The sequence below is a fragment of the Pandoraea sp. CB10b_02 genome, assembly GCF_002216225.1.
GTDB classification, from domain to species: Bacteria; Pseudomonadota; Gammaproteobacteria; order Burkholderiales; family Burkholderiaceae; genus Pandoraea; species Pandoraea nosoerga.
Genome location: NZ_NJGW02000006.1, coordinates 1 through 113941, shown reverse-complemented (window position 1 = coordinate 113941; position 113941 = coordinate 1). Strand labels below are relative to the sequence as shown.

The following is a 113941-nucleotide window of genomic DNA, read 5'->3' as shown; positions in this document are numbered from 1 at the left end:
GCTTACCTCGTCAACCTCGACCGGCGACCTTCTCAAGATGGCAGTCACCGAACCGTTCAACCGGACCGATAACGGCAGCAAGCTGCTCAACCGGTTCGGCGGCGAGATCGTCATGAAGGCGGTGGACGGCACCACCTATCCGGCGAGCGGGGTCGAAGTCAAGTCCGTGAGCTATCCGAGCGCGCAATGCGTGGAGTTCGCCGGAAAGATGGGCAACCTGTTCGCGACGTTGTCGATCAACGGCACCGAGCTGAAGTCCAACACGCGGGCCCTCGACATGACGCAGATCACGGACGCGTGCTCGAAGCGGGCGCCGCAGGGCGGCGGCGCGCCGACCGACGTCCCGCAGGCCGATCTCGAATTCACCATCGCTGGATGAGAGGCATTCCGGAGAACTGACACATAGGTGAACGAGGCATGAACGACTTCAGATTGCGCACCGCAGTTCTCGCACTGGCCCTCGGCGGTGGGGTCGCGTCCACGCACGCCGCCGAGCCACCCTTGGGCGCCGACGTGACGCGAATGTTCGCCAGCCATAAACCGGTCACGCAGTGGCCGGCCCAGGCGGCGGTCCTCGGGGACGTCGCGCCGCACAGGCCGCCCACCGGGACGCTTGCTCCGGGACTCGCCGAGGAATCGCGCCGGCAGGTGGCCAGCGCAGCGGGGCTCCCGCCCGCAGGGCACGGGGTCGCGTCGGACACGGGACTCGTATTCGAGCCTGCGCCGGAGAGGGCGCCGGAGATGGCGTCTGAGGTGGCGCCTGAGATGGCGGCAGAGCCCACACCCGAGTTCACCGCCGCCCCCGACCCCGCTCCGGCGCCGCTCGCGCCGGTATTGCAACTCGCTTTGCAACCGGAGGACGGCCGCCTGTCGCAGGCCGTGCGGCGATATGCGGAGCGCAACGGCTGGCAGCTCGCGTGGGAGATCGAGCGCGACTTCCCCATCGAGTATCCGGCCACGTTCGAGGGAGACTTCCTCGGCATCATCGAGCAGATCGTGCTGTCGCTGCACAACACCGACGCACCGATTCGCGTGAAGGTGTACGAGGCCAATCGCGTGCTGCGTGTCGTGCACGCAACGCAATAACGAGCGCCGCGCCACGCGCGCGGCCAATGATCACGGAAGCGGATTTCATGAAAAAGCGACTCGGCGTGTTGGGCGCCACCACGTTACTGGCGGCATGCGGCACGCCGGGCATGCTCTCCAAGACCGACGAGAACGTCACGCAGGCGCGCGAGGCTGCGCAAAGCGCGGCGCAAACCCACGCGGCGGCGCCAATGCGGGCGATAGAGCACGTCGAGGGCGCATGGCTGGCCAGGAAATCCGTGGCGGTCAACGCCAATGTCGCGCTGCCGGAATTCTTCGAACGCAATGTCCGTTTCTCCACCGGGGCGCCCGTGCCGATGTCGATGCTGCTCGCCCAGGTCGCGCGCGGCAACGGGTTGACGATCCGCATTGCGCCGGACGTGTCGTGCGACGGCAGTGCAGGCGCCGGCATACGCGACGGCGGTCCGCGCGGAGCCGCCGGCAGGCCGGGTGCGTTTGGCGGCATGGACCGCCCCGGCGCTCAGCCGGCGCGCGCATTCCTCAGTTGCAGCGAGTCGGGCGAGCCCGCCGTGCCGCTGCAGTACAACGGCACGCTCTCGGGGCTGCTCGATACCATCGCGCATCGCTCGGGCACCCACTGGACCTACCGCGATGGCGTGGTGCACTTCGCGCGCTACGTCACGCGCACGTTCCAGATCAAGATGATGCCGGGCAGTTCCTCCTACACGGCGTCGGTCGGCAAAGCCTCGAAGCTGACGGCCAAGCGCGGCGCGTCCGGCGGGGGCGGCGCGGGCGGAGGCGATACGGGTGGCGTCGATCTGAGCTTCAACGCCGATGCACGCGTGAGCGTGGAGTCCGACCTCGACTACTGGAGCGACCTGGTGAAAACCGTCACCGACATGCTGTCGCCGGGGGGGCGCGTCACGCCGTCGGTCGTCACGAGCTCGCTCGTCGTGACCGACACCGCCGACGTGATGGAACGCGTTGCGCGCTACATCGAATCCGAGAACGCGGTGCTCGGCCGGCAGGTCAAGCTGCGCGTGCAGGTGTATTCCGTCAATCTCGACGAGAAGTCCGCCGCCGGCATCGACTGGAATCTCGTCTATCAATCGGCCAGCGGCCTCGTGGCGCAGTTCGGTGGACCGGCGCTGAGCGGCATGCTGACGTCGCGCAACGGCGGGCTGAACGTCAGCAAGATTCCCAACGGCCGCCTGGCGGGCTCCACGGCGCTGTTTCGCGCGCTCAGCCAGCAGGGGCGGGTGAGCACCGTCATCGACACGACGGTCGTCACACTGAACAATCAACCGGCGCCGGTGGCCGTCACGCAGAACCAGGGCTTCGTCGCGCAAACCAAGATGACGCCCGGCAACTACGGCGGGCAGGCGGTGGTGACCGCCGAGCAATCGGTGCTCACGACGGGCTTCGTCATGAATCTGCTGCCCACGCTGATGGACAACCGCAGCGTGATGCTGCAGGTGCAGATCGACATGTCCGATCTGAAGAAGCTCGAGAAGATCAATCTGCGCACGGGAAAGGAGGCGCCGAGCGGTAGCGGCGGCAGTGGGGGCGGCAGCGCAGGCGGGGGCGCGTCGAACGTCAGGGCAATGCTCGATCGGGATGGCGCGAGCGTCGACGTGGTCGGCGACCGGAGCCGCGAAGACCGCGATCGGCGCGACGACGGCATGGGCGTCGGCACCTTCATGCAGTTACCTCTCACGTCGTCGCTGCAAACCATGCAGCGCGCCTCGCTCAAGTCGGGCGACACGCTCGTGCTCAGCGGTTTTCGCCGCAAGGACGATCGCACCGACCGCGACGGCGTCTTCAATTACCAGGGCGGCACGAAGGAGGCGACGCAGAGCGTGAGCGAGGTCGTCATCGTGATCTCGCCGGAACTGACCGAGGGCGCGTGATATGGCACACGCACTCGCCAATGGCCTCGTCGTCGGCGCGCAGTGGGAGACGCTGATCGGCCTGCAAAAGGAGATCGCGGAGATCCGCAGCCTGGCCAGGAGCCGGGGCGCATCGCACTACGCCGTGGCGGACGATGGCGCCGGCACGCGCACCGTCGGGCTGCTGTCGCTCAGCGCGGCGGCCATGCCTGCGACGCCCGCGGAGCCCAAGACGCAATACGCGCTGGCGGCCGCAATCGGCGCGCTGATCGACGGTCCCAACGTCGCGTTCATTCACCCCGACCCCGACAATCCGGCGAACGCGTTTTTCGTTGCGCTGCGCGATCGCCGGCCTGAGCTCGACATGGCGCTTCCTGCGTCGCAGCTCAAGGGCCATCTCGAGCGCTGGTGCTCGGAGGTCGATGGTCCGGTGAAAGTCGCCGGTGTGAGCTGCCGGGACTTGCCGCCGGCGGACATTGCGCTGACGCTCGACGACGTGCTCGCCTCGCTGCAGCAGGATCCCCCGCTCGACGCGCAGCTCAAGCCGGTGCGCACCGCGCTGCCGGTGCGTCAGCTCCGGATCGCCGCCATCGCGGTTGCGGCGCTTGCGCTGGTGGGCGGCGCGGGGCTGTGGGGCTGGTCCTGGTACGCCGACATGCAGGCGGCAAAGCGTGCGGCGGCCAATCGCGTCGATCCCGTCGAGGCGTACCGGCAGGCGCTCACGCGCGCCATCGCGGCCGAGCCGTTCTCGACGGGTGCCTCTTACGCGCGGCGACTGCAACATGCGGTTCAGCGCCTGCCGGCCGACGCGGGCGGTTGGCGTCCGGCGTCGATCGCCTGCAAGGGCAACCGCTGCGACATCGCATGGCAGCGCAGCGAGGGCGGCACGTTCGACCTGCTGCTCTCGCAGCGGCCCGACGCGCGCATCGTCGATCTCGATCACGCCAACGAAACCATGACGCTTGCCGACCCCGCGCCGCCTCCCGTGAAGGCAGCGCCGGACTCGCCCGCGGCGTCCGCCGCCGGCGCTGCCAGCGCGGCCGCAGGCACGCTCGGGGCCGGCGTGGAGGGCAAGGATGGCGACGAGGACGATGGCGACGCGGGCGTGACGCCCGTGCCGCACCACCAGTTTCTCCGCACCGCCGGCGCGCGCCTGCAGGCGCTCGGCGATTACGGCATGGACATCTCGCTCACGATGCCGGCGCCACTGGTCCCGGCGCCGCCGGACGTGACCGCGCGTCGGGACGTGCCGCCGCCCATCTCGAAAGGCAAATGGACGATGGCGGGGCACCTCGCCTTCTTCGATTCGGTCGCCGGCCTGATGATGCGCGCGGGCAACATGTCGCTCGTCGAACTGAAGATCGTCATCGACGACAGCAAACCCGTTTTCTCTGCTCAAGGAACCTACTATGTTCACTAAGGTTTGCCGAATGGCGCCCATGGCGATGCTCGTGGCCGCGCCCGGATGGCTGGGTGGCACGACGGCCCACGCCGAGGAAACGATCGATGCGTTCGCCCGGGCGCATCTCAAGGCGTCGCAACAGGCGCAGGACGAGAAGGCCGCCAAGGCGGCGCAGGCGGGCGGGCGCCCGTCCGAGTACACCGCCGCGCCGCCGCGCGCGGACATGCCCCCCGAGCTGCTCTACATCTACGGCGTGGAGAACGCCGTCGTCGCTTATGTGCGCGTGGACGGCCGCTATGGCCGCAGCGTCGGCAAGGGCGACAGGATCGGCGAGTGGCAGGTGGTCGGTATCGGAGACGACTTCATCGACATCCGTCGCGGCACCCGACAGCGGCGGCTGTTGCTGCCGAGCGCGTTCGGGGCAGCCCCGCCGGCGCCGGACGCCGCAACGCAAAGTGCACAGGGGCACTCGCATGGCGACGTGGGCTGAACGTCTTCGCGCGGCCTTGGCGCGCGTTGGGCAACGCGCCCGCGCGCGACCGGTCGCTCGTCCCATCGCCGACCTGCGCGAAGCGGACATTCAGGCGTTCGGCTGGCGGCAGGATCTCGGCATCGTGCTCGCTGGCGCCGAACACGGCTCGCTCGTGCTCGTCGCCATGAAGCCGCGCCTGTATCTCGTGCTGCTCGAACACAACACGTTCCTGCGCACGCAGGGCTCCGATCTGCTCGAGCGCTTCGATCATGCGGTGCGCGCCAAGCACCGGCTCGATCTCGAGGGCATCTACGTCGGGACGACGGAAGAGATCCTGCTCATGCAGTCGCGCCTGCAGCAACAGGGCGGCGGCGACGACCCGCGCGACGCGCAGCGTACCGGCGCGTATCGCAACTTCGATCTGATCATCGAGCGCGCCATCGACGCCGGCGCGTCCGACATCCACTTCGAGTTTCGCGACTCGCATGTCGTGCGCGTGCGCATGCGCATTCACGGCAAGCTGCGCATGACGCCCGACAGCGACCGGCTCGCGCGCGACTATCACGCCATGCTCGACGCCGTGTCCGCCGCCTACAACTCGCGCGCCGATCCCAGCAGCCGCAGCCACAACCACTTCGACGAGGCGCAGCATCAGAGCTGTTCGATCCCGCTCACGCTGCGTCATCGCAAGTACCAGCTCCGCTTCCAGAGCGTGAAGGAAAACCGCGGCGTGGACGTGGTGCTGCGGCTGCTCGTCAACGAGGCGCTCGAGGGCGACGTGCTCACGCTCGCGCAGCTCGGATATTCGGACGACCAGATCGAAATCCTCGAAGACGCCGTGCATCGCAGCCCGGGCCTGACGGTGATTGCCGGCGAGACCGGCTCGGGAAAGTCCACGACGCTGCGCACGCTCATGACCTACGAGCGCGACTCCGGCAAGAAATTCTTCTCCATCGAGGACCCGGTCGAGTACATCCAGCCGCACATGACGCAGATCCCGATTCAACGGCGTGCCGAGGACGGCCCCGGCGAATCGCCGTTCGGCGCGGCGGCCAAGGTGCTGCTGCGCGGCGATCCGGACAAGCTCATGCCGGGCGAGATCCGGGACGCGGAGACCGGCTCGTTCGCCAAGTCGATGACCGAGACGGGGCATCAGGTGCTCTCGACGGTGCACGCGTCGAGCGCGTTCGGCATCATCGCGCGGCTGACCAGTGAGGAGATCGGCATGCCGCTCGCTGCGGTGGCCGCCCCGAACTTCCTCACGGCGATCGTCTATCAGAAGCTCATTCCCGTCCTGTGCGAGCATTGCAAGCGGCCCGCGCAGGAGGTCCTGGACGCCGCCATGCTCGACGTGATCGGCGCGCTGGGCATCGATACGGCCAAAGTCTGCGTGGAAGGGCCGGGATGCGAGCGATGCAGCGGTCGCGGCACGAGCGGGCAGACGGTCGTTGCCGAAGTGTGCGAGTTGACCGACGAGATACTCGAAATGCTGCGCGAGTCGCGCTTCTGGGACGCCGAGCGGCTGTGGCGCGCCGGCCATGACGGCAACCTCGCCAGCCCGGACATGACCGGCAAGTCGGCGATGGAGCACGCGATGTACAAGATGTCGCAGGGCCTGGTCGATCCGCGCGACATCGAAGCCGCCTTCTGCAAACTCAAGAAATTCCACCTCCGTCAGACGACGTCGCCGGGCGCCGTCCCGCCCAGGCGGCTCGTCAGCGTGTAAGCGCCGACGCCCACGCGCGTCTGACGTTCTGTCTGTCTGCCCATGATCGAAGCCGCCAACCGCCTGCTCGCCAAAATCACCCCCGCACGCGATCCGTATCCGGGACTGACGAAAGCGAAACGCCAGTTCCGCAAGCACCGCGCGAAGTTCTACAGCGACTTCGCGGATGCCATCGAGGACGGCGCGAATCCGTTCGAGCTCTTCTCGCGCCGGTATGCGCGCGCGAAAGAACGCCGTAACCCGATGGCGCCGCTCTATGCCGTCTGGCGCGATCGCGCCAGCTCGAAGAATCTGCAGAAGTCGTGGTCGGGGACGATTCCGGACGAAGATCTGCTCGTCATCGCGGCGGGAGAGAAGGGCGATCTGCCCGGCACGTTGCGCTTTCTCGCACGCGTGGTCACCCTGCAGCAACAGACTCGCAGCGCGATCGCTGGCGCCGTGGCGCTGCCGATCTTCATGTCCGTGCTGCTCGCCGCGATTCAGCTGGGCGTCGCCTACGGCATGATGCCCATCATGACGGAGATCATGCCGCCCGAACATTTCCCGCTCGTCGGCGCGGGGCTCTATGCGATGTCGGGCTTCGTCGCAAACTGGTGGCCGTTCCTCTACGGGGTGCCGCTGCTGCTCGTCGTGCTGATGTCGCTGTCGTTTAGCCGCTGGACGGGGCCGATGCGCAGCCGTGTCGACCGGGTCGGTCCCTACGCCGTCTATCGCGACGTGCGCGCCGGCGAATTCCTCGTGGCGCTCGCGGCGCTCACGAGCGCGAAGACCTCCGTGTTCGACGCCATCTCGCTGCTGCTCTCGGGCGCCTCGCCGTGGTTGCGCTGGCATTTGCTGCGTATGCGGGCCTCGCTCAAGAGCGAGCGCAGCATGATCAAGGCGATGGACACCGGCATCTTCAACGAAGAAGTGTTCGACCGGCTCGTGGAGTACTCGGACCGCACCAATTTCGACGCCGGCATTCGCAAGATCGGCCTGATGACCATCGAAGAGGTTGCCGAGCGCATCAAGCAGCGCTCGGCCGCGCTGCGCTCGGTGCTGCTCGCCATGGTTGGCGTGACGATCATCTTCACCGTGGGCGGGATGCTGCAGATCGGCCACGCAGCCGGCGAGTACGCCAAGACCGCGTTCTGACGATGGCCGAAGCGTTCGATTCCCTGTGGCGCGAATTCCGGATGCTGCCGCGCGAGGCGGTCGTGGCGGCCATGGCGATGCTCGGCCTCTTTGTCGGCAGCTTCCTCAACGTGGTCGTCTATCGCCTGCCGCGCATGCTCGAGACGCAATGGGCGCGCGAGGCGGCGCTCTGGGCCGGGCAGACACCGATGGTCACGCCGACGTTCAACCTTGCGTGGCCGCCGTCGCACTGCCCGCGTTGCGACGCGCGCATTGCCGTGCGCCATAACCTGCCCTTGCTCGGCTTTGCGCTGCTGCTGGGCCGGTGCGCGCACTGCCGTGCCGGCATCGCGTGGCGCTATCCGCTGGTCGAACTCGCCACCGGCGTCGCGTTCGCTGCCATTGCATGGCGGTTCGCCCCCTCGCAGCAGTATCCGACGATGCTCGCGTGGTGCGGCTTTGGCGCCGCGCTGCTCGCGCTCGCGCTCATCGACATCGATACGCGCCTGCTGCCCGATGCGCTCACGCTGCCCCTGCTGTGGGCGGGCCTGCTGTGCAGCGCGGCCGGGCTCACGCTGCCGCTGCACGATGCCGTGCGTGGCGCGGCCCTTGGTTATGTCGTGATGTGGACCACCGCGGGCGCCTATCGGCGGCTCGCCGGCACCGAGGGGCTCGGCGGCGGCGACGCCAAGTTCGTGGCGGCCTGCGGCGCATGGCTCGGCTGGATCGGCGTGCCGCTGATGCTGGCCTTCGGCGCCGTGGGCGCGACGCTCGCCTTTGCCTTGTACGGCGCATGGCGCGGCCGTGCGCTGCGCGAACCGCTGCCCTTCGGCCCCTGGCTCGGGATGGGCGCCGTCGCGAGCGCCCTGTGGGGCGAGCGGTTTCTAGGCCTGTGGCTGCGCGCGGGCGGCTAGCACCGGCGCCGCGGCGTATCCGTCATGCGGATGCGCGGCACTCTCGGCACCCTCGGCACCCTCGGTGGCCGGCGTGCGGCCCAGCATCATGTCTGCGGCCTTCTCGCCGATCATCATCGATGGCGCGTTGGTGTTGCCGCCGATGAGCGTCGGCATCACGGATGCGTCCACCACGCGCAGGCCCTCGACGCCTCGCACCCGCAACGCCGGGTCGACGACCGACGCCGCATCGCTGCCCATGCGACACGTCCCGACAGGGTGATAGATCGTGTCGGCGCGAGCGCGGATGAGCGCGGTGAGCGCTTCGTCGGAATCCACCCCTCGCGTGTGCAGTTCTTTGCCGCCGAACCGGGCGAGCGACGGCGCGGCGAGAATCCTGCGAATCACGCGCGCCCCCCGCAGCAACGTGTCCACGTCTTCCTGCGCACTCAGAAACGCGGGATCGATGAGCGGCGCGTCGCGCATGTCGCTCGAGGCGAGGGTGACGCGCCCGCGGCTTTTCGGCCGCAGCACGCAAGCATGCAACGAGAAGCCGCGCCGCAGATGCAGCCGGCGATTGTGGTTGTCGCAGATGCCGACGAGAAAGTGCATCTGCAGATCGGGGCGCGCGAGCGACGGATCGCTCTTCAGGAAGCCGCCGGCCTCCGCCACGTTGCTCGCGAAAAGACCGCGTCGTTCGCGCAGATAGGTCAGGCCCTGCGTGAGCAGGTGCCACAGGCCCGGGGGCGTGTAGCCCACCAGCTCGCGATGCGCGACGTACTTGTTGATGATGAAGTCGATGTGATCCTGCAGATTTTCGCCGACGCCGGGCGCATCGACCAGGACGTCGAGGCCGTGCGCGCGCAATTGCGCCGCCGGCCCGATGCCCGAGCACATTAGCAGCTGCGGCGAGTTGAAGGCGCCCGCGCTCAGCACGACTTCGGCGCGGGCGTGCAGCGTCTGCGGCACGCCGCGCCGCAGCAGGCGAACCCCCGACGCGCGCTTGCCGTCGAAGACGATGCGCTGCGCGAGCGCGTCGGTGACGACGTGCAGATTTGCGCGCGTCTTGCCGTGCAGATAGGCGCGCGCGGCGTTCCAGCGCTGGCCGTCCTTCTGCGTGACCTGATAGATGCCGGCGCCTTCCTGTTGCGGGCCGTTGAAGTCGTCGTTCACGGGAAAGCCGGCTTCGCGCGCCGCGTCGACGTAATGCCGCGAGAACGGATTGACCGTGCGCAAATCCGCGACGTTGAGCGGCCCGCCGACGCCGTGCCAAGCGTTTGCCCCGCGCTCGTTGTTTTCGTTGCGACGGAAGTAGGGCAGCACGTCCTCCCAGCCCCAGCCGGTGCAGCCGGCTCGCGCCCAGTCGTTGTAATCGTCCGGATGCCCGCGCGTGTAGATCATCGCGTTGATCGAACTGGAACCGCCCAGACCGCGCCCGCGCGGCTGATAACCGCGGCGGCCGGCCAGGCCCGCCTGCGGCGTGGTGCGATAGCCGTAGTTGCGGCGCGAGCGAAACGGTACGAGCGCGGCGAGTCCGAGGGGCAGCCGCACGAGAGCGCTGTCATCGGACGGTCCCGCTTCGACGAGCGCCACCGTGCGATCGGGCGCGCCGTCGGCCAGACGCGCGGCGAGCGCGCAGCCGGCCGAACCGCCGCCGACAATGACGTAGTCATAGTCCATGCTGTCATCCTCCCTTGGATGCACTGCCTGTGTTGCGCTGTCCTGCGCTGCCCTGCGCTGCCCCGCCGGGTCGCGGCCGCTTCGGTTTGTCGTTGGATTCGCATGCGCCGCCGTGGGCCGCCTCGCGCGCTGTCTTGAGGATCGAGAGATCGATCGGCGATGCTGCGCGGCGGCACTCATTGTAGGCAGAGAACCCGTGCGCCCGGGGGCGAAGTGAAGCATTCCTCTAATTTGCGGGGGCGCGCGGGCCAAGCCGCTATGATGAAAGATGGCGGGTGTTGCAACGGGATACGAAGATACGGAGACACGGAGACAGGGATGACGCAAGCCTGGCAGACCCACGACGTCACCAATCAGGTGCCGCCGCTTACCGACTACAACCTCTATGCCACCGACACGGCGCTGCAAGCGGCCGTGGCGGCATTCGGCGCCGACTGGCACGCGAAGGAACTGCATCGGCAGGGCGCGCGCCTGGGCGAGGCCGAAGTGCAGCAATGGGCCGAGACGGCCAATCGTCACACGCCTGAATTGCAGACCTTCGACGCGCGCGGCCATCGCATCGATCGTGTTGAATTTCACCCGGCGTGGCACGCCCTGATGAGCCTGTTGCGTGGCGCGCAGCTGCAGTCGATGCCATGGGCGCATCCGCGCCCCGGCGTGATGGCGGCGCGCACCGCCTCTTACTTTCTGCACGCGCAGAACGAGGCGGGCGCGTTATGCCCCACGACCATGACCTTCGCGAGCATTCCGGTGCTCGCGAAGGAGGCGTCGCTCTTTCCCTCCCTCAAGGACAAGCTGCTCGCGCCGCAGCATGACCCGCGCGACGCGCCGCTCGCGCAAAAGCACGCCATGCTCGTCGGCATGGGCATGACGGAAAAGCAGGGCGGCTCCGACGTGCGCGCCAACACGACCACGGCGACCGAGCGTGGCGACGGCAGCGTGTCGATCGTTGGCCACAAGTGGTTTTTCTCCGCGCCGCAGTGCGACGCCCATCTGGTGCTCGCGCGCGAGCGCGACGCCGACGCAGTCTCCTGCTTCTTCGTCCCGCGCTACACGCCCGACGGGCGCAAGAACGCGGTGCAGATCCAGCGCCTCAAGGACAAGCTCGGCAACCGCTCCAACGCGAGCAGCGAAGTCGAGTTTCTCGACGCCTACGGCACGCGCGTGGGCGCGCCGGGACGCGGCGTGCCGACCATCATCGAGATGGCGACATATACGCGGCTCGATTGCGTGATCGGCAGCGCGGCGATGATGCGAACGGGCGTCGTGCAGGCCATCCATCATGCGCGGCACCGCGCGGCCTTCGGCGCAAAGCTCGTCGATCAGGACCTGATGACGACCGTACTCGCCGATCTCGCACTGGAGTCCGAAGCTGCAACGTGGCTGGCCATGCGTCTTGCTCGGGCGTTCGATGCGGCCGCGTCCGATGACGATTCGCCGGTGCAGCGCGCGTGGCGCCGCATCGTGCTGCCGGCGGCGAAATTCTGGGTGTGCAAGCGCGCGCTCGAACTCGCGGGCGAATGCATGGAAGTGTGGGGCGGCAACGGCTACGTCGAGACCGGGCCGCTCGCGCGCCTGTACCGCGAGGCGCCCGTCAACTCGATCTGGGAAGGCTCGGGCAACGTGATGTGTCTCGACGTGCTGCGCGCCATGAGCCGCGAGCCGGAAGTCGCGCAGGCGTGGTTCGGCTGGCTCGTCGAGCGCGCCGGCGCGCATGCGCCGCTACGCGCCGCGCTCGCGCAGTTGCATGGCTGGCTCGCGGCGGACGCGGCCACGCACGCCGTGCGCGCGCGCGCCATCGCGCAACAGATCGCGCTGCTCGCGCAGGCGGCGCTGCTGCTCGAGCACGCGCCGGCGGAGCTGGCGCACGGGTTCATCGAAAGCCGCTTCTGCGTGGCGGGAGGACGCGTCTACGGGGTCATGCCCGACACGCTCGCCGTGGGCGTGCAGCGTGCGTGGCTCGATCGGGCGTTTCTCGCGTAAGCGGCGCGGCATTCGGCAAGACGCCAGCGCATGACGAACAATGGCGACGTTCGCGAACCCGTGGACGAGCGCAGGGAGGAAGACAGCATGGGACACAACCACGAGTTCGGCGGTCTGCACGACGCGTCGTTGGACACATTGGCGGCCGACGACAGCGCACGCGCGCTGTTGCTGCCGCGCTTCGAAGCCATGCGTCGGGCGCACGACGCTTCACCGCACGTCGACTGGCCCACGCGCGAGCGGCATCTGAAGGCGCTTCGCGCGATGCTGCACAAGTACCGCAATGCGTTCGCCAGGGCCATCGACGAAGACTTTGGCGGACGCTCGGCGCAGGAGACGGATCTGCTCGAATTGTTCCCGTCGGTCGGCAACCTCAGGCACGCGCTCGCACACACCCGCCGTTGGATGCGCGGCTCGCGGGGTTGGGCCAATCTGTGGCTGCTGCCCGCGCGTCGGGCGATCGTGCCGCAGCCGCTCGGCGTGGTCGGCGTGATCGCCCCGTGGAATTATCCGGTCCTGCTCGCGGTCGGTCCGCTCACCGATGCGCTGGCGGCGGGCAACCGCGTGATGATCAAGGTGTCGGAAGTCACGCCGCGCTTTGCCGAAGTCTTCGCGGCCGCCGTGGCCGACACGTTCGCGCCGGAATGGGTGAGCGTGGTCACCGGCGACGCGCAGGTCGCACGCGCGTTCTCGACGCTGCCGTTCGATCATCTGCTGTTCACGGGCGCGACTTCCCTCGGCCATCACGTGATGCGGGCCGCCAGCGAGAACCTCACGCCGGTGACGCTCGAGCTCGGCGGCAAGTCGCCTGCGATCGTTGGCCCCGGTGCGCGCTGGGAGCACGCGGTCGAGCGCATCATGTACGGCAAGCTGGTGAACGCGGGCCAGACGTGCGTGGCGCCCGACTACGTGCTCGTGCCGCGCGAGAAGCTCGAGGCGTTCATCTCGACGGCGCGACAGATGGCGCAGCGCCTGTATCCCGACGCGGTGAACAATCCCCAGTACACCAGCATCGTCTCGCCGCGCCATTTCGAGCGGCTGTCGGGGCTCGCGAGCGAGGCCGCGGCGCAGGGCGCGACCTTGCACGCGATGTTCGATTCGCCGGCGCGGGCAGCGAGCCGGCGTCTGCCGCCCGTACTGCTGACCGGCGTGCATGACGGCATGCGCGTGATGCGCGAAGAGATCTTCGGCCCGCTCCTGCCCGTGGTGCCCTACGACGACCTCGATGCAGCCATCGCGTATGTGAACGAACGTCCGCGTCCGCTCGCGCTGTACGTCTTCGACACCGACGACGCGCGCGTGGCGCGCGTGCTGACGCAGACGATATCCGGCGGTGTGACGGTCAACGACACGCTGCTGCATGTCGCCGAGCACACGCTGCCGTTTGGCGGCGTCGGGCCGTCGGGCATGGGCGGCTACCACGGCGAGGCGGGTTTCCGGACGTTCTCCAAGGACAAGCCGATCTTTCGTCAGGCGCGCTGGAACGGCACGCGCCTGCTCAACCCGCCCTACGGCAAGCGGTTCGCAACGATGATCCGGCAGTTGCTGCGCTGAGGGCAAGGCCGCGCGTGCCGCCATCATGACCAAAAACGAAACCCCCGCCGCGGTGTCCCGGGTGGGGGTCTCGTTTGGCCGGGCGGCCGCCGTCGGGCGGCTGCGGGACCCGATCAGATCAGGCCACGGCGCGCAGGCCGGCGTCGGCCAGCAGGGCGTCGGCGCGATCCGTCGCCTCCCACGAGAATTCCGGCTCTTCGCGGCCGAAGTGGCCGTAGGCGGCCGTCTTCTCGTAGATCGGACGCAGCAGGTCGAGCATCTGGATGATGCCCTTCGGACGCAGGTCGAAGTGCTTCTCGACGAGTTCGGCGATGCGCTGATCGCTGATCTTGCCCGTGCCGAAGGTGTTGACCATGACCGAGGTCGGACGCGCCACGCCGATGGCATACGAGACCTGGATCACGCACTTCGAAGCGAGACCCGCGGCCACGATGTTCTTCGCGACGTACCGGCCGGCGTAGGCTGCCGAGCGGTCGACCTTCGACGGGTCCTTGCCCGAGAAGGCGCCGCCGCCGTGCGGTGCGGCGCCGCCATACGTGTCGACGATGATCTTGCGTCCCGTGAGGCCGGCGTCGCCCTGCGGGCCGCCGATCACGAAGCGGCCGGTCGGGTTCACCAGGAACTTGATGTCGCCCTTGATCAGCTCGGCGGGCAGCACCGGCTTGATGACTTCCTCGATCACTGCTTCGCGCAGCGCTTCCAGGCCGATGTCCGGATGGTGCTGCGTCGAGAGCACGACCGTGTCGATACTGTGCGGACGGCCATTTTCGTACCGGATAGTGACCTGCGACTTGGCGTCCGGGCGCAGCCAGGGCAGACGGCCGTCGCGGCGCACCTGCGACTGGCGCTCGACCAGGCGGTGCGACAGGTAGATCGGCAGCGGCATGAGTTCCGGCGTCTCGTCGCAGGCGTAGCCGAACATCAGGCCCTGATCGCCCGCGCCCTGGTCGAGGTTGTCGTCGTGCGCACGGTCCACGCCCTGGGCGATGTCCGGCGACTGGCGGTCGTAGGCCACCAGCACGGCGCAGCCCTTGTAATCGATGCCGTAGTCGGTGTTGTCGTAGCCGATGCGGCGGATGGTCTCGCGCGCGATCTGCTGGTAGTCGACCGTCGCCGTCGTGGTGATTTCGCCGGCGAGCACCACGAGACCCGTGTTGCACAGCGTTTCCGCGGCAACGCGGGCGTACTTGTCCTGCGTCAGGATGGCGTCGAGAACGGCGTCGGAAATCTGGTCGGCGACCTTGTCCGGGTGACCTTCGGAGACCGATTCGGAAGTAAAGAGATAGTCGTTCGCCACTTCTGGCTCCTCTAAACGAATTTGGCGACTCACGTTGCCGGCATCGGAGGGGAAGCGGCGACGCTTTAGCGGAAAATTAGTCGAATGCGCTGCCTGGATGGGATGGCACATTCGAATCGCCCCGCAAGTTGTCAGTTAACTCGGCGATGTCGCTTATTATACGCCCCTGTAGAAATTCTGCTGGCGACATGGCAACTACCCCCAAGAAATCTCTCGGTTACTACCTCGGCGTCGGCCTGCTGCGCGGGCTGAACCTGCTGCCGTACAGTTGGGTGGCCCGTTTCGGCGCCGGCCTGGGCCGTCTGCTGTACGCCATTCCCAGCTCGCGCCGACGCGTGGTCCATACCAACCTGCGCCTGTGCTTCCCCGACTGGGACGACGCGACGCGCGAGCGCGTGGCGAAGGCCGCCTTTGTCCATGCCATTCGCAGCTACGCCGAGCGCAGTGTGCAGTGGTTCGCCGGCGGCAAGAAGATGGAACGGCTCGTGGCCCTCGATTCGGCCATCGACCTGCTCGACCCGGACCTTCCGCCGACGATCTTCCTCGGCTTTCACTTCGTGGGCATCGAGGCCGGCTCGATCTTCCTGAATTACTCGCTGCACCGGCCCTGTGCGTCGCTCTACACGCCGATGTCCAACCCGGCGTTTGACGCGATGGCCAGGGAGCAGCGCGGCCGCTTCGACGCCGAGATGATCCCGCGCGGCGACAGCGCCCGCGACGTGCTGCGCGTGCTGCGCAAACGCAAGCCGGTCATGCTGGCCGCCGACATGGACTACGGCACGCGCAATTCGACGTTCGTGCCGTTTTTCGGCGTGCAGGCGTGTACGCTCACGGCCATCTCCCGGCTCGCGCAGGTCGGCCGGGCGCAAGTCGTGCCGTTCGTGACGGAAGTGCTGCCGAACTACCGCGGCTACCGTCTCAAGATATTTCCGGCGTGGCAGAACTACCCGAGCGACGACCCCGACGCCGACGCGCGCACCATGAACGCGTTCCTCGAGGAGCAGATTCTGAAGATGCCGGAGCAGTACTACTGGGTGCACAAGCGCTTCAAGACGCGTCCGCAAGGTCAGCCGGGCGTGTATTGACAGCGGCGGATGGGCGCCGGCCTTCTCCACTACAATAGCGGCATGAAGCTCAAATTCACCAAGATGCAAGGCGCCGGGAACGACTTCGTCGTGATCGACGGCATCTCGCAGACCATCGATTTCACGCCCGGCCAGTGGCGCGCGCTCGCCGACCGCCACTTTGGCGTCGGCGCCGACCAGTTGCTGCTCGTCGAACGCCCGACGCTGCCCGACGTGGACTTTCGTTATCGCATCTTCAACGCCGACGGCGGCGAGGTGGAGCACTGCGGCAACGGCGCGCGCTGTTTCGTGAAGTTCGTGCGCGACACCGGGCTCACCGACAAGCGCTCCGTGCGCGTGCAGGTGCAGCAGGGCGTGATCACGCTCACCATGCGCGACGACGGCCAGGTCAGTGTGGATATGGGTGCGCCGGTGCTCGCGCCGTCGGACGTGCCGTTCGACGCGAGCGGTCTGGAAGGCCGGGCCGAAGGCAGCGACACGCTCTGGCCGCTCGACGTGGCGGGCCGCACGGTGTGGATTTCCGTGGTTTCGATGGGCAACCCGCACGCCGTGCAGGTCGTGGACGACGTCGACGCCGCGCCGGTCGGGACGGCCGGCCCGCTGATCGAGCGCCATGCCCGTTTTCCGCGCCGCGTGAACGCCGGTTTCCTTCAGGTGGTGGACAAGCACCGCGCACGGTTGCGCGTGTACGAACGCGGCGCGGGCGAGACGCTCGCCTGCGGCACCGGCGCCTGTGCGGCGGCGGTGGCGGGCATCCGCCGCGGTCTGCTCGCCTCGCCCGTGGCGCTCGAGACGCACGGCGGCACGCTGACCATCGACTGGGACGGCGCAAGCGGCCCGGTCATCATGACGGGGCCGGCCGCCACGGTCTTCGAGGGCACCATCGAGATCTGACGCACGAGCGCCGGTTTCGGCGTCCCGGCCCGGCCGCGGCACGGCGCCATCGATTTGGTTTCAGACGGATTCTGATTTAGCGACCCAGGCGGCCGCAGGCGGTCCTCGTGCTTCGGGGATGGCGGGCGGCAGTCCACGACAGCAGACGGACACTCATGAACGACCGAGATATTGCGGAATACCTGATTGCGCATCCCGACTTCTTCGAGCGCCACGCCGAGTTGCTCGCCGGCGTGCGCCTCACCAGCCCTCACGGCCAGCGCGCGGTGTCGCTGCAGGAGCGCCAGATCGAGATGCAGCGCGAGAAGACCAAGCAGATCGAACGACGCCTCGCCGAGCTGCTGCGCTACGGTCACGAGAACGACGACATCTCGGGCAAGCTCCATCGCTGGACGCTCGGTCTGCTCGGCGAGCGCGACCCGCACGCGCTGCCCGAGGCCATTGCGCGCGGCCTGCGCGACGTCTTCAACGTGCCGTTCGCGGCCGTGCGCGTGTGGAACGTCGCCGCCCAATACCAGCCGGCCGAGTTCGCGCGCAGTGTAAGCGAGGAAGTGAAGATCTTCGCCTCGAGCCTTGTCACGCCGTATTGCGGCGCCAACACCGGGTTCGAAGCGGTGACGTGGCTGGGCGCGCCGAGCGATCCGGCGTCCGTGGCGCTGCTCGCGCTGCGCGATCCCCAGGTGCCGGAATCGCCCGTCTTCGGCCTGCTCGTCATGGGCTCGGAAGACGCACGACGCTTCCATGAAGGCATGGCGACCGACTTCCTCGCGCAGATCGGCGAGCTCGCCGGCGCGGCGCTCGGCAAGCTGCGCGCCGACGACTGACGCGCGACGGCGGCCCCGGACGACAGCGACGCCCGCGACACGCCCATGGCCACGCCGCCTCGCGCCCCGGCCCCGCGCTCGCGTCAAGCGCCGCGCACTTCCGGCGCCGTGCCGGCCGCCAAGTCGGCGGTGCGCGCTACAGCGCCCGCGGCGCCGGCTCGTTCCGCCGGCGACGACACGCCGCTCGAAGCCGGCCTGCGCGCTTATCTGAGCTCGCTCGCGAGCGAGCGCAAGCTCGCCGGCCTCACCCTCGAGAACTACACACGCGACCTGCGCCAGTTGCAGCGCATGGCGCGAGGCCGCCCGCTCGAATCGCTGCAGCACGGCGACATTCGCCGCTTCGTCATGCAAATGCACAGCGAAGGCCTGGTCGGACGTTCGATCGCTCGCAAACTCTCGGCGTGGCGCGGCTATTTCGCCTGGCTCGCGCAGCGCACCGCGCTGGCCGCCAATCCCGTCGAGGGCGTGCGCGCCCCGAAGCAACCCAGGCCGCTGCCCAAGGCGCTGTCGCCGGATCAGGCGTCGGCGCTGGTGGAGTTCGCCTCCGGCACGTCCGCCGAGGCGGTGCGCAATCGCGCGATGTTCGAACTGCTGTATTCGTCCGGCCTGCGTTTGTCGGAACTCACGAGTCTCGATCACCGCTACGTCGAGGCCGACGGCTACCGCTCGTCGAGCTGGCTCGATCTGGCCGAACGTGAGGTGGTCGTGACCGGCAAGGGCAACAAGCGTCGCCGCGTGCCGGTGGGCGAGAAGGCCGCGCAGGCGCTCGCCCAGTGGCTGCAGATGCGCGGCGCGCTGGACGCAGCGGAGCCGCACGCGTTGTTCCTGTCCGCACGGGGCAAGCGGATCGGCGCGCGCGCGGTGCAGCAGGGCCTTGCCCGTCATGCGCTTTGCGCCGGCTTGCCAACGCACGTTCATCCGCACATGCTGCGTCACTCGTTCGCCACGCATGTGCTGCAATCCTCGGGCGACCTGCGCGCCGTGCAGGAAATGCTCGGCCACAGCAACATCTCCACGACGCAGATCTACACGAAGCTCGATTTCCAGCATCTGGCCAAGGTCTACGACCAGGCCCACCCGCGCTCACGCAAGAAGACCTGAGCGGCTGCGCGAGAACCGAATGCGTTCGGGCGCGGGGCCGGCCGCCTGCCGAACGGGCGACTCGGTGTAGAATCGCGTCCTTCCCAGCAGACTCCCGCCCGCCGTCCGACCACGGCGGCCACCGACTCCCGTCGGGTGGCGCCGCACGCCGCGCCGCGAGGTCTGCCGCCCTTCCGAATGCAACCGTTGGCCCGCTCCGCATGAACATCTTGACCCTCAAGCCCGGCAAAGAAAAATCCTTGCTGCGCCGCCACCCCTGGATTTACGCCACTGCCGTGGCGCGCGTGGACGGCAAGCCGGCTTCCGGCGCCACGGTCGTGGTGCGCGCCGCCGACGGGCGCTTCCTCGCGCGCGCGGCATTCAGCCCGGTGTCGGCCATCCGCGCCCGCGTGTGGACGTTCGACGAGAACGAGCCCGTCGATCACGCGTTCTTCAAGCGTCGCGTGGCCGCCGCGCTGGCCTACCGCGAGCAGATGGTGCATGGCACGGGCGCCACGCGCCTGATCTTCGGCGAAGCCGACGGCCTGCCCGGCCTGATCGTCGATCGCTACCAGTCCGCGCCGGGCCTGCCGGCGAGCGACCAGCTCGTGTGCCAGTTCATGGCGGCTGGGGTGGAGGCATGGAAGGACGCCATCGTCAAGGCGCTCGTCGGCGCGACCGGCTGCCCGAACGTCTACGAACGCTCCGACGCGGCCGTGCGCGAGCGCGAAGGCCTGCCGAGCATCACCGGCGTGCTGGCCGGCGCCGAGCCGCCCGAAGCGCCGGCGCTGCTGAGCACCTACGAGGGTGGCGTGAAGTATTACGTCGACGTGCGCAACGGCCACAAGACGGGGTTCTACGTCGACCAGCGCGATAACCGGCTGCTCGTGCAACAGCAGGCGAGGGGGCGCGACGTGCTCAATTGCTTCTGCTACACCGGCGGTTTTTCGCTGGCGGCGCTCGCGGGTGGCGCGCAGAGCGTGCTCTCGATCGACTCGTCGGGCGAGGCGCTGGCCGTCGGGGCGCGCAACGTCGAGCTCAACGGCTTCGACGCCGCGCGTGCCGAATGGCGCGACGCCGACGTGTTCAAGACGCTGCGCGCGCTGCGCGAGGAAGGCCGCACGTTCGACATGATCGTGCTCGATCCGCCGAAGTTCGCGCCGTCGGCCCACCACGTGGACCGCGCCGCGCGAGCGTACAAGGACATCAACATGGCGGGCTTCAGGCTGCTGCGTCCGGGCGGTCAGCTGCTGACGTACTCGTGCTCGGGCGCGATCGATGCCGATCTGTTCCAGAAGATCGTGGCCGGCGCCGCCGTGGACGCGGGCGTGGACGCTCGCATTCTGCGCCGGCTCTCGGCGGGCATGGATCACCCGATGCTCACGCAATTCCCCGAGGGCGAATACCTCAAGGGCCTGTGGCTGCAGCGCATCTGAGCGCCCGGCCGGGCGCGCTCAACCCAGCGTCAGCGCCACCACACCCAGCGCGATCAGGACGGCGCCGCCCACGCGGCGGTGCATCTCGCCCTCGCCCAGCAGCCGCACGCCGAGCAGCGCGGCGACCATCATCGACATCTCGCGCGCCGGCGCGACGTGCGAAACCGGCGCGTACTTGAGCGCGGTGAGAATCAGGAAGTAGGACATCGGCGAGATCAGCGAAATCAGCACGACCTTGCGCCAGTTCGCCTGCCAGAGGACCGCCATGCGCGCAGGGCGCGAGCAGGCCATCGGTGCGCAGAGCACGACGCGCAACACGTTCTCCAGGTAGTAGTAGACGAGCGGGGCGAGCATCAGCGTGCGGATGGCGTAGGCGTCGGCGAGCGTATAGGCGGCGATGAATCCGCCGGTGAGCACGCCCCAGCCCGCACCCGCGTGCATGCTGCCTCGCCGGAACAGACGCTCGCCGCCCGCGATGATCAACACGCCGGCGACGACCAGGCCGATGCCGGCGAGCGCCAGCCAGCCCGGGCGTTCGCCCAGCAGCACGATCGCGCCCAGCGACGAGAGCAGCGGGCCGGTGCCCCGCGCGAGCGGATAAACGACCGACAGGTCGCCCACGCGATAGCCGCGCTGCAGCACCAGTGTGTAGCCGTAGTGCAGCAGGGCGCTTGCGGCGATGACGGGCCAGGCGCGCGCGTCCGGCCAGGCCGCATGCGAGCCGGCGAGGAAGTACAGCGCGAGCGGCGTGTACAGCACGACCGTCAGCAGCGCGTAGAGGAAAACGAGTTGTGGCCCGCCTCCTTCGCTGGTGTCGATGCGTTTGGCGAGGAAATTCCAGCTGGCGTGCAGAAAAGCAGCGGTAACGACGAGAGCGAGGGCGGTGGGCGACATGATGGCGGGGTTTTTGTGTCAATTGTATGACGCAACGCGCCTGCCGCCCCGCCAGACTGCGGCGAAATTCCGGCGGTATCTTGGCCCGGCGCCAGCAAGATCCCGCCACAATCCCCCCCTTCCATCGCGCTCCATCGCGCTCCAGCGCGGCCAGGCGGCAACCCAGCGGCAACCTCGCGCGAGCCCCCGGGCCCGGCCCGCGTCGCCCTTGCCCTCCGTCCACCGCGTTTTTGCAACTCGGTTGCAGCGCTTGCGGGCCTGTGCTTAAATCGATTTCATGAGCCTTACTCAACTTCAACCGTATCTGGAAGCTGCCCGCGCGAGCTTGCAGGAGCAATCGGGCCGTGTAACTTCCGGGCGCGTGCGCGTGCTGGCGTTGCTGCTCAAGGCCGGCCGGCCCCTCACTCACCAGGAAGTGCTGGCCGACCTGGCCACCGACGCCGACCCGCTCGACCGGGTCACGGCCTATCGCGTACTCGACTGGCTGGTCGCGCAGGGTTGGGCCATCAAGCAGGCCGGCGACGATCGCATCTTCCGCTTCGTCATTGCCGAGCACGTCGACCCGCAGCGCTCCGCATCGCCCCGCCCGCACACGCAGCACGGTCATTTCCGCTGCGTGCGCTGCCATCGCACCTTCTGTCTTGACGACTGGCCCCAGCATCCCCAATTAAGCGAGCGCGAACTCAAGCGCCTGCCCAAGGGCTTCGTGGGCGAACAGGTCGAGCTGCTGATTCACGGCACCTGCGCGCACTGCGCGGGCGTTCCCAACTGACGCGTCCCGAGCCGGTTTTCGCCGCCTCGGGTACAGTGGACGACATTCAGGCGGCCGCTGACCCGCCGCTTCATTACAGGACATTGCATTCATGACACCCGTCACCATCCTGACCGGCTTTCTCGGCAGCGGGAAAACCACGCTGCTCAAGCGCATTCTCACCGAAGCGCACGGCATGAAGATCGCCGTCATCGAGAACGAATTCGGCGAGGAGAACATCGACAACGACATCCTCGTGCAGGACAACGCCGAGCAGATCGTGCAGATGAGCAACGGTTGCATATGCTGCACGATTCGCGGCGATCTGGTGCAGGCGCTCTCCGATCTGAACAGCCAGCGCGACGCGGGCAAGATCCAGTTCGATCGCGTGGTCATCGAGACGACGGGGCTGGCCAATCCCGGGCCGGTGGCGCAGACCTTCTTCATCGACGACGAAGTCGCCGACACCTATCGCCTGGACGCCATCATCACGCTCGTCGACGCCAAGCACGGCCAGCAGCAGCTCGATCAGCACGAAGTGGTGCAGCGCCAGGTGGGCTTCGCCGACCGGCTGTTCATCACCAAGGCCGACCTGGTCACGCCCGAGGCGCTCGACGATCTCAAGCATCGCCTCGCGCACATGAACCCGCGCGCGCCGCAGCAGGTGGTCGACTTCGGCCGCGCCGATCTGAACCAGATCTTCGACATCCACGGCTTCAACCTGAACGACAAGCTCGACATCGACCCGGACTTCCTCGCGGCAGACGAGCACGCCCACCACGACCATGACCACGATCATTCGCATTGCGATCACGATCATGGCAAGTGCGAGCACGAGGGTCACGACCACGGGCACCATCACCACCATCACGCGCACCACGACGACGCCATCAAGTCGTTCGTCTTTCGCAGCGAGCGGCAATTCGACCCCGCCAAGCTGGAGGATTTCCTCGGGAGCATCCTGCAGGTGTACGGCGAACGCTTATTGCGTTATAAAGGCGTATTAAACATGCGCGGCATCGACCGCCGGGTCGTGTTCCAGGGCGTTCACCAGATGATGGGCAGCGACGTGGGCGCGAAGTGGCAACCCGGGGAGACGCCGAACACCAAGATGGTGTTCATTGGCGCAGAACTGCCGAAAGACATCATCCTGCAAGGGCTGGAACGCTGTCTGGTCTGAGCGGGACCGCCGAAACGTGCAAGGGGAAAGCCCTTAACCGGGGCGCCCGGACGATTCGGTTACAATACCTGCCCACCGGGGCTGCCGCCAGCGAGTTGACGCGGTATTCCGGAGGGTAGGCAGGGGAGCACCGTCATGGCTACCGCCTCTCGCAAGACTGCCACCGCAAGCCCCGCGCGCCGGTCGGGACCGGCGACGGATGCGGTCGCCAAGCGTGCTCCAGCAGGCAAATCGAAGACGGGCGAGAAGGCCGCCGCCAAGAAGGGGCCACCGAAATCGTCCGGCAGGACCGTAACCCAAGAAGCCGCCCGCGGCATTGCCGGTAAGCAAGACGCCCCGTCGGCAGGGGCATTGCCGGACCATCCGAAAGAGACGCCACAGAAACCCATGAGCAAGCAACGACTTTTGACCGAGGCCGAAATTCTGAAGATGTCCGACAAGGACTATATGAACGAGGCTCAACTCGCCTTCTTCAAGAATCGTCTGGAAGCGCTGCAATCGGAAATTCTGAAAAACGCCGATCAAACGACCGAGAACCTGCGGGAAACCATTCTGGTCCCGGACCCGGCCGATCGTGCCACGATCGAAGAGGAGCACGCGCTCGAGCTGCGCACGCGTGATCGTGAGCGCAAGTTGCTCAAGAAGGTGCAGCAATCGCTCGCCCGCATCGAATCGGGCGAATACGGCTGGTGCGAAGAGACCGGCGAGCCGATCGGCATCCCGCGTCTGCTCGCCCGCCCGACGGCGACCCTGTCGCTGGAAGCGCAGGAGCGTCGCGAGTTGCGTCAGAAGCTGTTCGGCGACTGATCGCGCAGCGCTCCGGTCCGGCGCCGCGCGGTGGCGGCGCTGCCGGACCCCTCGGTTTGCGAAGGGCATGTCCTCAGGGCATGCCTTTTTTATTGCCCGCGCGTCAATATCGCCTGCTCTGACCCAGTCTCTCGCCACGCACGCGGCACACGCGAAGTCGTGGCCGGCGCCTGCCACTGTCGCCTGGACGCAACGTCGGCGAAGCCTCGCGAGCCCCGGCGTTTTATGGCAAAATTGCAACTCAGTTGCAATTACCTCGAGCCATGTCTTCCATTGATTCCGTCTTCCGCCGGTGGCGTGCGCGTATGCGCGCGCCGGTCGGCCGTGGGCGCGGCATGTGGATGGCGTGGCCGGTATGGCGGGCGTGGCTCGTCGCCGCGCTGCTTTGCGTACAGGTCTGGGGGCTGCAGCACGAGATCCTGCACGCCCGTTCGCTCTCGCAGGCGGCGACGGCCGCCGATGTGTCGGGCGAGAGCGGGTCAGTTGTCGCCGGCACCGATACCGCCGACGGCACCGGCACCGCCCCACACGCCGCCCGCGCCGCCCGCGCCACCCGCGCCACCCGCGCCGTAACGGCGTCGCTGGCCGGTGCGCATGTCGCGCCGCTCGACTTCGGCGGCCACCATCATCACTGCCATCTGTTCGAAGGGGCGACGCTCGCGGCCACCATGGCCACCGCGGCCTGGCACTGGGGCGGCGAAGCCCGCGTCGACGATACACCGCCGCGCGCCACCGGCCGCGTGCATGCCAGTGCACCGCGCCTGCCGTTCGAGTCCCGCGCACCGCCCGTCCCGGCGTGACACCACGCGCTTCTCGCGCGAATCCCGTCGTGATTTTCCGATGCCGTGCCGCCCAAGGGCGGCCGATGGTCGGGCGTTGCCCGCGCGTTCATCCGCGTCAATCCGCGCCAATCCGCGTCGGTCCACGTCAATCCGCGTCAGTCCGCATCCCTGCGCGCGGGCCGGGATTCGTTCGCGCCGTTTCACGGGGAACCCGGAGGACGTCCGACGCACGGCGCCCTTCGCCCAGACCAACAGAACTCGAACCGACATGGCAATCTCCTCATCCAACGCCGCGCGAGCGGCGATCGGCGAACGCGCGCCGTCTTCGGCGCCTTCCAGCCGCTGCAACACCCGCGCCACCTCCATCTCTCACAGCCCTCGCAGCGCTCGCAGCCCTCGTGCCGCCCGCCCAGGCGTGCTGCGTCCCGCGCAGTTGCCGCTCGCTGCGGCGATGACCCTCGCGGCGCTCACAGCGGCAAGCCTGCCCGCGCAGGCGCAGGACGCCGGCGGCGTCGGGCCCGCGGCTACCGCAACGGCCGCGGACACGGCATCGCCCGTCACGCTGCCGGGCACCTTCGTCACCGGCAATCCGCTCGGACGCGCCGCCGCCGAGCTCACCGTGCCCGTCACCGAACTCGATGGACGCGCCCTCGTGCTGCGCCGCGCGAGCACGCTGGGCGAGACACTCGATGGCCTGCCCGGCGTCTCTGCCACGTCATACGGCCCGAACGTGAGCCGTCCGATCATTCGGGGCCTGGACGGCGACCGCATCCGCGTGCTGCAAAACGGCACCGCCGCGCTCGACGCGTCCTCGCTCTCGTATGATCACGCCGTCGCGCAGGACCCGCTCACCATCGAGCGCGTGGAGATCGTGCGCGGGCCGGCGGCGCTGCTCTATGGCGGCAACGCCGTGGGCGGCGTGGTCAACACGATCGACAACCGCATTCCGAAAGCGCCGCTCGACGGCGTGTCCGGGGCGACGGACTTCAGCTACGGCGGTGCCAATCGCGAGCGGGCCGGCGCGGCGTTGCTCGAATTCGGCAACGGCCAGTTCGCGTTTCACGTGGACGGCTTTGCGCGCAAGAGCGCCGACCTGCGCATTCCGGGCTTCGCCCATTCCGCGCGCCAGCGCGAACTCGACGGCGAAGGCGCGCCGCAGGCCTCCGGCACCCTGCCCAACAGCGACGGCCAGGCGAGCGGCGCCGCGCTCGGTGCGTCCTGGACGTGGGCGAACGGTTACACCGGCCTGTCGTATTCGGGCTACGACACCGACTACGGCACCGTCGCCGAAGCCGACACGCGCATCCGACTGCGCCAGCAGCGCCTCGCGCTTGCGAGCGAAGTGCGCGAACTGAGCGGCCCGCTTTCCGGGTTTACCGCGCTCAAGTTCAACTTCGGCTACACGGATTACGAGCACAAGGAAATCGAGGACGGCCAGACGGGCACGACCTTCAAGAACCGCGGCTATGAGGGCCGTATCGAAGCGCGCCACGCGAAGATCGGTCCGCTCGAAGGCGCGCTCGGCGTGCAGTTCTCGCAGAACACGTTCTCGGCGCTCGGCGAAGAGGCGTTCGTGCCCAAGAGCGATACGACCAACGTGGCGCTCTTCGCACTGGAAGAGTGGGCGGTGAATCAGGCCGTGAAGCTCTCGTTCGGCGCACGCATCGAACATTCGCGCGTGAAGCCGTCGGCCGGCGGCAACGAACGCTTCGACGGCCTGCCCGCGCGCAACTTCACGCCGGGCAGTCTGTCGGCGGGCGCTGTCTTCGCGCTCGCGCCGAAGTGGTCGGTGGCCGTCAATACGTCGTACACCGAGCGCGCGCCCACGTTCTACGAGCTTTACGCGAACGGCCCGCACCTGGCCACCGGCGTATGGGAGATCGGCAGCCCGCAGGCGAGCCTCGAAAAAGCGCTCTCGACCGATCTCTCGCTGCGCTACGAGAACGGCCCGCACAAGGGCAGCGTCGGACTGTTCTATAGCCGTTTCTCGAACTTCATCGCGCTGGAGAACACGGGCCGCACGGCCGAGGTGGACGACAGCAATCTGCCGGTCTACCAATACGCGGGCGTGCCCGCCGAACTGTACGGCGTGGAAGCCGAGGGCCGCGCGCGCGTCTGGCAAGGCTACGGCAATCTCGACGTGGAGTTGCGCGGCGACTACACCGTCGGGCGCAATCGCGACACGGGCGAGCCGCTGCCGCGCATCGCGCCGTTGCGTCTGACGGCGGCGCTCGTGTATGGCCTGGGGCGTTGGGGCGCCCGTCTGGAAATGGTGCACGCGAGCAATCAGGCGCGCGTGCCCGCCAACGACCTGCCAACGAACGGCTACACCACGCTGGGCGCCGCGCTCACGTATCAGTTCAGGGCAGGCGGCGCGCAGTGGCTGGCGTACCTCAAGGGCGAGAACCTGACGAATCAGGAAGTGCGTCTGGCCAGCTCGGTGCTGCGCGACATCGCGCCGCAGGGCGGACGCTCGGTTCGCATCGGTTTGCGCACCACGTTCTGAGCGGAACGATTCCGCAAAAATGGGGCGATTTCCGAGAAATTGCCCCGCGTTTCCGGGTTCGCGCGGCGCCGTGCCGCGCGAATCCCGTCATCCATGCCGCGTTGCGCGGGATCGGGCCCGCGCCGAAGGCGCCGCATCGACGAGCACCGTCGACGCCTCTTGATATTCTTTTGATTGCCCTAAACTACAGTGACGTCCCGCCCGGCCGGGGCGCCTCGCCACTGTCGTGAGACGCGCGGTACACCGGGCCAATCGTTACGGGGCGCACAGCCCCCGGAAAAGGAACAGGCATGGAGCAATATCACGGCACCACCATTGTCTCCGTTCGGCGCGGCGATCAGGTCGCGCTCGGCGGCGACGGTCAGGTCACGCTCGGCAACATCGTGATGAAGGGCACCGCGCGCAAGGTGCGCACGATTTACGACGGCAAGGTCATGGTCGGCTTCGCCGGCGCCACCGCGGACGCCTTCTCGCTGCTCGACCGCTTCGAGGCGAAACTGCAGAAGCATCAGGGCCACCTCACGCGCTCGGCCGTCGAACTCGCCAAGGACTGGCGGACCGACCGCATGCTGCGCCGGCTCGAAGCGATGATGATCGTCGCCGACGCCGAGACCACGCTGGTCATCACCGGCAACGGCGACGTGCTCGACCCGGAAGGCGGCGTTGCGGCCATCGGTTCGGGCGGCTCATACGCGCAGGCGGCAGCCCGCGCGCTCGTCGAGAACACCGACCTCTCGCCGGCCGAGATCGTGAAGAAGGCGCTCACGATCGCGGGCGACATGTGCATCTATACGAACGGCAACCACATCATCGAATCGCTGCCGCCGAAGGCAGCGAAGTGACGACGGACGACGCGCGCGCCGCAGCAGGTGGACTCCTGCGGCGCGACCTGCCGGCCGGTGCATGACCGGCCGGGCGTCCCCTTCCTTGCGAACCCCTAATTGGCGAACGTCATGACCCATATGACCCCCTCCGAGATCGTCTCCGAGCTCGACAAACACATCATCGGCCAGCACAAGGCCAAGAAGGCTGTCGCGGTCGCGTTGCGCAACCGCTGGCGCCGTCAGCAGGTGGCCGAACCCCTGCGCCAGGAAATCACGCCGAAGAACATCCTGATGATCGGTCCGACCGGTGTCGGCAAGACCGAAATTGCGCGCCGTCTGGCCAAGCTGGCCGACGCGCCGTTCATCAAGGTCGAGGCGACCAAGTTCACCGAAGTCGGCTACGTGGGCCGGGACGTGGACAGCATCGTGCGCGACCTCGCGGAAATCGCGATCAAGCAGACGCGCGAAGCCGAGATGAAGAAGGTGCGTACCAAGGCCGAAGATCGCGCCGAAGACCGCATTCTCGATCTGTTGCTGCCGACCGGGCGCGAATCGTCGCGCGACATCCGTTTCGGCTCGGCCGCGCACGAGCCGGAACCGGGCTCGGAAGACAACGCCACGCGTCAGACCTTCCGCAAGCGCCTGCGCGAAGGGCAGCTCGACGACAAGGAAATCGAGCTCGAAGTCGAAGTCCCGGTGCAGGGCATGGAAATCATGGGCCCGCCCGGCATGGAAGAGATGACCGAGCAGATCAAGGGCATGTTCGCGAACCTGGGCAACCAGCGCAAGAAGCGCCAGAAGCTCAAGATCAAGGACGCGCTCAAGGTGCTGACCGACGAAGAAGCCTCCAAGATGCTCAACGACGAAGAGGTCAAGCAACTGGCGCTGCGCAACGTCGAGCAGAACGGCATCGTGTTCCTCGATGAGATCGACAAGATCGCCACGCGCAGTGAAGTCGGCGGCGGCGACGTGTCGCGTCAGGGCGTGCAGCGCGACCTGTTGCCGCTCGTCGAAGGCACGACCGTGAGCACCAAGTTCGGCATGATCAAGACGGATCACATCCTGTTCATCGCGAGCGGGGCGTTCCATCTGGCCAAGCCGAGCGATCTGATTCCCGAACTGCAGGGCCGCTTCCCGATTCGCGTCGAACTCGAATCGCTGTCGGTCGAAGACTTCGAAGCCATCCTCACGCAGACGGACGCGAGCCTCGTCAAGCAGTACCAGGCGCTGCTCGCCACCGAAGACGTGAAGCTCGAGTTCGCGCAAGACGGCATCAAGCGCCTCGCGGAGATCGCGTTCTCGGTCAACGAGAAGACGGAAAACATCGGCGCGCGCCGCCTGTACACGGTCATCGAGAAGCTGCTCGAGGACATCTCGTACAACGCGGGCAAGCAGTCGAACGAGGTGGTGACGATCGACGCCGGGTACGTCAATCGCTTTCTCGGCGAGGTGGCGCAGAACGAGGATCTGTCGCGCTACGTGCTCTAAGCCGCCGGCGCCGGATGTGAAAAAAGGCCCTTCGGGGCCTTTTTTTCGTCTCGCGCGGGCCTGCGTGCCCGGGGCGGCGCGTCACGCGTGGCGCTCGCCGCTCGGGTCGGCGCGCGCCCTGTGCGCTGCCGCGCCGCCAGATTACTGCTTGACCGGGCGCTTGAGCAACTTGCGCTGCAGCGTGCGGCGGTGCATGTTGAGTGCACGCGCCGTGGCCGAGATGTTGCCGTTGTGCTCGGCGAGCACGCGCTGGATGTGCTCCCACTCGAGACGCGCGACGGACAGCGGCGACGGGTTTTCGATCGCTTCATCGGCCTGCGTCTCGCTCGCGTCGCTGCGCAGCGATGCGAGGATCGTGTCGGCGTTGGCCGGCTTGGCGAGATAATTGTCCGCGCCGTCCTTGACGGCCTGCACGGCGGTGGCAATGCTCGCGTACCCGGTGAGCACGAGCATGCGCGCCTTCGGCTGCAGGGCGCGCAGCGGGGCGATGAGCGGCAGTCCCGAATCGTGGCCCAGATGCAGATCGACCGAGATCAGGTCGAACTGGCGCGTGCGCGCCGCCAGCAGTGCCGCGGCGCTGTCGGCTGCGATCTGCACGTCATAGCCGCGGCGCGTCAGGGCGCGGGCGAGCGTTTCGGCGAAGACGACGTCATCGTCGATGAGAAGGAAGTGGGAGGCGTTCATGTCTGACTCCGCGAACCGAAGAAGAAAGTGGCCATCGGCAGACGCAGTTGCGCGCGCGTGCCCGTCGGCGTGTTGGGGCTGAGTTCGATGTCGCCGCCGAGCCGCTGCGCGCTGGCGAAGGCAAGGTACAGCCCCATGCCGTGCCCGCCGTGCGTGCTCATGACGGGCGAAGTGCCGAGCCGCGCGAGCAGGTCGGCGCTCATGCCGGGGCCTTCGTCGCACACGGTGAAGCGCACGTCGTCCGGCGTGACGGCAACCTCCAGCACGACCGACGACGGGCTGAAATACGCCGCGTTATCGAGCAGGATCGTGAGGATCTGGCCGACCTGCACGGTATCTTCGATGCGTGCCGTCAACTGCGGCGGCACGTGCAGCTGGAACTGCACCTGCGGATGGCGAAGACGCCACTGCGTCGTGAAGGCGGGCAGCCACTCGGCCAGCGGCTGACGCACCGGTGCGGCCGCGCGCGTCTGCACGTGGCCGATGGCGCTCTTGCACAATGCGATCTGCTGCTCCAGCGTCTGGAGATCCGGCTCGAACGGCGCGAGCGCGGCGTTGCCGCGGCTCTCGCTGCGCAGCTCGCCCACGACCACCGCCATGGTGGAGAGCGGCGTGCCCAGCTCGTGTGCCACGCTCGCGGCCTGCGCGCCGAGCGCGGCCATGCGTTCGTCGCGCAGCAGCCGCTGTTCGGCGCGGGCGAGCTGGGCGTCCCGGGCGCGCAGCGCGCGCGACATCCGCGAGACGAACCAGGCGATCACGAGCACGCTCACCACGAAGTTCACCCACATGCCCGCCAGATGCAGCCGCAGCAGATTGCCGGGGTCGGCCAGATCGAGCGGAACGTACTGGAAATTGAGCGCGCCGTAGGCGACCAGCGAGAGCAGGGCAAGCTGCGAAGCATTGCGCCACGGCAGCACGGCCGCGGCGATCGCGAGCCCGGGCAGGAACAGCGAAACGAAGGGGTTGGTGGCGCCGCCGGAGAAGAAGAGCAGCGCCGTGAGCGCGGCCAGGTCGACGAGCAGTTGGCCCATCAGATCGAGATCGGTGCGGCGCTTGGCCCGCTCCACGCCGCTGCGTGCGCGCACCCAGGTGAGCACGTTGAACAGCACTTCGAGCGCGACGATGGTGAGCATCGGCTCGAGCGGCAGACGCACGCCGAGCCAGAGTTGCGCCACGCCGATGGTCGCGAGCTGGCCGACGATGGCCAGACAGCGCAGCCAGAAAAGCTGCACGACGTTGGTTCGCTCGATAGGGAAATGAGTCATCCGACAAGTGTACCAAGTCCGGGTCTCGCGCCATTGGGCCATTCCGGCGCTGCGACACTCTGCCGCACAGCGCAATGCCGGGCGCCCCGCGGCGGCGCGCACACGCCGCGCGGGGCGCGACTACAATGGTCGTCCACGTCGCGCGCGCTCTCGCGCCGCGCAACGACTCATGCGATACCGGGCGACGCCCGTTCGTCCGTTCGCCCGTCCACCGATAACGACAAGGAGTTTGCATGAAGCACAAGCTATGGATGGCCGCCGCGCTCAGTCTCGGCATGGCCTCGGCGTTTGCCCAGACCGGCGCCGTGGACGTCACCGATGCATGGGCGCGCGGCACCGTGCCGGGCCAGAGCGCGACGGGCGTCTTCATGACGCTGCAGGCGCATGGGCCGACCACGCTCGTCGGGGTGAGCACGCCGGCGGCGGCCAACGCCGAAGTGCACGAGATGAAACTCGAAGGCACGCTGATGAAGATGCGTGCGCTGCCCCACGGACTGCCGTTGCCGGCCAACGAGCCCGTGCAGCTCAAGCCGGGCGGCTATCACATCATGCTTACCGACCTGAGAGCACCGCTCAAGAAGGGCGACAGCGTGGCGCTCACGCTGCGCTTCGAGTCGGCAGACCACAAGAAAACCGAGCAGCAGGTGCAGGTGCCGGTGCGCGACCTGACGGCCGGCGCTCCCGGCGGTGGCATGGCCGGCATGGCGCACGGCGCCCACGGCAGCAAGTAAGCGCTGCGCGAGGCCCCATGGCCAACAAGACCCTCGGCACGCGGCAGAAGATGATGTTTCGCGGGGCGTCCGGCAAGTCGGGCGGCCCCGGCGGCCCCGGCGTTCCGGGGCGCACGCGTGCGCCGGCGCCTCGCCGCGGCACGCCGTCAGGGGGCGCGGTCGGCGGCGGTGCCGTCGATCGCTACACCGGCGTCAAGCAACGCCGTGCGAAGACAAGCGGGACATAGGCAGGCGAGGGCGCCCGTGCGTGCGAGCACGGGCAGATGCGGCCAGTCCAGACACCAGCAGCGCACCTCATGTGCATTCGGCGACAACGCTGCGCCGCACCTCACCGCCGCGCCGCAACGCGGGCATTGCGGCGCATCGCCGGCTGCGGCCGCGGCGCCTTCCCGCTTTCCGGCGACATCTTTGTCGATCATCTCAGCGCTCCTGCGACTCCTGTCGCCCCACCACTCCCGCCACTCCCACCACTCCCGCCACTCCGGCTGCTCCGACCGCTCCGATCGATATGCGCGCAGCCTCCCTTCGACCTTCGTGTTCCCTTCATGCGCGTGGCACGAACGCGTCTGGCGGCGAGCCAGTTGCGCCACTGCAACAGCGTCGCGCCGACCATTGAGCGCATCGGCGTGTGCGCTCGGCGGGGCAAAAAATGCAATGCCGTAAAAATCGGCCATTGAGCGGCGTCCGTCAACGAGTGAAAGGGGTGATACGCACCTGCGACCGGGTGCCGCTGGCGGGGCGGGAATTGCCGCCTTCGCGGTTACGCCCGAGCATGCGCCCGAGGGTGACGACGGACCAACTCCGAGGCCGGCGTCGGCGTGCTCCGAAACGCGTCGACGCCCCGCACGCACGGGCCTCTTGGCTGTACAATGCGCCGTGTTTCTGGTCCACCTGCAAAAACCTTCCCGCCATGTCCGATCTGCCACTGAATTCCATCGACGACATCGCACCCGCTCTCAAGGCAGAAATTCTGGCCGAGGCGATGCCGTACATCCGCAAGTATCACGGCAAGACCGTGGTGATCAAATACGGCGGCAACGCAATGACCGAAGAGCGCCTGAAGCAGGGCTTCGCGCGCGACGTCATTCTGCTCAAGCTGGTCGGCATCAACCCGGTGGTGGTGCATGGCGGCGGCCCGCAGATCGATCAGGCGCTCAAGAAGATCGGCAAGCAGGGCACGTTCGTGCAGGGCATGCGAGTGACCGACGAAGACACCATGGAAGTGGTCGAATGGGTGCTCGGCGGCGAAGTCCAGCAAGACATCGTGATGCTGATCAACCAGTACGGCGGTCAGGCCGTGGGCCTCACCGGCAAGGACGGCGGTCTCATCAACGCACGCAAGATGCTCATGCCGGATCGCGAGAACGCAGGGCAGTTCCTCGACATCGGTTTCGTCGGCGAAGTCGAGTCGATCAACCCGGCCGTGGTGCGCGCGCTGCAGGATGACGCGTTCATCCCGGTGATCTCGCCGATCGGCGTGGGCGAAGACGGCCAGGCGTACAACATCAACGCCGACCTCGTGGCCGGCAAGCTCGCGACGGTGCTCGGCGCGGAGAAGCTCGTGATGATGACCAACATTCCGGGCGTGATGGACAAGGACGGCAATCTGCTGACCGATCTGTCGGCGCGCGAAATCGATGAGCTGTTCGCGGACGGCACGATCTCGGGCGGCATGTTGCCGAAGATCTCGTCGGCACTCGACGCGGCCAAGAGCGGCGTGAAGTCGGTGCACATCGTGGACGGCCGCATCGAACATTCGGTGCTGCTCGAGATTCTGACCGAGCAACCGTTCGGCACGATGATCCGCTCGCACTGAGCGCAGCGGCGCGAGCGGCCGATCGACGATCGCCGTCGGCTCATGGGCGGACCCTGCGGGGTCCGCTTTGCATTGCGGCCTGTGCTCTCCATGCACGTCCCCACATCCTCACATCCCTCCCCCACTGCGCGCGCCCATCGTCGCGCGTGCCCCCTTTCCCGAACTTTCTGACGATCGACCATGCCCACCCCTGCCTTTTTTTCGTGGAGCGGCGGTAAGGATTCCTGCCTTGCGCTGCATCATGCGCTGTCGTGCGACGCGAGCGGCGCACCGCACTATGACGTGCGGCGTCTGCTGGCGATGTTCGACGAGACCGGCGACAGCTCACGCTCGCACGGCTTGCCGCGAGCGCTGATGCAGGCGCAGGCCGACGCGCTGGGCATCGCACTCGACGTCGGACAGGCAGGCTGGCAGACCTACGAAGCGGCGTTCGTGGCGCGGTTGCGCGCCATGCGCGCACAGGGCGTCACGCATGGCCTGTTCGGCGATATTGATCTGCAGCCACATCGCGACTGGGAAGAAAAAGTGTGCGCGGCGGCCGGCATGACGGCGGTGCTGCCGCTCTGGCAACGCGATCGGCTCACGCTCGCGCACGAGTTCATCTCACTGGGTTATCGCGCGGTGATCGTGTGTGTGAACGGACGCCATCTCGGCCCCGAGTTCGTCGGACGCGAATACGACGCCGCGCTGCTGGCCGACTTGCCGGCGAGCGTCGACGTGTGCGGCGAGAACGGCGAGTTTCATACCTTCGCCTATGACGGACCGCGCTTCACGCGAGCGGTGCCGTGGCGCATCGAACGCGTCGAGACGATTCACGGCCCGAAGGAATACGGCGCCACGCCGTACCACCGCGCGCATATCGTCGCCGCCCCGTGAGGCGCCACGCCGTGCCGCTTGCGCGCGCGGGGGCGCACCAGCCGGTGCGACATGCCGGTGCGACACGCCGATGCGACATGCCGGCGCGACCCGATGTCTCATGCCGGCCGCCAGCTGACGCAATTCGTCGAGCCGCTTGGCGGCGGGGCTCGGCAGAATGCCCTGACGGCGACGAAAGCGAAACCGCCCCGCTCGCGACGCGAAGCGGGGCGGCTCGCCCAGGCGGGCGAGCGCGCGCTACAGGTCGAGCACCAGCATGGCCGACCGACTGCGCGAGCAGCACGGCAGGATCTGGTCGTTGGCCGCGCGCTCTTCGTCGGTGAGATACACGTCGCGATGGTCCGGCGTGCCGTCGATCACGCGCGTGAGGCAGGTGCCGCACACGCCTTGCTCGCAGGAAGTCTGCACTTGCACGCCTTGCGCGGCCAGTGCGGCGACGATGGTCTCGCCGGCTGCCACGTCGATCACGCGGCCGCTCGAATGCAGCTTCACCTGGAACGGCCGGTCACCGTCGGTATCCGCTTGCGCCGGTGCGGCGAAGTACTCGCGGTGCACATTGCCTTCAGGCCACTGCGCGGCGTCGGCGCGCGCGAGCACCGCTTCGATGAAGCCGGCGGGGCCGCACACGTACAGATGCTTGCCGCCCGAGGGCTGCGCGAGAATGGCGTCGAGATCGGCGCGCTCGCCTTCGCTGTCGAAATAGAGCCGCGTCCTGGCCGCGAGATCCGCCTGCGCGAAGCGATCGCGAAATGCCGTGCGCGCCGGTTCGCGCGTGCAGTAGTGCACTTCGAACGAGGCGCCGCTCGCGGCAAGCGACTGCGCCATGCACAGGATCGGCGTCACGCCGATGCCGCCGGCGAGCAGAATACTGTGCGTGGCCTGCGGCGCGAGCGGGAAATGATTGCGCGGCTCGCTGATCTCGACTTCGGCGCCCGCGGCGAGCGCATGCATTGCCACGGAGCCGCCGCGAGAAGCCGGATCGCGCAGCACGCCCACACAGTACCGGTGCGTCTCGCCCGGTGCGTTGCACAGCGAATATTGCCGCACGAGCGCGCCGCCGAGATGCACGTCGATGTGCGCGCCGGCCGTGAATGCCGGCAGCGCACTGCCGTCGATACTCACGAACTCGAATTCGCAGATGTCGGTCGCGACATCGCGCCTGTTCGCCAGCCTGACCTTCATGCCGCGCTCTCCACGGCCGGACCGGAAGCCGCGCGTTCGGCCTCGATCAGACGATCGAGCACCTTGCGCGACTGCACGCCGCCGGCGTCAATGTTCAGCTTGAGAATCTTCTTGTCCGGATATGCCGAAAGATTGCGCTGCTGCGCTTCGAGCACTTCCTGGTCTTCGGCGAAGATGCCGCCCTGGCCACGCTTGATCGCGGCGGTCAGGTCGGCGTCCTGCGGCTTGAAGTTGCGCGCCATGCCCCAGAAGTACCAGATCGACTCGTCCGTCTCGGGCGTGATGAAGTCGACGACGATGCTGCCGGCCTTCTTGTCGGCGGGGGCGTGGTAGCCGCCATGGCCCGCGTGCGCGACGCCCACTTCGATCATCACGTGGCTTGGCGGTGTGAACCGGCAGATCTGCCAGCGATCGCACGGCACCTGATCGTCCAGACCGTTCGCGCGCAGCGCGCTTGCCCAGAACGGCGGCGCCTTGATGTTCTCCATGTGGCGCTCGGTGATCACCATGTCGCCTTCGACGGTCGTCTTCGGCGGCGCTTCTTCGATCTCTTCCTGGCCGATGCTCGTCGCGTGTACGTAGGTCTCGTGCGTGAGATCCATCAGGTTGTCGATCATCAGGCGGTAGTCGCACTTGATGTGATACAGACCGCCGCCGTAGGCCCACTGGTCGCTTACCGCCCATTCCAGATGCGGAATCTCGTCGGGATTGGCGAGCGACGCGTCGCCCGGCCACACCCACACGAAGCCGTAGCGCTCCACGCACGGGTAGGCGCGCGTCTTCGGAAAGCCGCCCACGCGCTGGCCGACCATCTTCGTGCACTTGCCGCCGCCGTCCACCGTCAGGCCGTGATAGCCGCACACCAGATGGCCGTCCTTCACGAAGCCCAGCGACAGCGCCGCGCCGCGATGCGGGCAGAAGTCTTCGAGCGCGGCGACGTTGCCGTTCGCCTCGCGAAAGAAGACCATCGCTTCGTTGCAGATCTTGCGGCCCAGCGGCTTGTCGGCGAACTCGTCCGGCGTGCAGGCCACGTACCAGGTGTTTTTGAGGAACATGATCGGTTGTCTCCTTGGCGCGCGCTCACCCGGCGCGCGCTCGTTTCGATAGGGGTGGAAGGTGATGAAAAATGTGGGGCCGACGATGCGCGTCGGCGCCTAGAGCAGTTGCGCGCCCATGCTGTGTTCCTGTGTGACGATGTGCTCGCGGCACATGAATTCGGCCCGGTCGGGCTGACGCGCCGCAATGGCCTCGACGATCGCGTGGTGCTGCCGGTGCGCGTACGCGATGATGTCCGCGTACTGGCGCCGGTCCTCGTGCCCGAAGGCCACCGTGCGCGGCGCGACGAACGGCACGAGGTTGCAGCGCGCGATGAAGCCTTCGAGCAACGGATTGCGTGCGCCGGTCACGAGCAGATCGTGAAAGCGCGCATTGAGCGATGCGTAGCCGATCTGCACTTCCGGCGTCATGGTATGGCCCGCGAGCAGCGCGTCGCCTTCGGCCAGCAGGTCGCGCAACCGGACCAGCAACTCGGCGCCGGCGCCTTTCTCGGCCAGCAGCCGTGCGGCGTAGCCTTCGAGCGCGCCGCGCAGGTGCAGCGCCTCGATGCTCTCTTCGCGCGTATGCGCCCGCACGGCATAGCCGCGCTGCCCGGCGCGCACGACGAGCCCTTCTTCGGCCAGCACCGGCAGCGCCTGCCGTATCGGCATGCGAGAGACGCCGAGCTGCTCGGCAAGTTTCGCTTCGGCCAGCCGCTCGCCCGGCGCGAGCTCGCCCTTGAGGATCATCTCGCGCAATTGAACCGTGGTAGGCGTGGGGTGCAGCATGCGTTTCCTTTCGTTCGATGGACAAGCGCGCCGGTCCCTCAGAGCCGGCTTTTTTTCATTATGGGATCCCATAATTACAAAACGCATCAGTAAATACCCTGCTTTATGCGAATATGGGATCCCGTATAGACTCGGGCCAGCATAATCAAAGGCGTCGTCGGGTGCCGCGGGGTGACGTTATCCCCACGCGCGCGCATCGCGAGACGCGAAACGGAGACTAAAGCGTGGCAAAGATCATTGGGGGGATCGGGACGTCGCACGTGCCGACCATCGGTGTGGCATACGACAAGGGCAAGCAGCAGGATCCCGCGTGGGCGCCGCTGTTCCAGGGCTACGAGCCGGTGGCCAGGTGGCTGGCCGAGAAGCAGGCCGACGTGCTGGTGTTTTTCTACAACGACCACGCGACCACGTTTTTCTTCGACATGTACCCGACCTTCGCGCTCGGCGTGGGCGAGTCGTTCCCGATCGCCGACGAAGGCGCGGGCCTGCGCCCGCTGCCGCCGATCCGGGGCGACGTTGCGCTGCAGGCGCATATCGCCGAGTCGCTCGTGAACGACGAGTTCGACATCACCGTGTTTCAGGACAAGCCGATCGATCACGGCTGCGCTTCGCCGCTGCCGTTGCTCTGGCCGCACAAGCCGGACTGGCCGGGCACCGTGGTGCCGATTGCGATCAACGTGCTGCAGTACCCGCTGCCCACCGGCCGTCGCTGCTATCGGCTCGGTCAGGCGGTGCGTCGCGCCATCGAGTCGTATCCCGAGGACCTGCGCGTGGTCGTCGTCGGCACGGGCGGGCTTTCGCACCAGATTCACGGCGAACGCGCGGGTTACAACGACGAGGCGTGGGACCGCGAGTTCCTCGAGCTGCTGGAGCACCAACCCGAGACGCTCGCCGAACTCAGGCACGTGGACTATGTGCGGCGCGGCGGCGCCGAGAGCGTCGAGCAGATCATGTGGCTGTCGATGCGCGGCGCGTTGAGCCCGCGCATCCGCCGCACGCACCTGAACTACTACCTGGCGACGACCACGGCCATGACCGTCGCGCTGTACGAGGAACTCGCATGAACCCGCAACTCGAAGGCATCGAGGCGATCACCGGCACCTACGCGTTCGATTTGCGCGTGAGCAATCGCACGCTCGCGCTCAATCGCTTCTTCTGGCACATGATTCGCGCCGAACATCGCGAGACGTACCTCGCCGACCCCGTTGGCGCCATGACGCAGGCCGGCCTCACGGCCGAAGAGCAGGCAATGGTGCAGGCGCAGGACTGGCTCGGCCTCGTGCGTCACGGCGTGAATTTCTTCGTGCTGGAGAAGTTCGCGCGCGTGGTGCGCAAGACCAATCTCGAAGTGTATGCGCTCATGCGCGGCGAGACGTTCGACGAGTTCATGGCAACCCGGCGCGTGCCGACCATGCGGTGAGCGCACCGGAGGCCATCCATCGCATGTCGATCGACACGTCCGTGAGCTTCACCACCGCCACGCCGGCGCCGGCCGCGAGCACGGCCACGTCGGGGGCGTCGCCGGCATCCGCGGCCCGGCTCGGCTGTCACGAGCGCGGCACATGGAGCCGCGCGCCGCAGAACAACGACGCCACGCTGCTGTGCCGCAAGCTGCGCGGCCTGCGCGCCATGGTCGCCGTGCTCGAATGCGAGTCGGTCGCGCGCGCGGCGCGCATGCTGCACCTCTCGCAGTCGGCCGTTGCGCGATCGATCACCGACATCGAGACGGAACTGGGCTTTCCGCTCTTTCATCGCAGCGCCCGCGGCCTGATCCCGAATGCCGCCGGCCAGCGCCTCGGCGTGCGCGCCACGCGCGCGCTTGCCGAGCTCGCCAACGGCTACCGCGAAGCGTTTGCGGCGACGGCCTCGCAGTCCGATGGCGGCGCGCGCGCCGCGAGTCGCTTTGCCGCCGTGGTCGCCCCGCAGCAGCTCACGAGCTTCATCGCCGTGGCGGAACTCGGCAGCGGGCCGCTCGCCGCGAGTCGGCTGCAGTGCTCGCAGCCGACGATCCAGCGCAATCTCGATCAGCTCGAAGACCTCATCGGCATCAAGCTGTTCCGGCGCACACCGCGCGGCACGCGTCTGACCGACGAAGCGATGGCCCTGCTCGGGCCGGTCAAGCGCGCACTGGCCGAACTCGCAATCGCCGAAGACGAGCTCGCGCCTTTCGGCGGCCGCCAGCAAGGCACGGTGATCGTGGCAGCGCTGCCGCTCTCGAGCGGCTTTCTTCTGCCGAAAGCCATCGACAGCCTGCTGCACAAGTCGCCGTATCTCACCGTCACCGTGGTCGACGGCACCTATGAGGCGCTCGTTCGCCAACTGCGCCAGGCAGACGTGGACATGATCGTCGGCGCGTTGCGCGCGAACGACGTGCCTGCGGACATTCGTCAGGAAGCGCTGTTCGAGGACCACCTCTCGGTCGTCGCGCGCGCGGATCACCCATGCCTGTCGCGGGGCCGCTCGCCCACGCTCGCCGAGCTGCTGGAGTACGGCTGGGTGAGCCCGCTGCCGTGCACGCCCGCGCGCGGCGTGTTCGAGCGCGTGTTCCAGGCCGAGGGTCTGCCGCTGCCCCAAACGCAGGTGCAGGCGAGCAGTTCGCCGGTGGTGCGCGGCCTGTTGTCCTCGAGCGACAGGCTCGCGCTGCTCTCGCCGGTGCAGATCACCTCGGAGCTGCGCACGGGCGAGCTCGCCGTGGTGCCGGTGACACTGCAGCACGCGCGCCGCGCCATCGGCGTGGCAACACGCCGCGACGGCCTGCTCTCGCCGGCCGCCGAGCAATTGCTCGACGAACTGCGCGTGCTCGCGCCGACGATGCAGCATCCGACGTGAATCCCGCGTCATGCGCTCGGCGAGTGCGGCGAAATTCGCCGGATTCGCCATGAGTTGCATGACGCTGCGCGCGGCTTCGCGCACCACTTTCCCGGCGCGCGACGCGCTCTCTCGACAGCCTGTGCGGCCTTGCCCGGCGGGGGTTTCACCGCGCAGGCGAGCGGCGTCCCGCAGTGCGCGACGTCGCTCGCAAGACGTGCCACGTTTCGTAGGGGAAATCTCGGGGATATACGAAAAACGCAACGCTCGACGCGGGACTTTCATTCGACGTCGCCATTTCGGCTGCCTAAGCTGTTCCGGACATTATCGAGAAGGCGCGCCAACTCCCGGCGCGCTCATCGGAAAAACGGAGCGGCGCGAGACGCCGACGAGGAGACGACACTATGATGAAGCGCCACCTGTGGCTCGCTGTGGCACTCGCGAGCGTTTGCCAATTCACCGCCATTCCCACCATTTCGTCGGCCCGCGCCGAAGAGATCAAGGTCGGCGTGCTCGGACTGTTCTCCGGCTCGGCCTCGTGGTGGGGCACCGAGTATCGCCGCGGCCTGAACCTGTGGATGGAGCAGAACAAGGGCAAGGTCGGCGACGACACGCTCGTGCTGCTCGAACGCGACGAGGGCGGCGTGAATCCGCAGCGCACGCGCCAGCTTGCCCAGGAACTCGTGGTGCGCGACCAGGTGCAGTACCTGTTCGGCGGCTCGTACACGCCGAACGTGCTCGCGATGGCCGACGTGGCGAACCAGACGAAGACGCCGCTCGTGATCGGCAACTCGGGCACTTCGAGCGTCACGCTCAAGTCGCCGTACTTCGTGCGCACCGGCTTCACGCAATGGACGGTGAGCGTGCCGCTGGTGCAGTACGCCGCGAGCAAGGGCATCAAGAATGCGGCCATCGTGGTCGCCGACTTCGCCACCGGCTACGACGCCATCGACGCCTACTCGGATACGTTCAGGAAGGCCGGCGGCACGATCAGTACCGAAGTGAAGGTACCGCTGGGCACCACGGACTTCTCGAGCTACCTGCAGCGCGTGCGCGACGCCAAGCCGCAGGCCGTCTTCATGTTCATGCCGGTCGGCCCGATGTCGGCTGGCTTCGTCAAGGCGTTCAAGGAGCGTGAGCTCGACCGCGCCGGCATCCAGCTCTTCGCCACAACCGAGACGATGGAGTCGGACCTGCCCGCCATCGGCGACAGCGCGCTGGGCACCATCACCGCGCTGCACTACTCGCCGTTCCTCAACACGCCGGAGAACAACGCGTTCGTGAAGGCCTACAAGGCCAAGTACGGTGCAGGCGCGCTGCCGTCGATCGCGTCGGTGGCCGCCTACGACTCCATGACGCTCATCGCCCAGATGGTCCGGGCGACCAAGGGAAAGAAGGACGCGGACAAGGCGATAGCCGCCGTGAAGGGCTACAGCTGGACGAGCCCGCGCGGTCCGGTGTCGATCGATCCGAAGACCCGCGAGATCGTGCAGAACGTGTATATCCGCCGCGTGGAGACCATTGACGGCAAGCTCGGCAACAAGCCGATCGAGACCTACAAGTCCGTGGTCGAGCCGTGGCATCAGAGCCACCCGCAGGTGGCCGCCAAGTAAGGCGCACGACGTCGCTCAGCCCGTTCGGTAATTCCTCATGACGCAATCGCTTGCCACCTTCCTGTCGCTGTCGATCGACGGTGTGGCCTACGGGATGTTGCTGTTCCTTATCTCCGTGGGCCTCACGGTCACGCTCGGCGTGATGCGCGTGGTCAACCTCGCGCATTCCGCCTTCGCCATGATCGGCGGCTATTTCACCCTGTGGGCCATGCAGCGCGCGGGGCTCGACTTCTTCGCCGCGCTGCTCGTCGGCGTGGCGGGCACGATGGCGCTCGGGGCGATCCTCGAGCGCACGCTGTATCGCTGGGTCTACACGGCCAACGGTCTGGGGCAACTGCTCATGACGATCGGCCTCGCGTTCATCATCTGCGCGATCGCGAAGCATCTGGCCGGCACCGAGCTGCAGACCATTCCGGTGCCCCAGGCCCTGCGCGGCACCTGGGATGTGGGCGGCTTCTCGGTGTCCGTCTATCGCGTGTTCGCGCTGGTGTGCAGTGCGGTCGTGGCGCTGGGCATCTGGTGGGCGCTGGAGCGCACGCCGTTCGGCGCGAAGCTGCGCGCCGCCGTCGACAACCCGCGCATGGCGCGCTGCGTCGGCATCGACGTGCCGCTCGTGTTCTCCATCACGTTCGCCATCGGGTGCGGTCTGTCGGGGCTGGGCGGCGCGCTCTCGAGCCAGATCCTGCCGCTCGAGCCGTACTACGGTCTGAAATATCTGGTGCTCGTGCTGATCGTGGTCGCCGCCGGCGGCCTGGGCAGCCTGCGCGGTTCGCTGTACGCGGGGCTGCTGCTCGGACTCATCGACACGCTTGGCCGCTACTACGTGCCGGCGCTTGGCGCGTTCATGATCTATCTGGCCGTGCTGGCCATTCTGCTCGTCCGCCCGCAAGGGCTGGTCGGGCGCGCCTGAGCGGAGGACGACGATGCCGCAAACGAATCCTTCGCATCCGGCCGCGGGCGCGGCACAGGTCGAGCAGGTCGAGCAAGTCGGGGCGGCCCTGCGCCGCAAGCGCCTCGGCATGCTCGACGCGCTGCTGCTGCTTGCCGCGCTCGCCACTTACTTCTTCGCCGATCTGTATCTCGCGCTCGCCACGAGCGTGCTGATCATGATCATCTTTGCGCTCTCGCTCGATCTCGTGCAGGGCTACTGCGGCATCGAGACGCTAGGCCACGCCGCGTTCTTCGGCAGCGGCGCCTATGCGGCGGGCCTGTTCGCGCTGCACGTGTCGCCCGATCCGCTGCTCGGACTCGCGGCCGGCGCGGTGCTCGCGGCGGCCGTCGGCCTGGTCACGGGCATCGTGGTGCTGCGCGTGAGCGGTCTCACGCAGATCATGCTCACGCTCGCGTGTGCCACGCTGCTCTACGAGGCCGGCAACGTCGCCAAGTCGATCACGATGGGCGATGACGGTCTGACGGGCTACAGCATCGCGCCCGTGCTCGGCATGTTCGAGTTCGATATCTATGGCCACACGGCATACGTCTATGCGCTCGTGGTGCTGATCGTCGTCTACCTGTTCACGCGGTTTCTCGTGAACTCGCCCTTCGGACTTGCCGTGCAGGGCATTCGCGAGAACGCCATGCGCATGTCGCTGCTCGGCGTGCGCGTCGGCCTGCGTCGTCTGATGCTCTACACCCTCGCGGCGGCCGTGGCCGGCGTGGCGGGGGCGCTCTCGGCGCAGGTGAACAACATCGTGGCGCTCGACACGCTCTCGTTCACGCTCTCGGCCAACGTGCTCGTGATGCTCGCGCTCGGCGGCACCGGGCGGCTTTATGGCGCCGTGCTCGGCGCCGTCGTCTTCATGGTGCTGTCCGACCGCATCGCCGCCGTCGATCCGACTAACTGGCTCGCCGCGCTCGGCGTGCTGCTCATCGTGGTTGTGCGTTTTGCGCCGGACGGCCTGATCGGTCTCGTCGATCGCTTCTCCGCGCGTCTTCGCCGCACGCGCCGGCGCCCGGCCGAAGCGCCGGGGACGGCGAGCGGCGCGGCCACTTCGACGCCCACCGACAAGGAGGTCACGCCGTGAGCGCCGCACTCGAAATTCAGGGGCTGTCCAAGCGTTTCGGCCAGCTCGACGTTACGCGCAACGTCAGCCTTTCGCTGCCCGTGGGCGCGCGCCACGCGCTGATCGGGCCGAACGGCGCCGGCAAGAGCACGCTGATGAACCTGCTCACGGGCGTGCTCAAGCCGAACGCCGGCGTGGTGCGCGTGGGCGGCACCGACGTGACGACGATGCCCTCGCACAAGCGCGTGAAGCTGGGCCTCGCGCGCACGTTTCAGCTCAACACGCTGTTCGACACGCTTACCGTGGCCGAGAACGTGGCCATGGCGCTCGCCTCGCGCCGCGGGCTCGACGGCCGCATCGGCAAGCCGCTGGCGGCGCGCCCGGCCGTGGTGGAGGAGGCGGCGGAGCGCCTGCGCGCGCTGGGCATGCTCGAACTCGCGGGCCGGCGCATCAACGAGCTGGCCTACGGCCAGCGCCGGCAGGTGGAAATCGCGCTCGGCCTCGCGCTGGACCCGAAGGTGCTGCTGCTCGACGAGCCGGTCGCCGGCGTGCCGTCAGGGCAGGGGCGCAAGTTGTTCGAGCTGCTCGAACGCCTGCCGCATGACGTGGCGGTGATGGTCATCGAGCACGACATGGACCTGGTCTTCCGTTTTGCACGCCGCATCACGGTGCTCGTCGAAGGCGCCGTGCTGATGGAAGGCGAGAGGGACGAAGTGCGCCGCGATCCGCGCGTGCGCGACATCTATCTGGGGCGCCGCCATCATGACTGACATCCTGCTCGACGCCAGCGGCCTGTGCACCGGCTACGGCGAGACCATCGTGCTCGAGGATCTGAGCGTGCGCGTGCGCGCGGGAGAGGCCGTGGCCATTCTCGGGCGCAACGGCGTGGGCAAGAGCACGTTGCTGCTCAGCCTGCTCGGCCTCACCACCCGCCACGGCGGCGTGGTGCGCTATCGCGGCGACGACGTTTCCTCGTGGCCGGCCTACAGGCGGGCGCGTGCAGGCCTCGCGCTGGTGCCGCAGGAGCGCGAGATCTTCAAGTCGCTCTCGGTCGAAGAGAACCTGCAGGTCTCGGCAATGGGCGCGTCCGACGGCGCCTGGACGCTCGAGCGCATCTATGACCTTTTCCCGCGCCTGCACGAGCGGCGCCGCAACCTCGGCAATCAGCTCTCGGGCGGCGAACAGCAGATGCTCGCCATCGGCCGTGCGCTGATCGGCAACCCGCACGTGGTGCTGTTCGACGAGCCGTTCGAAGGGCTCGCGCCCGTGATCGTCGATCAGCTGGTCGATGCGTTCTGGAAACTGCGCGCGCACGGCGGCATGGGCGTGGTGCTCGTGGAGCAGCACGCGGAACTCGGACTCGAGCTGACCGATCGTGCGCTGGTGCTCGACCGCGGCCGCGAAGTCTGGGCGGGACAGAGCCGCGAGCTGGCCGCGTCGCCCGAATTGCTCGGCAGCCTGGTCGGACTCGAGAACGCGTAAGCATTGGCAATACGAATGGATGACAAACTCATGAGCACTACACAGAACACGCAAGCCGCCGGCCGCGCGGGCCTTGTCGTCAGCGCGCATTCGGCCGATTTCGTCTGGCGCGCCGCCGGGACCATCGCCACGCACGTGGCGCAGGGCTATCGCATGAAGGTCGTGTGCCTGTCGTTTGGCGAGCGCGGCGAGTCGGCCAAGCTCTGGCGCAAGGGCGCGCAGATGACCGAAGCGAAGGTCAAGGCGGCACGTCGCGAGGAGGCGCAGCGCGCGGCCGACATTCTCGGCGCGGAAATCGAATTTCTCGACATCGGCGACTACCCGATGCGCGTGTCGGACGAAACGCTGTTCCGGCTGGTCGACATCTATCGCGAACTCCAGCCGTCGTTCGTGCTGAGCCACTCGGAGAAGGATCCGTACAACTTCGACCATCCGCTCGCCATGCACGTCACGCAGGAAGCCCGCGTCATCGCGCAGGCCGAAGGCCACAAACCGGGGGAAAAGATCATCGGCGCGCCGGCCGTGCTCGCGTTCGAGCCGCATCAGACCGAGCAGTGCGAATGGGTTCCCAATACGTTCGTCGACATCACGCCCGTGTGGGACAAGAAGCGCGCCGCGATCGAATGCATGGCCGGTCAGGAACACCTGTGGGACTACTACACGCGCGTGGCGCTGCAGCGCGGCGTGCAGGCCAAGCGCAACATCGGCATTACGGCGGCGCGCGACATCCGGTATGCGGAGGGGCTGATGCGCCTCACGCCGACCGTCACGGAGCAACTGTCATGATTCGCGGCGTCGTCGTTCGTCGGATTCCCCGTGTCGATGCCGCGACGCTCGACGTGCTGCGCAGCGCGGGCAGCGCCACCGTCCACGAGGCCCAAAGTCGCCTCGGGCTGATGGCCACGTACCTGCGTCCGATCTACGCGGGCGCGTGCGTGGCGGGCAGTGCCGTGACGGTGCTCGCGCCGCCGTCCGACAACTGGATGCTGCACGTTGCCGTGGAGCAGGCGCGGGCGGGCGACGTCGTGGTCGTGGGCGTGACCTCGCCGTGCGACGACGGCTATTTCGGCGATCTGCTCGCCACGTCGATGAAGGCGCGCGGCGTGGCCGGGCTGATCATCGACGCGGGCTGCCGCGACATCGGCACGCTCACCGAAATGCAGTTCCCGGTGTGGTCGAAGGCCATCTCGTCGCAGGGCACGGTAAAGGAGACGCTCGGCTCCGTGAACGTGCCGGTCGTGTGCGCGAACCAGATCGTCAATCCGGGCGACGTGATCGTCGCCGACGACGACGGTGTGGTGGTCGTGCCGCACGCCACCGCGCAGACGGTGGCGAAGGCCGCCGCGGCGCGCGGCGCCGACGAAGCATACAAGCGCGGCGTGCTCGCGAGCGGCACGCTGGGACTCGACTACTACAAGATGCGCGAACGCCTTGCCGCGAAGGGGCTGCGCTACGTCGACTCGCTCGACGAGCTGCAGGGGCAGTGACGGCCGACATGAAACACTCCCAGACGCGCATTCCGGCCGCGGTGATCCGCGGCGGCACCTCGAAGGGGCTGTATTTCCTCGCCGGGGATCTGCCCGCCGACACCGCCGCGCGCGACGCCGTGCTGCTCGCGGCGATGGGCTCGCCCGACGCGCGCCAGATCGACGGCATGGGCGGCGCCAATCCCCTCACCAGCAAGGTCGCGATCGTCTCGCGCGCGACGCGGCCCGATGCCGACGTCGACTATCTGTTCGCGCAGGTCGTGGTCGACGAGGCGCGCGTGGACTACGGACAGAACTGCGGCAATCTGCTCGCGGGCGTGGGTCCGTTCGCGATCGAGCGCGGCCTCGTGGCGATCGCGGGCGAGGTGACCGAGGTCGGCATTCACATGGTCAACACCGGGCAGGTGGCGGTCGCCGCCGTGCAGACGCCGGGCGGCGAGGTGAGGTACGACGGCGAGGTGGCCATCGACGGCGTGCCGGGCACGGCCGCGCCGATTCCGCTGATGTTTCGCGACACCGCCGGCGCGACCTGCGGCGCGCTGTTCCCGACGGGGCGGCGTCAGGACGTGGTCGAGGGCGTCGCCGTGACGTGCATCGACAACGGCATGCCGCTCGTGCTCCTGCGGGCGGCGGACGTGGGTTGCACCGGCGCCGAGCCTTGGCAGGCACTCGATGCGAGCGCCGATTTTCAGGCGATGCGCGAGCGGATCGAGACGATCCGCCTGGCGCTCGGCGAGCGCATGAATCTCGGCGACGTTCGCTCGCGCACCGTGCCCAAGATGTGTCTCGTCGCACCGCCCCGGGCGGGCGGCGCGCTCGCGACGCGTTGTTTCATTCCGCACCGCTGCCATTCGGCCATCGGCGTGCTGGCGGCGGTGAGCGTGGCGACCGCCGCGGCCCTACCGGGGACCGTTTGCCACGACATGGCCGTGGTGCCGCCCGGCGAGGCGCCGCTACTCGCCATCGAACATCCGAGCGGCGAGTTCACGGTGCGTCTGGCGCTCGGCGCGAACGCGGCGGGCGAGACCGAAGTCGTCGGCGCAGGGCTGTTGCGCACCGCGCGCTGGCTCTTCGACGGTCAGGTGTGTGTGCCGCGCGCCGTCTGGGCGCAGGGAGGAAAGCCATGAGCGCCGATCGTCCCCCCTTGCTCATGCTTCCCGGCTTGCTGTGCGACCGGGTGGCCTGGGCTGCCACGGCGGCCTTGCTGCCGCAGTTCGATTGCCGCGTGCCGTCCTGGGGCACGCTCGACACCATCGGCGCGATGGCGCAGCACGTGCTGGCCACCGTCGCCGAGCCGCGGTTCGCAGTGGCGGGCCATTCGATGGGAGGACGCGTCGCGCTCGAAGTCGCGCGCCGCGCGCCGCATCGCGTCACCCATCTCGCGCTGCTCGACACCGGTTATCAGGCGCTGCCCGAAGGCGAGGCCGCCGACAAGGAGCGTGCGGGACGCGCCGCGCTGCTCGCGCGTGCGCGCGCCGAGGGCATGCGCGCGATGGGGCAGGTCTGGGCCACCGGCATGGTGCATCCCGACCAGATCGCGACACCGCTCTTCGAATCGATTCTCGACATGATCGAGCGCAGCAGCCCCGAGCAGTTCGCGGCACAGATCCACGCGCTGCTGGGAAGACCGGACGCCACTGCGGTGCTGGGCGAGCTGCGCTGCCCGACGCTCGTGCTGTGCGGGCGGCAAGACACGTGGAGTCCGCTCGCGCGGCACGAAATCATGGCCGGTCTGATCCCGGGCGCCGTGCTGCGTGTCGTCGAGCACAGCGCTCACATGAGTCCGATGGAACGTCCGCAGGCGGTGGCCGACGCGATGCGCGAATGGTTGGCCAGGCCCGCGCCGAACGCGGGAGCCACACAGGGGGCGGGCGCATGACGCACGACGTTCGGCCGACCGGCTCCGGCATTGATCAGCACACGCTCGACGCCGTGCTCGCGAAACAGGCGTGTTACGACCTGGTGATGCGCTTCGTCGCCTGTAACGATCGGCGCGACCCGCAGGGGCTCGCGGCGCTTTTCGCCGAGACGGGCGTGCTCGTGCGTCCGAACGGCGACACGCTCGTCGGGCCGGCCGCGATTGCCGCGGCCTATGCGGACCGGCCGGTCGACCGGCTCACGCGGCATCTCGTAGGCAACGTCCTCATCGACGTGACATCCGCGACGAGCGCTTGCGGCAGCAGCGCCGTGCTGCTCTGGAGCGGCTCGGCGCAGGACACGCCGGGGCCGTTCGGGCGGCCGGCGCAGGGACGTCAGGTGATGGGCGAATTCGAAGACATGTTCGTGCGTACCGCGCAGGGCTGGCGTATCGCCCGACGCGAGGCGCGTTTCACATTCGTGCGCGAGGCGTGAAGAAAAATCAGCGCTTCACGTCGCGCGGGGAGACATCGGAGTGCTCGGCCGAAGGGCGGTCGCATCGCCCAGGAGGCGGCAGGGCACGCCGGTAACGCTGTCGGCGCCGCCACGCTGCGAAGCAGGGCACAACGGCGGCGGGCGGCGGGCGGCAGGGCGGCAAGGCGGCGGGCGGTGCTCGCAGTCACCGGACAGGTGAGGCGAAGCAGCGGTGCCGCAGTCGTGCAGTCACGCCGTAGAAGAGGCCGGGCCGGCGACATTGTCGCGGGTCCGGAGACCGACTCGCGGGGGTGAGCAGACCCTCGAAGCTGTGTATTTCAAAAACAAGGGGACAGAAGTGAAAGGGAAACACGCATTGGCCGCTGGCCTGCTGTTGGGCGCAGGCCTGGCTCACGCACAAAGCAACGTGACGCTTTACGGGATCATCGATACCGGCATCGCGTATTACAACAACGCCGCCAACGGCGGCAGCTTCATCGGCGAGCCCACGCTCACCGGCAAGGTGCCGTCGCGCTTCGGCTTCAAGGGCGTCGAGGATCTGGGCGGCGGTCTGAAAGCCGTCTTCACGCTGGAAAACGGCTTCCAGCCGGGCACCGGCGGCCTGAACTACGGCGGCCGTCTGTTCGGCCGTCAGGCGAACGTGGGCCTGTCGGGCGCCTGGGGCACGCTGCTCGTCGGCCGTCAGAACAACATGACGTTCTACGTGACCGGCAACGCGGACGTGATCGGACCATCGATCTTCTCGCTCGCGAGTATCGATCCGTACATCGCCAATGCGCGCAGCGACAGCGCCATCGGCTACATGGGCAAATTCTCGGGCGTGACCATCGGCGCGACGTACAGCTTCGGGCGCGACGCTTCGTCGGCCGGCGGCCCGTCGGGGACCAACTGCGCGGGTAACGTGGCCGGCAATTATCAGGCCTGCAAGCAGTTCACCGGCCTGATCGGCTACGACTACGAGAACTTCGGCATCTCGGCGTCCTACGACCAGATGCGCGGCAACACCGGCGCGGCCGCACCGCTCACGAGCTCGAGCTACACCGACTCGCACTCGGTCATCAACGCGTACTACAAGTGGTCCTCGGGCCGCGTGGGCGGCGGCTGGATTCATCGCAACGTGAGCGCGGACGCCGCTTCGCTGCGCTCGGACATGTATTTCATCGGCCTCACCTATCTGCCCACGATCACCTGGGCGCTCGACGCGCAGGCCATCCGCTATCAGTTGAAGAGCCGCGCCAACGCGACGATGCTCATCGGCCGCGCCACGTATTCGCTGTCCAAGCGCACGTCGCTGTATGGCATGGCGGGCTGGGTGGCCAACAGCCGCAACGGTGCCGTGGCGATCGCCGCGGGCGGCTCGGTCGTGACCGGCAGCAACCAGTTCGGCACGATGCTGGGCATTCAGCACACGTTCTGAGCGCCGGCCTGCGACTCAGACAGCGCTTAGCAGGTTTACGCGGCATCGCGCGCTCCAGCGGTGTGAGGCGTCCGGGGGGGCGGCTCATGCCGGCGCGGTGCGGCGTCACTCCCGATGCGCGGCACGCGACGTGGTGGCGGTGCCGCGCGCCACGAGAGAGTGATCCGGCAGACGTCGCGCGGCAGCACCGTGTGCCGCCGTACATTCCCCGAGCTGCACCATCGCGCGCGATTTTCCTGCCCGGCCCGGGCCCAGAGGCTTGTATCATCTGCGGAACTCCCCGGGCCGATTTTTTTCTTCGACGACCCGTCGATATCCGATTCGATTCGCTTCACACCGTTTGCGTATGACACGACCCCACGCGCCGCTCGACGAGGGACTGAACGCGAGTGCGCGGCGCATTGCCGTGCCGTCCATTCTGCTCGGCACGTTTCTGGGCAATCTCGACGCGTCGATCGCCAACGTGGCGCTGCCGACCATTGCGCGCGATCTCGCGGCCGACCCGGCGTCGACCGTATGGGTCGTCAACGCCTATCAACTGATCTTCGCGATGGCCGTGCTGCCACTCGCCGCGCTCGGCGAGAAGCTTGGCTACCGACGCGTGTTCCTGTTCGGCGTGGCGGGCTTCACGCTGGCCTCGGCGGGCTGCGCGCTGGCGCCCGGCCTCGGCTGGCTCGTTGCCGCGCGCGTGGCACAGGGCCTGTGCGGCGCGTGCATGTCGACCATCGTGCCGGCGCTGCTGCGCATGGTGTTTCCGCCAAGCATGGGCGGACGCGCCATTTCGTTGCTCGCGCTCACCGTGGCGCTGTCGACGGCGGCCGGGCCGAGCGTGGCCGCCGGCCTTCTCTCGCTGGGCGACTGGCGATGGCTTTTCGCCATCAATCTGCCGATCGGCCTCGTGGCGTTCGCCGCGTCTTACCGGTTCCTTCCGCGCACGCCCGGCGCCGAGCGGCATCTCGACGTGCCGGGTGCCCTGCTCAACGCCGCGGCGCTCGCGCTCATCATCATCGGACTGGGACACGTGGGCGAAGCCGGGCGGCGCGGTATGGCGGCGCTGCAGATCGTGCTCGGGCTGATCGTTGCCGTGGCGCTCGTGCTGCATCAGCGCCGGCAGCGCGTGCCGCTGCTGCCGCTCGATCTCATGCGCGTGCCGGTGCTGGCGCTGTCCTCGCTCACGTCGGTTGCCTGCTACATGTCGCAGACGCTGTCATACGTCGGCATGCCGTTCCTGCTGCAGCACACGCTCGCGCGCGGCGAAGCCATGACCGGCCTGCTGATCACGCCGTGGCCGCTGGTGATCGTGTTCGTCGCGCCGCTCACCGGCCGGCTGTCCGATCGCTTCGACAGCGCGCATCTGAGTGCGCTCGGCCTGGGCGTGTTCGCGCTTGGGCTGGCGTCGCTGGCCTGGCTGCCACACGATGCGTCCGACTGGGGCATCGCGGTGCGCATGGCGGTATGCGGGCTGGGCTTCGGCTTCTTCCAGACGCCCAACAACCGCATCATCATGATGGGCGCGCCGCGCGAGCGCAGCGGCGCGGCCAGCGGCCTCATGACGATTGCGCGCACGGTGGGCATGACGCTGGGCGCGGCGCTCGTCGCGCTGCTCTTCGATCTGTACGGCGAGGCCGGCGCGCACGCTGCGATGGTGGCCGCGACCGTGCTGGCGGCCGTCGGCGGCGCCGTCAGCCTGCTGCGCGTGCGGGCCAGGGCGGTATGACCCGGCGGGCTGATTTGGCAGGCGAATTTGTCAAAGGGCGTCACGCACGCTAGCATCGTGCTTTCGTCGCGGCTGCCCGCGTTCGCCACCCGGTGGTCTTGCCCATCGGGATTGCCGTCCCGGCATGGTCCGGCCTGCATGGCACAGTCGCCCGCGGGCGCATGGCAGCCGACCCCCTTCGCATCACTTGCGCTTTTTTCTGTGGCTTCTTCTCATGTCCTGAGCCGGCGTCGCCGGGCGAACCGCGCCCGCAGCGAGCACGGCGCGCGCGGCCCGGTCTGGTTGTTCGATCTGGACAACACGTTGCACCGCGCGTCGCACGCGATCTTCCCGCGCATCAATCGCGCGATGACGGCCTATATCGTCGAGAAGCTCGGGTTGCCGCAGGAGCAGGCCAACCGGCTGCGCTCGGACTACACCGAACGCTACGGGGCGGTGCTGCTCGGGCTCATCCGGCATCACGCCATCGATCCCCATGAATTCCTGGAGCGCGTGCATGAACTGCCGCCGCTGGCGGAGGTGCTGCGCGCGGAGCGGGGCATCGCCCGCCTGCTCGCCGGCCTGCCCGGGCGCAAGATACTGCTCACCAACGCGCCGGCGCATTACGCATTGCCGATCGTCGAGGCGTTGGGCATTCGCCGCCATTTCGAGCGCTGCGTGAGCATCGAGGACATGGCCGACCGGCGCGGGTGGCGCGCCAAGCCCGACGCCGCCATGCTGCGCCGGCTGCTCGCGCGCGAGCGGCTTTTGCCGCGTCGCACGTGGCTGGTGGAGGACACGCGCTCGCATCTCAAACACCTGCGGCATTTCGGCATCGGGACGGTGTGGATTACGGGCCATCTGCCTGTCAGAAACAGTCTTGGCGACGCGATGCCGCGCAGTGGGCGCCCACACTATGTGGATATCAAAGTACAATCTCTGCGCGAGTTACGGGCGCGCCTTGCGACCGGGGCCGGAGCGAAGCGCGTAGCCCAGGCCGCCCGACCATCAAATCCCTACCGATAACGACCAGACGATGCAGCAGGAAAACTCTTCGAGCGGCGCCGGCTACGGCGCCGCCGACGCGCTGGAGGCCGCACCCGCGCCGGTAAAGACGACCCGCCCCAAGCCGGGCGAGCGTCGCGTGCAGGTGTTGCAGACCCTCGCCGCCATGCTCGAGGCGCCCAAGGGCGAGAAGATCACCACGGCGGCACTCGCCGCCCGGCTCGATGTCTCGGAGGCGGCGCTCTATCGCCACTTCGCGAGCAAGGCCCAGATGTTCGAAGGCCTCATCGAGTTCATCGAACAAACCATTTTCGGCCTGATCAACCAGATCTCCGCCCAGGACCAGGACGGCGTGTCGCAGGCGCGCGCCATCGTGCTGATGCTGCTCGGTTTCGCCGAGAAGAACCCGGGCATGACGCGCGTGCTCACGGGCGAGGCGCTGGTCGGCGAAAACGAGCGTCTGCAGGAGCGCATGAACCAGTTGCTCGACCGCATCGAGGCGTCGCTGCGCCAGGTGCTGCGTCTGGCCGCGGCCAACGGCACGCTGCCCGAGACCTTCGACGCCAATTCGCGCGCCAACCTGCTCGTCTCCTACGTGCTGGGCCGCTGGCACCGTTTCGCCAAGAGCGGCTTCAAGCGCTCGCCGGCCGAAGGGGCCGAACCGCAGGTAGCCGCGCTGCTGCGCTAAGACCTGCCTCGTCTGCGCTGCCTGCGCGGATTACGTTATACTTTCGCAGCACGCGACGGGGCGCCGGCGATTCGACCGGCCCTGTCGCGACGATTGGCGCGCCGATTTGGTGACTCGCTTGCGGGCGCGCGAATGACGCTGTCGGGCAGACCGGCAGGGCCATTCATTACAAATGCGGCTAAAGAGGTCGTTCGCGCACCCCGCCGTCTTTTCATCGACCCCTTTTCCCGCATAGAACGCCCGAGGACGCCGTGCGTCGACACCCGTCGAACGCGAGGCCGGCCCGGCATGTTTCGGACAGGGGTTTATGGAATCTTCAATCGGAATCGTCACGCCGCAGCGGATGCATTTCGCTGAGCCGCTGGCATTGCAGAACGGCAGCACGCTCGCGGGCTACGACCTGATGGTCGAGACCTACGGCGAGCTCAACGCCGATCGCAGCAATGCCGTGCTCGTCTGTCACGCGCTCAACGCATCGCATCACGTGGCGGGCATTGCCGCCGACAATCCCAAGGACGTCGGCTGGTGGGACAACATGGTCGGGCCCGGCAAGCCGCTCGACACCCGGTGCTTCTTCGTCATCGGCGTGAACAACCTCGGCTCGTGCTTCGGCTCCACCGGGCCGATGAGCATCGACGACGCCACGGGCACGCCCTACGGTGCGCGTTTTCCGGTCGTCACCGTCGAGGACTGGGTCAACGCGCAGGCGCGCGTGGCCGACGCTTTCGGCATCCGCAAATTCGCCGCCGTGATGGGCGGCAGCCTCGGCGGCATGCAGGCGCTCGCGTGGAGCATCATGTATCCCGAGCGCGTCGGGCACTGTCTCGTCATTGCCTCCACGCCGAAGCTCTCGGCGCAGAACATCGCATTCAACGAGGTGGCCCGCTCGGCCATCCTCTCCGACCCCGATTTCCACGGCGGCGACTATTACTCGCATGGTGTGGTGCCGCGTCGCGGCCTGCGCGTGGCGCGCATGATCGGTCACATCACGTATCTGTCCGACGAGGACATGGCGACCAAGTTCGGCCGTGCGCTGCGGCGCGCCGAGGCGCTCGCCGACGGTGTGGCGAATGGTGCGTCGAATGGTGCGGCGAATGGTGCGGCGGGTGGCGGCGCAGACGACGGCTACCGGTTCAGCTTCGACGTGGAGTTCGAAGTGGAATCGTATCTTCGCTATCAGGGCGACAAGTTCGCCGAGTACTTCGACGCCAACACGTATTTGCTGATCACGCGGGCGCTCGACTACTTCGATCCGGCGCGCACGGTCGGCGGCGATCTGGCGAAGGCGCTCGCGCACACCACGGCAAAGTATCTGATCGTGTCGTTTACGACCGACTGGCGCTTCGCGCCGTCGCGCTCGCGCGAGATCGTCAAGGCGCTGCTCGATACGCGCCGTACCGTGAGTTACGCCGAGATCGACGCGCCGCACGGGCACGACGCCTTCCTGCTTACCGACGCGCGCTATCACAACCTGGTGCGCGCCTACTACGAACGCATCGCCGAGGAGGTCGGAGTATGAGTCAGTCCACGGTCCCGGCAAACGGCGTGCGCGCGGCTTCGCCGGCAGCATCGCGCAATACCATCTCGGCGTCGCTTGCCGAGCGTCCGGATTTTCGCGTCATCGCGCGCTGGATCGAACCGTCGTCCCAGGTGCTCGACCTGGGCTGCAGCGACGGCTCGCTGCTGCGTCTGCTCATCGACGAACTCGGCGTGAGCGGTTACGGCGTGGAGATCGACGACGCGGGTGTGCTGGCCTCCGCGCAGCGGGGCATCAACGTCATCCAGCAGAACATGGAAGACGGGCTCAAGCTGTTCGAAGACCAGAGCTTCGATACCGTGATCCTCTCGCAGACGCTGCAGACGATCCACCGCACGGCCGACATCCTGCGCGAGACGGTGCGCGTCGGCCGCGAGGCGATCGTGTCGTTCCCGAACTTCGGCTACTGGCCGCATCGTCTATCGGTGCTGCAGGGGCGCATGCCGGTCTCGAAGAGCCTGCCGTTCCAGTGGCACAACACGCCGAACGTGCGCGTGCTTACAATCAGGGACTTCGAGGCGCTGGCGCCGGAAGTCGGCGTGCAGATCCTCGATCGCGCCGTGTTGCATAACGGGCGACTGGTGTCGGTGGGGGCGAACTGGCGTGGTAGTCTTGCGGTCTATCGCGTCAAGCGTTCCTGAACCGACGGCAGCTAGCGGGGCAGCGCAGCGCCCCCGGGCGGGTCAAGGCAAGGGGGAGCCGGCGTCGCACGCCGCGGGCGGCCGGCCCCAACCGTGCCTTCCATGACCGATTCGCTGCCGCCCGACGACGGGCGAGTCTTCCACCCCACGCGGATGCTCATCTGCGTGATCCTCGGCTTCACTTCGGGTTTGCCGCTGTTCATCCTGCTCAATCTCGTGCAGGCGTGGCTGCGCAGCGAGCACGTGGACCTCAAGGCGATCGGCCTGTTCGCGCTGATCCAGTTTCCCTACACATGGAAGTTTCTGTGGGCGCCGCTCATGGATCGCTTCGCGCCGAACTTTCTCGGCTGGAAGCCGGGACGGCGGCGCGGCTGGATGTTCCTCACGCAGTTGCTCGTGGCGGGCGCCGTCGCGCTCATGGGCACGTATTCGCCGCAGCGCGACCTGCCCACCATCGCCGCGCTCGCGGCGGCGCTGGCGTTTTTCAGCGCGAGCCTGGACATCTGTCTCGACGCCTATCGCCGTGAACTGCTCTCCGACCGCGAGCAGGGACTCGGCACGGCCATGCACGTGAACGCCTACAAGGTGGCCGGTCTCGTGCCGGGCTCGCTCGCGCTGATTCTGGCCGATCATCTGCCGTGGGCGGAAGTGTTCCTCGCGACGGCTGCCTTCATGCTGCCGGGCATCGTGATGACGCTCGTCGTCAAGGAGCCGGAGATTCGCGGCACGCCGCCGAAGACGCTGCGCGAAGCGGTCGTCGAACCGTTCCACGAGTTCGTGACGCGCGGCGGCTGGTCGCAGGCGCTCCTCGTGCTGGCGTTCATCTTTCTGTACAAGCTGGGCGACTCGATGGCGACGTCGCTCGCGACATCGTTCTATCTCGATCTGGGCTTCACCAAAACGCAGATCGGCGTGGTGGCCAAGGCGACGAGCCTGTGGGCGAGCGTTGCGGGCGGCATCATCGGCGGCGTCTGGCTGATCAAGCTCGGCATCAATCGCGGGCTGTGGGTCTTCGGCGTGCTGCAGCTCGTGTCGGTGCTAGGCTTTGCGTGGCTCGCGCAAGCCGGCGCCGTGGTGGTGGGACTGGGCGCGGTGATCGCGTTCGAGGCGTTCACGGCGGGGCTGGGTACGGCGGCCTTCACGGCATACATCGCGCGCACGACGGACCCGCGCTACACGGCCACGCAGTTCGCGCTTTTCACGAGCCTGGCGTCGGTGCCGCGCACGTTCGCGAATGCCGGTACGGGCTATATCGTGGATGGCGTGGGCTGGCTCACCTTCTTCCTCGTTTGCACGGCGCTCGCCGTGCCCGGCATGCTGCTGCTGCCGAAGGTCGCGCCGTGGGGCGCCGACGACGGTGGCGGCGACGGCGTTCCGGCGCCCAGCGGCTCACGTTGACGGCGTGGCGCGCGAGCGCGCCGTCACAGCGCGTGATCGTAATCCACGGTCAGCGGGGCATGGTCGCTGAACTTGATGTCGCGAAAGACCGACGTCGCCCTGGCCTTGCTCGCGATGCCCGGCGTGGCGATCTGGTAGTCGATGCGCCAGCCGACGTTTTTCGCATAGGCCTGTCCGCGGTTGCTCCACCATGTGTACTGGTCGGGACGGTCGTCGAGCGTGCGAAACACGTCGACGTAGCCGTGCTGGTCGAACAACTGCGTGAGCCACGCGCGCTCCTCGGGCAGGAAGCCGGAGTTCTTCAGGTTGCCCTTCCAGTTCTTGATGTCGATCTCCTTGTGCGCGATGTTCACGTCGCCACACAGCACCACCTCGCGGCCCGCCGACTTGAGCGAGAGCAGGTGCGGCATGAAGTCCGCCATGAAGCGGAATTTCGCCGCCTGACGTTCCTCGCCGCTCGAGCCGGACGGGATATAGACCGAGATGACCGACAGGTTGCCGTAACGGACTTCCACGTAGCGGCCTTCGGCGTCGAACTCTTCGTTGCCCCAGCCGATGAGGATGTCGTCGGGCTCGCGCCGCACGTACACGCCTGCGCCGCTGTAGCCCTTCTTCTGCGCGTAATGGAAGTAGCCCTGGTAGTCGTGCGGCTTGAGAAAGTCCGGCGTCATGTCGGGCAGTTGCGCCTTGATTTCCTGCACACAGAGGATGTCGGCTTCCTGATTGCCGAACCACTCGAAAAAGCCTTTCTTGGCGGCCGATCGCACGCCGTTCAGATTCGCGGTAATGATGCGCATGGATGTCGATGTGCCGCGCTCGCGCGGCGGGGGGGAAATATCAGCGGCAAGGATACCGCAATCCCCGCGCCCGGGCGGGGATGCACCGCGAGGCGCGACGGCAGTCGCGAACAGCGGCGACCAGCGGCGGACAGTCGCGGGCGGTCATGCGCGGGCAAGCCCGTGCGCGGCGCCCCGGCCCCCGGGAGTACCGCACTCGCGCGGGACTTGCGTCGAGGCCGCCGTGCTCAGTTGCGACGCGCGCCTCCGGCAATGGCCGCCTGGGCTTCCCCATCGCCGCCGGGACCGAGGATGTCGCGCGCGAGCGCCAGCCAGCGACGCGCCGCGTGCGACAGGTACGAGTCGCGCCGCCATGCCATCGCCAGGTCCCATGGGATCGCGGGGTCGCGCACGTCAGCGATCACGAAGCGCCCCGGATCGAGCCGCGCGCAGAACGGCTCCGGAAGCAAAGCGATGCCCACGCCGTTGTCCACCATCGACGCGATGAAGTCCCACTGACTGGAGCGTCCCGCGATCTTCGGCGTGAAGCCTGTGCGGCGGCAGGCCGCAATCACCAGTTCCGAGAGTGCGAAGCCTTCGCCATAGAAGACGAACGGCTCGTCGCGCAATTCGCCGAGACCCACCGACGCACGTCCTTCCCAGCGCGACCCGCGCGGGGCGATCAGGCGCAGCGGGTAGTGACACACCGGCAAGACGTCGAGGACCGTGGGATCGACGGGCAGCAGCACGGCGCCCAGCTCGATGTCACCCGCGAGCAGCGCTTGCTCGATGGCGCGCGAGCCCGTCTCGAACAGCTTCATCTCGATGTCGGGATAGTGCTGATGAAACGCGCCGATCACGGGAATGAACAGATCGCCGCCGAGCGGCGGGATGCCGATCGATAGTTCGCCGCGCGCCACCGTCTCCAGGTCCGCCAGTTCCTGCTGCAGCCGGGCGTAGGCGGCGAGCACGTCCTGCCCGCGCTCGAAGACGACCCGTCCGGCATCGGTCAACTGCAGCCGGCGCCCCATGCCGCGCTCCTCGCGCAGCATCAGCGGCGTGCCGAGCTCGTCCTCGAGCGCCTTGACCATCTTGCTCACCGTCGGCTGCGTGACGAACAACGCTTCGGCGGCTGCCGTGAAGCTCTGCTGTCGCACGACTTCCACAAATCCTCGCAACGCGCGCAGTTCCATGTTGGTTCCTTCGTTTGCACCGATTTGGTGCAATTTGTCGCAAAGCCCCGCCCCGCAAGGGGCTCGCATGCACGATTAGGGTTAATACTTAAATTATTCCACTTTGGAATTGATTTGATAATACTAATTCATTTTATTTATGTTGCGGTGCTTCCTATACTGGCCTTCATGTCGATGCCTATCGACGCCAAACCCTCGGGAGTCCGCCATGACCAAGATGATCGCCAGCCGTCTGTATAGCCGCAGCAAGCGCGTTGTGGACGTGGTGTGGCAGATCGCGCTGCTCACGGGCATCTATCTCGTGGCCGATGCTGCATCGCGTCATTTTCATTTGCCGCTGCCGGGCGGGGTACTGGGGCTGCTTGCAGTGGTCGCGCTGCTCATGAGCGGCGTGCTCAAAACGGAGAAGATCAAGCGCGGCGCCGACTGGTTCCTCGCCGAAATGATTCTGTTCTTCGTGCCGATGGTCGCCGCCGTCATGCAATACACGGACTTGCTGCGCCACGAGGGTCTGCAGCTGCTCGCCGTGATCGGCGTGGGCACCGTGCTCGTGATGGTCTCGACGGCGCTGGCCGTGGACCTCGCATGCCGCGCCGAGCGGCGCTTCAAGCGCGCCCTCGTTCGCGTGCCGTCGCGCCGCGCCCACCAGGCGCGCTGAGCTGCCGGGCGCACTGGCCGCCGTCTGCGCGGTTTCGTCCGCGCCCTTTGCCTTGTTCGCTTCTAACGCCTGTCGGGTATTGCCATGAATCATACGGCGCTCCTGCTGCTCGTTCTCACGGTCGTGTTCTATTACGTGTCGAAGCGCCTCCATGCGCGCTTCGGCAAGGTCTGGCTCGGCCCGGCGATCCTCGCGCCGTTGCTGCTCATCGCGGTGATGGTGGGCGGCGACATCTCCTACGCGACCTACATTTCCGATTCGCGCTGGCTCGTGTGGCTGCTCGGGCCTACGACGATCGCGTTCGCCGTGCCGATCTACGAGCATCGCGACATCATCCGCCGTCATGCCTTTGCGCTGAGCGTCGGGGTGCTCGTGGCGATGATCGTGGCCGTCGGCAGTTCGTACCTGCTCGCGCGCCTGTTCGAGCTACCGCCCGAGATGGCGCGCAGCCTGCTCGCGCGTTCGATTTCGACGCCGTTCGCGCTGGCCGTGTCGGACAAGGTTGGCGGCTCGCGCGATCTGGTGGGGCTGTTCGTCATCATCACGGGCTTCGTCGGCATGTTGCTCGGCGAGGCGCTGCTGTCCTGGCTGCCGTTACGCACGCGCATGGCGCGCGGCGCGCCGTTCGGCGCCGGGGCGCACGGTTTCGGCACCGCCAAGGCGCGCCAGATCGGCAGCGAGGAGGGCGTGGTGGCCAGCCTCGTCATGATGATCAACGGCATTCTCATGGTGTTCGCCGCGCCGCTGCTCACCCATCTGCCGTTCTGAAGAATAACCCTTCGCGCGTCGCCCCTGCGCCGACACCGCGCATCACTTTTGCTACAATGCCGGGGTCTTGAGGAGCGTTGCGACAGCCGAAGTGCTGCCAGGCTCAAGATCCTTCCCATTGGCCCCGCCGGCCGCCGGTTCACCCCGGGTAGTCTGGCGCGTGGGCTGCAAGAACGGCGCTCACGTCCCAACTATCTAGACTTTAGAGAAAGGAGGCGTGATGAACGCCGTAGTCGATTCGAAATTCTCCGATTTCCACGTAGCCGATATCCATCTCGCCGCCTGGGGCCGTAAAGAGCTCACCATCGCCGAGAGCGAAATGCCCGGCCTGATGGCCACACGCGAGGAGTTCAAGGCGAGCCAGCCGCTCAAGGGCGCGCGCATTGCCGGTTCGCTGCACATGACCATCCAGACCGGCGTGCTCATCGAGACGCTCGTGGCGCTGGGCGCCGAAGTGCGCTGGGCGTCGTGCAACATCTTCTCGACGCAGGATCACGCCGCGGCCGCCATCGCCGCGGCCGGCATTCCGGTGTTCGCCTTCAAGGGCGAATCGCTCGACGAATACTGGGAATACAGCCATCGCATCTTCGAGTGGCCGAACGGCCAGTTCGCCAACATGATTCTCGACGACGGCGGCGACGCCACGCTGCTGCTGATCCTGGGCAGCAAGGCCGAGAAGGACATCTCGGTCGTGGCCAACCCGACCAACGAGGAAGAGGTGGCGCTGTACGCGTCGATCAAGCGCCACCTCGAAGTCGACCCGCAGTGGTACAGCAAGCGCCTGTCGCAGATCAAGGGCGTGACCGAAGAGACCACCACCGGCGTGCATCGTCTGTACCAGATGGAGAAGGACGGCACGCTGCCGTTCCCGGCCATCAACGTGAACGACTCGGTCACCAAGTCGAAGTTCGACAACCTGTACGGCTGCCGCGAGTCGCTCGTCGACGGCATCAAGCGCGCCACGGACGTGATGATTGCCGGCAAGATCGCGGTGGTGGCCGGCTACGGTGACGTGGGCAAGGGCTGCGCGCAGAGCCTGCGCGGTCTGGGCGCCACGGTGTGGGTCACGGAAATCGATCCGATCTGCGCGCTGCAGGCCGCCATGGAAGGCTATCGCGTGGTGACCATGGAGTACGCCGCCGACAAGGCCGACATCTTCGTGACCGCCACGGGCAACTACCACGTGATCGATCACGACCACATGCTCGCGATGAAGCATCAGGCGATCGTGTGCAACATCGGCCACTTCGACTCGGAAATCAACGTGGCGTCGACCCGCAAATACCAGTGGGAGAACATCAAGCCGCAGGTCGATCACATCATCTTCCCGGACGGCAAGCGCATCATCCTGCTCGCCGAGGGCCGCCTCGTGAACCTGGGCTGCGCCACGGGCCACCCGTCGTTCGTGATGAGCAACTCGTTCACCAACCAGACGCTCGCGCAGATCGAGCTGTTCGTGCACGGCGCCAAGTACAAGAACAGCGTGTATGTGCTGCCGAAGCACCTGGACGAGAAGGTCGCGCGGCTGCACCTGGGCCGCATCGGCGCCGAGCTGACCGTGCTGACCGACGAGCAGGCGAAGTACATCAGCGTCGACAAGAACGGTCCGTTCAAGCCGGCGCACTATCGCTACTGATCGCCGCCGCTGCCGGCCGGGACGTCGCACGCAGCGGTGCGCGGCGTCGGCAGGGGCCGCAGCGTGGTGGCGGCAGGGCGGCATGACAGCAGGGTCGCGCGCGACGTCGCAGGTTGCCGCCGCGCGCGTTGGAGTGCCCGGCGTGCCGCGCGTGCCGCGGAAGTCTTTCTTACCGCCGGTGCCGGGACTTTGGTCCCGCACCGGCTCGTTCATCGGAGCTTGCCATGCGTCTGCTGCTGATTTGGCTCATCAACGCCATTGCGCTTCTCGTCTTGCCGTATATCGTGTCCGGCGTTCAGCTCAAGGGCATTGGGACGGCGCTGATCGTCGCGATCGTGCTTGGCCTGATCAACGCGTTTCTTCGCCCGCTGCTCGTCGTGCTCACGCTGCCGGTCACGGTGCTCACGCTCGGTCTGTTCATCTTCGTGATCAACGCCTTGCTGTTCTGGCTGGCTTCGCATGTCGTGAAGGGTTTTGAAGTCTCGGGCTTCTGGGCGGCGCTGTTCGGCTCGCTCCTGTACAGCCTGATTTCCTGGATTCTGTCGGCGCTGGTCTTCGGCGAGCGCGCGACCAACGTGTAATTTCGACGCGCGTCCACGCCCCATCGTCGAGCGCTTTTCGCAGGAATTCCGTCGTCATGTCGCAAGCTCTTCGTGCCGATCAGGCGCTCGTCTCGAGAGGACTGGCCGCTTCACGCACCGCCGCGCAACGTCTGATCGATGCCGGACGCGTGTATTACGCCGGCACCGACACGGCGCTCAAGAAGGCCAGCCAGATCGTGGCGGACGACGAGGGCATCGAAGTGCGTGCGGCGGCCGACGGACGGCCCGGCGAGGATCGCTACGTCTCGCGCGGCGGGCTGAAGCTGGCCGGGGCGTTGGCCCGGACGGGCCTCGGCGTCGCCGGGCGCGTGGCGCTCGACGTGGGACTGTCGACCGGCGGCTTCGCCGACTGCCTGCTGCAGGGCGGTGCGGCGCAGGTCCTCGGGGTCGACGTCGGCCATGGGCAGTTGCATCAGCGGCTGGCCGGCGAGGCGCGGCTCGTGTCGCTCGAAGGCGTCAATGCGCGGCATCTGTCGCGCGAGATGCTCGACGAACGGCTGGCGGCGCTCGCGTCGGCCGCCGGCGAAACGCCGCCGGCGATCGCGCGTGTGCCGGCGAGCGGCTTCGACCTGATCGTGGGCGACGTGTCGTTCATCTCGCTCACGCTGGTGCTGCCTGCGCTGGTGCCGCTGCTGGCGGCGAACGGCGATCTGCTGATGCTGGTCAAGCCGCAGTTCGAAGTGGGACGCGAGCACATCGGCCGCGGTGGCCTCGTGCGCGACGCCGCGCAATATGCGCAAGTGGAGACAAGGATCCGCGCCGCCTGCGAGGGCTTGGGGCTGACGGTGGCCGCATGGCTCGACAGCCCCATTGCCGGCGGCGACGGCAACCGGGAGTTCTTCGTGCATGCCAGGCATGCGGCATGAACGCTCCCCAGAAAAGACAACGATCATGACGCAACCTTCCTTCAGTTTCGAATTCTTCCCGCCCAAGACCGCCGAAGGCGCGCAGAAGCTGCGCGCCACGCGCCAGCAACTATTCCCGCTCGGCCCGAAGTTCGTCTCGGTGACGTTCGGTGCGGGCGGCTCTACCCAGCAGGGCACGCTCGATACGGTCGTCGAGATCCAGCGCGAAGGCGTGGAGGCCGCCCCGCATCTGTCGTGCGTGGGCTCGACGCGCGAGAACATCCGCGCAATTCTCTCGACGTACCAGCAGCACGGCATCCGCCACATCGTCGCGCTGCGCGGCGATCTGCCCTCGGGCATGGGCGAGATCGGCGAATTCCGCTACGCGTCGGAGCTCGTCGAGTTCATTCGCGCCGAGACGGGCGACTGGTTCCACATCGAAGTGGCGGCCTATCCGGAATACCATCCGCAGGCGAAATCACCGCGCCTGGATCTCGAGCACTTCGCCAACAAGGTCAAGGCCGGCGCGAACGCCGCGATCACGCAATATTTCTTCAACGCCGACGCCTATTTCCGCTTCGTGGACGACGCCAGCCGCCTCGGCGTGAACGTGCCGATCGTGCCGGGCATCATGCCGATCACGAACTACTCGCAGATGATGCGTTTTTCGGAGATGTGTGGCGCCGAAGTGCCGCGCTGGATTGCCAAGCGTCTGGAAGGGTTCGGCGACGACCGCGAATCGATCCGCGCGTTCGGTCTGGACGTGGTGAGCGCATTGTGCGAACGCCTGCTCGCCGGCGGCGCGCCCGGTCTGCATTTCTATACGCTCAATGCGGCCTCGGCCACCAAGGCCATGTGGCAGCGTCTCGGCCTCTGAGGGGCGCCGCGCAATCGTTTGCCAACGATAGGGTGGTTCGGAAGTCAATCCTGATAAAAATTAAGTGGTTTCCTAATCAAAAACGCCACAAATACGCGGATTGCTAGGGATTTGGCGTGTTGTTGCGCCGGGTAAGCTTCAGTAATATCCCCCGTGGGCTCGGCGACGGACCGTTGCCGGGCGTCACACAAGATCCCGAGGAGCCTATGAAACGAACCCACACCCTGCGTTTGCTTTTGGCTGCAACCCTGCTGACCGGCGCGGCGGTGATCCCGCCCGCCGTAGCCGTCGAGCTCCCCAACAAGACCCTCGTGTACTGCTCCGAGGGCAGCCCGGCCGGTTTCGATCCGGGACAATTGACTACTGGCACGGACTTCGATCCGGCCGACGCCATCTACAACCGTCTCATTGCCTTCGTCCCGGGCGAGACGGGCGTGATGCCCTCGCTGGCGGAGAAGTGGGAGATCTCGCCCGACAGCAAGGTCTACACGTTCTACCTGCGCAAGGGCGTGAAGTTCCACACCACCGAATACTTCAAGCCGACGCGCGACTTCAACGCCGAGGACGTGAAGTTCACCTTCGATCGCATGGGCGATCGCGAAATGCCGTTCCGCAAGGCCTATCCGGCCGAATTCCCGTACTTCGTCGACATGGGCCTGCAGGCTGACATCGACCGCATCGAGATCGTCGATCCGTACACGGTGCGCTTCGTGCTCAAGAAGGTCGACGCACCGCTCATCCAGAACCTGGCCATGTCGTTCGCGTCGATCCTGTCGAAGGAATACGCGGACAAGCTGCTCGCGGCGAACAATCCGCGCGACATCGCGCTCAAGCCGGTTGGCACGGGTCCCTTCATCTTCCGCAGCTACACGAAGGACGCCACGCTGCGCCTGGACGGCAACAAGGAGTACTGGAACACGCAACTGCCGCCCAAGGTCGGCAAGCTGATCTTCGCGATCACGACTGACGCGAACGTCCGCATCCAGAAGCTCAGGCGCGGCGAATGCCAGGTCGCGACCTATCCGCGTCCGGCGGACGTCGACGCGCTCAAGGCCGAGATCAAGGCGCAGGGCGGTGCATCGAAGCTCAAGATGCCCGATCAGGTCGGCTTCAACCTCGGCTACGTGGCGTACAACGTGCAGAAAAAGCCGCTCGATCGTCTGGAAGTGCGCCAGGCGCTCGACATGGCGATCAACAAGAAGGCCATCCTCGAATCGGTCTACGGCTCGGCGGGACAACTGTCGAACGGCGCGCCGATGCCGCCGACGCAGTGGTCCTACGACAAGAACATCAAGGCGGCCGGCTATGACCCGGAAAAGGCCAGGGCGCTGCTCGAGAAGGCCGGGGTGAAGAACGTCGAACTGACGCTGTGGGCCATGCCGGTGCAACGTCCGTACAACCCCAACGGCAAGCTCATGGCCGAGATGATCCAGGCCGACTGGGCCAAGATCGGCGTGAAGGCCAACATCGTCACCTATGAGTGGGGCGAGTACATCAAGCGTGCGAAGGCCGGCGAGCACGACGCGCTGCTCATTGGCTGGACGGGCGACAACGGCGACCCCGACAACTGGCTCGGCGTGCTGCTCGGCTGCGATTCGATCAACGGCAACAACTTCTCGAAGTGGTGCTACAAGCCGTTCGACGACCTCATCAAGCAGGCGCGCCAGACCACGGACGTGGCCGCACGCACGAAGCTCTACACGCAGGCGCAGGAAATCTTCGCCCAGCAACTGCCGTTCTCGCCCATCGCACACTCCACGCAATACAAGCCGATGGCCAAGAACGTGCAGGGCTTCAAGCTGAGTCCGTTCAGCCGCAACAGCTTCGCCGGGGTGTCGCTGGACTGAGCCGCGCAGGATGACCGGCGTCGACGGTGATGCGTGCGCGCCGGTGCCCACCGGCGACTCATGCTGCCGGACATGGCCGCCGCGCCGTGTCCGGCGGCGGTAACAAGGCGGCAGACCGAAGACGGTACGCCCTCTGCAACTGATCAACGCGGCACGGCGCCGCCCGTTCTCCCGCCGGGCACGGGACGGCGCGCACGGCCCACGGAACCCCCTATGCTGAGATTCGTCCTGAGACGGCTGGGCATGGTGATCCCGACTTTCATCGGCATCACCGTCCTGGCATTCGCGCTCATTCACCTCATTCCCGGCGATCCGATCGAAGTGCTGGTGGGCGAGCGCAACCTCGATCCCGTCATGCACGCCGAAGCGATGAAGCGGCTGGGACTCGATCAACCGCTCACTACGCAGTATTTCGTCTACCTGAAGCACGCCGCGCAGGGCGACCTCGGGCGCTCCATCGTGACCAACGAAGGCGTGCTGCACGAGTTCTTCGCCCGTTTTCCCGCCACGCTGGAACTGGCGCTGTGCGCCATGATCTTCGCGCTCGTCGTCGGCCTGCCCGCCGGCGTGGCCGCTTCGCTGCGGCGGGGCAAGATGCTCGACCACACCACCATGGGGGCCGCGCTCACCGGCTATTCGATGCCCATCTTCTGGTGGGGCTTGCTGCTCATCATGCTGTTCTCGGTGGACTTGCAATGGACGCCCGTCTCCGGGCGCATCGGCGTGGAGTACGACGTGCCGAACGTGACCGGCTTCATGCTCATCGACACGCTGCTCTCGGGCGACGAGGGGGCGTTCGCGTCCGCCGTGAGTCATCTGGTCCTGCCGACCATCGTGCTGGGCACCGTGCCGCTCGCGGTGATCGCGCGCATGACGCGCTCGGCCATGCTCGAAGTGCTGCGCGAAGACTACATCCGCACGGCCCGCGCGAAGGGGCTCTCGCCCTGGCGGGTGATCCTGGTGCATGCGCTGCGCAATGCGCTGATTCCGGTCATCACCGTCATCGGTTTGCAGGTCGGCACGCTGCTCGCCGGCGCGGTGCTCACCGAGAACGTGTTCTCGTGGCCCGGTATCGGCAAGTGGCTCATCGACGCCATCCTGCGACGCGACTATCCGGTGGTGCAGGGCGGCATCCTGCTCATCGCGACGGGCGTGATTCTCGTCAACCTGCTGGTCGACGTGCTTTACGGCGTCGTCAACCCGCGCATCCGGCACTGAAGGAGGTCACCATGAGTGATACGCCTGCAACGCTGCCGCCTCCTGCCGCGGTCGCCGCCACGCCGCGCGCGCGCCTCGTGCGGGAGTTTCTGCGCAGCTTCACCGCCAACCGTGGCGCCACGGTGGCGGCCATCGTCTTGTTGTTGATGTTCGTGGCGGCGATTTTCGCGCCGGTGCTCGCCCCGCACAGCCCCATCGAGCAATATCGCGATTACGTGAAAGTGCCGCCGGCGTGGTTCGACGGCGGCAGCCGGCAATTCCCGCTCGGCACCGACGAAGCCGGGCGCGACATCCTCTCGCGTCTGATCCACGGCGCGCGCCTGTCGTTCTGGATCGGTCTGTCGTCGGTCGTGCTCTCGCTCATCCCGGGCATTCTGCTCGGGCTGCTCGCGGCGTTTTTTCCACGCTGGCTCGACACCCCGATCATGCGCCTGATGGACATGATGATGGCGTTGCCGTCGCTGCTGCTCGCCGTGGCGGTGGTCGCGGTGATCGGCCCGGGCCTTGCCAATACGACCATCGCGATCGCCATCGTCACGCTGCCGGCCTATGTGCGCCTCACGCGCGCGGCGGCCATCGGCGAATTGCAGCGGGAGTACGTGGTCGCGTCGCGCATGGCCGGCGCCGGTACGTTGCGCCTGATGTTCTCCACGGTGCTGCCGAACTGCGCGGCGCCGCTCATCGTGCAGGCCACGCTGAGCTTCTCGGTCGCGATTCTCGACGCGGCGGCGCTCGGCTTCCTCGGCCTGGGCGTGCAGCCGCCGCTCGCCGAGTGGGGCTCGATGCTCGCCTCGGCGCGCGACTACATGGAAAGTGCCTGGTGGATCGTGACGCTGCCGGGACTTGCGATCGTCATTTCGGTGCTCGCCATCAATCTGGTCGGCGACGGCCTGCGCGACGCGCTCGACCCCAAACTGAAACGAATCGCATGAGTCTGCTCTCCATTCGCAATCTCTCGGTCGACTTCGACGGCGCGCGCGCGGTCGAGGCCATCGACCTCGACGTCGGCCAGGGCGAGATTCTCGGCGTGGTCGGCGAATCCGGTTCCGGCAAGAGCGTGACGATGCTCGCGCTCATGGGGCTCATCGACGCGCCGGGGCGCGTGCGTGCCGACGAAGTCCGCTTCGACGGGCGCGACTTGCTGCATGCGAGCGCCCGCGAGCGGCGCAACATCGTCGGACGCGACGTCTCGATGATTTTCCAGGACGCGCTCACGAGCCTGAACCCGAGCTACACCATCGGCTATCAGATCGGCGAGGTGCTGCGTCGGCACATGGGGCTGCGTGGCCGGGCGCTGCGCGATCGCATCGTGGAGCTGCTCGAGCAGGTCGAGATTCCCGATGCGGCCAACCGGCTCGGCGCCTATCCGCATCAGCTCTCCGGCGGCATGAACCAGCGCGTGATGATCGCAATGGCGATCGCCTGTCGCCCGAAGCTGCTGATCGCCGACGAACCGACCACGGCGCTCGACGTCACCATCCAGGCGCAGATCATGGCGCTGCTGCTGCAACTGCAGAAGGAGCACGGCATGGCGCTGGTGCTGATTTCGCACGATCTGGCGGTCGTGGCCGAAGTCGCGCACCGGGTGGCGGTGATGTACGCCGGGCAGGTGATCGAGGTCCAGCAGGTGCCCGCGCTTTTCGATGCGCCGCACCATCCCTACACGGAAGCGCTGCTCTCGGCGATTCCCGAACACAACCGCGGTGTGCGTCGACTGCGCACGCTGCCCGGCGTGGTGCCGGGGCGCGACGACCGTCCCGCCGGTTGCCTGCTCTCGCCCCGCTGTCCCTATGCCGACGACCATTGCCGCACGGCGCAGCCGTCGCTCGATCCCTATACGGGGCCGACGGCGACGGGCGCACCGCTGGTGCGGTGCTTCAAGCCGCTGCCGCATGTCGCGGCGGATCATCAGTCGATGGGAGGGGCGCAATGAGTGAAACCGTTTTCGCAACGCCCCCGGCCGCGCCGCAAGGCCCCGATGTCGGCGAGGCGGCGCGCGACGCCAGCCGCATCGTGCTGGCCGCGCACGATCTGAAGCGTTTTTACACGGTGAACCGCGGTTTGCTGCGCGCTCAGGTGAGCGTCAAGGCGCTCAACGGCGTGTCGTTCGAGCTTGCCGCGGGGCGCACGCTCGCGGTGGTGGGCGAGTCGGGGTGCGGCAAATCGACGCTGGCCCGGGTGCTGACATTGATCGAGCCCCCGACGTCCGGCACACTCGCCATCGACGCGACCGAGACCACGGGCGCCTCGGCGGGTGGACTCGCGGCGCTGCGCACGCACATCCAGATGGTGTTCCAGAATCCGTATGCGTCGCTCAATCCGCGCAAGACCGTGGGACAAGCGCTCGACGAGCCGCTGGCGATCAACACGTCGCTCAGCCGCGTGGAGCGGGGCGAGAAAATCGAAGCGATGATGCGCACCGTCGGCCTGCGGCCCGAGCACGTGGCACGCTATCCGCACATGTTCTCGGGCGGGCAGCGCCAGCGCGTGGCGATTGCCCGGGCGATGATCCTGTCGCCGGCAATCGTGGTCGCCGACGAGCCGGTTTCCGCCCTGGATGTCTCAATTCAGGCACAGATCCTGAATCTTTTCATGGATTTGCAGGACCGGTACGCGACGAGTTACGTATTCGTGTCGCATAATCTCGCCGTGGTCGAGCATGTGGCGGATGACGTCATGGTGATGTATCTCGGCCGCGCGGTCGAACACGGTCCCAAGGCCGCCGTGTTCGGCAAGCCGCTGCATCCGTACACCAAGGCGCTGATGTCGGCCACGCCGGCCATCAAGGCGTCGGAGCGGCGCGTGAAGATTCCGCTGATCGGCGAGCTGCCCTCGCCGCTGCGGCCGCCGCCGGGGTGTGCGTTTGCGCCGCGCTGCCCGTATGCCATCGACCGGTGTCGTGAGGAAGTGCCGCAACTGCGCAAGCTCGAGGGACGTCTGGTGGCGTGCCATCGGGTGGAAGACATTGAGGGATGACAAGATTGGGTGGACCACCACGCGCCACGCATGTGCGTCGGGGCGTTGCATTGACCGGCTGGTTGCTCGGTTGCCTGCTGATGACGCTGGCCGTCACGCTGGACGCGGCATCGACCGTGACCCCGCGCGCCATCGCGGCGCGTGCGCTGCCGCTGGTGGTTCCCGAGCCTGGCGAATCGCCGCCGGGCGCCAATCTCCCGTTCTATGAGGCCCGCAAGGGCGACATGACCCTCTACGTCATGGGCACGCTCCATGTAGGCAAGCCCGACGACTACCCGTTCCGCAAGGTCGTGGTCGACGCGCTGCGCGTATCGAAGGTGGTGGCGTTCGAGCTCTCGCCGGACGACCTGACGATGTCGCAGGACGACGTTCAGAAGTACGGCATGTGTACGCGGGCGTGCCTGCCGCGGCTGATTCCCGCGCCGCTGTGGCGCAAGCTGCGCGACCGGCTCAAGGGCAATCCGGCGATGCTGGCCGAGATTCGCCACATGCGGCCGTGGCTGGCGGCGCTGCTCGTCGAGACGCTCGATTCGATGGGCGCCGACCTGCAGACCGAATACGGCACCGAGAACCAACTGGAGAACATCTACCGCGGGCGCATCGTCGGCCTGGAGTCGCTGGCCGAGCAGATGGACGCCTTTACCGGCCTGAGCGCGGCCCAGCAAAACGAGCTGCTTGCGCAGGAGCTGGTGCTGAGCCCGAAGACCGCGACGGCGCAGGTCGAAGAGCTGCATCGGCTGTGGCGCGCGGGCGACGCGGAACTCGTGTTCGACTGGTCGCAGAGCAAGGCGGCGCAGGTGCGGCGCAACGCGGCGCTGGCCGACGCCATCGACGAGCGCATTCTCTACTCGCGCAACCGACGCTTTCTTGCGCGCATGCTCTTCCTGGCCGATCCGGGCAAACCGGTCTTCGTCGCCATCGGCACACTGCACCTGGGCGGCCCTCACGGCGTGCTGCAGTTGCTGCGCGAACATGGGTTTTCGGTGACGCAGCGCTAAGGCGAGGAACGGGCGCGCCCCTCCGGGTATGGGGCCGTTCGGGGTGAGGGGCGTTCGGGGGCGCCTTTCTCGCGAATCGACCGATTCAGCGCCCGGCACGGCCCGCGCCGCTCAGTGTCTCAAGCCAACATCCCGCGCGCTTCGATGAAGCCGATGATCTCCTGAAGCCCCTTGCCTTCCTTCATATTGCCCATGACGAACGGCCGCATGCCACGCATCTTCTGCGTATCCGATCGCATGATGTCGAGCGACGCGCCGACGTAGGGCGCCAGATCCGTCTTGTTGATCACGAGCAGGTCGGACTTGGTGATGCCGGGCCCCCCTTTGCGCGGGATCTTCTCGCCGCCGGCAACGTCGATCACGTAGATCGTCAGGTCAGAGAGCTCCGGGCTGAACGTGGCGGCGAGGTTGTCGCCGCCGGATTCGATGAAAACGACGTCGGCGTCGGGAAAGCGCTCGAGCATGCGCTCCACGGCCTCCAGGTTGATCGACGCGTCTTCGCGAATCGCCGTGTGCGGGCAGCCGCCGGTCTCCACGCCGAGAATGCGTTCCGGCTCCAGCGCGCCGGCCACCGTGAGCAGTCGCTGATCTTCTTTCGTGTAGATGTCGTTGGTGATGACGACGAGATCGTAGCGCTCGCGCATGGCCTTGCAGAGCATTTCGGTCAGCGTCGTCTTGCCCGAGCCGACGGGCCCGCCGATGCCGACACGCAGCGGCGGGTTCTTCTTGGTACGACGGGCGTTCACGGTTGTCGTCATGGCAGATGTCGTATTGGCGATGAAGTAAGGGGTGGAGGGGGCGCGGCGCATGCCTGCGAGCCTGGGAGCCTAGGCACCTAGGAACGAAAGAGGCGCGAGTACTGCGTCTCGTGACGTGACGCGAGAATGGCGAGCGCCGGCGAAAACGTATTGACCTGATCGTCGCGCAGCGATGCGGCGCGGTGCGCGGCGTCGACGACACGCGTGCGCAGGGCGACGATTACGCGCTGCGCCGCCAATTGGCCCAGCGGCACGGCCTTTAGCGCGCCGGCCACCTGATTCTCGAGCCAGCTGAACGCATAGGCCACGAGCGTGTCGGCCAGCGGCGCGCCGTGCGTGAGCGCGGCGAAAGCGAAGGCTGTCGGCAACGCGACGGGACGCAACGAGGACAGCACCGCGCGTTGCTGCGGGGCACCCCATTCGAGCGACAAGGCGAGTTGCGTGAGCGACCAGCCCATCTGCTCGGTCTCGGCGCGAAGCTCGGCGGCCTCGCGTGTGGCGAGCAGCCAGTCGTTTACCCGCGCGAGGGCCGCCGGGTCGCCTGCTTGCCAATGCCGCCATTGCCTGGCGAGCAGCGCCAGCTCGCCCGTGGTGAAGACGCCGTTCAACTGGCTGGCGATCCATTGCTCGGCGCTCGCGGCGTCGTGAATCATGCCGTGCTCCACGGCGGCTTCCAGCCCCTGCGAGTAGCTGAAGGCGCCGATGGGCAACGCGGGCGAAGCGAGATGCAGCAGCGCGGCGAGCGACTGCAGTGACGCCGCCGTCACCGGCTCAGCGAGCGGACTGGCCAGACTGGCTGTCATCGGACGGGCTCACGGCGGCGTGCGCGCGGGTGTCGACGGCACCCGCCGGCGCGTGCGAATGGTGATGCGCGCAGCCGGGCCCGTGGACATGCCCGTGGTCATGCGCGTGATCGTGTCCATGGTGTTCGCGGAACACCTGTTGCGCGAGCGCGAAGTCTTCGGCGAAGGTGGCGTCGTGGCCGTGCTTGTGCCCGCCGCCGTATGCGCCGGCTTCGGGCTCGAACGGCATGAGCGCTTCGGCCACGTCGACGTCGAGCCGCAGCAGCATGTCGCGCAGCACCGGGTCGTATTCGAGCTTGAGATAGCCGTCGCCGACTTCCACCGGCGTATGCCGGTTGCCAAGGTGGTATGCCGCGCGCGTCAGCGCGAGCGGGGTGGCGGCGCTCACGAGCAGCACCGTCTCGGGGGCGGCCTCCACACGAATGAGGCCGCCGTCGTCGGCCACGAGTACGTCGCCGCCGCGCAGCACTGTGCCGCGCGGCAGAAAGAGCGCCACCTCCTCGCCGGTGGCCAACGTGGCGCGCAGCCGGCTCTTGCTGCGCGCGTCGAAGGGCAGCACGAGCGCGGGCGCGCGACGCACGAGTGGCGCGGCGAGGGTGCCCGCGTCGAGACGCTTCTCGACGCGGCGCAGCGTGGCCGATGTGAGCGCCGTGGCCAACTGGGCCGACTGCGCCGACTGCGCCGACTGGGCCGATGGGGTGGACGAGCCCGACGAGCCGGGCGATTCGCAGACTTGTGGCATGGGTCAGAACAGGAAGTAGCGTTGTGCCATCGGCAGCACGGTCGCGGGCTCGCACGTGAGCAACTGACCGTCGGCGATGACCTGATAGGTCTCGGGGTCGACGCTGATGTGCGGCAGCCAGTCGTTATGGATCATGTCGGCCTTGGTCACCCGCCGGATATCGCGCACCGGCACGATGCGCTTGGACAGCCCATAGCGGCCAGCCACGTCGCCTTCGTAAGCTGCCTGCGATACGAACGTGAGAGACGTGCGCGCGAGCGCGCCGGCGCGCGCGCCGAACATCTCGCGGTAATGCACCGGCTGGGGCGTTGGGATCGAGGCGTTCGGGTCTCCCATGAGCGCCGACGCGATCATGCCGCCCTTGAGAATCAGTGACGGCTTGACGCCGAAGAATGCCGGTTCCCACAGCACGAGATCGGCCCACTTGCCGACCTCGACCGAGCCGATTTCGTGCGCCATGCCGTGAGTGATCGCCGGGTTGATGGTGTACTTCGCCACGTACCGCTTGACGCGGAAGTTGTCCGCCTGCGCCGTGTCCGTGCCGAGCGCGCCGCGCTGCACCTTCATCTTGTGGGCGGTCTGCCAGGTGCGCATGACGACTTCGCCGACCCGGCCCATCGCCTGCGAGTCCGACGAGATCATCGACAGCGCGCCGAGATCGTGCAGGATGTCCTCGGCGGCGATCGTCTCGCGCCGGATGCGCGACTCGGCGAACGCGATGTCCTCCGCAATGGCAGGATCGAGGTGATGGCAGACCATCAGCATGTCGAGGTGCTCGTCGAGCGTGTTGACGGTGTAAGGGCGCGTCGGGTTGGTGGACGACGGCAGCACGTTCGCTTCGCCGCACACTTTCAGGATATCCGGCGCGTGACCGCCCCCGGCGCCCTCGGTGTGATACGTATGGATCGTTCGGCCCCTGATGGCCGCGACCGTGGCTTCCACGAAGCCGCCTTCGTTGAGCGTGTCGGTATGGATGGCAACCTGCGTGTCGGTCGCGTCGGCCACGGTCAGGCAGGCGTCGATGGCCGCGGGCGTGGACCCCCAGTCCTCGTGCAGCTTCAGGCCGATGGCGCCCGCCTCGATCTGCTCGGTGAGGGGGGCGAGCTGGCTGACGTTGCCCTTGCCGAGAAAGCCGAGATTGATCGGCCAGCCGTCGGCCGCTTGCAGCATGCGCTCGAGATGCCACGGACCGGGCGTGCAGGTCGTGGCGTTCGTGCCCGTCGCCGGACCGGTGCCGCCGCCGAGCAGCGTGGTCACGCCGGACGAGAGCGCCTCCTCGATCTGTTGCGGGCAGATGAAGTGGATGTGCGAGTCGATGCCGCCGGCAGTGACGATCATGCCCTCGCCGGCGATCACCTCCGTCGCGCCGCCGAGCGCGATGGTGACGCCGGGCTGGATGTCCGGATTGCCGGCCTTGCCGATACCCCAGATGCGGCCGTCCTTGAGCCCGATGTCCGCCTTGACGATGCCCCAGTGATCGATGATCACGGCGTTGGTGATGACGGTGTCGACGACGTCCGCACGCGTGCGCTGCGACTGGCCCATGCCGTCACGGATGACCTTGCCGCCGCCGAACTTCACCTCTTCGCCGTACACCGTGTAGTCGCGTTCGATCTCGACGATCAGCTCCGTGTCGGCGAGCCGCAGACGGTCGCCCGTCGTGGGCCCGAACATTTCCGCGTAAGCGCGGCGTGAAATCTTCATAGCGCCCCCATCACCCGGCCGGCAAATCCATAGACGCGGCGATCCCCCGCCAGCGCCACGAGTTCGACCGTGCGTTGCTGCCCTGGCTCGAAGCGCACCGCGGTGCCGGCGGCGATGTTCAGCCGGAAGCCACGCGCGGCCTCGCGGTCGAACTGCAGGGCGTCGTTGACCTCGTAGAAATGAAAATGCGAGCCGACCTGAATCGGCCGGTCGCCCGTATTGGCGACGGTGACGCTGATCGTCGGTCGCCCCGCGTTAAGCGTGATCTCGCCCGCAGCGGGCAGCAGTTCGCCGGGAATCATCAATGTCTCCAGTGGGCGGTGGTGCGCCAAGACGACGGAATGACGACGGAATGACAGCGGAACGACAACGGATCGTTTGTCACGACGCCCGCCGCTCAGCTTGCCACGGCCAGCAACGACACGCCGTAGGCCAGGACACCGGCGCCCAGCGCGCGCGGCAGCCATGCGGTGCGGTGACGCAGCGCCATGCCGGCCGCGATGCCCGCGCCGTGGAGCATGCCCGTCGCGAGCAGGAAGCCGGCCATGTAGTGCAGCGCACTCGCTTCGTCGGGCAGTTCGGCGCCGTGGGTGAAACCATGAAAGACGGCAAACGCGCCCACGACCGCGGCGCCCGCCCAGCCGGGCAGCGTCGCGCGCGTGGTCAGCATCAGGCCGAGCACCAGCAGCGAGACGGCAATCATGGGCTCCACCCCGGGCAGCGCGAAGGCGTGCGACATGCCGAGCAGGCCGCCGACGGCGAGCATGGCGACGAATGCGATCGGCGCGAGCCAGACCCGGCGCGACGTCAGCGCGCTCCACAGGCCGACGACGATCATCGCGCACAGGTGATCCAGGCCCGTGAGCGGGTGGAATACGCCGGCCGCGAAGCTGCTGGCCGCGTCATGTCCCGGATGCCCCGGATGCGCGAGCGCGACGCCGGACGCCGCTAGCAGCGCCAGGCCCGTCGCGGTGCGCACCAGGCGGCGCGGTGCGGCGGCCGCGCCAAAGCGGCCGAAGGGGAGGTTCGGGCAACGAGGCGTGGAAGATGCCGGCGAAGTCGCGGCAAAAGTGCGAGTGCTCGGGGGGCGGTTTGCTGACATGAGACGTCCTTGATCTGTAGTTGTCGACGACGAATGGAATAACGCGAATCCGGTAAATCACCGCGAAGCGTGTCGCTCATGCAGCGCCTTCACGGGATGGGGTGATGCACGGTGACGAGCTTGGTGCCATCGGGGAACGTCGCCTCCACCTGGATGTCGGGAATCATTTCGGGCACCCCTTCCATGACGTCGTCGCGCGTGAGCAGCGTAGTGCCGTAGTGCATGAGCTCGGCAACCGTGCGGCCATCGCGCGCGGCCTCCATGAGCGCGGCGCTGATGAAGGCCACGGCCTCGGGGTAGTTCAGCTTCAGGCCGCGGGCGCGCCGTCGTTCGGCGAGCAGCGCGGCGGTGAAGATGAGCAATTTGTCTTTTTCGCGTGGAGTGAGCTTCATCGTAGGAGAGCGAATGTCAGGGCAAATGGGGCTTCGGCAGGGCCGGCATCATTGACGGATGAATCGCTGCAGTTCCGGCGTCGCCGGCCGCGTGAAGAGCTGTTCCGGCTCGCCGGATTCCCAGATCCTGCCCTGGTGCATGAACACCACGCGATCGGACACGTGACGCGCAAAGGGCATCTCGTGCGTGACGAGGATCAGCGTCATGCCTTCTGCCGCCAGGTCCTCGAGCACCTTGAGCACTTCGGCCACCAGCTCGGGGTCGAGCGCCGAGGTGATTTCGTCGCACAGCAGCACGGCCGGGGCCATCGCGAGCGAGCGCGCAATCGCCACACGCTGCTGCTGGCCGCCGGAGAGCTGCGACGGGTAGCTGTCGAACCTGTCGGCAAGTCCCACCTTGGCGAGCATGGCGCGCGCCGTCTCGCGGGCGTCGGCGGCCGGCGTCTTCTTGACCACCCTCTGCGCGAGCATCACGTTCTCGCCGGCCGACAGATGCGGGAACAGGTTGTATTGCTGGAACACCATGCCGACCTTCAGGCGCAGCGCGCGCAGATCGGTGTCGCGCGCCCCGACGTGGACGCCGTCGACGGCCACGCTGCCCGCGTCGAAGCGCTCCAGTCCGTTGAGCGTTCGCAGCAGCGTGCTCTTGCCCGAGCCGCTCTTGCCGATGATCGACACGACCTGACCGCGCTCGACGTCCATGTCGATGCCCTTGAGCACCGGGTTCTCGCCAAAGCGCTTTTGCATGCCCCTGACTTCAATGAGCGACATGATGGAGTTTCCTTTCGAGACGACGCGCCCAGAGCGACAGCGGGTAGCAGGCAGCGAAGTAGAGCAGGGCAACGAGGCCGTACACCGTGAACGGCTGGAACGTCGCGTTGGTGAGCATGGTGCCGGTCTTGGTGAGTTCGTCGAAGCCGATAATCGAAGCGAGCGCCGTGCTCTTGACCACCTGGACCGAGAAGCCGACCGTGGGCGCGATGGCAATGCGCAACGCCTGCGGCAGAATCACGTGCCGCAACTGTTCGCCGTAACGCATGGCCAGGCTCGACGACGCCTCCCATTGGCCGTGCGGGACGGCGTCGACGCAACCCCGCCAGATTTCCGTCAGATAGGCGCTCGTGTACAACGTGAGGCACACGGCGGCAGCGACCCACGGCGACACTTCGAGCCCGAGCAGCGGCAGGCCGAAGAAGACGAGGAATAGCTGCATGAGCAGCGGCGTTCCCTGGAATACCTCGATATAGAGGGCGACCGCACGCGCTGCCCACGATACGCGCCCGACGCGCACGACGAGCAGCACCAGCGCCACGAGCGCGCCGCAGACGAAGGCGATGGCCGAGAGCGCCAGCGTCCAGCGCCCGGCGATCAGCAGCCCGCGCAGCATGTCCCAGAGCGTGAACTCGATCATCGTGCGCCTGCCTTGGCCATGCCGCGAAACAGGCGCCGCGCGCCGCGCATCAGCACGCGGCGCAGCGCAATGGCCAGCAGCAGATACAGCGCGGTCACGATCAGATAGCTCTCGAAAGCGCGGAACGTGCGCGACTGCACGAAGTTCGCGGCATACGACAGATCGGGCACGGAGATCTGCGAGACGACGGCCGAGCCGAGCATCACGATCACGATCTGACTGGCGAGCGCCGGGAACACCTTGGCGAAGGCCTGCGGCAGAATCACGTGCCGCAAAATCTGCGCCCGGCTCATCGCCAGCGACTGCCCCGCTTCGGACAGGCCGCGCGGCACGGCGCGCATGCCCGCACGAATGATCTCCGTCGCGTAGGCGCCGAGGTTCACGCTCATGGCGACGATGGCGGCGCTCATCTCGTCGATGTGAATGCCGAGGCTCGGCAGGCCGAAGAAGATGAAGAACAACTGAACGATGAACGGCGTGTTGCGAATGAGCTCGACGTAAAGCCCCGCGATGGCCTTGAGCCACGCCGGGCCGTCCTCGCGTGCGACGGCGCATAGCGCACCGACGAACACGCCCACCACCGTCGAGACGGCCGTAAGCGCAATCGTGAGCGCGGCGCCCCGCGCGAAGAGCATCAGGTACTGCCGCAGATCGGCAAAGTCGAGAACGTAGTGCATCGGGAGCGGACCGTGAGTCGGAATGCGTCGGCGCAGCGGCGGCGCTCAGAGTTCGGCCGGCAGCGGCATGCCGAGCCACTTCTGCGAGACCTTGCCGAGCGAGCCGTCCTTCTTCGATGCGGCGAGGATCTCGTTGACCTTGGCGAGCAGGCGCGGCTCGTTCTTGTTGAGCCCCACGAAGCACGGCGAATTCTTGATGAGGAATTTCGGCTCGGGCAGCTTGGGCGGATGTTTGGCCACGATCGCGGCGGCGACCACGTTGCCGGTGGCAACGAGCTGCACCTGCCCCGACAGGAAGGCCGAGATCGTGCCGTTGTTGTCCTCGAAGCGCTTGATGGTCACGTCGGCCGGCGCGATTTTCGACAGCTCCAGGTCCTCCACCGCGCCGCGCGTCACACCGATGGTCTTGCCCGACAGGTCGGCCGGCTTGGCCACGGCCAGATCCTTCGGCCCGAACACACCGTTGTAGAACGGCGCATAGGCTTCGGAGAAATCGATGACTTTCTCGCGCTCGGCGTTCTTGCCCAGGCTGGAGATGACGAGATCGGCCTTGTTGGTGGTGAGGTATGGCACCCGGTTGGCGCTCGTCACGGGCACGAGTTCGAGCTTCACGCCCATGCCTTTGGCGAGCAGCGCGGCGGTGTCGATGTCATACCCGACCGGCTTCATGTCGGGGCCGATCGAGCCGAACGGCGGGAAGTCCTGCGGCACGGCGACACGAAGCGTGCCGCGCTTGACGATGTCATCCAGGCCGTCGGCGTGAGCCGTGCGCGGCATTGCCATGGCAAGCGCGGCGAGCGCGCTGGCGGCGAGCATCAACGCGGTGAAGGCGCGTCGGGCGCGAGCGCGCGCGCCCAGCGTGGCGGCAACGGCTTCGCGCGAGATGGCAGTGCGGGGGAACGACAGCATGGCGGCAACCTCGGTAGCGGATGGAGGAACGAAGCGTTTCGGTTTGGACGACCGGCATCTGGTCAGACCGGTCGATACAGTGAGGTAGCACGAACCGTGCCCGGCACCGCCGTTGTGCGCGAGGGCTCGAAGCGGCGCGGTCGCCGCCAGCGTCTGGGCGCCACGGTCGTCCGCGCGGAGCGGACAATTGCACGGCATTGGTGCGGTATTCGCCGCAAGATGCCGGGTCACGGCGGTCCAATCACCAGAATGGTGCAAGGAAAATGGGCGCCTGAAGCACCCAAGGCGCCCGACGGAAGACGCGCGGATGACGGGCCGTGCTTCGCGATGTCGCCGGCCGTGCGCGCAGGCCTAGGTCGCCCAGATCCGCAACGGCTCGGCCGGCACTCGGTGGACGATCGGGCGCAGCGTGAGCCAGTGGGCGATCAGCAGTTGCCGCACCGCCTCCATGTCACGACCGAGCACGCGCAGCACCAGTACGTTGTCGGGCAAACAAGTGATGCCCGCGCGCAGGTCGTCGTTGAACGGCAGCCCTTCGGCGAGCGATTCCGCCAGCTCGCGCGTGCAGGCGTCGCCCACGGCCCACAGCGTGGCGAAGACGGGGTATCCGGCGAGCCCGGTCGCGCCGTTGCGCTGCGCGTCGCCGGCGCCCAGCACCGCCTGTTCGGCCCACAGCAGGCGATCGTTCGCGTCGCGCAACTCGAAGGTCGAGCGCCACCGGCCCTGCGTCCATTGCTCGCCGGCGGCCTGCCGCCCGAGCAGCGTGGCGTCCCATCCGATGATCGTGGCGCCCGCACCCAAACGCACGGCAATGCGCTGCTGTGCGTCGGCATCCTCGAATACGATGTTCTCGAGCGGCAGCCAGTCGAGCCTGGCGCCGTCGTGGAGGGAAAGCGAGACGGTCTGCGTGCCGCTGCGGCCTTGCGACTTGTACCACTTCGTCGCCCCCGGCGTCGTGAGCACGGCGTGAGCGGCCTCACCCACGTCGATGCCGATGGCGAGGCTGTCGCCGCCGGCGATACCCCCCGGGGGATGGACGACGACGGCGTGGCAGATGCCCGGCCCTTCGGGATGCAGCGACTTCTGTACGACGAGAGGCCCCTGGTGGCGGCGTGTGGCGAGCACCGTGCGGGCGTCGCGCCGCGCGAAGCCCAGCGTCAGTTCGGCGTGCCAGCCGGCGGCGTAAGGATGATTCATGACGATCGATGCGCGTTGGATGCCCGCGAATCTAGCACGCGCTGCGCGAGACCGGTGCGGGAGCTGTGCGATGCGCGTCCCGCGCCATCACACGGCTACCATGTGGCGCACGCCGTCGGCCTCCATGTCCTTGCCGAGGCCGCTCGCCACGATGGCGCCGCGGCTCATCACGCGATAGTGGTCGGCGAGCGCCAGCGCGAAGTCGTAGTACTGCTCGACGAGCAGCACCGTCATGCCGCGCTCGTCGACCAGACGCCGCAGCGTCGCGCCGATGTCCTTGATGATCGAGGGCTGAATGCCTTCGGTGGGCTCGTCGAGGATCAGCAGTTGCGGGTCGCTCATCAGCGCGCGGCCGATGGCGAGCTGCTGCTGTTGGCCGCCGGACAGATCGCCGCCGCGCCGCTGCTTCATGTCGCGCAGCACCGGAAACAGCTCGTAGATGTGCGCCGGCACGCCACGCTTGGCCTCGCGTGACGCACGGCTCGCCGCGCCGATCAGCAGGTTCTCTTCGACGGTGAGACGCGGGAAGATCTCGCGCCCCTGCGGGACATACGCGAGACCGCTCGCGACACGCGCGTGGGGCGCCGCCGCCGTGAGCGCCGTGCCGCGCCAGGCAATGCTGCCCGACTTCACCGGCACCACGCCCATCAGGCACTTGAGCAGCGTGGTCTTGCCCACGCCGTTGCGCCCGAGCAGCACGGTGAGCTGCGCCTCGGGCACGGTGAACTCCACGTTGCGCAGGATATGACTGCCGCTGTAGTACTGATTGAGTGCGTGAATTTCGAGCATGCTCAGCGTCCCAGATACGATTCGATCACGCGCTCGTCGCGCTGTACGGCGTCGAGCGTGCCTTCGGCGAGCACCCGGCCTTCGGCCATGACCGTGACGGTGCCGGTTTCGCCCGCGAGCGCGGCGACGAACGCCATGTCGTGTTCCACGACCATCATCGAACACTGCCCGCGCAGCCGGTTGAGCAGCTCGGCCAGTTGCGCCGTCTCCTCGTCGGTCATGCCGGCGGCGGGTTCGTCGAGCAGCAGAAGCTGGGGTTGCTGCATGAGCAGCATGCCGATCTCGAGCCGCTGTTTCTGGCCGTGAGAGAGCTGACCGGCGCGCACATGCGCCTGGTGCTCGAGATGCGTGAGCGCCAGTACGTCCTCGATGCGGTGACGCATCGCCGAGGTGAGTACCGCCCACAGGGCGTGGAACCAGCGCTTGTCGCCGGCGCAGGCGAGCTCGAGGTTCTCCCACACGCTGTGATGCTCGAACACCGTTGGTTTCTGGAACTTGCGTCCCACGCCGGCCTGCGCAATGGCGGGTTCGTCAAGGCGCGAGAGGTCGAGCGTCTGACCGAGGAACGCGCGGCCGGCGTCGGGCCGCGTCTTGCCGGTGACCACGTCCATCATCGTCGTCTTGCCGGCGCCATTCGGGCCGATGATGCAGCGCAGTTCGTTGGTGCGAATCGACAGCGACAGATCGTTGAGCGCGCGAAAGCCGTCGAACGAGACGCAGATGTTCTCCAGATACAGAATCAGACCGTGCGACGTGTCGATCTCGCCCGGCACGAGCAGATGCGACATGCCGGTGGTGTCGCCGCTCACGCTCACCGATGCGTCGGGCGCGTCGGCCTCCTGCCAGCTGATGTCGGTCATGTACTGGTTCATGCGCGGTCTCCGGTGGCGGGGTGAGCGGCGTCGCCCTCGGCGCTCGCGCGCACGGAGTGCGCGCGTTTGCGCGAATACCGGGTGACGAGCCCGATTACGCCCTGCGGCAGCAGCAGCGGCACGAGCACGAACATCGCGCCGAGGAAGAACAGCCAGTACTCGGCGAAGTAGGCGGTGAAGAAACTCTTTGCACCGTTGACCAGAAACGCCCCCGCGATGGCGCCCACGAGCGAGCCGCGCCCGCCGATGGCCACCCAGATCGCCATCTCGATGGAGTTGACCGGCGCCATCTCGCTCGGATTGATGATGCCGACCTGCGGCACGTACAGCGCCCCCGCGATGCCGCACAGCATGGCGGATAGCGTCCACACGAAGAGCTTGTAGCCGAGCGGCCGATAGCCGAGGAACATGGCGCGCGATTCGCCGTCGCGAATGGCGGTGACCACGCGGCCGAACTTCGAGACGACGAGCGCGCGACACAGCACGAACGCGCCCACGAGGACGGCGAACGTCACGAGAAAGAGCGCCGTGCGGGTGTTCGCGGACGTGATCGAATAGCCGAGGATGCGCTTGAAGTCCGTGAAGCCGTTGTTGCCGCCGAAGCCGGTCTCGTTGCGGTAGAACAGCAGCATGGCCGCGAACGTGAGCGCCTGCGTGATGATCGACAGGTAGACGCCCTTGACCCGCGAGCGAAACGCCAGATAGCCAAAGAGCCAAGCCACGACACCGGGCAATGCGACGACGAGAAACATCGCCCAGGCGAAGTGCTCGGTGCCGCTCCAGTACCAGGGCAGCTCCTTCCAGTCGAGAAACACCATGAAGTCGGGCAGATCGCTGTGGTATACGCCGTCGCGACCGATGGCGCGCATCAGGTACATGCCCATCGCGTAGCCGCCGAGCGCGAAGAAAAGCCCGTGGCCGAGGCTGAGAATGCCGCAATAGCCCCACACCAGATCGAGCGCAAGCGCGGCGATGGCGTAGCACATGATCTTGCCCACGAGCGTCATCGCATAGGCCGACAGATGCAGCGGGTGCGACGGCGGCAGCACGAGCGCGCAGACCGGCACGAGGATCAGCACGGCCAGCACGAAGGCGAGCAGCGCGGGCGCCGCGCCCCTGGGCAGCAGGCGCGCGCGCGCGGGGAGATCGAGGGCGACGGGGGGCACATCGGCGGCCACATCGGCGGCCACGTCCCTCGCGGCGTTCGCAGCGGATTTTGCGGCAGGATTCGCGGCGGGATCGGGCGTCGACGTCGCGCACAGAAAGTCTGGCGTTTTCATTCAGGCCTCCGCGCTGCGCCCTTTGAGCGCGAACATGCCCTGCGGGCGTTTCTGGATGAACAGCACGATCAGGATCAGCACGGCGATCTTCGCGAGCACGGCGCCCCACACCGGCTCGAGCAGCTTGTTGGCAATGCCCAGGCCGAATGCGCCCACGATCGTGCCCGCGAGCTGTCCCACGCCGCCCAGCACCACGGCCATGAACGAGTCGATGATGTAGCTCTGCCCGAGATCCGGGCCGACGTTGCCGATCTGCGAGAGCGCGCAGCCGCCCAGACCGGCGATGCCGGCGCCGAAGGCGAACGCGTAGCTGTCGACGCGGCCCGTCTTCACGCCGACGCACGCGGCCATCGAACGGTTCTGCGTGACGGCGCGGATGAACAGGCCGAGACGCGTGAGATTGAGCACCGACCACGTGAGCGCCACGACGACCAGCGCGAACGCGAGAATCACGATGCGGTTGTAGGGCAGCATCAGGTTGGGCAGCACGGCAATGCCGCCGCTCATCCAAGACGGGTTGACGACCTCGACGTTCTGCGCGCCGAACAGCGTGCGCACCGCCTGGATCAGCAGCAGGCTGATACCGAAGGTGGTGAGCAGCGTCTCGAGCGGACGGCCGTAGAGATGCTTGATGACGGTGCGCTCGAGCACGAGGCCGAGTGCCGCGGCCACGAGGAAGGCGGCCGGTACGGCGGCCACGAGATACCAGTCGAACGCGCCGGGCAGAAAGCGCTGAAAGAGCGTCTGCACGACATAGGTGGCATAGGCGCCCACCATCAGGAATTCACCGTGCGCCATGTTGATCACGCCGATCAGGCCGTATGTGATGGCCAGCCCCAGCGCGGCGAGCAGCAGCACGCTGCCGAGCGACAGGCCGGCGAACACCGTGCCGAAGAACTCGCTGCGGCGCTGCGCCGAGGCCAGCTTCGTCAGTGCGATGTCGGCGGCGCTGCGCACGCTCGCGTCGCTTTCGGCGTAAGTGCCGTCGGCCTGTTTTGCGACGATCGGCAGCAACAGGTCGCGCATCTGCGGATCGCCCGCTGCGGCAATGAGGTCGATGGCTTCGCGGCGCTTGGCCGGATCGGCGTCGTGCAGCGCGGTTTGCGCCCACAATTGGTCGAGACGCGGCTTGAGCGCCGGGTCAGTTTCCTTCGCGCGCGCCTTGTCCACGAGCGACTTGAACGCGGGCGAGGGGTTTTGCAGCATCGTGTCGATGGCGCGGGCGCGCGCGTCGCGATCGGGCGAGAGCAGGGCGCCCGCGGCGGCGGCGGTGGCCACCTTGGCGCGCAGCACGTTGTTGAGCGTGAGCGAGCCGGCGTCGTCGGCCTTGACCGTCGCGCCGGTGATCGGGTCGACGTACCGGTCGCCGTCCTGGATGGCGATGCGCTCGCCCACGGCCACGGCGGAGTCGTCGGCCAGTGCCTTGAGGAGCGCGGCGGCCTGCGGCGAGCCGTCGGCCGCGAGATGATCGATCGCCTGGGCCTTGGCGTCGAAATCGTCGCCCGCGAGGGCGGCCAGATCGGCGTTCGTGATCGAGACCGGCGTCGCAACCGTGGGCGCCGCGGGTGCCGTGGCAGCCCCGGGATCCGCGGCGGCCGCGGCCGTCCCCGGCGTGATGAGCGCTGCGCCCAGCGAAAGCAGGACAAGGGCGGCAGCGGTCCAGCGTCTTATCGTTATCATCGAAACCTCTGCGCGCGCCGGAGACCGTCTCGGTCGCTCCGGCGCCTGGAGTGGAAGGGGCGGTCAGACCTTGTCGGGCTTGCCTTCATTGCCCGCGATGAACGGGCTCCACGGTTGCGCACGCACCGTCGACTTGGTCTTCCACACCACGTTGAACTGGCCGTCCGGGCGGATTTCGCCAATCATTACCGGCTTGTGCAGGTGGTGGTTGCCGTCCATGACCATGTCGAAACCGTCGGGCGACTTGAAGCTCTGGCCGACCATGGCGGCGCGGACCTTGTCGACGTCCACGCTGCCGGCCTTCTCTACGGCCTGCTTCCACATGTGCATGCCGACGAAGGTCGCTTCCATCGGATCGTTCGTCACGCGCTTGTCGCCGCCCGGCAGGTTCTTCGCCTTGACGTAGGCGAACCACTGCTTCTTGAACGAATCGTTGGTCGGGTTCTTGACCGACATGAAGTAGTTCCATGCCGCGAGGTGGCCCACGAGCGGCTTCGTGTCGATGCCGCGCAACTCCTCTTCACCCACGGAGAACGCCACGACCGGCACGTCGGTGGCCTTCAGGCCCTGGTTGCCCAGTTCCTTGTAGAACGGCACGTTCGAGTCGCCGTTGATGGTCGAGACGACGGCCGTCTTGCCGCCCTGCGCGAACTGCTTGATGTTGGCGACGATGGTCTGGTAGTCGCTGTGGCCGAACGGCGTGTAGACCTCCTGGATGTCCTTGTCGTCCACGCCCTTCGAGTGCAGGAAGGCGCGCAGGATCTTGTTGGTCGTGCGCGGGTAGACGTAGTCGGTGCCGAGCAGGAAGAAGCGCTTGGCGCCGCCGCCTTCCTTGCCCATCAGGTACTCCACGGCGGGGATTGCCTGCTGGTTCGGCGCGGCGCCGGTGTAGAAGACGTTCTTCGACATCTCCTCGCCTTCGTACTGCACCGGGTAATAGAGCAGGCCGTTGAGTTCCTCGAAGACGGGCAGGACCGACTTGCGCGAGACGGAAGTCCAGCAGCCGAACACGGCCGCGACCTTGTCCTTGGTGAGAAGCTGGCGCGCCTTCTCGGCGAAGAGCGGCCAGTTCGACGCGGGGTCGACGACCACGGCCTCGAGCGGCCGGCCCATGACGCCGCCGCGGGCGTTGATGTCGGCGATGGTCATGAGGGCCACGTCCTTGAGCGACGTCTCCGAGATGGCCATCGTGCCCGAGAGCGAGTGCAGGATGCCGACCTTGATGGGCTGCTTGCTCTGCGCGAACAAGCTGGGCGCCATGCCCGTGAGCGATGCGGCGCCCGAGAGGGCCGCCATCTGGAGTAGCGTGCGTCGTTTCATGGTACGTCTTCCCCTTTTCTGGTTAGACCGGTCGATCCGGTACGGGGAGAGTTACGCAAAGGGCGTGCCAGGGACGCGCGACGGCGGCGCGATGGGCCTGACGGCCCGGGAGCGCACGTGCCAGCCGTGGGCGCGAAACACGTTGGTGCGGGCGCGCGCAGAGTTGGTGCGCACCGAGTTGGCGCGCGGCGGGTGGTGCGCGGCGTGGCATTTTTTGATGCATGATTGGCATTCGTGCCAATGTGGCCGACGGCAAGATGGGGCCCTCCCACGGACTCCTCACTTGTTTCAGGACACGCAAATGACCGATGCCATTGCCGGGCGCGCCGCGCCCTCTTCCGAGCCGCCCGGACCCGCGCGCAAGCTGGGCCGCCGTTATGCGGCCGTGCTCGCCGCCTGTCAGGCGCTCTACACCGCTGCGCTGTCGGTCGACCTTACGCTGACCGGGCTGGTCGGCTACATGCTCGCATCGGACAAGGGATACGCCACGCTGCCGTTCTCGCTCATCACGGTGGCCTCGGCCATCACCACGATCTTCGCGTCGATGCTGATCCAGCGCATGGGGCAGCGCTTCGGCTTTGCGCTGGGCGCGGCGTTCGGCACGCTCGGCGGTCTGGTGTCCGTGATGGCGATCTATCAGGGCCATTTCGCGATGTTCTGCGCGGGCACGGCGTGCGTTGGCGTTTTCCAGGCCTTTGCGCGCTACTACCGTCTGGCGGCGGCGGACGTCGTGCCCGTCGAGGACAAGCCGCGGGCGATTTCGGTGGTGCTCACGGGCGGCGTGCTCGCCGCGGTGATCGGCCCGGCGTTGGCCGCCGGCAGCAAGGACTGGCTCGCGCCGGTCACGTTCGCCGGCTCGTATCTCGTCGTGACGCTGCTCTCCGGCGTCTCGCTCGTGCTGCTCGTGGGGTTCCTGCGCGATCTGCCGGTGCATGCGGCCGGCAGCACCACGGCAGACGGCGCGGCGCTGCCCGCGCGACCGCTCGGCGAGATCATGCGTCAGCCGATCTACGTGGCGGCGCTCGCGAACAACCTGATCGGGTTCATGGTGATGATGTTCGTGATGACGGCCACGCCGATCGCTGCCGTTGCGTGCGGGCACAGCATCGACGACGGGGCGCACATCATCGAATGGCACCTGGTTGGCATGTACGCGCCGTCGTTCTTCTCGGGGCATCTCGTCAAGCGCTGGGGCGTGGTGCCGGTGTTGCTTGCCGGGATTGCGATGAGCGCGCTGTGCGGCGTGCTGGCGCTTGCGTCGACGAGCTTGCCGTACTTCTATGCGGCGCTCGCGTTCCTCGGTGTGGGGTGGAATTTCATGTTCGTGGGGGGCACGACGCTGCTCACGATGTCGTACCGGCCGGCCGAGCGCGCACGCGCACAGGCGGCCAACGAGTTCATCACGTTCGCCGGGACGGCGCTCGCGAGTCTCTTCGCCGGGCAATTGCTGGCGCGCTTCGGCTGGGCGACCATCAACCAGGCAACCTTTCCGCTGCTTGCGGTCGCGGCGCTCGCGACGGTGTGGTATGCCATCGATGCCAGGCGCCGCGAAACGCCGGTGACGGCCTGATCCACGGGCAGATCACGCCCTGAAAACGCCCTGACAACGCCATGACACCACCTCGTCTCGTTGCTTTTCTCATCGTGCCGCCGTTCGTGCTGCTGGACCTGGCCGGGCCGCTCGATGCGTTCCATGCCGTGATTCGCAACTTCACGGAGCTTGGGCGGGGAGCACCCTATCGCACCGTGGTGGTCTCGGAGCACGGCGGGCCGGTCGAGACGGGCTCGGGCATTACGCTGCACACCGAGCCGATGCGCGCGCTCGAAGCGATGCACGTCGACACCCTGATCGCGGTGGGCGGCGCGGTGGCGCACCGTCCGGCGGTGCCCGGGCCGGTCGGCGAGTGGCTGCGCGGCTATGCGCCGCGCGTGCGTCGGGTGTGTTCGGTGTGCGTGGGCGCGTTCATCCTCGGCTCGGCGGGGTTGCTCGACGGCAGGCGCGCCACGACGCACTGGCTCGATACGGCGATGTTGCAGAGCTGCTTTCCGAATGCACGGGTCGAGTCCGATCCGATTTACGTGCGCGAGGATCCGGTGTGGACATCGGCGGGGATTACGGCGGGCATCGATCTCGGGCTGGCGTTGGTGGAGGACGATTGCGGCGCGGACGTGGCGCTGCAGGCGGCGCGCCGGCTCGTGGTGTTTCTCAAGCGCGCGGGCGGGCAGTCGCAGTTCAGCCCGCCGCTGCAGGACCAGATGGCGGCGGGGGCGCCGTTTGGCGAGTTGCACGCGTGGATGGCGGCGCGGCTCGATGGTGATCTGTCGGTGGCGCGCCTGGCGGAGCAGGCCAACATGAGCGCGCGCACGTTCGCGCGCACCTATCTGGCGCGCACGGGCTCGACCCCGGCGAAGGCGGTCGAGCGCATGCGCCTGGAGGCGGCGCGCTTCGCGTTGCTCGATTCCGATGCGCCGCTCAAGCGTATCGCGGCCCGCGTGGGCTTCGGCGACGAACAAAATCTGCGCCGCGCCTTTCAGCGGCAATACGGCGTGACGCCGGCGGCTTATCGGGAAAGGTTCGGGGTGGAGGCTTAGGCGGCGTCGTCAAACCGCTCCCGAAGCCGAGTGGTCGCGAACGGCTGTAGCGGCTGTAGCGGCTGTCACGGCAGTAACGGCTGTTGCCCCGGCGAGCTTCCCCGCCGCCGCGCGATCGAGGAATCGGAACAGGCGGGCGTCGTCCGAATAGGCGACATTGAAGCGGAACCATCGGCACGGATCGCCGTGCGGCAGGAAAAACTCGCCCGGCGCGAGCATGATGCTCTCGAGCAGCGCGGCTTCGGCCAGTTCGCGCGCCGGGGGCGCCGTCTCCGGCAAGCTGCCGCACACGAACATGCCGCCCTCGGGCTGCGCCAGCAACGTCACCCCGTGCGTCTGCAGTTGCGTGATGAGCCGGGCGCGCGAGCGCGTGAGCCGGTCCGACAGGCGCTCGATGTGCTTGCGGTGTCGTCCCTCGGTCAGGATCGCATGCACGATGCGTTCGTTGATCTCCGAGGACGTCAGCCCCGCCACCATCTTGCTGCGCGCGATCTCATGCGCCAGATCGCGCGAACACGCCAGATACCCCACGCGCACCGACGGCGAGATCGTCTTCGAGAAGCTCGATACATAGATTACGCGCGACAGGCCGTCCATCGCCGCGAGCGACGGCGTGCCCGCCGGCGCCAGCTCCCGGTAGATATCGTCCTCGACGAGCCAGAAGCCGTGCTGCTCGGCACATTGCAGAATGCGATGCGCGAGCGCCGGCGTGAGCGACGTCCCCAACGGGTTTTGCAGCGCCGGATTGATGAAGAACGCTCGCGGCCGGTGCGTTTGCGCCGCCTGTTCCAGCGCGGCGAGATCCAGCCCCGCCTCGGTTCGCTCGATTCCCACCACGTTGAGCCCGGCCAGGCGCAACACCGCCAGCAGATTGCAGTACGCCGGCGCCTCGACCAGCACGGTGTCGCCCGGCTTGAGCAACGTGCGCACGACCAGATCGAGCGCCTGCGTTGCGCCGTGCGTGAGCACGATCTGTTCGGGCGCCGCGTCGATGGACAACTCGCCAAGCCGGCGCGTGAGCCACTGTCGCAGCGGCCCATAACCGTGCGGATGGCCGTAATGCGCGAAGTGCGCGCCGGGGCCCTTCGAGAGCGAGCGCAGCGCGCCGTGCAAGCCGTCCTCGTCGAGCCAGCTGTCCGGTAGCCAGCCGCAACCGCTCTTCACGGCAATGGAGTCGTCCGCAAAGATCTCCGAGAGCAGCCACGCATTCGTCACCTCGCTCGCGGCCCCGCTCGTCGCCAGCGCGCCGCTGCGGCCCGGCACCCCGCTCTCGTGGGCGTCGGCCGCGCCGGCGACGAAGAAGCCCGCACCCCGGCGCGCGACCAGCGTGCCGCGCGCCACGAGCCGGTCGTATGCCTCCACCACCGTGAACGTACTGATGCCGTGCGCCTTCGCCAGCGAACGGATCGACGGCATGCGCACACCCGCATGGAGCGTGCGGCGCTGGAGCGCACGCTCGACCTCGCGCACGATCTGATCGACCAGCGCTTCCGGCTGGGCGCGGTTCAGGGAAAAAGCGAGCGGCTGGACCATGACAGTGAAACCTCGAAGCAGACGGCGGAAGTGGCCCGACGGGCTGTTGCCAATACAGTTGAAGCGATCGACCGATACAGAATATACATTTTCCGGGCGACTGTGCATGTCTGTACCGGTCGGGCTCTCGTAGGATCGATCCATCCACCCGTGGGCGCGAGCCGCGGGACATCCTGATCGAGCCAAGACCTGGGGAGACCCCGCGATGAACATGAAAGACCTGAATCTCGACATGACGGCGTTCTGGATGCCGTTTACCAACAACCGTCAGTTCAAAAGCGCGCCGCGTCTGCTCGTCAAGGCGCAGGGCATGCACTACACGTCGTCGGACAATCGCCGCATTCTCGACGGCACGGCCGGCCTGTGGTGCGTGAACGCCGGCCACTGCCGCACGGAGATCGTCGAGGCGATCCGCCAGCAGGCCGGCGAGATGGACTTCGCCCCCACGTTCCAGATGGGCCATCCGAAGGCGTTCGAGGCGGCGAGCAAGATCGCCGCGATCACGCCGCAGGGCCTCGATCGCATTTTCTTCACGAATTCGGGCTCGGAGTCCGTCGACACGGCGCTCAAGATCGCGCTCGCCTACCATCGCGCTCGCGGCGAAGGCCAGCGCACGCGCCTCATCGGCCGCGAGCGCGGCTACCACGGCGTGGGTTTCGGCGGCATTTCGGTCGGTGGCATCTCGCCGAACCGCAAGGCGTATTCGGGCCAGTTGCTGCCGGCCGTCGATCATCTGCCGCACACCCTGAACATCAAGGAAGCGGCTTTCACCAAGGGGCAGCCGGCTTGGGGCGCCCATCTGGCAGACGAGCTCGAGCGCATCGTCGCGCTGCACGACGCCTCGACCATCGCGGCGGTGATCGTGGAGCCGCTCGCCGGCTCGACGGGCGTGCTGGTGCCGCCGCAAGGCTATCTGCAGAAACTGCGCGAGATCTGCGACAAGTACGGCATTCTGCTGATCTTCGATGAAGTCATCACGGGTCTGGGCCGCCTGGGCAAGCCGTTCGCCGCGCAGTACTTCGGCGTGACGCCGGACATCATGACGATGGCCAAGGGCGTGAACAACGCGGCCGTGCCGATGGGCGCCGTCGCCGTGAAGACGAGCGTGCACGACGCCATCGTCGACGCCGGCAACGCGGGCGCCATCGAGTTCTTCCATGGGTACACGTACTCCGGTCACCCGCTTGCGGCGGCCGCGGCGTGCGCTGCGCTCGATCTGTACAGGAGCGAAGGCCTGTTCGAGCGCGCCGCCAAGCTCGCGCCGCACTTCGAGAAGGTCATCCACGGCCTGCGCGACCTGCCGAATGTCGTCGATATCCGCAACCTCGGCATGGTCGGCGGCATCGAGCTGGCCACGCGCGACGGCAAGCCGGGCGCGCGCGCTCACGAAATCTTCGTCAAGTGCTTCGAGAAGGGCGCGCTGGTCCGATACACGGGCGACATTCTCGCGTTCTCGCCGCCGCTGATCATCAGCGAAGCGCAGATCGACGAGTTGTTCGGCATCGTCGCCGAAGCCATTCGCGAGACCGCTTAAGGAGCACCGCGGGCGACGGCGCCGCGGCGGCACAGGGCCGCCGGTCTTTCTCAACCATTCCCATCACATGATGGCGACACCGGCGCGTGCCGCCGGCGTCGTCATCGGACAGCAACGTCTGTCCTCGACATCGTCTTTACGGAAATCGACATGAATCAACGAGTGAGCACCGAGCGTATCGAACATTGGATTGGCGGCGCGAGCGTCGCATCGGGCGAAGCCGAGCTGCGCTTCGGCGAAGTGACGAACCCCGCCACCGGCGAGGTGATCCGACAGGTCGCGCTGGGCGGCGCGGCGGACGTTGCGAAGGCCGTGGCCGCCGCGCGTGCCGCGCTGCCGGCATGGCGCGCCACGCCGCCGATGAAGCGCGCCCGCGTCATGATGAAGTACCGCGAACTGCTCGAAGCGAATCGCGAGGCGCTCGTGCAACTGATCACGCAGGAACACGGCAAGACGCTGGACGACGCGCGCGGCGAAGTCACGCGCGGTATCGAGGTGGTGGAGTTCGCCATCGGCATCCCGCATCTGCTCAAGGGCGAGATCGCACCGCAGGTCGGCACGGGCGTCGATACGTATTCGATCCATCAGCCCGTCGGCGTATGCGCCGGCATCACGCCGTTCAATTTCCCGTCCATGGTGCCGCTGTGGATGTTCCCGATGGCGGTGGCCTGCGGCAACACGTTCGTGCTCAAGCCGTCGGAAAAGGTGCCTTCGGCGGCGTTGCTGCTCGCGCGCCTGGCCAGGGACGCTGGCCTGCCCGACGGCGTGCTCAATGTCGTGGACGGCGACAAGGCAGCCGTCGATGCGCTGCTCACGCACCCCGACGTGAACGCGGTGTCCTTCGTGGGCTCGACGCCGATCGCGCAGTACATCTACGGCACGGCGTCGGCGCACGGCAAGCGCGTGCAGGCGCTTGGCGGCGCGAAGAACCACGGCGTGGTCATGCCCGACGCCGATCTCGACTTCACCGTCGACGCGCTGATCGGCGCGGCCTACGGCTCCGCCGGCGAGCGCTGCATGGCGATTTCGGTGGCCGTGGCCGTGGGCGAGGTGGCCGATGAGCTGGTGGCGCGGCTGGCACGGGCGGCAAAGGCGTTGCCGGTTGGCGACGGCACCGACCCTGCTGCGCAGATGGGCCCGCTGATCACGCGCGTGCATTGCGACAAGGTGCGCGGTTTCGTCGACGCGGGCGTAGAGGAAGGCGCCCGGCTGGTGGTCGATGGCCGCGGCCTGAAGGTCGCGCAGCGCGAGGACGGCTTTTTCATCGGCCCATGCCTGTTCGATAACGTGACGCCGGAGATGTCGATCTATCGCCACGAAATCTTCGGGCCCGTGCTCTCGGTCGTGCGGGTGAATACGCTGGAAGAGGCGATCGCGCTGATCAACCGCAACCCGTATGCCAACGGCACGGCGGTCTTCACGACGTCGGGCGGCGCGGCGCGCCGCTTCGAGGACGAGATCGAAGTCGGCATGGTCGGCGTGAACGTGCCGATTCCGGTGCCCGTGTCGTACTTCTCGTTCGGCGGCTGGCGCAATTCGCTGTTCGGCGACCAGCATATCTACGGACCGGAATCGGTGCGCTTCTACACGCGCTCGAAGGTGGTCACGCGCCGCTGGTCGGAAGGGCGCGCGGCGAACGCGACGTCGTCGCTCGTCATGCCGACGCTCGGCCAGTAAGCGAGGTCGGCAAGCGGACCCGGTGAGCGGGCCCGGTGAGTTGGCCCAGCAAGCCGCGAGCCGCCGGCAAGGACGGAGAGCCGCAAGGGGCGCCGCCGCAATGCAAACGCCGTCCGGGGCTGCCCCGCGGACGGCGTTTTTTTACGCGCATGGTGCGGCAACGATCAGCGCACCGGTGCGATCTCGACGCCCTCGCCGATCAGGAAGCTGCGAATGCGCTGCGCGAACTGGAGCGCATGTTCGCCGTCGCCATGCAGGCAGACGGTCTCGGCCCGGATGGGCACCAGCGAGCCGTCGATGGCGCGCACATGCTGCTCGCGCACCATCATGAGCGTCTGCGCGAGCGCGTCTTCTTCGCGCTCGATGAGCGCGCCGGGCGTGCCCCGTTTGACGAGCGATCCGTCGGGGTTGTAGCCGCGATCGGCGAAGACTTCTTCGACGGCGCGCATGCCCGCCGCGCGCGCGGCCTTGACGAGCTCGCCGCCTGCCAGCCCGAAGATTGCCAGATCGGTGTCGAAAGCGCGGATCGCCTCGACCAGCGTCTCGGCGAGCGCCGGGTCGCGCGCCGCCTGGTTGTACAGCGCCCCGTGCGGCTTGACGTGCGAGAGCCAGCCGCCTTGCGCGCGGACCATCGCGGCGAGCGCGCCGATCTGGTAGAGCATGCCGGCGCGAATTTCGTCGAGCGGCAACTGCATCTCGGTGCGGCCGAAGTTCTCCCGGTCGGGGAAGCTCGGGTGTGCGCCGATGGCCACGCCATTGTCCAGCGCCCAGCGCACCACCTGCTGCATGGTGCCCGCATCGCCCGCGTGCCAGCCGCATGCGACGTTGGCGGAGCTGACCAGCGTCAGCAAGGCCTCGTCGGAGTCGCAGCCTTCGCCGAGGTCGACGTTCAGATCGATCTTCATGTTGCGTATTTCTCCTGCGGGGGACGTCTCGCGTCAGCGTTTGCGCGAGACGGCGGGCATGCGCGGCGGCTTCAGGATGCCGCGATCATGCCAGGCGAGCGCGCGCTCGATCTGTGCAAGATAGCGCAACTGCTCGCGCCATGCTTCGCGCGCTTCGGCCGCCGTGCATTCCGAAAAGTACAGCGTGCTGCCCAGACGCGCCTGCCCGAGGCGCCACAGATCCGCGCTGATCACCGTGCCGATCTTCGGGTAGCCGCCGGTGGTCTGGGCGTCGGCCAGCAGGATGATGGGCTGGCCCGACGGCGGCACCTGAATCACGCCCGGCAACACGCCGTGCGAGAGCAGGTCGTGCATGCGGTTCTTCTTGCGCGCGAGCGGCTCGGGGCCCGAGAGCCGATAGCCCATGCGGTTGCTGTTGGGCGTGACCTGCCACGGATTCTCCCAAAATTGCCTGTGGGTGGCGGCGGTGAAGTCGTCGTATTCGGGGCCGGGCAGCACGCGCACGCGGTGGGCGAGCGGGTCGGACAGCCACAGCGGCGGACGCACGCCCAGCGCTGCGGCCTTGCGCGCTTCGGCGCTGGCGTGGCCCATGGCGATGCGATCGCCGTCGCGCAGGGCACGACCCTCGAAGCCGCCGAAACCGGCCGTGAGATCGGTGCTGCGCGAGCCGAGCGCCTCGGGCACGTCGATGCCGCCGGCGACCGCGAGATAGGTGCGCATGCCGAAGCGCGCGGGGCGCAGCGTCAGCGTCTGGCCGCGCGTGACGGGAAAGCGCCACCACGACCACACGGGCGTGCCGTCGAGATCGGCACGGCAGTCGGCGCCTGTCAGCGCCACCAGCGTGGAAGATGTGAAGCGCAGCGCGCACGCCCCCATCGTGATCTCCAGGGTGGCGGCATTCAGTTCGTTGCCGACCAGCCGGTTCGCCACGGCACAGGCGAGCGGGTCGACCGCGCCGCCGCTCGCGACGCCGAATTCACGTTGTCCGGTTCGGCCCAGATCCTGCACCGTGGTGAGGAGGCCGGCTCGCAGGATGTCGATCACAGGTCGAGGCTCGCGATGGTGAAACGCACGCGATCGCCCGGCGCCAGCAGGGCGGGCGGGCTCGCGGCGGGGTCGAACAGGGCGCGCGCGGTATGGCCGATGATTTGCCAGCCGCCCGGCGACGACAGCGGATAGATGCCGGTCTGGTTGCCGCCGATGCCCACCGAGCCGGCCGGCACCGACAGGCGCGGTTCGGCCCGGCGCGGCGCGGCGATCGACTCGTCGAGGCCTCCGAGATAGGCGAAGCCCGGCTGAAACCCAATGAAATAGACGATGTATTCCGGCGCCGTGTGGCGTTGCACGACCGTCTTCGGCTGCAGGCGCGCGTGTCGCGCGACCTCGGCGAGATCGGGGCCGTGCCGGCCGCCGTAGTGCACCGGGATTTCGATCTCGCGCCCGACCTCGCCGGCGCTCGGGGGCGTGTGCCAGAGCTCGCGCAAGCGCTCGCCGAGCACTTCGATGTCGGTGGCGAGCGGATCGAACAGCAGCGTGAGGTTGTTCATGCCGGGCACCACTTCGCGAACGTCGGGCCAGTCGCGGGCGAGTGCGGCGACGTGCCACACGCGCCGCTGCGTGGCGAGCGTGGGCGTGGCGCCGGCTTCGCACACGAGCGCGCTGTCGCCAAGCGGCAGGATTTTGAGCGTTGTCATGAATTAGCGATCGTTGCCGCGCGCACGCGCAAAGGTGGCCGATTCGGTCACGATGGCGTCGAGCGCCAGGTCGTGGGCTTCGGCGTCGAGATGCTCGATCTCGAGCGCGTCGTAGGCGATGCCGAGCGTTTGCGGCGGCGGTGTCATCGAATGCAGCGTGCGATCGTAGAAGCCGCCGCCGTAGCCCAGCCGCAGTCCGTCGCGCGTGAAACCCACGCACGGCACGAGCAGCAGGTCGGGCACGAGCACTTCGGTGTCGAGCGGCACGGGAATGCGATAGCGGCCTTGCGTCATGGGCGTGTCGGGCGTCCAGTGATGAAAGACGAGCGGGGTCGCGGGCGCGGCGACGACCGGCAGGGCGGCCAGGCGCAGTTCCCCGGCCGGCGCCTTCGCCAGCCATGCCGAGACGGCGCCGCGCGCGTCGAATTCTCCCTGGATCGGCCAGTAAAAACCCACGCATCGCGGCGCGCGGCGGGCCAGTTCGTCAGCGAGCCTCGCGGCGAGCGCGGCGTCGCGCACCTCGCGTGCGTCGAGGTGGTTGCGCACGGCCAGCAAAGCCCGCCGCAATTGGGCTTTGCCGGACGTCTGCGCCGCCGATCGGGCGGGGTCCCGTGCTATGCTTGAACTCACTTTTTACCCGACGCTCCACGAAGATGTCCGAACGTTTGACCCGAGTATATCGCGCCGCCGCGCTTGCCCTGAGCGCCGCGGCGCTCGTCGCGTGCAGTACGACCCAGGCAACCGGTCGTCCCAAGGCGCCGGCGGCGGCCACTCGCGCCGCGCCTTCGGCCGACGTGCTCTCGCAACGCTCGCCCGACGACATCTTCGTACAGCTGCGCGAAGCGGCGCGCACCAACGACGCCCCGCGTGCCGCGGCGCTCGCGGCCATGCTCACCGATTACGACGTGCCGTCGTATGTGCAGTACTTCCAGATCAAGCCGCGCATGTTCGACCGCTCGGGCAAGGCGCTGCTCGACACGCCCGACGACGAGATCCGGGCCTTCCTGCGCACCTACGAGGGCCAGGCAATTGCCGATCGCCTGCGCAACGACTGGCTGCTCGTGCTGGGCAAGCGTCACGACTGGCAGACGTTCGACGCCGAATACCCGAAGTTCGTGCTCGACGACGACACCCAGGTCAAGTGCTACGCGCTGATGTCACGGGCCGCGCGCGGCGAGAACGTGACGCAGGCGGCCATCGACCTGCTCACCGCGCCGAAGTACTACGGCGAGGGCTGCGTCGACATGATCGGCACGCTGGCCGCGAACGGCCAGTTGCCGCGCAAGGAGGTCTGGCACCAGATCCGCCTCGCCTACGAGGAAAACTACACCTCGCTCGGCAAGCAGATCGCCGATGCGCTCGGCAATGTGCGTCCCGACGACAGCCTGCTCGATATGGCGGCCTCGCGTCCGGCGCAGATCCTCTCGCGCGGCGTGGACGGCTCGGAGGCCTCGCGTCAGCTCGCCCTGCTCGCGACCGTGCGCATGGCGCGCAGCGACGCGATGCTCGCCGCGAGCAGCTTCGCGGGCATTGCGGGCAATCTCTCGCAGGACGAGCGCGCCATTGGCTGGGGCGCCATCGGCATGCGCGGCGCGCTGTCGCAGAACCCCATGGCGATCAACTGGTACCGTCAGGCGGGCAACGCCAAGCTCTCGAATACCGCGCAGGAGTGGAAGATCCGCGCCGCGCTGCGCGCTGGTGACTGGAACCTCGTGCGCACGGGCATCGAAGCGATGCCGCAAGCGCTGCGCGACGACGGCGTGTGGACGTACTGGTATGGCCGCGCGCTGCGCGAAGCCGGGCAGGGCGAGGCCGCCCGCGCGCAATTCCAGAAGATCGCTTCGCAGCCGAATTTCTACGGTCAGCTGGCCAACGAAGAGCTGGGCAACAAGACGACGCTGCCGCCGCGCACGACCGTCACGAAGGCCGAGGTCGACGCCAACAGCGCGAATCCGGGCTTTCGCCGCGCCGCGAAGTTCTACGACCTCGGGCTGCGCTTCGAGGGCAACCGCGAGTGGAACTGGGAGTTGCGCAACATGACGGACCGTCAGTTGCTCGCCGCCGCACAGTACGCCAACAAGATCGAGCTGTTCGACCGCGCCGTGAACACGGCCGATCGCACCAAGCTCGAGCACGACTTCACGCTGCGCTACCTGATGCCGTTCCGCGACAAGGTCGAGCCGCGCGCGGCCGCCGTCGATCTGGACGAAGCCTGGGCGTATGGCCTGATTCGTCAGGAGTCGCGCTTCATCATCAACGCCCGTTCGTCGGCGGGCGCCGGCGGGCTGATGCAGATCATGCCGGCCACGGCGAAGATGGTCGCCAGGCAGATCGGCATGGACTATCAGCCCGGCATGATGCACGACATCGACACCAACATTCGTCTGGGCACGAGTTACTTGGCGGACATCTACAACAAGTTCGACGGCTCGGCCGTGCTGGCCTCCGCGGGCTACAACGCCGGACCGGGACGCCCGCGCGCGTGGCGCTCCACGCTGGATCGGCCGGTCGAAGGCGCCATCTTCGCGGAGACGATTCCGTTTAACGAGACGCGCCAGTACGTCGAGAACGTGCTGTCGAATACCACGTACTACGCGGCCCTGATCACGGGCCGTCCGCAATCGCTCAAGGAGCGGCTCGGCATCATTCTGCCCCAGTGACGGGCAAGGCCCGCGAGCCGCGAACCCACGGTCCTGATGCGGAGGTGACGCATGCGCTATAACGTTTGTGTCGTCGGTGGCACCGGTTTCATCGGCGGCCACCTGGTAGCCCGGCTCGTGACGATGGGGCACGTCGTTCGCGTGCCGACGCGGCGCGCCGAGGCCGCCAAGGCGCTCGGTGTGCTGCCGGGCGTGGAGCTCATCGAGTGCGATGTCCACGATCCGCGTGCGCTCGAGCGCGTGATTGCCGGCTGCGATGCCGTCATCAATCTCGTCGGCGTGCTGCACGGCGATCGCGGCACGCCATACGGCCAGGCGTTCGCGAAAGCCCATGTGGAGCTGCCGCGCAAGATCGCGCAGGCATGCAGCAATCGCGGCATCGACCGGATCCTTCACATGAGCGCGCTGGGCGCCGACCCCCACGGCCCGAGCATGTATCAGCGCTCGAAGGGCGACGGCGAGGCGGCCATTCGCGAGACGGGCATCCCGGCGACGATCTTCCGTCCGTCGGTGGTGTTCGGCCCCGGCGACAGCTTCCTGAATACGTTCGCGAAGCTCCAGCGTCGCCTGCCGATTGTGCCGCTCGCCTGTGCGAGCGCGCGCTTCCAGCCGATTTACGTGATCGACGTGGCGCAGGCGTTTGCCGGTGCACTCGAGAACGACGCCACGCTCGGCAAGACTTACGAACTGGGCGGGCCAGCCGTCTACACGCTGGAGGCCATCGTGCGTTTTGCCGGGGCGGTGTGCGGATGCGAGCGGCCGATCGTGCCGCTGCCCGACGGCGCCGCTCGCCTGCAGGCCGCGCTTTTCGAGAAGCTGCCGGGGGACCCGATCATCACGCGCGACAATCTCGACTCGATGCGCGTCGACAACGTGATGAGCGGCCCGCTTGCGCCCGAGCTCGGCCTCACGCCGAACGGGCTGGAAATCGCCGTCGACTATCTCGACGGCGATAGCTGGGAGCGCCGGCTGTCGGCGTACCGGCGTCTCGCGGGACGCTGAACGCCCCGGCGTCATTTCAATCGAGCGCGCCCGCATGAACGAGGCGCGCGTAAGGAAGACTCTCATGCAACTGATCGTCGCGAACAAAAAATACTCCTCCTGGTCGATGCGCCCGTGGGTGCTGCTCAAGCACTTCGGCATTGCGTTCGAAGAATGCAACGTGTGGCTCGCGCAGCCCGATACGCGCGAGCAGATCCTGCGCTATTCGCCTACCGGCAAGGTGCCGTGCCTCGTCGACAACGGCATCACGGTGTGGGACTCGCTCGCAATCTGCGAATACCTCGCGGAGAGCTATCCGCATCTGCCGCTGTGGCCGAAGTCGCGCGAGGCGCGCGCGCATGCGCGCAGCATTTGCGCCGAGATGCACAGCGGCTTCACGGCGCTGCGCACCAATATGTGGATGAACGTCGCGGCGCATTGGCCCGGCGCGGGCGCCACCCCCGAGGTGCTGGCCGACGTCCGTCGCATTGAGGCGATCTGGGAAGACTGTCTTGCGCGTTACGAAGGTCCGTTCCTGTTCGGCGACTTTACGATTGCCGACGCGTTCTACGCCCCCGTGGTCATGCGCTTCGCGACCTTCGAGCCGGCGCTGTCGGCCCGCGCGCAGGCATACGCCGATCGCATTCGCGAAGTGCCGGCCGTGCAGGCGTGGGCGGCGGCGGCGCGGGGCGAGACCCACAGCATCGCTTACTACGAAGTGCGTCCATGAAGATTTACGCGGTCGGCGGCGCCATTCGCGACGCCATGCTGGGCCTGCCCGTCAAGGATCGCGACTACGTCGTCGTGGGCGCCACGCCCGAAGAGATGGTGCGGCGCGGCTTCAAGCCGGTAGGCCGCGACTTTCCGGTGTTTCTTCATCCCACCACGCGCGCCGAGTACGCGCTCGCCCGTACCGAGCGCAAGACCGCGCGCGGCTACCATGGCTTCTCGTTCTACTTCGCGCCCGAGGTCACGCTGGAGGAGGACCTCGTGCGGCGCGACTTCACGATCAACGCCATGGCGCGCGAAGTTCTGCCCGACGACAGCCTGTCCGAAGAGCTGATCGATCCCTACGGCGGCAAGCGTGACCTGGAGGCGGGGTTGTTTCGCCACGTCGGGCCGGCGTTTGCGGAAGATCCGGTGCGGATTCTGCGCTGCGCGCGCTTTGCCGCGCGTTTCACGGCGTTCTGCGTCGCGCCGGAGACGCTCTCGCTCATGCGGGAGATGACGGCCAACGGCGAGGTCGACGCGCTGGTGGCCGAGCGCGTCTGGCAGGAGATCGCACGCGGGTTGATGGAGCATCGTCCGTCGCGCATGTTCGATGTGTTGCGCGATGCGGGCGCGCTCGTGCGCATCCTGCCGGAGATCGATCGCCTGTGGGGCGTGCCGCAGCGCGCCGACTACCATCCGGAAGTCGATACGGGCGTTCACGTCATGATGGTGCTCGACTACGCGGCGCGCCAGGGCTATTCGCTGCCGGTGCGGTTTGCGGCGCTCACGCACGATCTCGGCAAGGGCACCACACCGGAGGACGTGCTGCCGCGCCACATCGGGCACGAGGGGCGCAGCGTGGGCCTGCTCGGGCCGTTGTGCGCACGTCTTCGCGTGCCCGTCGAGTGTCGCGAACTGGCGCAGGTCGTGGCGCGCGAGCACGGCAACATTCACGCGAGCGAGAAGTTCGGCGCGTCGGCACTGGTGCGTCTGCTGGAGCGTTGCGACGCGCTGCGCAAGCCCGAGCGTTTCGTGGAGATCCTGCAGGCATGCGAAGCGGATGCGCGGGGGCGGGGGGGGGACTTCGCCACGGCGCCCTATCCGCAGCGGGAACGCCTCATGGCGGCGCTCGAGGCCGCGCGGAGCGTCGATGCCGGCGCCGTGGCGCGCCAGTACGCCGATCAGCCGGCGAAGATCCGTGACGCCGTGCAGGCCGCGCGCATTGCTGCGCTCGAGGCGGCCGGGTTCAAGGACCCCGCCGCCTGAACGCCGTGGCGCGCAGCGGTTCTCGCTGCGCCCGGGCGGCCGGCGTGGGAACGGCGTCGCGCGAACGCCGAAATTACTCGAACGCCTTGTCGTTCGGGTTCGCGTAGAGCTGCTTGAGCTGATCGCTCATCGGGAAGTTGAAGTTGATGTGCTTCGGCGGCACCGGCGATTCGAACCACTTCTTGTACATCGCATTGATTTCGCCGCTCTTCATCACGCCGGCGAGCGTGTCGTCGACGAGCTTTTTGAACTCGGTGTCGCCGTGTTTCATCATGAAGCCATATGCCTCGAACGATTGCGGCGTGCCCGTCACGATCCAGTCGTCCGGGGTGCGGCCCATGGTGCGCGCGCCGGCGAGCAACACGTCGTCCATCATGAAAGCCTGGACGCGACCGCCCTGGAGCATGGTGAACGACTCGCCGTAGTCCTTGCCCGAGATGACGCTCATGTTCATCTTCTTGTCGTTGTTCATCTTGTTCAGAATGCGCTCCGACGTCGTGCCCGCGTTGGTCACCACGGGCTTGCCGGCCAGATCCGGGAAGTCCTTGATGCCCGAGTTCTTGTTCACGAGCAGGCGGGTGCCGGCGATGAAGAACGTATTCGAGAAATTGACCTGCGCCTGACGCGCCTTCAGGTTCGTCGTCACGCCGCATTCGATGTCGACCGTACCGTTCTGCACGAGCGCAATACGGTTTTGCGACGTCACGGGAATGAAGCGCACCTGCAGATCGGGCTTCTTCAGACGCGTCTTCACGCTGTCGACGATCTTGTTGCAAAAGTCCTGCGAGTAACCGATGACGTTGTGGTTGTTGTCGTAGTACGAGAACGGAATCGACGACTCGCGATGGCCGATCGAGATGACCCCGCTGCTCTCGATCTTCTGCAGCGTTTCCGATGCGGGCTGCGCCGTTGCGGCCCCCGCCGCGACACTCATCGCCACGCCCAGCATTACCCCGGTCCATCGCATCTTGATCATGTCCTGCTCCTGAAATGGTCTCACGTCGATATGAATCATTTGTTGCATGGTAATTTTTTTTGCAACATATGATCAAATGGTCGTTAACCCTAGCGGAGCGGGGCCCGTAGGGCGAGAGGACCCCACCGGGACGTGAAAGCGCGGTGCGGTGGGTCGTTGGGAGGAGGGGGCGGAACATGCACCGCCCGCCGAAGTGCGGCGGGGGGCGGCGGGGGGCGGCGGGGGGCGCCGGAGCGGTGGGGGGCGCGTTGCAACGGTTGTTGCGGATCGATGCGCTGCGTTACAGGACGCGGATCAGCAAATTGAAAACGAGCGAAAGCAGGACGGTCGAGGCGAACGGGAATACCACCTCACGTCCGCGCCAGCGGATGCGCACATCGCCGGGCAGACGGCCGATGCCGATCTTCGCGAGCCAGGGCGAGGCTGCCGACAGGACGCATATCGCGAAGAAGATCGTGAACATCCAGCGAAACATCGGCGAGGCCTCTCGATGAGAAGGAGGGAAGGCGCGGGCGTGGTCGACGTCAGAGGGCGTGACTGCGCTCGCCCGTGGCGAAGCCGATCAGTCCGGCCCATTCATCCATGCCGCGCCCGAACGCGATGACCTTGAAGAGCTCGCCCATTTCGGCTTCCGACAGCAGCTTCTGCGCGGCGGCCGCTGCCGGCAGATACGTCTTGGGATCGCTCGGATCGAGCGCGCTCATCAACTCGACGATACCGGCGTTCATCAGGAAGCGCGCCTGCGACGTGAAGCCGAGCAGATCGAGCCCGGCTTGTACGCCGGCGTCGGCGATGCCGGAAAATTCAACGTGCGCCGTGATGTCCTGCAGGCCCGGATAGTAAAACGGGTCGTCGTGCGCGTGATGACGGTAGTGGCACATCAGCGTGCCCTGTGCACGCTGCGGATGATAGTACTCGCGCGCCGGAAAGCCGTAGTCGACGAGCAGCAGCACGCCGCGCGCGAGCAGCGGCGCGACGCTGCGCACGAAGGCCGCGGCAGCTTCATGCGTTTCGGTCAGATATTCCTGAGCCGGGGGCAGCGCCGCGAGCGGCGCGAGCGCCTCGGGCAATGCGCCGTCGTACCGCCGCTCTTCCCAGGCGAAACCGTCGGGCGTGCAGACCACGCCGCGCTCGAACCAGACCGGTCGGCCGTCCTGGCCGTTGGCCGGGGCGCGGCGCGCCCACAGGCGCACGGGCATGGCGTCGAGGACTTCGTTGCCGAGCATGACGCCGTGAAAGGCGTCAGGCAACTGATCGAGCCAGCTCACGCGATCGAGCAGATGCGGGGCCACACGGGCGATCGTGTCGCGCTGGCGCGCACGCAATTCGCCAGAGAGTTCCATGATCGAGTAACGCTCGCAAGGCGCCCCTTCGGCTTCGAGGGCAAGGAGCAGGTCCGCGGCGAGCCGCCCGGATCCCGCGCCGAATTCGAGCACCTTTGCATCGCCCGTCTGCTCGAAGATCTCGCTGACCTGGCGTGCAAGCGTGCGCGCGAAGAAAGGCGTGAGCTCCGGTGCGGTGACGAAGTCGCTGCCGTCGGCGGCCAGACGGCCGAACTTGGCGGCGCCCGCCGCGTAGTAGCCGAGGCCCGGCGCATAAAGCGCCAGCTCCATGAAGCGATCGAACGGGAGCCAGCCGCCGGCGTCGCGGATGGCGTCGGCAAGGTGCGCCGTGAGGCGACGCGAGTGTTCGAGCGCGTCCGGCTCCGGAACGGGTAAACTATGGGGTTTCGGTGCGGCCTGATTCATGCGGGCATTGTAACGGAGTCGGTGCAGACTGGCTGCTGGCGATGACGATGCCTCTGCGGTGACCGATTTCGGTGGATTTTTTGGTGATTTCCTCCGATTTTCAGTCATTTTCGCCAGTTTTCCGCCGGTCGGGGCGGGCGGATGGTCCGAACCCGAAGCGCCCCGAACGCCCGTCTGCCAGCGAGCGGGGCGTGCGGGCCGCACACCGTCCCGTGCCCCGGCCGCACCGGGATCGTTTCAGGCCCATCCGCTGACCCGCCCATTGACAGGAATTGACAGGAATTCGCCGCATGACCGTTGCATCGACGCCACGCTCCACGCCTGCCGCAAGCGAGCTCACCCGCACGTCCGACGTGCCGCGTGTGGCGCTCGTGACCGGCGGGGCGCGCCGCATCGGCCGGGCCATTGCGTTGCGGCTCGCGGCGCAGGGCTGGGACGTCGCCGTTCACTACGAACGCTCGCACGACGAAGCACTCGAGACGGTCGCTGCCATCGAGGCGCTCGGCCGTCAGGCGGTAGCGCTGCAGGCGTCGCTCGCCGACGAGGCGGCGACGGCCGGGCTGGTCGGGCGTTGCGCCGCGTCGCTCGGCGTACCGGGGTGCCTGGTGAATAACGCGTCGCGATTCGAGTACGACTGTGCGCAGGACTTCGGCTACGAGGCGCTCGAGCGCCATATGCGGGTGAACGCCGGCGCGCCGCTGGTGCTCGCGCGCGAAATGCACGAGGCGCTGGGCGATGCCGGGCGCGGCGTCGTCGTCAACCTGCTCGACCAGAAGCTGGCGAATCCGAATCCGGACTACCTGTCGTACACACTGTCGAAGGCGGCGCTCGACGCGGCGACGACATTGCTCGCGCAGGCTTTCGCGCCGAGGCTTCGAGTGGTCGGCGTCGCGCCTGGCGTGACGCTGCTCTCCGTGGACCAGACGCCGGCCGGCTTCGCGGCGGCGCATGCCTGCACGCCGCTGGGCGCCTCGTCCACGCCCGAGGACATCGCGCAGGCCGTGGCGTATCTGGCCGATGCTCCGGCCGTCACCGGCACGGTACTGTACGTCGACGGCGGGCAACACCTCGCGAGCTCACCGCGCGACGTGAAATTTCTGACCGAGCCGGCCGACGCCGACCGGTCTCGTTGATAGTCATTACGAGTTTTCAAAATGCATAGCGCTCTTTCCCACCCTCGCCTGATGGACTGCCGTCGCATGTTCCTGCGCGACTATGAAGTGTTCATCAACATCGGCGTGCACGATCACGAGAAGCGTGGCGAGCAGCGCGTGCTGATCAACGTCCAGTTGTTCGTGCCGCTCGCCGAGAGCACGCCGGTGGCGGACAAGCTCGAGGAAGTCGTCGATTACGACTTCATGCGCCTCACGATCGCCAGGCGGGTGGGGCAGGGCCATATTCATTTGCAGGAGACCCTTTGCGACGACGTCGCGCGTGCGCTGCTGGCGCATCCGCGCGTGCGTGCAGTGGGCGTGTCGACCGAGAAACCCGACGTTTATCCCGATTGCCACTCGGTGGGCATCGAAGTGTTCATGATGAAGGATGCCTGACATGAGTGCCGTCATGCCCGAGACCGGTGCGCCGCTTGCCGCGACCGGAAATGCCACTGCCGACAGCGTGAAGAAGGCGCAGAAGCTCGCTTTCGAGAACAACAAGCTGGAAAAGCGCCTGTTCCGTCTGACGGGGCAGGCCATCGGCGACTACAACATGATCGAGCAGGGCGATCGCGTCATGGTGTGCATGTCCGGCGGCAAGGACAGCTACGCCATGCTCGATATCCTGCTCAAGTTGCGCGAGCGCGCGCCGATCGACTTCTCGATCGTGGCCGTCAACCTCGATCAGAAGCAGCCGGGCTTTCCCGAGCATGTGCTGCCCGATTACCTGCGCTCCATTGGCGTGGAGTTCCACATCGAGAACCAGGATACGTACTCGATCGTCAAGCGCGTGGTGCCCGAAGGCAAGACCACGTGCTCGCTGTGCTCGCGGCTGCGCCGCGGCATTCTGTATCGCGTGGCGGGCGAGCTCGGCGCGACCAAGATCGCGTTGGGGCACCACCGCGACGACATCATCGAGACGGTGTTCCTGAACCTGTTCTATGGCGGCAAGCTCAAGGGCATGCCGCCCAAGCTCCAGTCGGACGACGGCAAGAACGTGGTGATCCGCCCACTCGCCTACGTGCGCGAATCGGACCTGGAGCGATACGCCGAATACAAGCAGTTCCCGATCATTCCGTGCAACCTGTGCGGCAGCCAGCCGAACCTCAAGCGCGCGGAGATGAAGGCGCTCATCCGGCAATGGGAGAAGCAGCATCCGGGGCGCATCAAGTCGATTTTCAGCGCGCTCTCGAACGTGATTCCGTCGCACCTGATGGACGCGAGCCTCCACGACTTCAAGAATCTTCGCGCGACGGGGCAGCCCGACCCGCTCGGCGATATCGCATTCGACGAAGCACCGTGCGGCGACGAGAACGATGCGGGCATCATTCGCATCACGCAGTTCGACGACTGATCGCCGGTCGCTGGCTCGTCCCAACTTGCCCCAACTCGCTCCAGCTTGCCTCGGCCGCTCAACGTACTCTGACTCGCGGGTAGTCCCGCATGAGGCGCCGGACTACCCGATCCCGACAACCGCATTCCCGATTTCGTAACCTCACGACGCCATGAATATTGTGATTCTCGCCGCTGGTATGGGTAAGCGCATGCGCTCGAAGCTACCGAAGGTGCTGCAGCCGCTCGCTGGCCGACCGCTCCTGTCCCACGTGATCGCTACGGCGCGCAAGCTTGCCCCGCAGCGGCTCATCGTGGTGATCGGGCATGGCGGGGACGCCGTGCGCGAGGCCGTGGCCGGCGAGGGCATTGCGTTCGCCGAGCAGGCGCAGCAACTGGGCACCGGCCACGCCGTGCAGCAGGCCGCGCCGCTGCTCGACGAATCGGCGCCCACGCTCGTGCTCTACGGCGACGTGCCGCTCACGCGAGCCGAGACGCTGCAGGCGCTGCTCGAAGCCGCCGGCCGCGACAAGCTGGGCGTGCTCACGGTGGATCTGGAGAATCCGTCGGGCTATGGCCGTATCGTGCGCGACGCCGCGGGCAACGTACAGCGCATCGTCGAGCAGAAAGATGCCAACGAGGCCGAGCGCGCCATTCGCGAAATCAACACCGGCATTCTCGTGGCGCCCACGCGCGCGCTCAAGGGCTGGCTCGGCGGGCTCAAGAATCAGAACGCGCAGGGCGAGTACTACCTGACCGACGTGATCGCCTGCGCCGTGGCCGACGGCGTGCCGGTCGTCACCACGCAGCCGGCCTTCGCGTGGGAGCCCAACGGTGTGAACGACAAGGCGCAGCTCGCCGAGCTCGAGCGCGACTATCAGCGCAATGCGGCCGGCGCGCTGCTGGCCGCGGGCGTCACGCTCGTCGATCCGGCGCGTTTCGACGTGCGCGGTGAGATGACTTGCGGCACGGACGTCACCATCGACGTCAACTGCGTATTCGAGGGCAAGGTAACGATTGGCGACGGCGCGTTCATCGGCGCGAACTGCGTGATCCGCAACAGCACCATTGGCGCGGGCACCCGCATCGAGGCGTTCAGCCATCTGGACGGCGCGGTGGTCGGCCGCGACGCGCACGTGGGGCCGTATGCGCGGCTGCGCCCCGGCGCCGATCTTGGCGACGAAGTTCATATCGGCAACTTCGTCGAAGTGAAGAATGCCTCGCTCGCCAAGGGCTCGAAGGCCAATCATCTGGCGTATGTGGGCGACTCGACCGTGGGCGAGCGCGTGAACATCGGTGCGGGCACCATCACATGCAATTACGATGGCGCGAACAAGCATCGCACGGTCATCGAGGACGACGTGTTCGTCGGTTCCGACACGCAGCTCGTGGCGCCGGTGACCGTGCGCCGTGGCACGACCATCGCCGCCGGCACCACGGTCTGGAAGGACACGCCCGAAGGCGCACTCGTGCTCAACGGCAAGACGCAGGTGGCAAAGGAGGGCTACGTCCGCCCGCGCAAGCAGAAGCGGTAAAATCCGCAGTCATGTGTCGGTGCGCGAGCGGAGTCGCGCGTCGGCGAATCCAATACGGATCGGGATGGGTCCGAGTCATCGAGCCAGGGCCTCTGGCGTAAAGGAAAGCGAATATGTGCGGCATTGTCGGCGCGGTGGCGCGACGTAATGTAGTACCGGTGTTGGTCGAAGGGCTGCGTCGTCTGGAGTACCGCGGCTATGACTCGTGTGGCGTGGCCGTGCTGAAGGACGGCGTGCCGCAGCGCGCGCGCAGTGTGTCGCGCGTGGCCGATCTCGACGAACAGCTAACGCAGACGCATCTGGCCGGGCAGACCGGCATTGCCCACACCCGGTGGGCGACGCACGGTGCGCCAGTCACGAACAACGCGCATCCGATCTTCTCGCGCGACGAAGTGGCGCTGGTGCACAACGGCATCATCGAGAACCACGAAAGCCTGCGCGAGGAACTGCGCGGCCTCGGTTACGAATTCGTGTCGCAGACCGACACCGAGGTGATCGCTCACCTGATTCATCACCTCCTCACGAACGGCGCGGCCGGCGATCTGTTTCGCGCGGTGCGGCTGGCCACGCGACGTCTGCATGGGGCGTATGCCATCGCCGTGTTCCGCAAGCAGGAGCCGCATCGCGTGGTGGGCGCACGCGCGGGTTCGCCGCTGGTGGTCGGGGTGGGCGAGGGCGAGAACTTCCTCGCTTCCGACGCCCTGGCGCTGGCCGGCACCACCGATCAGTTCATCTACCTGGAGGAGGGCGATGTCGTCGAGCTGACGCTCGACGGCGTGACGATCGTCGATCGCAACGATGCGGACGCGCAGCGTGAAGTTCGCACGGTGCAGGCGTATTCAGGCGCGGTGGAGCTTGGCCCGTACCGCCACTACATGCAGAAGGAAATCTTCGAGCAGCCGCGCGCCATCGGCGACACGATGGAGGGCGTGGAGGGCGTTTCCCCCACGTTGTTCGGCGATAAGGCCGAAGCCGTGCTGAGCGGTATCGACTCGATTCTGATTCTCGCGTGCGGCACGAGCTACTACTCGGGCATGACGGCGAAGTACTGGCTGGAGTCACTCGCGCAGATCCCTACGCAGGTCGAAGTGGCGAGCGAGTATCGCTATCGCGACAGCGTGCCGAACCCGAAGGCGCTGGTCGTCACCATTTCGCAATCGGGCGAGACGGCCGACACGATGGCGGCGCTGCAGCATGCGCAGTCGCTCGGCATGACCAACACGCTCGCCATTTGCAACGTGGCGACGAGTGCGATGGTGCGCCAGACGGCGCTGCACTATCTCACGCGCGCGGGGACGGAAATCGGCGTGGCGTCGACGAAGGCCTTCACGACGCAACTGACCGCGCTGTTCCTTCTGACGCTGACGCTCGCCAAGCTGCGCGGCCGTCTGTCTGCAGCGCAAGAGGCCGATTACCTGACGCAGTTGCGTCACCTGCCGGCAGCGCTCAACAGCGTGCTGGCGCTCGAGCCGCAGATCATTGCGTGGGCGGAGGAGTTCGCCCGTCGCGAGAACGCGCTGTTCCTCGGACGGGGTCTGCATTACCCGATCGCCCTCGAAGGTGCGCTCAAGCTCAAGGAAATCTCGTATATCCACGCCGAGGCATATCCGGCGGGCGAACTCAAGCACGGCCCGCTGGCGCTGGTGACCGATCAGATGCCGGTGGTTACGGTCGCGCCGCGCGACGCGCTGGTCGAGAAGCTGAAGTCGAACATGCAGGAAGTGCGGGCGCGCGGCGGTCAGCTATACGTGTTCGCGGATGCCGACACGGAGATTTCGAGTGCCGAGGGCATCCACGTCATTCGTATGCCGGAACACTACGGCCTGCTCTCGCCGATTCTGCACGTGGTGCCGCTGCAACTGCTGGCGTATCACACCGCCTGCGCACGCGGCACCGATGTCGACAAGCCGCGCAATCTGGCGAAATCGGTGACGGTGGAGTGACACGGGATTCTGCTCGGACTCGCTGTCTAAAACAAATAGAAGCGCTTCAAAACACCCGCAAAGTTCTGAATATATGAGGGTCTCCTCCCATGGGAGCCGACCCGATAAGGCCAACGATGCTTTTGCTCGTTGGCTTTTTTTTCGCAAAAACTCCCGGAAACACCTCTTCCCTTTCCTCCAGCGCAGGCGCCACGTGGCTGTGCGGCGCCGGACGTATTAAATATGACGCCGGTCACATCCGTGCAGGAAATGACCTTGTGAGTTCGACGCCACTTCGGCAATGGAACTAACGAACTTCGTGGCGTACTACGGCGGGCGGGGTCCACGCGCCCGTTGTGGTCTCCATCTTCGGCCAATAAGCCCGGATGTACAGGGAAAAATCACCACTAGCCGGAGCGGGCAGCCAGTTCGCGGCGTGTGCGCTGTCGGGAGGCGTCGATTGCACGTATAGCGTCAACGACCCGTCGTCGTTGTATTTCAGGTCGCGGTTTTTTGTGCCGAGAGAGTATCGCTTGAGGCTGTTCGGAACAAAGAAGTGATGCTCGTTGTAAAGCGTGAGCGACCAAAATCCATTCACCGGCGGTGTGGCGCCTTTGGGGAACGTGACTGTGTACGCCTTTGCGCCGTTCAGTCGCTGCCCGTCACTGTCGAAGTCCTGGTAAAAATACTTTGTCTCCGAAGGACCGTTGACGAAAATATTCGATTTTGCGACGGCCGTCCGGGTGAGGTAGTCGACGCCAAAGGCGGCATTGTTGTTCGTCGTGGACCAGTGGTTGGGCAGCGGGATGCCGAAATTCCGGAATTCGAATAACGGCGCGATCAGTTGAGCGTCTGCAAGCTTTAGCTCGTCATCAATGGCTTTGCGCATCGCCGGGCTTGACTTGGCCGCATCGGCCAGGGCGAGCGCTTGTGCGTACATGGATTCCTCGCCGGGGAGTGCCGGGGAGTCCGCGAGCGCTGCCGGAAGCACGTCGATAAACTTCTCCGGCACAACCCAGGACGTTTCACTGTCCCCCGAGTCCTGTGAAGGCACGCGCTTGAGAGAGCGCCAATCCGTGTGCTTGAACTTGCCATCGTACTGTGCCAGCGGATACATCATGACGCTGCCAAGAACTTCCTGAATCGCCGCCCGGTCGGCAGCCGTATCGTCCATAAACACGCGCGGAATCACGTTGCCAATATTGGTGGAAGCGCGAAACACCCGGGTAATACCTGGCGGAACATCGCCTTTCCAGTTTGGCCCCACCAGCATGTAAAAGCCGGGTTGGGTGTTGTACATCTTGCCGAGCTGCGCAAAGCTGTCGGTTCGCCCATCCACGACCTGATAGACCCAGAACCGGTTGCCAAAGTCCGGGACCTGGATAACGACGGGCGAAATATCGAGGGCCAGCAATCCTCCCCCATAAACGACGTCCTGATTAGGGCAGGCAACGAGACGAACATCCGGCGGGAAATAGTCCGTCAGTGGAGTTGCCCCTGTAACTCAGGACACGCGGACACCGTTAGGTTGATGACACCGCATTACGCCTGAACTCGCGAGGCGAGCGGTATTTCAGGGC

Annotated in this window: 107 protein-coding genes and 1 riboswitch (1 of these 108 cut by a window edge); of the genes, 70 read left to right on the top strand and 37 right to left on the bottom strand. The window is 67.3% G+C overall.

Features of this window, described 5'->3' with window-relative positions; translation table 11 throughout:
• From CDN36_RS08530 to CDN36_RS08495, 8 genes are all read left to right on the top strand, one after another.
• A protein-coding gene (locus CDN36_RS08530; RefSeq protein WP_174966247.1) for a type II secretion system protein crosses the window boundary here: on the top strand, positions 1-379 show its 3' portion. Its footprint begins 260 nt before the window's first position; the window shows 379 of its 639 coding nt (coding positions 261-639); the start codon falls outside the window, past its left edge; the stop codon is at positions 377-379.
• 362 nt (positions 380-741) lie between these two features.
• Complete coding sequence (locus CDN36_RS08525; RefSeq protein WP_287496491.1) at positions 742-1086, top strand: toxin co-regulated pilus biosynthesis Q family protein; 345 nt, start codon at positions 742-744, stop codon at positions 1084-1086.
• A gap of 47 nt (positions 1087-1133) precedes the next feature.
• Complete coding sequence (locus CDN36_RS08520) at positions 1134-2957, top strand: secretin GspD/PilQ domain-containing protein (RefSeq protein WP_287496490.1); 1824 nt, start codon at positions 1134-1136, stop codon at positions 2955-2957.
• Position 2958: 1 nt separating this feature from the next.
• Positions 2959-4356 carry a type 4b pilus protein PilO2 gene (gene pilO2 / locus CDN36_RS08515; protein ID WP_287496489.1) on the top strand — a complete coding sequence of 466 codons (1398 nt, stop codon included), beginning with the start codon at positions 2959-2961 and terminating at the stop codon, positions 4354-4356.
• Entirely contained in the window at positions 4346-4828 is a 483-nt protein-coding gene (locus CDN36_RS08510) for a hypothetical protein (protein WP_174966245.1), read from the top strand. Before pilO2 ends, CDN36_RS08510 begins: the two co-directional genes overlap by 11 nt.
• A complete protein-coding gene (locus CDN36_RS08505; protein WP_174966244.1) occupies positions 4812-6536 on the top strand; it encodes a GspE/PulE family protein in 1725 nt (574 codons plus the stop codon). Before CDN36_RS08510 ends, CDN36_RS08505 begins: the two co-directional genes overlap by 17 nt.
• Before the next feature lie 42 nt (positions 6537-6578).
• On the top strand, positions 6579-7670 hold the full coding sequence (locus tag CDN36_RS08500; protein ID WP_150554123.1) for a type II secretion system F family protein: 1092 nt from the start codon (positions 6579-6581) through the stop codon (positions 7668-7670).
• 2 nt (positions 7671-7672) lie between these two features.
• Positions 7673-8563, top strand: coding sequence for a prepilin peptidase (locus CDN36_RS08495; RefSeq protein ID WP_287496488.1), 891 nt, complete (start codon positions 7673-7675; stop codon positions 8561-8563).
• Here CDN36_RS08495 and CDN36_RS08490 read toward each other — a convergent pair.
• Positions 8534-10222: a GMC family oxidoreductase gene (locus CDN36_RS08490; RefSeq protein ID WP_287496487.1), complete on the bottom strand. Its 1689-nt coding sequence runs from the start codon at positions 10220-10222 to the stop codon at positions 8534-8536. The two genes, CDN36_RS08495 and CDN36_RS08490, sit on opposite strands and share 30 nt — an antisense overlap.
• Before the next feature lie 318 nt (positions 10223-10540).
• Between CDN36_RS08490 and CDN36_RS08485 the strand changes: the two genes are divergently transcribed.
• Both CDN36_RS08485 and CDN36_RS08480 read left to right on the top strand, forming a co-directional pair.
• Positions 10541-12205, top strand: coding sequence for an isovaleryl-CoA dehydrogenase (locus CDN36_RS08485; RefSeq protein WP_287496486.1), 1665 nt, complete (start codon positions 10541-10543; stop codon positions 12203-12205).
• 189 nt (positions 12206-12394) lie between these two features.
• Entirely contained in the window at positions 12395-13759 is a 1365-nt protein-coding gene (locus CDN36_RS08480; protein ID WP_287496555.1) for a coniferyl aldehyde dehydrogenase, read from the top strand.
• A gap of 118 nt (positions 13760-13877) precedes the next feature.
• Here the strand turns inward: CDN36_RS08480 and metK are convergent, their stop codons facing one another.
• Positions 13878-15056 (bottom strand): methionine adenosyltransferase, encoded by a 1179-nt coding sequence (gene metK, locus CDN36_RS08475; protein WP_287496485.1) that lies wholly within the window; start codon positions 15054-15056, stop codon positions 13878-13880.
• Between the two features lie 188 nt (positions 15057-15244).
• Here metK and CDN36_RS08470 point away from each other — a divergent pair, with 188 nt between their 5' ends.
• From CDN36_RS08470 to CDN36_RS08450, 5 genes are all read left to right on the top strand, one after another.
• Complete coding sequence (locus CDN36_RS08470) at positions 15245-16141, top strand: lipid A biosynthesis lauroyl acyltransferase (RefSeq protein ID WP_150554119.1); 897 nt, start codon at positions 15245-15247, stop codon at positions 16139-16141.
• Positions 16142-16183: 42 nt separating this feature from the next.
• On the top strand, positions 16184-17035 hold the full coding sequence (gene dapF, locus CDN36_RS08465) for a diaminopimelate epimerase (protein ID WP_287496484.1): 852 nt from the start codon (positions 16184-16186) through the stop codon (positions 17033-17035).
• 155 nt (positions 17036-17190) lie between these two features.
• Positions 17191-17859, top strand: a complete 669-nt coding sequence (locus tag CDN36_RS08460; protein ID WP_150554117.1) for a DUF484 family protein — start codon at positions 17191-17193, stop codon at positions 17857-17859.
• Between the two features lie 45 nt (positions 17860-17904).
• Positions 17905-18960, top strand: coding sequence for a tyrosine recombinase XerC (xerC, locus tag CDN36_RS08455; RefSeq protein WP_287496483.1), 1056 nt, complete (start codon positions 17905-17907; stop codon positions 18958-18960).
• 200 nt (positions 18961-19160) lie between these two features.
• Positions 19161-20375, top strand: coding sequence for a class I SAM-dependent rRNA methyltransferase (locus tag CDN36_RS08450; protein ID WP_287496482.1), 1215 nt, complete (start codon positions 19161-19163; stop codon positions 20373-20375).
• A gap of 18 nt (positions 20376-20393) precedes the next feature.
• On the opposite strand, the gene CDN36_RS08445 is transcribed toward CDN36_RS08450, so the two are convergent.
• Positions 20394-21269: an EamA family transporter gene (locus tag CDN36_RS08445; RefSeq protein WP_150554114.1), complete on the bottom strand. Its 876-nt coding sequence runs from the start codon at positions 21267-21269 to the stop codon at positions 20394-20396.
• Positions 21270-21546: 277 nt separating this feature from the next.
• On the opposite strand from CDN36_RS08445, the gene CDN36_RS08440 reads away from it, so the two are divergent.
• From CDN36_RS08440 to hslU, 7 genes are all read left to right on the top strand, one after another.
• Positions 21547-22041, top strand: coding sequence for a Fur family transcriptional regulator (locus CDN36_RS08440; RefSeq protein ID WP_287496481.1), 495 nt, complete (start codon positions 21547-21549; stop codon positions 22039-22041).
• A gap of 91 nt (positions 22042-22132) precedes the next feature.
• Positions 22133-23200 carry a CobW family GTP-binding protein gene (locus CDN36_RS08435; RefSeq protein WP_287496480.1) on the top strand — a complete coding sequence of 356 codons (1068 nt, stop codon included), beginning with the start codon at positions 22133-22135 and terminating at the stop codon, positions 23198-23200.
• A 387-nt stretch (positions 23201-23587) separates the two neighbouring features.
• Positions 23588-24007: an RNA polymerase-binding protein DksA gene (dksA, locus tag CDN36_RS08430; RefSeq protein ID WP_150554187.1), complete on the top strand. Its 420-nt coding sequence runs from the start codon at positions 23588-23590 to the stop codon at positions 24005-24007.
• A 263-nt stretch (positions 24008-24270) separates the two neighbouring features.
• Complete coding sequence (locus tag CDN36_RS08425) at positions 24271-24807, top strand: hypothetical protein (RefSeq protein WP_287496479.1); 537 nt, start codon at positions 24271-24273, stop codon at positions 24805-24807.
• Between the two features lie 433 nt (positions 24808-25240).
• Complete coding sequence (locus CDN36_RS08420; RefSeq protein WP_502920353.1) at positions 25241-27295, top strand: TonB-dependent receptor; 2055 nt, start codon at positions 25241-25243, stop codon at positions 27293-27295.
• Between the two features lie 290 nt (positions 27296-27585).
• Positions 27586-28137 (top strand): ATP-dependent protease subunit HslV, encoded by a 552-nt coding sequence (hslV, locus tag CDN36_RS08415; RefSeq protein ID WP_150554110.1) that lies wholly within the window; start codon positions 27586-27588, stop codon positions 28135-28137.
• A gap of 111 nt (positions 28138-28248) precedes the next feature.
• Positions 28249-29607 carry an ATP-dependent protease ATPase subunit HslU gene (gene hslU, locus CDN36_RS08410; RefSeq protein WP_150554109.1) on the top strand — a complete coding sequence of 453 codons (1359 nt, stop codon included), beginning with the start codon at positions 28249-28251 and terminating at the stop codon, positions 29605-29607.
• 141 nt (positions 29608-29748) lie between these two features.
• Here the strand turns inward: hslU and CDN36_RS08405 are convergent, their stop codons facing one another.
• Together CDN36_RS08405 and CDN36_RS08400 are read right to left on the bottom strand one after the other, a co-directional pair.
• Positions 29749-30291: a response regulator transcription factor gene (locus CDN36_RS08405; RefSeq protein WP_039394779.1), complete on the bottom strand. Its 543-nt coding sequence runs from the start codon at positions 30289-30291 to the stop codon at positions 29749-29751.
• A complete protein-coding gene (locus CDN36_RS08400; RefSeq protein ID WP_150554108.1) occupies positions 30288-31556 on the bottom strand; it encodes an ATP-binding protein in 1269 nt (422 codons plus the stop codon). Before CDN36_RS08400 ends, CDN36_RS08405 begins: the two co-directional genes overlap by 4 nt.
• Before the next feature lie 233 nt (positions 31557-31789).
• On the opposite strand from CDN36_RS08400, the gene CDN36_RS08395 reads away from it, so the two are divergent.
• Positions 31790-32287: a copper chaperone PCu(A)C gene (locus CDN36_RS08395; protein WP_287496477.1), complete on the top strand. Its 498-nt coding sequence runs from the start codon at positions 31790-31792 to the stop codon at positions 32285-32287.
• 146 nt (positions 32288-32433) lie between these two features.
• Here the strand turns inward: CDN36_RS08395 and CDN36_RS08390 are convergent, their stop codons facing one another.
• A complete protein-coding gene (locus CDN36_RS08390) occupies positions 32434-32961 on the bottom strand; it encodes a cysteine-rich CWC family protein (RefSeq protein WP_287496476.1) in 528 nt (175 codons plus the stop codon).
• A gap of 236 nt (positions 32962-33197) precedes the next feature.
• Between CDN36_RS08390 and argB the strand changes: the two genes are divergently transcribed.
• Positions 33198-34103, top strand: a complete 906-nt coding sequence (gene argB, locus CDN36_RS08385) for an acetylglutamate kinase (RefSeq protein WP_150554104.1) — start codon at positions 33198-33200, stop codon at positions 34101-34103.
• A 180-nt stretch (positions 34104-34283) separates the two neighbouring features.
• A complete protein-coding gene (locus CDN36_RS08380; RefSeq protein WP_287496475.1) occupies positions 34284-34979 on the top strand; it encodes a Dph6-related ATP pyrophosphatase in 696 nt (231 codons plus the stop codon).
• 237 nt (positions 34980-35216) lie between these two features.
• Here the strand turns inward: CDN36_RS08380 and CDN36_RS08375 are convergent, their stop codons facing one another.
• From CDN36_RS08375 to CDN36_RS08365, 3 genes are all read right to left on the bottom strand, one after another.
• The gene (locus tag CDN36_RS08375; RefSeq protein ID WP_287496474.1) at positions 35217-36161 is read right to left on the bottom strand and encodes a PDR/VanB family oxidoreductase; all 945 of its coding nucleotides are present in this window, start codon (positions 36159-36161) and stop codon (positions 35217-35219) included.
• Entirely contained in the window at positions 36158-37216 is a 1059-nt protein-coding gene (locus tag CDN36_RS08370) for a Rieske 2Fe-2S domain-containing protein (protein WP_287496473.1), read from the bottom strand. Before CDN36_RS08370 ends, CDN36_RS08375 begins: the two co-directional genes overlap by 4 nt.
• A 99-nt stretch (positions 37217-37315) precedes the next feature.
• Positions 37316-37984, bottom strand: a complete 669-nt coding sequence (locus CDN36_RS08365) for a GntR family transcriptional regulator (protein WP_150554100.1) — start codon at positions 37982-37984, stop codon at positions 37316-37318.
• Positions 37985-38208: 224 nt separating this feature from the next.
• Here CDN36_RS08365 and CDN36_RS08360 point away from each other — a divergent pair, with 224 nt between their 5' ends.
• From CDN36_RS08360 to CDN36_RS08265, 20 genes are all read left to right on the top strand, one after another.
• A complete protein-coding gene (locus tag CDN36_RS08360) occupies positions 38209-39048 on the top strand; it encodes a gallate dioxygenase (protein ID WP_150554099.1) in 840 nt (279 codons plus the stop codon).
• Positions 39045-39404, top strand: a complete 360-nt coding sequence (locus tag CDN36_RS08355) for a protocatechuate 3,4-dioxygenase (protein WP_287496472.1) — start codon at positions 39045-39047, stop codon at positions 39402-39404. Before CDN36_RS08360 ends, CDN36_RS08355 begins: the two co-directional genes overlap by 4 nt.
• 23 nt (positions 39405-39427) lie before the next feature.
• The gene (locus tag CDN36_RS08350; RefSeq protein WP_287496471.1) at positions 39428-40813 is read left to right on the top strand and encodes a LysR family transcriptional regulator; all 1386 of its coding nucleotides are present in this window, start codon (positions 39428-39430) and stop codon (positions 40811-40813) included.
• A 383-nt stretch (positions 40814-41196) separates the two neighbouring features.
• Positions 41197-42405 carry an ABC transporter substrate-binding protein gene (locus tag CDN36_RS08345; RefSeq protein WP_150554096.1) on the top strand — a complete coding sequence of 403 codons (1209 nt, stop codon included), beginning with the start codon at positions 41197-41199 and terminating at the stop codon, positions 42403-42405.
• Positions 42406-42442: 37 nt separating this feature from the next.
• Positions 42443-43315, top strand: a complete 873-nt coding sequence (locus CDN36_RS08340; protein ID WP_150554095.1) for a branched-chain amino acid ABC transporter permease — start codon at positions 42443-42445, stop codon at positions 43313-43315.
• A 13-nt stretch (positions 43316-43328) separates the two neighbouring features.
• On the top strand, positions 43329-44429 hold the full coding sequence (locus tag CDN36_RS08335; protein WP_287496470.1) for a branched-chain amino acid ABC transporter permease: 1101 nt from the start codon (positions 43329-43331) through the stop codon (positions 44427-44429).
• Positions 44426-45178 (top strand): ABC transporter ATP-binding protein, encoded by a 753-nt coding sequence (locus CDN36_RS08330; protein WP_287496469.1) that lies wholly within the window; start codon positions 44426-44428, stop codon positions 45176-45178. The genes CDN36_RS08335 and CDN36_RS08330 overlap by 4 nt, the downstream gene beginning before the upstream one ends.
• Positions 45171-45890, top strand: coding sequence for an ABC transporter ATP-binding protein (locus CDN36_RS08325; RefSeq protein WP_150554092.1), 720 nt, complete (start codon positions 45171-45173; stop codon positions 45888-45890). The genes CDN36_RS08330 and CDN36_RS08325 overlap by 8 nt, the downstream gene beginning before the upstream one ends.
• A gap of 30 nt (positions 45891-45920) precedes the next feature.
• Positions 45921-46676, top strand: a complete 756-nt coding sequence (locus CDN36_RS08320; protein WP_287496468.1) for a PIG-L deacetylase family protein — start codon at positions 45921-45923, stop codon at positions 46674-46676.
• Positions 46673-47377 (top strand): 4-carboxy-4-hydroxy-2-oxoadipate aldolase/oxaloacetate decarboxylase, encoded by a 705-nt coding sequence (locus CDN36_RS08315; protein ID WP_174966243.1) that lies wholly within the window; start codon positions 46673-46675, stop codon positions 47375-47377. The genes CDN36_RS08320 and CDN36_RS08315 overlap by 4 nt, the downstream gene beginning before the upstream one ends.
• 8 nt (positions 47378-47385) lie before the next feature.
• Positions 47386-48504: a 4-oxalomesaconate tautomerase gene (locus tag CDN36_RS08310; RefSeq protein WP_150554090.1), complete on the top strand. Its 1119-nt coding sequence runs from the start codon at positions 47386-47388 to the stop codon at positions 48502-48504.
• Complete coding sequence (locus tag CDN36_RS08305) at positions 48501-49256, top strand: alpha/beta fold hydrolase (protein WP_287496467.1); 756 nt, start codon at positions 48501-48503, stop codon at positions 49254-49256. The genes CDN36_RS08310 and CDN36_RS08305 overlap by 4 nt, the downstream gene beginning before the upstream one ends.
• On the top strand, positions 49253-49729 hold the full coding sequence (locus CDN36_RS08300; protein ID WP_287496466.1) for a nuclear transport factor 2 family protein: 477 nt from the start codon (positions 49253-49255) through the stop codon (positions 49727-49729). The genes CDN36_RS08305 and CDN36_RS08300 overlap by 4 nt, the downstream gene beginning before the upstream one ends.
• 337 nt (positions 49730-50066) lie before the next feature.
• Positions 50067-51146 (top strand): porin, encoded by a 1080-nt coding sequence (locus CDN36_RS08295; RefSeq protein WP_287496465.1) that lies wholly within the window; start codon positions 50067-50069, stop codon positions 51144-51146.
• Positions 51147-51492: 346 nt separating this feature from the next.
• Positions 51493-52863, top strand: coding sequence for an MFS transporter (locus tag CDN36_RS08290; RefSeq protein WP_287496464.1), 1371 nt, complete (start codon positions 51493-51495; stop codon positions 52861-52863).
• A 201-nt stretch (positions 52864-53064) separates the two neighbouring features.
• The gene (locus tag CDN36_RS08285; protein ID WP_150554085.1) at positions 53065-53868 is read left to right on the top strand and encodes an HAD-IA family hydrolase; all 804 of its coding nucleotides are present in this window, start codon (positions 53065-53067) and stop codon (positions 53866-53868) included.
• A gap of 10 nt (positions 53869-53878) precedes the next feature.
• Complete coding sequence (gene slmA / locus CDN36_RS08280; RefSeq protein WP_150554084.1) at positions 53879-54535, top strand: nucleoid occlusion factor SlmA; 657 nt, start codon at positions 53879-53881, stop codon at positions 54533-54535.
• Between the two features lie 307 nt (positions 54536-54842).
• Positions 54843-56054 carry a homoserine O-acetyltransferase MetX gene (gene metX / locus CDN36_RS08275; protein WP_287496463.1) on the top strand — a complete coding sequence of 404 codons (1212 nt, stop codon included), beginning with the start codon at positions 54843-54845 and terminating at the stop codon, positions 56052-56054.
• Positions 56051-56713: a methionine biosynthesis protein MetW gene (gene metW, locus CDN36_RS08270; RefSeq protein WP_150554081.1), complete on the top strand. Its 663-nt coding sequence runs from the start codon at positions 56051-56053 to the stop codon at positions 56711-56713. Before metX ends, metW begins: the two co-directional genes overlap by 4 nt.
• 102 nt (positions 56714-56815) lie before the next feature.
• Positions 56816-58111: an AmpG family muropeptide MFS transporter gene (locus CDN36_RS08265; protein WP_150554080.1), complete on the top strand. Its 1296-nt coding sequence runs from the start codon at positions 56816-56818 to the stop codon at positions 58109-58111.
• Between the two features lie 23 nt (positions 58112-58134).
• Here the strand turns inward: CDN36_RS08265 and CDN36_RS08260 are convergent, their stop codons facing one another.
• On the bottom strand, positions 58135-58908 hold the full coding sequence (locus CDN36_RS08260) for an exodeoxyribonuclease III (protein WP_150554079.1): 774 nt from the start codon (positions 58906-58908) through the stop codon (positions 58135-58137).
• A 227-nt stretch (positions 58909-59135) separates the two neighbouring features.
• Positions 59136-60080: a LysR family transcriptional regulator gene (locus CDN36_RS08255; RefSeq protein ID WP_150554078.1), complete on the bottom strand. Its 945-nt coding sequence runs from the start codon at positions 60078-60080 to the stop codon at positions 59136-59138.
• A 208-nt stretch (positions 60081-60288) separates the two neighbouring features.
• On the opposite strand from CDN36_RS08255, the gene CDN36_RS08250 reads away from it, so the two are divergent.
• The 12 genes from CDN36_RS08250 (at position 60289) to CDN36_RS08195 (ending at position 72505) form a co-directional block, all read left to right on the top strand.
• Positions 60289-60738: a CidA/LrgA family protein gene (locus tag CDN36_RS08250; protein WP_150554077.1), complete on the top strand. Its 450-nt coding sequence runs from the start codon at positions 60289-60291 to the stop codon at positions 60736-60738.
• 84 nt (positions 60739-60822) lie between these two features.
• Positions 60823-61506 carry an LrgB family protein gene (locus CDN36_RS08245; RefSeq protein WP_150554076.1) on the top strand — a complete coding sequence of 228 codons (684 nt, stop codon included), beginning with the start codon at positions 60823-60825 and terminating at the stop codon, positions 61504-61506.
• Positions 61507-61569: 63 nt separating this feature from the next.
• Positions 61570-61695: riboswitch (S-adenosyl-L-homocysteine riboswitch) on the top strand.
• Between the two features lie 31 nt (positions 61696-61726).
• On the top strand, positions 61727-63142 hold the full coding sequence (ahcY, locus tag CDN36_RS08240; protein WP_150554075.1) for an adenosylhomocysteinase: 1416 nt from the start codon (positions 61727-61729) through the stop codon (positions 63140-63142).
• 224 nt (positions 63143-63366) lie between these two features.
• The gene (locus tag CDN36_RS08235) at positions 63367-63723 is read left to right on the top strand and encodes a phage holin family protein (protein ID WP_150554074.1); all 357 of its coding nucleotides are present in this window, start codon (positions 63367-63369) and stop codon (positions 63721-63723) included.
• A gap of 56 nt (positions 63724-63779) precedes the next feature.
• Complete coding sequence (locus CDN36_RS08230; protein ID WP_150554073.1) at positions 63780-64610, top strand: TlyA family RNA methyltransferase; 831 nt, start codon at positions 63780-63782, stop codon at positions 64608-64610.
• Positions 64611-64635: 25 nt separating this feature from the next.
• Positions 64636-65466 carry a methylenetetrahydrofolate reductase [NAD(P)H] gene (gene metF / locus CDN36_RS08225; protein ID WP_150554072.1) on the top strand — a complete coding sequence of 277 codons (831 nt, stop codon included), beginning with the start codon at positions 64636-64638 and terminating at the stop codon, positions 65464-65466.
• 206 nt (positions 65467-65672) lie between these two features.
• Positions 65673-67313 carry an ABC transporter substrate-binding protein gene (locus CDN36_RS08220; protein WP_150554071.1) on the top strand — a complete coding sequence of 547 codons (1641 nt, stop codon included), beginning with the start codon at positions 65673-65675 and terminating at the stop codon, positions 67311-67313.
• 213 nt (positions 67314-67526) lie between these two features.
• Positions 67527-68531 (top strand): ABC transporter permease subunit, encoded by a 1005-nt coding sequence (locus tag CDN36_RS08215; RefSeq protein ID WP_287496462.1) that lies wholly within the window; start codon positions 67527-67529, stop codon positions 68529-68531.
• 11 nt (positions 68532-68542) lie between these two features.
• The gene (locus tag CDN36_RS08210) at positions 68543-69463 is read left to right on the top strand and encodes an ABC transporter permease subunit (RefSeq protein WP_150554069.1); all 921 of its coding nucleotides are present in this window, start codon (positions 68543-68545) and stop codon (positions 69461-69463) included.
• Positions 69460-70464, top strand: a complete 1005-nt coding sequence (locus tag CDN36_RS08205; RefSeq protein ID WP_150554068.1) for an ABC transporter ATP-binding protein — start codon at positions 69460-69462, stop codon at positions 70462-70464. Before CDN36_RS08210 ends, CDN36_RS08205 begins: the two co-directional genes overlap by 4 nt.
• The gene (locus CDN36_RS08200; RefSeq protein ID WP_287496461.1) at positions 70461-71507 is read left to right on the top strand and encodes a peptide ABC transporter ATP-binding protein; all 1047 of its coding nucleotides are present in this window, start codon (positions 70461-70463) and stop codon (positions 71505-71507) included. Before CDN36_RS08205 ends, CDN36_RS08200 begins: the two co-directional genes overlap by 4 nt.
• A gap of 32 nt (positions 71508-71539) precedes the next feature.
• Positions 71540-72505 carry a TraB/GumN family protein gene (locus tag CDN36_RS08195; protein ID WP_150554183.1) on the top strand — a complete coding sequence of 322 codons (966 nt, stop codon included), beginning with the start codon at positions 71540-71542 and terminating at the stop codon, positions 72503-72505.
• A gap of 119 nt (positions 72506-72624) precedes the next feature.
• Here the strand turns inward: CDN36_RS08195 and ureG are convergent, their stop codons facing one another.
• From ureG to urtA, 17 genes are all read right to left on the bottom strand, one after another.
• Complete coding sequence (ureG, locus tag CDN36_RS08190) at positions 72625-73251, bottom strand: urease accessory protein UreG (protein WP_174966253.1); 627 nt, start codon at positions 73249-73251, stop codon at positions 72625-72627.
• Positions 73252-73340: 89 nt separating this feature from the next.
• Positions 73341-74066: an urease accessory protein UreF gene (locus tag CDN36_RS08185; protein WP_287496460.1), complete on the bottom strand. Its 726-nt coding sequence runs from the start codon at positions 74064-74066 to the stop codon at positions 73341-73343.
• Positions 74035-74808 (bottom strand): urease accessory protein UreE, encoded by a 774-nt coding sequence (gene ureE, locus CDN36_RS08180; protein WP_502920348.1) that lies wholly within the window; start codon positions 74806-74808, stop codon positions 74035-74037. The genes CDN36_RS08185 and ureE overlap by 32 nt, the downstream gene beginning before the upstream one ends.
• 3 nt (positions 74809-74811) lie before the next feature.
• On the bottom strand, positions 74812-76512 hold the full coding sequence (gene ureC, locus CDN36_RS08175) for an urease subunit alpha (RefSeq protein WP_287496459.1): 1701 nt from the start codon (positions 76510-76512) through the stop codon (positions 74812-74814).
• Entirely contained in the window at positions 76509-76814 is a 306-nt protein-coding gene (locus tag CDN36_RS08170) for an urease subunit beta (RefSeq protein WP_150554064.1), read from the bottom strand. The genes ureC and CDN36_RS08170 overlap by 4 nt, the downstream gene beginning before the upstream one ends.
• A gap of 95 nt (positions 76815-76909) precedes the next feature.
• Entirely contained in the window at positions 76910-77491 is a 582-nt protein-coding gene (locus tag CDN36_RS08165) for a HupE/UreJ family protein (protein WP_287496458.1), read from the bottom strand.
• A 212-nt stretch (positions 77492-77703) separates the two neighbouring features.
• Entirely contained in the window at positions 77704-78006 is a 303-nt protein-coding gene (ureA, locus tag CDN36_RS08160; RefSeq protein WP_150554062.1) for an urease subunit gamma, read from the bottom strand.
• 48 nt (positions 78007-78054) lie between these two features.
• Entirely contained in the window at positions 78055-78777 is a 723-nt protein-coding gene (locus tag CDN36_RS08155) for an amino acid ABC transporter ATP-binding protein (RefSeq protein ID WP_287496457.1), read from the bottom strand.
• Positions 78764-79417, bottom strand: a complete 654-nt coding sequence (locus CDN36_RS08150) for an amino acid ABC transporter permease (protein ID WP_150554060.1) — start codon at positions 79415-79417, stop codon at positions 78764-78766. The genes CDN36_RS08155 and CDN36_RS08150 overlap by 14 nt, the downstream gene beginning before the upstream one ends.
• The gene (locus CDN36_RS08145; RefSeq protein WP_287496456.1) at positions 79414-80094 is read right to left on the bottom strand and encodes an amino acid ABC transporter permease; all 681 of its coding nucleotides are present in this window, start codon (positions 80092-80094) and stop codon (positions 79414-79416) included. The genes CDN36_RS08150 and CDN36_RS08145 overlap by 4 nt, the downstream gene beginning before the upstream one ends.
• 45 nt (positions 80095-80139) lie before the next feature.
• Positions 80140-80910, bottom strand: coding sequence for a transporter substrate-binding domain-containing protein (locus tag CDN36_RS08140; RefSeq protein WP_241014092.1), 771 nt, complete (start codon positions 80908-80910; stop codon positions 80140-80142).
• 444 nt (positions 80911-81354) lie between these two features.
• Positions 81355-82200, bottom strand: a complete 846-nt coding sequence (locus CDN36_RS08135; RefSeq protein WP_287496455.1) for an urease accessory protein UreD — start codon at positions 82198-82200, stop codon at positions 81355-81357.
• Positions 82201-82287: 87 nt separating this feature from the next.
• Complete coding sequence (gene urtE, locus CDN36_RS08130) at positions 82288-82989, bottom strand: urea ABC transporter ATP-binding subunit UrtE (protein ID WP_150554056.1); 702 nt, start codon at positions 82987-82989, stop codon at positions 82288-82290.
• A 2-nt stretch (positions 82990-82991) separates the two neighbouring features.
• Complete coding sequence (urtD, locus tag CDN36_RS08125) at positions 82992-83849, bottom strand: urea ABC transporter ATP-binding protein UrtD (protein ID WP_150554181.1); 858 nt, start codon at positions 83847-83849, stop codon at positions 82992-82994.
• A gap of 8 nt (positions 83850-83857) precedes the next feature.
• Positions 83858-85141 carry an urea ABC transporter permease subunit UrtC gene (urtC, locus tag CDN36_RS08120; RefSeq protein WP_287496454.1) on the bottom strand — a complete coding sequence of 428 codons (1284 nt, stop codon included), beginning with the start codon at positions 85139-85141 and terminating at the stop codon, positions 83858-83860.
• Entirely contained in the window at positions 85142-86821 is a 1680-nt protein-coding gene (urtB, locus tag CDN36_RS08115; RefSeq protein ID WP_287496453.1) for an urea ABC transporter permease subunit UrtB, read from the bottom strand.
• 63 nt (positions 86822-86884) lie between these two features.
• The gene (urtA, locus tag CDN36_RS08110; RefSeq protein WP_370749702.1) at positions 86885-88081 is read right to left on the bottom strand and encodes an urea ABC transporter substrate-binding protein; all 1197 of its coding nucleotides are present in this window, start codon (positions 88079-88081) and stop codon (positions 86885-86887) included.
• A gap of 361 nt (positions 88082-88442) precedes the next feature.
• Between urtA and CDN36_RS08105 the strand changes: the two genes are divergently transcribed.
• Both CDN36_RS08105 and CDN36_RS08100 read left to right on the top strand, forming a co-directional pair.
• Positions 88443-89711, top strand: a complete 1269-nt coding sequence (locus CDN36_RS08105; RefSeq protein WP_287496452.1) for an MFS transporter — start codon at positions 88443-88445, stop codon at positions 89709-89711.
• A 41-nt stretch (positions 89712-89752) separates the two neighbouring features.
• The gene (locus CDN36_RS08100; RefSeq protein ID WP_150554052.1) at positions 89753-90733 is read left to right on the top strand and encodes a GlxA family transcriptional regulator; all 981 of its coding nucleotides are present in this window, start codon (positions 89753-89755) and stop codon (positions 90731-90733) included.
• A gap of 9 nt (positions 90734-90742) precedes the next feature.
• Here the strand turns inward: CDN36_RS08100 and CDN36_RS08095 are convergent, their stop codons facing one another.
• Complete coding sequence (locus CDN36_RS08095; RefSeq protein WP_287496451.1) at positions 90743-92266, bottom strand: aminotransferase-like domain-containing protein; 1524 nt, start codon at positions 92264-92266, stop codon at positions 90743-90745.
• Between the two features lie 205 nt (positions 92267-92471).
• On the opposite strand from CDN36_RS08095, the gene aptA reads away from it, so the two are divergent.
• Together aptA and CDN36_RS08085 are read left to right on the top strand one after the other, a co-directional pair.
• Positions 92472-93800 (top strand): omega-aminotransferase AptA, encoded by a 1329-nt coding sequence (gene aptA, locus CDN36_RS08090; protein WP_150554050.1) that lies wholly within the window; start codon positions 92472-92474, stop codon positions 93798-93800.
• Positions 93801-93950: 150 nt separating this feature from the next.
• Positions 93951-95477: a CoA-acylating methylmalonate-semialdehyde dehydrogenase gene (locus CDN36_RS08085; protein ID WP_287496450.1), complete on the top strand. Its 1527-nt coding sequence runs from the start codon at positions 93951-93953 to the stop codon at positions 95475-95477.
• A 164-nt stretch (positions 95478-95641) separates the two neighbouring features.
• Here the strand turns inward: CDN36_RS08085 and pxpA are convergent, their stop codons facing one another.
• From pxpA to CDN36_RS08065, 4 genes are read right to left on the bottom strand one after another with little or no spacing between them, the layout of a single operon-like run.
• Positions 95642-96382: a 5-oxoprolinase subunit PxpA gene (pxpA, locus tag CDN36_RS08080; protein WP_287496449.1), complete on the bottom strand. Its 741-nt coding sequence runs from the start codon at positions 96380-96382 to the stop codon at positions 95642-95644.
• Between the two features lie 33 nt (positions 96383-96415).
• Positions 96416-97426 carry a 5-oxoprolinase subunit C family protein gene (locus CDN36_RS08075; RefSeq protein ID WP_287496448.1) on the bottom strand — a complete coding sequence of 337 codons (1011 nt, stop codon included), beginning with the start codon at positions 97424-97426 and terminating at the stop codon, positions 96416-96418.
• A complete protein-coding gene (gene pxpB / locus CDN36_RS08070; RefSeq protein WP_150554047.1) occupies positions 97423-98076 on the bottom strand; it encodes a 5-oxoprolinase subunit PxpB in 654 nt (217 codons plus the stop codon). Before pxpB ends, CDN36_RS08075 begins: the two co-directional genes overlap by 4 nt.
• A gap of 3 nt (positions 98077-98079) precedes the next feature.
• Positions 98080-98706 (bottom strand): 5-formyltetrahydrofolate cyclo-ligase, encoded by a 627-nt coding sequence (locus tag CDN36_RS08065; protein WP_287496447.1) that lies wholly within the window; start codon positions 98704-98706, stop codon positions 98080-98082.
• A gap of 23 nt (positions 98707-98729) precedes the next feature.
• Between CDN36_RS08065 and CDN36_RS08060 the strand changes: the two genes are divergently transcribed.
• The 4 genes from CDN36_RS08060 (at position 98730) to CDN36_RS08045 (ending at position 103694) form a co-directional block, all read left to right on the top strand.
• Complete coding sequence (locus CDN36_RS08060) at positions 98730-100736, top strand: lytic transglycosylase domain-containing protein (RefSeq protein ID WP_287496446.1); 2007 nt, start codon at positions 98730-98732, stop codon at positions 100734-100736.
• 51 nt (positions 100737-100787) lie between these two features.
• Positions 100788-101738 carry a complex I NDUFA9 subunit family protein gene (locus CDN36_RS08055; RefSeq protein ID WP_287496445.1) on the top strand — a complete coding sequence of 317 codons (951 nt, stop codon included), beginning with the start codon at positions 100788-100790 and terminating at the stop codon, positions 101736-101738.
• A 64-nt stretch (positions 101739-101802) separates the two neighbouring features.
• Positions 101803-102447, top strand: a complete 645-nt coding sequence (locus tag CDN36_RS08050) for a glutathione S-transferase family protein (RefSeq protein ID WP_287496444.1) — start codon at positions 101803-101805, stop codon at positions 102445-102447.
• Entirely contained in the window at positions 102444-103694 is a 1251-nt protein-coding gene (locus CDN36_RS08045; RefSeq protein ID WP_287496443.1) for a multifunctional CCA addition/repair protein, read from the top strand. Before CDN36_RS08050 ends, CDN36_RS08045 begins: the two co-directional genes overlap by 4 nt.
• A gap of 73 nt (positions 103695-103767) precedes the next feature.
• Here the strand turns inward: CDN36_RS08045 and CDN36_RS08040 are convergent, their stop codons facing one another.
• The 3 genes from CDN36_RS08040 to CDN36_RS08030 all read right to left on the bottom strand — a co-directional run bounded on the left by CDN36_RS08040 (position 103768) and on the right by CDN36_RS08030 (position 106418).
• Positions 103768-104670: a glutamate/aspartate ABC transporter substrate-binding protein gene (locus CDN36_RS08040; RefSeq protein WP_502920352.1), complete on the bottom strand. Its 903-nt coding sequence runs from the start codon at positions 104668-104670 to the stop codon at positions 103768-103770.
• 280 nt (positions 104671-104950) lie between these two features.
• Positions 104951-105145: a DUF2905 domain-containing protein gene (locus CDN36_RS08035; protein WP_150554041.1), complete on the bottom strand. Its 195-nt coding sequence runs from the start codon at positions 105143-105145 to the stop codon at positions 104951-104953.
• A 49-nt stretch (positions 105146-105194) separates the two neighbouring features.
• On the bottom strand, positions 105195-106418 hold the full coding sequence (locus CDN36_RS08030) for a class I SAM-dependent methyltransferase (protein ID WP_150554040.1): 1224 nt from the start codon (positions 106416-106418) through the stop codon (positions 105195-105197).
• A gap of 290 nt (positions 106419-106708) precedes the next feature.
• Between CDN36_RS08030 and CDN36_RS08025 the strand changes: the two genes are divergently transcribed.
• From CDN36_RS08025 to glmS, 5 genes are all read left to right on the top strand, one after another.
• Positions 106709-107551 carry an SDR family oxidoreductase gene (locus CDN36_RS08025; RefSeq protein WP_150554039.1) on the top strand — a complete coding sequence of 281 codons (843 nt, stop codon included), beginning with the start codon at positions 106709-106711 and terminating at the stop codon, positions 107549-107551.
• A gap of 21 nt (positions 107552-107572) precedes the next feature.
• On the top strand, positions 107573-107968 hold the full coding sequence (locus CDN36_RS08020) for a dihydroneopterin aldolase (RefSeq protein ID WP_150554038.1): 396 nt from the start codon (positions 107573-107575) through the stop codon (positions 107966-107968).
• Position 107969: 1 nt separating this feature from the next.
• Positions 107970-108926, top strand: a complete 957-nt coding sequence (gene ttcA, locus CDN36_RS08015; RefSeq protein WP_370749666.1) for a tRNA 2-thiocytidine(32) synthetase TtcA — start codon at positions 107970-107972, stop codon at positions 108924-108926.
• 151 nt (positions 108927-109077) lie between these two features.
• Positions 109078-110439 carry a bifunctional UDP-N-acetylglucosamine diphosphorylase/glucosamine-1-phosphate N-acetyltransferase GlmU gene (gene glmU, locus CDN36_RS08010; RefSeq protein ID WP_150554037.1) on the top strand — a complete coding sequence of 454 codons (1362 nt, stop codon included), beginning with the start codon at positions 109078-109080 and terminating at the stop codon, positions 110437-110439.
• Positions 110440-110552: 113 nt separating this feature from the next.
• On the top strand, positions 110553-112382 hold the full coding sequence (gene glmS, locus CDN36_RS08005) for a glutamine--fructose-6-phosphate transaminase (isomerizing) (RefSeq protein WP_150554036.1): 1830 nt from the start codon (positions 110553-110555) through the stop codon (positions 112380-112382).
• A 286-nt stretch (positions 112383-112668) separates the two neighbouring features.
• Here the strand turns inward: glmS and CDN36_RS08000 are convergent, their stop codons facing one another.
• Complete coding sequence (locus tag CDN36_RS08000; protein WP_287496552.1) at positions 112669-113847, bottom strand: DUF1214 domain-containing protein; 1179 nt, start codon at positions 113845-113847, stop codon at positions 112669-112671.
• Between the last annotated feature and the right edge of the window lie 94 nt (positions 113848-113941).

Bases quoted from the DNA above. Each gene is read 5' to 3' on its own strand.
- CDN36_RS08265 (WP_150554080.1), top strand. From the start codon at position 56,816: ATGACCGATTCGCTGCCGCCCGACGACGGGCGAGTCTTCCACCCCACG.
- CDN36_RS08460 (WP_150554117.1), top strand. From the start codon at position 17,191: ATGAACGACCGAGATATTGCGGAATACCTGATTGCGCATCCCGACTTC.
- CDN36_RS08050 (WP_287496444.1), top strand. From the start codon at position 101,803: ATGCAACTGATCGTCGCGAACAAAAAATACTCCTCCTGGTCGATGCGC.
- CDN36_RS08145 (WP_287496456.1), bottom strand. From the start codon at position 80,094: ATGCACTACGTTCTCGACTTTGCCGATCTGCGGCAGTACCTGATGCTC.
- CDN36_RS08320 (WP_287496468.1), top strand. From the start codon at position 45,921: ATGAGCACTACACAGAACACGCAAGCCGCCGGCCGCGCGGGCCTTGTC.
- urtB (WP_287496453.1), bottom strand. From the start codon at position 86,821: ATGATAACGATAAGACGCTGGACCGCTGCCGCCCTTGTCCTGCTTTCG.
- CDN36_RS08450 (WP_287496482.1), top strand. From the start codon at position 19,161: ATGAACATCTTGACCCTCAAGCCCGGCAAAGAAAAATCCTTGCTGCGC.
- argB (WP_150554104.1), top strand. From the start codon at position 33,198: ATGTCCGATCTGCCACTGAATTCCATCGACGACATCGCACCCGCTCTC.
- CDN36_RS08365 (WP_150554100.1), bottom strand. From the start codon at position 37,984: ATGCTGCACCCCACGCCTACCACGGTTCAATTGCGCGAGATGATCCTC.
- ahcY (WP_150554075.1), top strand. From the start codon at position 61,727: ATGAACGCCGTAGTCGATTCGAAATTCTCCGATTTCCACGTAGCCGAT.
- slmA (WP_150554084.1), top strand. From the start codon at position 53,879: ATGCAGCAGGAAAACTCTTCGAGCGGCGCCGGCTACGGCGCCGCCGAC.
- CDN36_RS08355 (WP_287496472.1), top strand. From the start codon at position 39,045: ATGAACCCGCAACTCGAAGGCATCGAGGCGATCACCGGCACCTACGCG.
- CDN36_RS08155 (WP_287496457.1), bottom strand. From the start codon at position 78,777: ATGTCGCTCATTGAAGTCAGGGGCATGCAAAAGCGCTTTGGCGAGAAC.
- CDN36_RS08405 (WP_039394779.1), bottom strand. From the start codon at position 30,291: ATGAACGCCTCCCACTTCCTTCTCATCGACGATGACGTCGTCTTCGCC.
- urtA (WP_370749702.1), bottom strand. From the start codon at position 88,081: ATGGCGCCCAGCTTGTTCGCGCAGAGCAAGCAGCCCATCAAGGTCGGC.
- CDN36_RS08055 (WP_287496445.1), top strand. From the start codon at position 100,788: ATGCGCTATAACGTTTGTGTCGTCGGTGGCACCGGTTTCATCGGCGGC.
- CDN36_RS08340 (WP_150554095.1), top strand. From the start codon at position 42,443: ATGACGCAATCGCTTGCCACCTTCCTGTCGCTGTCGATCGACGGTGTG.
- CDN36_RS08235 (WP_150554074.1), top strand. From the start codon at position 63,367: ATGCGTCTGCTGCTGATTTGGCTCATCAACGCCATTGCGCTTCTCGTC.
- dapF (WP_287496484.1), top strand. From the start codon at position 16,184: ATGAAGCTCAAATTCACCAAGATGCAAGGCGCCGGGAACGACTTCGTC.
- urtE (WP_150554056.1), bottom strand. From the start codon at position 82,989: ATGCTCGAAATTCACGCACTCAATCAGTACTACAGCGGCAGTCATATC.
- pilO2 (WP_287496489.1), top strand. From the start codon at position 2,959: ATGGCACACGCACTCGCCAATGGCCTCGTCGTCGGCGCGCAGTGGGAG.
- CDN36_RS08045 (WP_287496443.1), top strand. From the start codon at position 102,444: ATGAAGATTTACGCGGTCGGCGGCGCCATTCGCGACGCCATGCTGGGC.
- CDN36_RS08520 (WP_287496490.1), top strand. From the start codon at position 1,134: ATGAAAAAGCGACTCGGCGTGTTGGGCGCCACCACGTTACTGGCGGCA.
- CDN36_RS08200 (WP_287496461.1), top strand. From the start codon at position 70,461: ATGAGTGAAACCGTTTTCGCAACGCCCCCGGCCGCGCCGCAAGGCCCC.
- CDN36_RS08435 (WP_287496480.1), top strand. From the start codon at position 22,133: ATGACACCCGTCACCATCCTGACCGGCTTTCTCGGCAGCGGGAAAACC.
- ttcA (WP_370749666.1), top strand. From the start codon at position 107,970: ATGAGTGCCGTCATGCCCGAGACCGGTGCGCCGCTTGCCGCGACCGGA.
- CDN36_RS08140 (WP_241014092.1), bottom strand. From the start codon at position 80,910: ATGCTCGCCGCCAGCGCGCTCGCCGCGCTTGCCATGGCAATGCCGCGC.
- CDN36_RS08400 (WP_150554108.1), bottom strand. From the start codon at position 31,556: ATGACTCATTTCCCTATCGAGCGAACCAACGTCGTGCAGCTTTTCTGG.
- pxpB (WP_150554047.1), bottom strand. From the start codon at position 98,076: ATGACAACGCTCAAAATCCTGCCGCTTGGCGACAGCGCGCTCGTGTGC.
- CDN36_RS08105 (WP_287496452.1), top strand. From the start codon at position 88,443: ATGACCGATGCCATTGCCGGGCGCGCCGCGCCCTCTTCCGAGCCGCCC.
- metX (WP_287496463.1), top strand. From the start codon at position 54,843: ATGGAATCTTCAATCGGAATCGTCACGCCGCAGCGGATGCATTTCGCT.
- ureA (WP_150554062.1), bottom strand. From the start codon at position 78,006: ATGAAGCTCACTCCACGCGAAAAAGACAAATTGCTCATCTTCACCGCC.
- CDN36_RS08375 (WP_287496474.1), bottom strand. From the start codon at position 36,161: ATGAAGGTCAGGCTGGCGAACAGGCGCGATGTCGCGACCGACATCTGC.
- CDN36_RS08425 (WP_287496479.1), top strand. From the start codon at position 24,271: ATGTCTTCCATTGATTCCGTCTTCCGCCGGTGGCGTGCGCGTATGCGC.
- CDN36_RS08440 (WP_287496481.1), top strand. From the start codon at position 21,547: ATGAGCCTTACTCAACTTCAACCGTATCTGGAAGCTGCCCGCGCGAGC.
- CDN36_RS08305 (WP_287496467.1), top strand. From the start codon at position 48,501: ATGAGCGCCGATCGTCCCCCCTTGCTCATGCTTCCCGGCTTGCTGTGC.
- CDN36_RS08150 (WP_150554060.1), bottom strand. From the start codon at position 79,417: ATGATCGAGTTCACGCTCTGGGACATGCTGCGCGGGCTGCTGATCGCC.
- CDN36_RS08220 (WP_150554071.1), top strand. From the start codon at position 65,673: ATGAAACGAACCCACACCCTGCGTTTGCTTTTGGCTGCAACCCTGCTG.
- CDN36_RS08495 (WP_287496488.1), top strand. From the start codon at position 7,673: ATGGCCGAAGCGTTCGATTCCCTGTGGCGCGAATTCCGGATGCTGCCG.
- CDN36_RS08480 (WP_287496555.1), top strand. From the start codon at position 12,395: ATGCGTCGGGCGCACGACGCTTCACCGCACGTCGACTGGCCCACGCGC.
- CDN36_RS08230 (WP_150554073.1), top strand. From the start codon at position 63,780: ATGTCGCAAGCTCTTCGTGCCGATCAGGCGCTCGTCTCGAGAGGACTG.
- metF (WP_150554072.1), top strand. From the start codon at position 64,636: ATGACGCAACCTTCCTTCAGTTTCGAATTCTTCCCGCCCAAGACCGCC.
- CDN36_RS08020 (WP_150554038.1), top strand. From the start codon at position 107,573: ATGCATAGCGCTCTTTCCCACCCTCGCCTGATGGACTGCCGTCGCATG.
- glmU (WP_150554037.1), top strand. From the start codon at position 109,078: ATGAATATTGTGATTCTCGCCGCTGGTATGGGTAAGCGCATGCGCTCG.
- CDN36_RS08060 (WP_287496446.1), top strand. From the start codon at position 98,730: ATGTCCGAACGTTTGACCCGAGTATATCGCGCCGCCGCGCTTGCCCTG.
- CDN36_RS08300 (WP_287496466.1), top strand. From the start codon at position 49,253: ATGACGCACGACGTTCGGCCGACCGGCTCCGGCATTGATCAGCACACG.
- hslV (WP_150554110.1), top strand. From the start codon at position 27,586: ATGGAGCAATATCACGGCACCACCATTGTCTCCGTTCGGCGCGGCGAT.
- CDN36_RS08345 (WP_150554096.1), top strand. From the start codon at position 41,197: ATGATGAAGCGCCACCTGTGGCTCGCTGTGGCACTCGCGAGCGTTTGC.
- CDN36_RS08490 (WP_287496487.1), bottom strand. From the start codon at position 10,222: ATGGACTATGACTACGTCATTGTCGGCGGCGGTTCGGCCGGCTGCGCG.
- CDN36_RS08210 (WP_150554069.1), top strand. From the start codon at position 68,543: ATGAGTGATACGCCTGCAACGCTGCCGCCTCCTGCCGCGGTCGCCGCC.
- CDN36_RS08380 (WP_287496475.1), top strand. From the start codon at position 34,284: ATGCCCACCCCTGCCTTTTTTTCGTGGAGCGGCGGTAAGGATTCCTGC.
- ureE (WP_502920348.1), bottom strand. From the start codon at position 74,808: ATGCCACAAGTCTGCGAATCGCCCGGCTCGTCGGGCTCGTCCACCCCA.
- CDN36_RS08445 (WP_150554114.1), bottom strand. From the start codon at position 21,269: ATGTCGCCCACCGCCCTCGCTCTCGTCGTTACCGCTGCTTTTCTGCAC.
- CDN36_RS08040 (WP_502920352.1), bottom strand. From the start codon at position 104,670: ATGATCAAGATGCGATGGACCGGGGTAATGCTGGGCGTGGCGATGAGT.
- hslU (WP_150554109.1), top strand. From the start codon at position 28,249: ATGACCCATATGACCCCCTCCGAGATCGTCTCCGAGCTCGACAAACAC.
- CDN36_RS08485 (WP_287496486.1), top strand. From the start codon at position 10,541: ATGACGCAAGCCTGGCAGACCCACGACGTCACCAATCAGGTGCCGCCG.
- CDN36_RS08205 (WP_150554068.1), top strand. From the start codon at position 69,460: ATGAGTCTGCTCTCCATTCGCAATCTCTCGGTCGACTTCGACGGCGCG.
- CDN36_RS08035 (WP_150554041.1), bottom strand. From the start codon at position 105,145: ATGTTTCGCTGGATGTTCACGATCTTCTTCGCGATATGCGTCCTGTCG.
- CDN36_RS08525 (WP_287496491.1), top strand. From the start codon at position 742: ATGGCGTCTGAGGTGGCGCCTGAGATGGCGGCAGAGCCCACACCCGAG.
- CDN36_RS08500 (WP_150554123.1), top strand. From the start codon at position 6,579: ATGATCGAAGCCGCCAACCGCCTGCTCGCCAAAATCACCCCCGCACGC.
- CDN36_RS08215 (WP_287496462.1), top strand. From the start codon at position 67,527: ATGCTGAGATTCGTCCTGAGACGGCTGGGCATGGTGATCCCGACTTTC.
- CDN36_RS08390 (WP_287496476.1), bottom strand. From the start codon at position 32,961: ATGGCCGATTTTTACGGCATTGCATTTTTTGCCCCGCCGAGCGCACAC.
- CDN36_RS08100 (WP_150554052.1), top strand. From the start codon at position 89,753: ATGACACCACCTCGTCTCGTTGCTTTTCTCATCGTGCCGCCGTTCGTG.
- CDN36_RS08250 (WP_150554077.1), top strand. From the start codon at position 60,289: ATGACCAAGATGATCGCCAGCCGTCTGTATAGCCGCAGCAAGCGCGTT.
- CDN36_RS08470 (WP_150554119.1), top strand. From the start codon at position 15,245: ATGGCAACTACCCCCAAGAAATCTCTCGGTTACTACCTCGGCGTCGGC.
- CDN36_RS08315 (WP_174966243.1), top strand. From the start codon at position 46,673: ATGATTCGCGGCGTCGTCGTTCGTCGGATTCCCCGTGTCGATGCCGCG.
- dksA (WP_150554187.1), top strand. From the start codon at position 23,588: ATGAGCAAGCAACGACTTTTGACCGAGGCCGAAATTCTGAAGATGTCC.
- glmS (WP_150554036.1), top strand. From the start codon at position 110,553: ATGTGCGGCATTGTCGGCGCGGTGGCGCGACGTAATGTAGTACCGGTG.
- CDN36_RS08370 (WP_287496473.1), bottom strand. From the start codon at position 37,216: ATGTTCCTCAAAAACACCTGGTACGTGGCCTGCACGCCGGACGAGTTC.
- CDN36_RS08185 (WP_287496460.1), bottom strand. From the start codon at position 74,066: ATGACAGCCAGTCTGGCCAGTCCGCTCGCTGAGCCGGTGACGGCGGCG.
- CDN36_RS08170 (WP_150554064.1), bottom strand. From the start codon at position 76,814: ATGATTCCCGGCGAACTGCTGCCCGCTGCGGGCGAGATCACGCTTAAC.
- CDN36_RS08335 (WP_287496470.1), top strand. From the start codon at position 43,329: ATGCCGCAAACGAATCCTTCGCATCCGGCCGCGGGCGCGGCACAGGTC.
- CDN36_RS08255 (WP_150554078.1), bottom strand. From the start codon at position 60,080: ATGGAACTGCGCGCGTTGCGAGGATTTGTGGAAGTCGTGCGACAGCAG.
- CDN36_RS08095 (WP_287496451.1), bottom strand. From the start codon at position 92,266: ATGGTCCAGCCGCTCGCTTTTTCCCTGAACCGCGCCCAGCCGGAAGCG.
- CDN36_RS08325 (WP_150554092.1), top strand. From the start codon at position 45,171: ATGACTGACATCCTGCTCGACGCCAGCGGCCTGTGCACCGGCTACGGC.
- CDN36_RS08505 (WP_174966244.1), top strand. From the start codon at position 4,812: ATGGCGACGTGGGCTGAACGTCTTCGCGCGGCCTTGGCGCGCGTTGGG.
- CDN36_RS08245 (WP_150554076.1), top strand. From the start codon at position 60,823: ATGAATCATACGGCGCTCCTGCTGCTCGTTCTCACGGTCGTGTTCTAT.
- CDN36_RS08420 (WP_502920353.1), top strand. From the start codon at position 25,241: ATGACCCTCGCGGCGCTCACAGCGGCAAGCCTGCCCGCGCAGGCGCAG.
- CDN36_RS08310 (WP_150554090.1), top strand. From the start codon at position 47,386: ATGAAACACTCCCAGACGCGCATTCCGGCCGCGGTGATCCGCGGCGGC.
- CDN36_RS08025 (WP_150554039.1), top strand. From the start codon at position 106,709: ATGACCGTTGCATCGACGCCACGCTCCACGCCTGCCGCAAGCGAGCTC.
- CDN36_RS08085 (WP_287496450.1), top strand. From the start codon at position 93,951: ATGAATCAACGAGTGAGCACCGAGCGTATCGAACATTGGATTGGCGGC.
- CDN36_RS08350 (WP_287496471.1), top strand. From the start codon at position 39,428: ATGTCGATCGACACGTCCGTGAGCTTCACCACCGCCACGCCGGCGCCG.
- CDN36_RS08260 (WP_150554079.1), bottom strand. From the start codon at position 58,908: ATGCGCATCATTACCGCGAATCTGAACGGCGTGCGATCGGCCGCCAAG.
- pxpA (WP_287496449.1), bottom strand. From the start codon at position 96,382: ATGAAGATCGATCTGAACGTCGACCTCGGCGAAGGCTGCGACTCCGAC.
- CDN36_RS08395 (WP_287496477.1), top strand. From the start codon at position 31,790: ATGAAGCACAAGCTATGGATGGCCGCCGCGCTCAGTCTCGGCATGGCC.
- aptA (WP_150554050.1), top strand. From the start codon at position 92,472: ATGAACATGAAAGACCTGAATCTCGACATGACGGCGTTCTGGATGCCG.
- CDN36_RS08290 (WP_287496464.1), top strand. From the start codon at position 51,493: ATGACACGACCCCACGCGCCGCTCGACGAGGGACTGAACGCGAGTGCG.
- urtC (WP_287496454.1), bottom strand. From the start codon at position 85,141: ATGAAAACGCCAGACTTTCTGTGCGCGACGTCGACGCCCGATCCCGCC.
- CDN36_RS08030 (WP_150554040.1), bottom strand. From the start codon at position 106,418: ATGAATCAGGCCGCACCGAAACCCCATAGTTTACCCGTTCCGGAGCCG.
- CDN36_RS08135 (WP_287496455.1), bottom strand. From the start codon at position 82,200: ATGAATCATCCTTACGCCGCCGGCTGGCACGCCGAACTGACGCTGGGC.
- metW (WP_150554081.1), top strand. From the start codon at position 56,051: ATGAGTCAGTCCACGGTCCCGGCAAACGGCGTGCGCGCGGCTTCGCCG.
- urtD (WP_150554181.1), bottom strand. From the start codon at position 83,849: ATGACCGACATCAGCTGGCAGGAGGCCGACGCGCCCGACGCATCGGTG.
- xerC (WP_287496483.1), top strand. From the start codon at position 17,905: ATGGCCACGCCGCCTCGCGCCCCGGCCCCGCGCTCGCGTCAAGCGCCG.
- CDN36_RS08510 (WP_174966245.1), top strand. From the start codon at position 4,346: ATGTTCACTAAGGTTTGCCGAATGGCGCCCATGGCGATGCTCGTGGCC.
- ureC (WP_287496459.1), bottom strand. From the start codon at position 76,512: ATGAAGATTTCACGCCGCGCTTACGCGGAAATGTTCGGGCCCACGACG.